The sequence below is a fragment of the Nocardia harenae NBRC 108248 genome (assembly GCF_001612885.1).
In the GTDB taxonomy this organism is placed as follows: domain Bacteria; phylum Actinomycetota; class Actinomycetes; order Mycobacteriales; family Mycobacteriaceae; genus Nocardia; species Nocardia harenae.
The window spans coordinates 1-115343 of the sequence record NZ_BDBH01000005.1; the positions used below are offsets into that span (position 1 = coordinate 1).

Genomic DNA, 115343 nt, shown 5'->3' on the forward strand with positions numbered 1-115343 from the left:
CACCACCGGTAATACCGATCAGCAGAGAGCCGCTCGTAATCCTCATCCCGCGGATTGGACCCGTCCTCCCCCACCACCCAATCCAACACCGGAATCGCCACCAACACGATCAACGGCCCCACCCACCAGAACACCACCCACCCCGTCCACAACACCAACTGAGACGGCAGCAACGCCGAGGCCGGAGCGATCAACCCCAGAACCCACAGGTGGCGTTTCGAGTCTGGCGATGAGTCTGCCCTTTGCACCTTTGCTCCGCTACGTAAAGCCGTACTTTCTGCGTCATAGGAATAGTTCCAGATCACGTGCGCGTTACACCCCCCTTACAGACCAAAACGTGGCCACAAGCACAATGACAGCGGTCGGTATTTGTCGAGTTCCCCCAATGGATCTCACGTACGAGGCTACCGCCTCTACAAAGCGGGGGCGAGGGCGTTCGTGGCGCCTGTGGACAACTCGTCAGGAGGGGGCGCGGGCCGCGAGGATGGCCTCCACGTACGGGCCGAGCAGCAGGCTGAGCTCGGCGGGGGTGTCGCGGTCGGGCGTGGGCGGGGTGGGGATGTAGCTCATGGCCAGCCGCACCATGGCGTGCGCGAGCACCTCGGATTCGGCGGCCGATGCCGCGACCCAGCTGTGCTGGAAGGCGGCGGCGAGCCGCTCCCCCGCGTGTTCGAGCAGCGGCCCGGCGTCCAGCGTGATGAGGCGGAGCAGGTCCAGCTTGACCTCGCCCGCCACCAGGGAGCGGACCAGCGGGTCGGCGGCGGCGTCGACCAGGAAGTTGGCGATGCCGTCGTGAATGGCGGCGCGGGCGTCGCCGACGTGCGCGGCGATGGCCGCCGCGACGTGGTCGACCAGGTCGTCGGCGAGGCGCAGCGCGTAGGCCTGGGCCAGGCCGGTGCGCGAGCCGAACTCGTTGTAGAGCGTCTGCCTGCTCACCCCGGCGCTGGTCGCGACGTCACCGAGGGTGATCTTGGACCAGTCGCGCTCGGTGAGCAGCGCGCGCACCGCGTCGAGCACCGAGGTGCGCAGCAGTTCCCGCGCGGCCTCCTGATACGAAGGCCTGGATCCGGTGCGCGGCATACCCGCGACAGTGGCACGGGCGTGCGCCGCAGTCAAAATGTCACGACCGCTCGATCTCGACCATGAAGAAGTCGGCTTTGGCGGCGCCGCAGTCCGGGCAGCTCCAGTCGTCGGGGATGTCGTCCCAGCGGGTGCCGGGCGCGATGCCGTCGTCCGGCCAGCCCTTCGCCTCGTCGTACTCGAAACCGCACTGGACGCACTGGTAGAGCTTGTAGTCGGTCATGCCGGAGCCTCCTCGAAGTCGATCTTCTCGCGTACCCCGCAGTCCGGGCAGCACCAGTCGTCCGGCACCGCCGACCACGCCGTGCCGGCCGGAAAGCCCTCGTGCGGTTCGCCTTTCGCCTCGTCGTAGACGTACGCGCAGACGGGGCAGCGGAAGGCGCTCACGAGCCGGCGCCGTAGCGGGCGAGCACCTGCTCCCGCCGCGCCGGCAGGATATTGACCCTGGTGACGTCGCCGTCGTAGTGCGCGAGCACCTTCGGGTCCATCACCCTGCGCCAGAGCGGCGGGACGTACGCGAGCAGGATCATCGTCGCGTACCCGGCGGGCAGGTTGGGCGCGCCGTCCCAGCTGCGCAGGGTCTGGTAGCGGCGGGTCGGGTAGGCGTGGTGGTCGCTGTGCCGCTGCAGGTGGTACAGGAAGATATTGGTGACCAGGTGGTCGCTGTTCCAGCTGTGCGTCGGCGCGGCGCGCTCGTACCGGCCGCTCGGGGTGCGCTGCCGGAGCAGGCCGTAGTGTTCGAGGTAGTTCACCGCCTCCAGCAGGCTGAACCCGACCACGGCCTGGAGCAGCAGGTAGGGCAGCAGGTCGAGCCCGAAGATGGCGCAGAGCGCGCCGAAGAGCAGCACCGTCATGGCCCAGGCGCTCAGCACCTCGTTGTGGATCGACCACGGCCCCGAGCCCGTCCGCTCCAGCCGCGCCCTCTCCAGCCGCCAGGACGAGGTGAGCCCGCCCCACACGGTGCGCGGCCAGAAGCGGTAGAAGCTCTCGCCGAGCCGGGAGCTGGCCGGGTCCTCCGGTGTGGCGACCCGCACGTGGTGGCCCCTGTTGTGCTCGATGTAGAAGTGGCCGTAGCCGGACTGGGCCAGCGCGATCCGGGAGAGCCAGCGCTCCAGCTCCACCTTCTTGTGCCCGAGCTCGTGCGCGGTATTGATCCCGACGCCGCCGATGATGCCGATGGTGATCGCCAGCCCGATCCGGTCCACCGTCCACAGCCCGCCGTCGATGTGCAGCCAGGAGAGGTTGTCGGCGGTGATCAGGTAGCAGGCCAGGATCAGCGAGGCGTACTGGAGCGGCAGGTAGAGGTAGGTGAGGTAGCGGTAGTACCGGTCGTTCTCCAGGTACTCCATGACCTCGTCCGGCGGATTGTCGCCGTCCGGGCCGATGAAGACGTCCGCGATCGGGATCACCAGGTAGATCAGGATCGGCCCGAGCCAGAACGGCACGTGTGCGGCGCCGTCCCAGCCGAGCCGGTTGAACAGGGAGATCGTCGGCAGCCCGATGAGGAACAGCCCGGCCGGGGCGAACAGACCCCAGAGCCAGTAGAGGCGCTTGGTGTCGCGCCAGGCGGGCGCCTCGATGGACGAGGGTTCGGCTTCGGTGGACATCGTCGGCTCCCATCCCGGATGCACGGTGTGACGTGCGTTACCACGTTGAGTTGACGATACCGCCAATCGTGTCTTGAAACTATACAAATCTGGAAATTTGTAAACTCAACGCAGCAGGATGTCCGCGTCCGGCGGCAACGCGTCGATCGCCCACCAGCGCAGGTCGGCCGATTCGTCGCTGCGCACCGGGACCGCGCCGGGCGGTGCGGTGACCCGGAATAGCAGGTCGAGGTGGCGGGTCGGCTGCCCGAGCGAGCAGGTGATGGGGTGCGCCTGGGCGCCGTAGAGCCCGGGCTCCAGGACGAGGTCGGGAATCCCGGACTCCTCGACGGCCTCGCGCAGCGCGGCGTCGGCGACGGTCGCGTCCGGCTCCTCGCAGTGCCCGCCGAGCTGGATCCAGCGCCCGACCCGGGGGTGCAGGGTGAGCAGCACCTCGCGGCCGTCGTGCGAGAAGACCACCGCGGATGCCGTCACGTGACCGGGCGCGTGCGCACGCAGGCACCCCAGCGGCGCCGAGCCGAGGAAGGCGAGCATGGCCTCGCGCAGCGAGCGCTCGCCCGGCTCGGCCGGCGCCCACTCGGTGAGCAGCGCGGTGGCGGAGGCGTGCAGCGATTCCGCGCTCACAGCTCGATCAGGCCGTCGCCGGCGGCACGCGGGGAGCGCGCGGTGAGCTCCTCCTCGGAATGCCCGATGGCGATGGCGCCCAACGGCTTCCACTCCGCGGGCAGGCCGAGCACGGCGCGGGTGGCGGCGGGGGCGAAGATGGTCGAGCCGATCCAGCAGCTGCCGAGCCCCTCGGCGGCCAGCGCGACCAGCAGCCCCTGCACCGCCGCGCCGACCGCGACGGTGAACATGGTGTCCTCGGCGGCACGGCGGGTGACGTCGGGGTAGTCGTGCGCGCCGTCGGGCACGCAGAACGGGATCACCACCTCGGGGGCGTCGAAGAGGATGCGGCCCCTGGCGATCCGACGCTCGACGCGCTCCGGGTCGAGGCCGTCGCCGGTCAGGTCGGCGCGCCAGGCGGCGGCCAGCTCGGTGAGCAGCCGCTCGCGCAGCTCGGGGGTGCGCACCCAGACGAAGCGCACCGGCCGGGTGTGGTGCGGGGCGGGCGCGGTGAGCGCGACCCCGATGGCGGCGCGCACCCGCTCCGGCTCGACCGGCTCGGCGGTGAAGCGGCGCACCGAGCGGCGCAGCAGCACGGCCTCCCTGCGCCCCTTCTCGATCGCCTCGGCGGTGCCGAGCCAGAAGAGGTCCTCGTCGCCGCGGCGGATGAGATCGGCGGCGGTGGAGCCGTCGTCGGCGAGCGGGAGCCCACGGACCACAGCCACCGGGACGCCGCCGAGCTTGCCCTTCACCAGGTCGGCGGCGGCGGCGAGTTCGTCGGCGACGGCGACCAGGGTCACCTGGAGCTCGTTGCCCTGGCCGTCGACCGCGCCGTTGTAGTCGTGCAGCACGCGCAGGCCGCTGGCGCCGATGGCGGCGTCGGTCTGGCCGTTGCGCCAGGCCCGGCCCATGGTGTCGGTGATCACCACCGCCACTCGGACGCCGAGCCGCTCGGCCAGCGCGCGGCGCAGCGCGGCGGCGCTGCCGTCCGGGTCGGCGGGGAGCAGCACCAGCTCGTTCCGCTCCACATTGGAGCCGTCGACGCCGGAGGCGGCCTGCACGATGCCGAGCTTGTTCTCGGTGATCAGCGTGCGGCCCTTGCGGGCGAGCACGCGCACGGCCTCCTGCGCCACCAGCGCGCGGCGCGCGGCATCGCGCTCGTCGGGATCGCTGGGCGCGTGCGCGATCCGGCCCTCGGCCTTCGCGACGATCTTGCTGGTGACCACGAGGATGTCGCCGTCGGCGAGCCAGGGGGCGCGCTCGGCCAGGTGCGCGGCGAGGTCGTCGCCGGGCCGGAACTCGGGCAGTCGGGTGACCGGCAGGATGCGCAACTCGCCCGCCGCGTGATCGGCGAGCGGCGCCTCCACAGTGCGGTTCTCGGTCGCACCGGCGACGGCCGTCGGCTCCGCCGCCGTGGCATCCCGGGGCGCGCCGGGTGCGTGCTCCGGTTCGAGCGTCACGGCTTCACCCCCGCCAGATCCAGTGCCTCCTTGACCATTTCCGCCGTTGCGGCGGGATCGGTCATGAGCAGCGGGACGCTGCGCACCTCGACGCCGTCGACCTCGGCGGAGTCGGTGCTGTGGATGAGCCAGCCATCCAGGATGCCGGTGCCGGAGCGCGCGCCGTAGTGCCTGCCGACGGCCTCGGCGGTGGTCTCCACCCCGATCACCGAGAGACACTCGTCGGCCATGCCGCGCAGCGGTTTTCCGCCGACGACCGGCGAGAGCCCGATCACCGGCGCCGCGGTGGTGCGCAGCGCGCCGCGAATGCCGGGAACTGCGAGGATGGAGCCGACGCTCACCACGGGGTTCGAGGGGGCCAGTAATACCGCATCGGCACCTTCTATGACTTCGATCACATTTGGGCCAGGTTTCGCTTCATCGGCGCCGATTGTGGCGAATCCATGGGTTCGGATGTTCGCGCGATAGCGAACCCACCACTCCTGGAAATGGATCGCGCGACGTTCGCCAGGGTTGTCCGCGTCGTCCACAACGACGTGGGTTTCACAGCGATCATCGGTTGCCGGGAGAAGTTTCACCCCCGGTTGCCACCGATTGCAGAGCGCTTCGGTGACCGCCGACAGCGGATACCCGGCGCGCAACATTTCACTGCGAATCAGGTGGGTGGCGATATCTCGATCACCGAGCCCGAACCAGTCCGGCTGCGCCCGATAAGCCGCCAGCTCCTCCTTCGCGTGCCAGGTCTCGCCGACCCGGCCCCAGCCGCGCTCCGTATCGATCCCGCCGCCCAGCGTGTACATGCAGGTATCCAGGTCGGGGCAGATGCGGAGGCCGTGCATCCAGACATCGTCGCCGACATTCACGATCGCCGAGATCTCGGCATCGGGCAGCAATTCTCGGACGCCCTGTAGGAAGCGCGCGCCACCGACTCCGCCGACCAGCACCGCGATCCGCCGCTCCGCGCCGGGCGCGGCATCCGCTCGTTGTCCACTCACATCCGCAGAGCCTAGGCCCTGGCGCGATGGAGTACTCTCGGCGGTATATTTGCTGCTCATTTGCTATTCCCCCGCTGGACCCCGCCGCGTAATGCGGTGCCGGATAGTAACGGAATAGCTTCATCGGCTTGACCACCGCTGGCACCGGCGTGTCTAATCACAAGCATGTCATTCCGGGTTCGCGCGAGAGATCAAGGCGCGAACAAGTTTTCGAACACCTGTTCGCATCGGAACGGCACGTTCGGGGATGTCCGCGGGACTACGTCGCGGGGTAGGGCCGTCGGTGGGCGCATCGGTCCGACGGAAAGAATCTTTCTGCGCTAACACACAGTGAGGAGGCGGAGCGATGGCCATTGAGCTGGACCCTTCGGGCATACCGGACGGCGTATCGCAAACCGATTCCACAGCAGGCGCAGCTCGTGGCGTCTGCGAAGACACCGGTCGTGGCCAGGACGAGGGCGGTGCCGAGGCACCCCGGTTGAGCCTGATCATCACCGGCTTCGACGAGATGTTCGACTCGATCGAGGAGCAGTGGCAGGAGCGGGCGCTCTGCGCCCAGACCGATCCGGAGGCGTTCTTCCCCGAGAAGGGCGGCTCGACCCGCGAGGCGAAACGGATCTGCCTGGGCTGCGAGGTGCGCGACGAGTGCCTGGAGTACGCCCTGGCGCACGACGAGCGCTTCGGCATCTGGGGCGGGCTCTCCGAGCGGGAGCGGCGCCGGCTCAAGCGCGGCATCGTCTGATCCGCTCACGCCGGCCCGGCGCGCGAGCGTCCGGGTCCGGCGCGAGCGGCCGTGCCATGCGATAGCCACGACATCGGGCGGAGCGGCTAGGTTCGAGCCATGGCCCGTTCCCGTCACCGCCGCCCGCCGACCGCGAGGTCGGTGATCCGCCGCGGCCGCGGTCTGCGCGGTCCGGTGCTCCCCCCGAGCGTGCCCGCGTGGCGCACCAGGGGGCAGAAGTTCGACCGGCTCGTGCTCGAGGCTTTCGCGCCGCTCGACTCGAAGTGGCACGACCGATTGACCAAACTCGACATCGCCGTCGACGATGTCCCGAAGATCCGCCCGCTGCACCCGGACTCGGTCACCTGGCCGGACGAGGTGGTGGCGGACGGCCCGGTTCCGCTCTCCCGGCTGGTGCCCGCGGGCATCGATCGGCACGGCACCGCGACCAGGGCACGGGTGGTGCTCTTCCGGAAACCGCTGGAGTTGCGGGCGGGCGATCCGGACGACCTGGTGGATCTGCTGCGCGAGGTGCTCGTCCAGCAGATCGCCACCTATCTCGGGGTCGACCCCGATGTCATCGATCCGGCGGACGACGAGGAGGAGTAGTCCGTGGTATGCCTTTCCGCTGCCGGTGCGACGAATTCCCCAGGCGTGTCTGTCCACATGACGGGGCCGACGGGGTTACTCTCACATTCGTGATCCCCATGCGTCGCTGCGTCCGGCCCGGCTGCAAGAATCCAGCCGTCGCGACGCTGACGTTCGTCTACTCGGACTCGACCGCCGTGGTCGGGCCGTTGGCCGTGGTGGCGGAGCCGCACTCCTGGGATCTCTGTGAAACGCACGCCTCCCGGATCACCGCCCCCAAGGGCTGGGACATGGTCCGGCACGAGGGCGGCTTCAGCACCCCGGACGACGACGATCTGACCGCGCTGGCGGAGGCGGTCCGGGAGGCCGGGCTGCGCCGCAGGCCGCCGGAGCACGAGCAGCGCGGGTACCGCGAGCACACGCCCGCGCCGCCGCGTCCGGGGCGCACCGGTCGCCGCGGGCACCTCCGGGTGCTTCCCGACCCCCCGAACTGACCGCCGCCGCCGCGCCGCGGCCACCGGGGGAGCCGTCGAGCCCGTGCGCCCCCGCCTACTAGGGTGTTCCCCATGACAGTGCCCCGCTCCGCCGACGCCGTGCACGCGGTGATCAAGGCCTACGACGTCCGCGGTGTCGTCGGCGAACAGATCGATGCCGCGTTCGTGCGCGAGGTCGGCGCCTCGTTCGCCCGGCTGATGCGCGGCGAGCGGGCGAACCGGGTCGTCATCGGGCACGACATGCGGGCCTCGTCGCCGGAGCTGGCCGATGCCTTCGCCGACGGCGTGCGGGCGCAGGGCCTCGACGTGGTGCACATCGGGCTGGCCTCCACCGACCAGCTCTACTTCGCCAGCGGCGACCTCGACTGTCCGGGCGCCATGTTCACCGCCAGCCACAACCCGGCCCGCTACAACGGCATCAAGCTGTGCCGGGCGGGTGCGAAGCCGGTCGGGCAGGACACCGGGCTCGCCACCATCGCGGCCGAGGTGGTCGCGGGGGTGCCCGCGTACGAGGGCGCGCCGGGCGACGCCGTCCGCACCGATCTGCTCTCCGACTACGCCAAGTTCCTGCGCGGCCTGGTCGACCTGGACGGCTCGCGGCCGCTCACCGTCGCGGTGGACGCGGGCAACGGCATGGGCGGGCACACCGTGCCTGAGGTACTCGGCGGGCTGCGGCAGCTGAGCATCGTCCCGCTCTACTTCGAGCTGGACGGCACCTTCCCGAACCACGAGGCCAACCCGCTCGACCCGGCCAACCTGGTGGACCTGCAGGAGCTGGTGCGGCGCAGCGGCGCCGACATCGGGCTCGCCTTCGACGGCGACGCCGACCGCTGCTTCGTGGTCGACGAGAAGGGCGACCCGGTCTCGCCGTCCGCGATCACCGCGCTGGTGGCCGAGCGGGAGCTGGCCAAGGAGCCGGGCGCCACCATCATCCACAACCTGATCACCTCGCGGACCGTGCCCGAGCTCGTCGCCGAGCTCGGCGGAGCCCCGGTGCGCACCAGGGTCGGGCACTCCTTCATCAAGCAGCAGATGGCCGAGACCGGCGCGGTCTTCGGCGGCGAGCACTCCGCGCACTACTACTTCCGTGACTTCTGGGGCGCCGACTCCGGCATGCTGGCCGCGCTGCACGTGCTGGCCGCGCTCGGCGAGCAGCAGCGCCCGGTCTCCGAGCTGATGGCGGCGTACACGAATTACGCCGCCTCCGGCGAGATCAACTCCACGGTCTCCGACGCCGCCGAGCGCACCGCGGCCGTGCTCGACGCCTTCGCCGATCGCGCCCGCGCGGTGGACCGGCTGGACGGCGTCACCGTCGACCTGCCGGACAACGCCTGGTTCAATCTGCGCGCGTCGAATACCGAACCGCTGCTACGGCTGAACGTCGAGGCCCGATCGGCAGCCGAAGTAGACGCACTCGTGACCGAGATCCTGAGCATCGTCCGCTCCTGACTGGAATAGTGGAATCACAGAGACCGCATTCGCCCGAGCCCTCGGTGTGGACGCCGGGGCGGCGGGTACGGCCCGACCGATCACACCGCGATGAGGGGAGGTGGGACGCCCGATGATCGCTGGAACACCGGTGCTCGACCTCGACGATGCCGCGTCGATCGCAGCCGCCGACGGAGCCGGTCTGCTGCGCTCCGCCGCATCCGGCGGCGCCCAGGTGCGTGCCACCGCGGCGGCCGTCACCGAGCAGGCGCTGGCCACACTGCCGGGGGCGGGCGCCCGCAGCCTGGTGATCGTGACCGGCTCCGGCCGGGCCGCCAGGGCCGCCGCACTGCTCATCGCCGCGCTCGGGCCGCAGGCCGGGCTGCCGGTCGTCCCGGTCGCCGCGCTGCCCGCCTGGGTCGGCGCGCTGGACGTGGTGCTGGTCGCCGGGGACGACGCCGGCGACCCGCGGCTGCTGGAGGCGGTGGACCGGGCCCAGCGGCGCGGCGCCGAGGTGGTGGTCGCCGCGCCGATCGAGGGGCCGCTGGCCGCCGCGGCGGGGGGAAGGGCCGCGCTGCTGGAGCCGCGGGTTCCGGTACTCGACCACAACCGGCTGCTGCGCTACTTCGCCGCCGGGCTCGCGGTGCTGGCCGCCATCGATCCCGGCCGCGCAGGCGTCGCCGTGCCCGACCTGGACAAGCTGGCCGACATCCTGGATGCCGAGGCGCTGCGCGACGGCCCCGAGCACGAGGTCTTCCACAACCCGGCCAAGACGCTCGCCGCCCGCATGCGGCAGCACCGCGTGGTGTTCAGCGGCGACTCGCCCGCGACGGCGGCGCTGGCCGGGCACGCGGCCGAGGTGCTGCTGCAGGCGGCCGGGCAGGTCGCGGCGGCGGTGAGCCTGGCCGAGGCGGTGGCCGCGCAGCCCCGGCTGCTCGCGGTGGCAGGTACCGCCGCGCCGGACTTCGACCCGCTCTTCCACGACGAGGAGCTGGACGGCCCCGCCCCGATCGAGCGGGTCCGCATCTTCGTGCTCAGCGCGGACGCCGACCAGGCGGCGGCGGGCAGGCGGATCGCGCGCTTCGGCGGCGACGGCGCAGGCCCGGTCGACGCCGACCTGGTGACCGCCGAGCTGGATCTGCTGCACAGCGGGCTCACCGACCCGGCCGCGCCCGCCACCCCGCCCGCCGACGCCGCGCCGGAGCCCGGCCGCGGCGGCGAGGTGGAGCAGCTGGCGGTGCTGGCGCTGCGGCTGGAGATGGCCGCGGCCTACCTCGGGCTGCTCGCCGCCCCCGGCGCCGCACCGGACGGGTACGACGGGGGACGCTTCTAGTGCACGAACTGGTTGGTGCGCTGCGCTCGTACGCCTGGGGGTCGCGCACCGCGCTCGCGGAGCTGTGCGGCAGGCCGGTGCCGTCGGCCCATCCGGAGGCCGAGCTGTGGTTCGGCGCGCACCCGGCCGACCCGGCGCACATCGTGCTCGACGGCGCGGCCACCCGCTCCCTGCTCGACCTGGTCTCCGCCGACCCGGCGCGCGAACTCGGCTCGGCCGCAACGCCCTTCGACGGCAGGCTGCCGTTCCTGCTCAAGCTGCTCGCCGCCGAGGAGCCGCTCTCGCTGCAGGCGCACCCGAGCCTGGAGCAGGCCAGGGCAGGCTTCGCCAGGGAGAACGCCGCCGCTGTCGCGCTGGACTCGCCGCTGCGCAACTATCGGGACGAGAACCACAAGCCGGAACTGGTGGTCGCGCTGGAGCGGTTCGAGGCGCTGGCCGGGTTCCGCGAGCCGACCCGCACCGTCGAGCTGCTGCGCGCGCTCGACGTCGGCGAGCTGGCGCACTACGCGGAGCTGCTCGCCGCACAGCCGGACGCCTCCGGGCTGCGCATGCTCTTCACCACCTGGATCACGCTGCCGCCCGGCGCGCTCGCCGGGCTGCTGCCCGCCGTGCTGGACGGCTGCGTGCGCTACCTCTCCGAGGCCGGGCCGCGGCCGTTCGCCGCCGAGGCCAAGACCGCGCTGGAGCTGGCCGAGGCCTACCCGGGCGACGGCGGCGTGCTGGCCGCGCTGCTGCTGAACCGGATTACGCTGCAGCCGGGCCAGGGGCTCTTCCTCGCGGCCGGGAACCTACACGCCTACCTGCGCGGGATGGCCGTGGAGATCATGGCGAACTCGGACAATGTGCTGCGCGGCGGCCTCACCCCCAAGCACGTCGACGTCCCGGAGCTGCTGCGGGTGCTCGACTTCGAGCCGATCGCGCTGCCGGTGGTGCTGCCGGAGCCCGCGGGCGACGGCTCGGTGCGCTACCGCACCCCGGCGCCGGAATTCGCGCTGCGCCGCTTCGATCTCACCGCGGGCGCCGCGCACGTGCCGCTCACGCACGCCGGGCCCGGCATCGTGCTCTGCACCGCGGGGCGGGTGCGGCTGCACGACCACACCGGCGCGCCGATCACCCTGGGGCGCGGCGGCGCGGCCTGGATCTCCGCCGCCGACATCGACATTCGCGCGCAGGCGCTGGACGGCGCCGCCCAGGTGTTCTGCGCCTGCGTCGGCAGTACCGCCGGACTCCGGGTCCCGGTCCGCCCGGAAGAGCGGGCCGGGCTCGCCTGATGTGAACTCCGCGCGCGGCGCACCGTGATCTACCTGGAGCCGGATCTCTACCGGACGCCCGCGCCCGCCTGACCGCGGAGCAGCGTGAGCGGGTCGGTATCGATGCCGAACCGCTCGCGCAGGGCGTGGCCCGCGGCGTGCATGCCGGACATCCCGTGCACGCCGGGGCCGGGCGGGGTCGAGGACGAGCACAGGTACACCCCGGGCAGCGGGGTGCGGTACGGGTTCCAGCGCGGCGCGGGCCGGAAGGCGGTCTGCCACAGATTCATCGCGCCCGCCGAGATATCGCCGCCGATGTAGTTGGCATTGTGCGCGGGCAGCTGGGCGGCGGTGTAGACGTGCTTGTCCAGGATGAGGTCGCGGAAGCCGGGGGCGAAGCGGGCGACCTGGGCGATGATGTCCTCGCTGACGTCCCTGCTGGAGCCGTGCGGCACGTGCGCGTAGGTGTAGAAGGTGTGCTTGCCCGCGGGGGCGCGGGTGTCGTCCACCACGCCGGGCTGGATGGCGAGCACGTACGGGCGCGGGGCGTGCCTGCCCGCCGCCACCGCCTGCTCGGCGGCCATGGCCTCGGCCCTGGTGCCGACGACGTGCAGGGTGCCCGCGCGGTCGCAGCCATCGGCCTGCCACGGCACCGGCCCGGCGAGCGCGAAATCGACCTTGCAGGCGGCGCCGCCGTAGCGGAAGCGACGCAGCGTGGCGGCGTAGCGCTCGGGCAGCTCGGTGGTGGCGATCCGGAGCAGCTCGGCGGGTGCGGTGTCGAGCAGCACCGCCTTCGCGTCCGGGAAGTCGCGCAGCGAGTCCACCCGGTGGCCGGTGATCACCCGGCCGCCGAGCCGCTCCAGCTCGGCGATCATGGCGTTCGGAATGGCCTGGCTGCCGCCGCGCGGAATCACCCAGCCGCCGGCGTGCGCCAGCGTGCCGAGCAGCAGCCCGGCGCCGACCGCGGGCAGCTTGCGCGGCGGGGTGATGGCGTGCGTGGCAATACCGGTGAGCAGCGCGGGCGCGGCCGATTCCCGGAAGCGCACATTCCAGGCCGGGCTGCCCTGCTCCAGCATGCGCAGCCCGAAGCGGATCGTGGTTGCCCTGGCGATGGGCAGGTGGCGCATATCCGACATGGCCAGCTCGACCACCTCCGGCCAGCGCCGGACCAGCGGGGCGAAGAGGCGGCGCCAGGCCGGGCCGTCGACCCCGAGGCCGTCCACCGTGCGCTCCAGGTCGCGCCAGGCCACCCCGGCGGTGCCGCCGTCCAGCGGATGCGCGTAGGAGACCTCGGGGGCGAGCAGCTCGACGCCGTGCGCGGCCAGGTCGAAGGCTTCGAAGAAGGGGGCGGCGAGCGCCATGGGGTGGGCGCCGGCGCAGACGTCGTGGTGGAAGCCGGGGAGCGTCAGCTCGGCGGTGCGGGAGCCGCCGCCCGCCGCCTCGTACGCCTCGTACACCTCGACCTCGAGCCCGGCCCTGGCCAGCACCACAGCGGCTGCGAGCCCGTTGGGCCCGGAGCCGACTACAACAACATCCGCCATACTCGAACGCTACCGGTGTTTGTTGGCCCGCTGGCGCGGGCGGGGTTGGCGGCCCCCTGTGTCCCGTCTCCGAGCACTCGAGTCTCGAGCCTTCGGCTCTGCGCTTTCGAGTGCTCGGAGACGGGACGGCCGCCAACCCGGGCGGTGTGGTCAGGCTCGGACGAGTTCCCTTTCGGCGGGTACCGGGTCGGCGCGATCTCCGTGCTCCTCGTCCAGCATGGTCCGCTCGTCGAACGGGATCTTGCGGTCGAGCACCTCGGTCACCCTGGCGTTGTCGATGGTGCCGGTCCAGGTGCCGATGAGCACGGTGGCGACGGCATTGCCGGAGAAGTTGGTGAGCGCCCGCGCCTCGGACATGAAGCGGTCGATGCCGACGATCAGCCCGACGCCGTCCAGCAGGTCGGGGCGGTGGCTCTGCAACCCGCCCGCCAGCGTGGCCAGCCCAGCGCCGGTCACTCCGGCGGCGCCCTTGGAGGCGACGATCATGAATACCAGCAGCCCGAGCTGCTCGCCCAGGCTGAGCGGCCGGCCCATGGCGTCGGCGATGAAGATCGAGGCCATGGTCAGGTAGATGGCGGTGCCGTCCAGGTTGAAGGAGTAGCCGGTGGGCACGACCACGCCGACGGTGGTGCGCTCGACCCCGAGGTGGTCCAGCTTGGCGATCAGCCGCGGCAGCGCCGACTCCGAGGACGAGGTGGCCACGATGAGCAGGTACTCGCGGGCCAGGTAGCGGCAGAGCTTGAAGATGTTGACCCGGGAGACGCTCCACATCAGCATCCCGAGGACGCCGAAGACGAAGACCAGGCAGGTGAGGTAGAAGGCGATCATCAGGGTGGCGAGCTGCAGCACGGCGTCCAGCCCGGTGCGGCCGACCACATTGGCGATGGCCCCGAAGGCGCCGATCGGGGCCAGCCACAGGATCATCGAGAGGATACGGAACACCAGCTTCTGGATGACGCCGATCCCGCGCAGCACCGGCTCCCCCGCGCTGCCCATGGCCTGCACCGCGAACCCGACCAGCAACGCCACGAAGAGCGCCTGCAGCACGCTGCCGCCGGTGAGCGCGGAGAGCAGGCTGGCCGGGATGATGCCCTGGATGAACTCGACGGTGCCGCCGCCCGCGTGCGCCTGGTCCGCGTACTGCGCGCCCGCTCCGGCGTCCTGCCCCAGGTTCATGCCGCTGCCCGGGTCGAGCAGGTTGCCGACCACGAGGCCGATGCCGAGCGCCACCGTGGACATGGCCAGGAAGTAGCCGAGAGCCAGCCCGCCGACCTTGCCGACGGTCGCGGCCTTCCGCACCGAGCCGATGCCGAGCACGATGGTGCAGAAGATGACCGGCGCGATCATCATCTTGATCAGGTTCACGAACATGGTGCCGAGCGGGCCGAGCGCCTTGCCCGCGCCCGGCGCGAGCCAGCCGACCAGGATGCCGCCGAGCACCGCGACGATGACCGCGATGTAGAGCCAGTGCGTGCGGTCCCGGCGGGCCGGTGGGCCGTCCGTCTCCGGGACCGCCGGATGCGTGGTTTCGCTCATTGCCGATGTTCCTTTTCGTCGCTGCCCCCGCGGTGACGACCGATGCCGCCCGTGTGCACAGCATGTTCCCCGCCAGTGACATGGGTCACTGTTTGGTGCATTACGTTCAAGTGGTGCGGTTTTCCAGCGGACAACAACGAAAGAATCGGCGCGAAGGGAACAGAACCGGCTTCTCCCTGGCCGGTCAGGCCTTCGTGCTGCAGCTCGCGGTGGTCGCGCTGATCGTGGCGGCGGGCGCGGTGCTCGCCGTGGTCGACGCCAGACACGACAGCGACTCCGCCACCGCGCAGGAGGTGGTCGACGTCGCGGTGAGCCTGGCCCGCTCGCCGGGCCTGGTCGAGGCGGTGCGCTCGGAGAATCCGACGCTGCTGCTGCAGCCGATCACCGAGCGCATCCGGCGCGAGACCGGTATGGACTTCATCGTGGTGATGGCGCCGGACCGGACCCGCTACACGCACACCGACCCGGAGCGGATCGGCGAGGCATTCACCGGCACCATCGACCGCGCGCTGGCCGGGCAGACCTTCACCGAGACCTTCACCGGGACGCTCGGCCCCTCGATCCGCGCCGTGACCCCGGTCTACGACGACGACACCGTGGTCGCGCTGGTCTCGGCCGGGGTCACCAGGGCGCGGATCGGCGACGAGGTGGGCGCGCAGCTCAGCTCGATCCTGGCCGTCGCCATCGCCGGGCTCGCCACCGCGGCGGGCGGCTCCTTCCTGATCGGGCGCAGGCTGCGCAGGCAGACGCACGGCCTCGCCCCGGCCGAGCTGCGGGCCATGTACGAGCACCACGACGCGGTGCTGCACTCGGTGCACGAGGGGCTGGTGGTCTTCGACTCCGACGGCCGCGCCGAGGTGGTGAACGACGAGGCGCGGCGGCTGCTCGACCTCCCGCCGGGGCCGATCCGCCGCGACGACCTCCCGGTGTCACTGCGCCGCACCGGAAATGGCGAGGTGCGCGACGAGACGCACATCACCGAGGACCGGGTGCTGCTGGTCAACCAGGACGTGGTGACCTGGGAGGGCCGCCCGATCGGCACCGTGATGACCATCCGCGACCACACCGAGCTGCGCACCGTGCTCGGCGAGCTGGACTCGGTGCGCAACTTCGCGGAGTCGCTGCGCGCGCAGGCGCACGAGTCGGCGAACCGGCTACACACCGTGGTCACCATGGTGGAGCTGGGCCGCTACCGAGAGGCGGTGGAGTTCGCCACCGCCGAACTTGAGCTCTCGCAGGCGCTGGTGGACCGGATGCTCACGGCGGTGGGCGATCCCGCGCTGGCCGCGCTGCTGCTCGGCAAGGTGAACCAGGCGGCGGAGCGCTCGGTGGAGCTGACGGTGAGCGACGAGACCGCGCTGGAGACGGTGCGGCCGCTCTCCGCGCACGAGGTGATCACGCTGGTCGGCAACCTGGTGGACAATGCCATCGACGCGGCCGCCGACTCCGCCGATCGGTGGGTGGAGGTGACGATCGGGCGGCACGACGAGGCACTGGAGGTCCGGGTGGCGGACAGCGGGCCCGGCATGTCGGCGGAGCTCTTCGCGCGCGCCGCCGAGCGCGGGTACACCACCAAGAGCGACCACCACGGCATCGGTCTGGCCCTGGTGCATCGTGTGGTATCGCGGCACGGTGGCACAATCCGAACCGACCGGGTACCCGAAAGCGCCGTGGTGGTGACGATTCCGCGAAAGGACCAGCCGGAGTGATCAGAGTTCTGATCGTCGAGGACGAGCCGCTCATCGCCGAGGCGCACCGCGCCTACGTCGAGCGGCTCGCCGGGTTCACGCCGGTGCGGGTCGCGCACACCGCGCGCGAGGGGATGCGGGCGGTCGCGGAGGCGTCGGCGAACGAGGCGCCGATCGACCTGGTGCTGATGGACATCGGGCTGCCCGATGCCAGCGGCCTCGACCTCGCCACCGCCATGGGCGGGCTCACCCCGCGCCCCGACGTCATCGCCATCACCTCGGCCCGCGACCTCACCATGGTGCGCACCGCCGTGGCCTCCGGCGTCGTCCTCTACCTGTTGAAACCGTTCACTTTCGCCGCCTTCCGGGACAAGCTCGAGCGCTACCGCGAGTTCCGGCAGGCCCTGCCGGAGGGGCAGTCGGCCGCCACCCAGCAGGAGATCGATCGGGCCTTCGGCATCCTGCGCACCAGTGATCAGCGCGCGACCACCCCGAAGGGGTTCGCGCCGCACACGCTCCGGGAGATCTCCGAGGCGGTGCGCACCGCGCCGGATGGCGTCACCGCCACCGAGACCGCCGCCACGGTCGGTGTCTCGCGGATCACGGCGTGGCGCTACCTCGAGAAGCTGGCCGACGACGGGCTGGTGGATCGAAAATCGGACTACGGTCGCGCGGGCAGGCCCAAGAGCCGCTACATCTGGAGGGCGTGACCGTCAGACGTCGGTGCTGAACCGGATGCCGCCGTCGGGGATCACGACGCCGGGCCAGACGCGAGCACCGCGAAGGAGTTCGCAGCGGGCGCCGACGTGCGCGCCGTCGCCGATCACGCCGTCGCGGACCAGGGCCCGCGGGCCGATCCGGGCGCCGAAGCCGATGATGGTGCGCTCGACGGTCGCCCCGGCCTCGACGACCGCGCCGTCGAAGACGACCGCCCCGTCCAGCCGGGCCCCGGCCCCGATCTCGGCGCCACGGCCGACCACCGAACCGCCGATGAGCAGCGCACCCGGCGCGACCCCGGCACCGGGGTGCACCAGCGATTCCCCGCGCTGGCCGGGGAGCGCGGGCGAGGGCGCGATGCCGCGGACGAGGTCGGCACTGCCGCGCACGAAGTCTTCCGGGGTGCCCATGTCCCGCCAGTAGGACGAGTCGACGTGCCCCTGCACCCGCGCCCCCTCGGCGAGCAGCGCGGGGAAGACCTCGCGCTCCACCGAGACCGGCCGCCCGGCCGGGATCTTCTCGATGTACTCCCGCCGGAAGACGTAGCACCCGGCATTGATCTGATCGGTCGGCGGATCCTGGGTCTTCTCCAGGAACGCCTGCACCCGCCCGTCGGCGTCGGTGGGCACGCAGCCGAAGGCGCGCGGGTCGCTCACCCGGACCAGGTGCAGCGTGACGTCGGCGCCGGTGCTGTGGTGCGTGTCGAGCACCTCGCCCAGGTCGGTGCCGCCGAGCACGTCGCCGTTGAACACCATGACGGTGTCGGCGCGCAGCTTGGGCAGCACGTTCCTGATGCCGCCGCCGGTGCCGAGCGGCTCGCTCTCAAAGACGTACTCGATCTCCAGCCCCAGCTCGGAGCCGTCGCCGAAGTGCTCGGAGAAGACCTCGGCCTTGAACGAGGTGCCGAGCACCACGTGCGTGATGCCCGCCGCCCTGATCCGGGCCAGCAGGTGCGTCAGGAACGGCAACCCGGCCGTCGGCAGCATCGGCTTGGGCGCGGAGAGCGTCAGCGGCCGCAGCCGGGTGCCCTTTCCGCCGACCAGGATGACCGCGTCGGTACCTTCGTTGCCTGCCATCAGCTCCCCTGTCGAGAGTTCCTAGCGCTCGCGGCCTTGCGCGCGCAGCGCAGATCGAACCGCAATCCGGGAGCGGACCGCAAGTCCGGCGCGAAGGGCGAGCCGCAAAGGCAGCTGCCACCAGTGCGGATGCCGGTCCGCCTGGAAGCGGTAGGCGCTGGCGTGGTGCGCGGGCAGCATGAGCTCGGGGTGCCTGCCCGCCGCGTGCCCCTTGGCATGCGTGACCTCGGCGGACGGCACGAACACGTTGTGCCACCCGGCCTGGCCCATGCGGTCGCCGAAGTCGACGTCCTCCATGTACATGAAGTAGCGGGAGTCGAAGCCGGAGATGCTGTCGAAGGCGGCGCGCCGGACCAGCAGGCAGGAGCCGGAGAGCCAGCCGACGGTGCGCTCGGAGATCTCCTCGTTCTCCCGGCGGTACCGGCGGGTCCAGGGGTTGCCCGGCCAGACGGCGCCGAGGACGGCGTGGCCCGCGCCGTCGGCGAGGCCGGGCACCCGGCGCGCGGAGGGGTAGACACTGCCGTCCGGCTCGCGGACCATCGGGCCGAGCGCGCCCGCGCGCGGCCAGCGCTGCGCGGCGGCGAGCAGCTCGTCGATGGCGCCGGTGCCCCAGCGGATGTCCGGGTTGGCGATCACCACGAACTCGACGGACGGGTCGATCTGGGCGACGGCCATGTTGATGGCGCCGCCGTAGCCGATATTGCCGCCGGTGCGGAGCAGCCGCACGTGCGAGTTGGCCTCGGCGGCGAGTTCGGGTGCGCCGTCGGTGGAGCCGTTGTCGGCCAGGATGACCTGGGGCTTCTCCTCGGTCGCGGTAGCGAGGGTGGTGATGAAGTGCTCGAGGTGCTCACCCGGTGAATAGGTCACCGTGACGACCACGAGCCCACCGGGGGCAGCGGATTCGGTTGCGCTCACGGCGGCCCAGCCTAGTCGCCGGTCGCGGCGCCCGCGCCCGCCCCGGCCCGCGCGAGCGCCGCGTGCAGCGCGACCTGCCATTCCCGCAGCGGGGTGAGGCGCGCCTCGGCCCAGGAGCGGTTGCTCAGCACCGAATAGGCCGGGCGCCGTGCCGGTCTGGGGAAGGCGGCGGTGTCGACCGGCCGCACCCGCTCCGGGTCGGCGCCGACGGCGGCGAAGACCGCGCGGGCCAGCTCGTACCAGCTGGCCTGCCCGGCATTGGTGGCGTGCAGCAGCCGCGGCGCCTCCGGGCGCTCCACCAGCTCGAGCAGCCCGGCGGCCAGGTCGGCGGCGAAGGTCGGGCTGCCGACCTGGTCGGCGACGACGTCGACGGTGTCGCGCTCGCGCTCCAGCCGGAGCATCGTGCTCACGAAGTCGGCGCCGCCGACCGAGTACACCCAGGCGGTGCGGACCACGTGCGCCCGCGCGGTGCTCGCCAGCACGGCCTGCTCCCCGGCCAGCTTGGAGCGGCCGTAGACGGTGACCGGGCCGGGGGCGTCGGTGGTGTCGTAGGGCACGGTGTCGCCGGACGCCGAGCGGGTACCAGAGAAGACGTAGTCGGTCGAGAGATGAACCAGCCTCGCTCCAGCCAGGGCGCAGGCCGCGGCGAGCACCTCCGGTCCCGTCCCGTTGCCCGCGAAGGCGGCCGCGGCGTCGGTCTCGGCGGCGTCCACCGCGGTGTAGGCGGCGCAGTTCAGCACGGTGGCACCCGGCTCCAGCGCGGCCCGCACCGCGTCCGGATCCCGGATGTCCAGCTCGTGCCTGCGGTAGCCGCGCGCGTGCGGGGCGAGCCGGAGCAACTCGCGGCCGACCTGCCCGTTCGCCCCGGTCACGATCAGGGGGGTGCGGGCGGTGGCGGCTGCTTCCGTCGCGTCGGTCACGGCCGCCAGTCTGGCACGCCGGGCGGGCGCGGTTCGGCGGCGTCCCGGTTGCCGTTCGTTAGCCTGAGGTCTCCGGCCCGGGCGGAAGAACGGCAGGGGCCCGCCGTGCGGGAGACTTGCAGGTGGACGAGCACTGCGCTCGATTCGCAGAGAGGACGCAGAGGTGCCGCAGCGCGGGTACGACGAGCAGGAACCGGGCCGCGACCGGCGCGCACCCCGGGAGCGCGCGCCACGGGCCGGCTCCGAGCGGCGGCAGTGGCCGGAGCGGCGGCCACGGCCGGAGCGCACGCCACGGCCGGAGCGCAAGCCGCGGCCGGAGCGGCGGCGCAGGCCGGTGGCGCAGGCGCCCCTGCTGGACGAGAAGCCACGGCCCGCCATCGTCGGCCCGGCGCGGGTGCTGGTCGCGCTGGTGGCGGTCGCCACCTTCGCGGTGACCGGATACGGCTGGCACGGCGTCGACGCCCTGGTCTCGGATATCGAGCGGATCGACAACCTCTCGCTCGGCGGCGGCAGGGACGGCGCGGTCGACATCCTGCTGGTCGGCGTGGACAGCCGCACCGACGCGCACGGCGACCCGCTCTCCGACGACGAGCGCGCCATGCTGCACGCCGGCGACGAAGTGGGCACCAATACCGACACCATCGTGCTGATCCGGGTGCCGAACGACGGCAGCTCGGCGACCGCGATCTCGATCCCGCGCGATTCCTACGTCGACATCCCCGACTTCGGCAAGGGCAAGATCAACTCCGCGTACGGCGCGACCAAGGAGACCGAGCGGCTGGAGCTGCTCAACCAGGGCGTCTCCGAGCAGGCCGCCGAGGACCGCTCCACCCAGGCCGGGCGCAAGGCGCTGATCTCCTCGGTCGCGAACCTCACCGGCATCAGCGTTGACCACTACGCCGAGGTGAGCCTGCTCGGCTTCGTGCTGCTCACCGATGCGGTCGGCGGCGTCGACGTCTGCCTGACCAACGCCGTGGACGAGTGGATGTCCGGCGCCGAGTTCCCGGCGGGGCAGCAGAAGCTGAACGGCCCGCAGGCGCTCAGCTTCGTCCGGCAGCGGCACGACCTGCCGCGCGGCGACCTGGATCGGATCGTGCGGCAGCAGGTCTTCATGGCGCAGCTGGTGAGCCAGGTGCTGAGCGCGGGCACGCTCGGCAACCCGGGGCGGCTGCAGCAGCTCAGCGATGCCGTCGGCCGCACCGTGGTGCTGGACGAGGACTGGGACGTGCTCGCCTTCCTGCGCCAGCTGCGCGACCTCTCGGCCGGGCAGGTGCAGTTCGAGACCATCCCGGTGGCCGACCTGAACGGCACCACCGCCTACGGCGAGGCCGTGGTCAAGGTCGATCCCAAGGCGGTGAAGAAGTACGTGGCCTCGCTCGTCGGTGAGCAGGGCGCGGGCGAGCCCTCGGTGCTCCCCGGCTCGGTCACGGTCGACGTCTACAACTCCTCCGGCGTGGCCGGGCTGGCCGGGCAGGTCTCGGAGGCGCTGACCGGCAAGGGGTTCCGGCCGGGCACGATCGGCAACTGGACCGGGGAGACGGCGCTCGCCAGCGCGGTGGTCGCCGCGGACGAGGAGGATCCGAAGGCCGCGGCGGTGGCGGAGGCGCTCGGCGGGCTGCCGGTGCGCGCCGACGCGACGGTGTTGCCCGGTGCCGTCGGCGTGGTGCTGGCGAGCGACTATTCTGGTCCCGGCTCGTCCGCGGCCGGGGTTTTCGACTTCTCGGAGACGGCGGCCGCCACCGCGACGCCCGTCCCACCCGCCCCTCCGATCGCCGCAGGGAACACCGGACCGAAATGCGTGAATTGATGCGAGACGCCCTGACGCTCACCGAAGCCCTGCTCGACCCGGTGCTGGCCCGCGAGCCGGCCGCGCCGCGGGTCACCTGGTACGACGACGCCACCGGCGCCAGGATCGAGCTCTCCGGGCTGACGTTGGCCAACTGGGCGGCCAAGACCGCCAACCTGATTCGCGACGAGTTCGGCCTCGCGCCGGGCGCCCGGATCGCGGTGCTGCTGCCCGCGCACTGGCAGACCGCGGCGGTGCTGCTCGGTTGCTGGTGGGCCGGGGCCGAGGTGGTGCTGCGCCCGGATCCGGACGCCGACCTGGCGCTGGTGACGGCGGCGCGGATCGATGAGGCGGACGGCGTGCCCGAGGTGGCCGCGCTCTCGCTGGACGCGCTCGGCGCGCCGGTGCGCGACCTGCCGATGGGGATCACCGATTTCGCGACCTCCGTCCGGGTGCACGGCGACCAGTTCCTGCCCGGCGGGCTCGGCACCGCGCTGGACGGGCTGACCGTGGCCGAGGTGCTCGCCGAGGCGCGCGGCTCCGCGCGCAGGCAGGGCTTCGCCGAGGGTGACCGGGTGCTCTCCAGCACGCCGTGGGAGACACCCGCCGAGCTCATCGACGGTTTCCTCGCGGTGCTGGCCGCGGGGGCGTCGCTGGTGCAGGTGGTGAACCCGGATCCGGCGCAGCAGGAGCGGCGGGTGGCGACCGAGCGGGTCACCGCCCGGCGCTGACCGGCGCCCTCCGCCCCCGGTAGGAGAACCGGGTCCGTCCAGGGCACGTTCCGCCCGGTCCCCGGTTCTCGTACGGTGGAGATCACCACGTCGAGGTGATTGCGAGGTCGCACCATGAAGACCAAGTACTGGTTCCGGTGGCTGTCCGAGCACGGGCTGCCGCGCTACGCGGTGCGCGCGGCCGCCAAGCGGGGCGACCGCTTCGCCGAGCTGATCGGCGGCCCGACCGGGGTCAGCGACCCGTACCCGATCATCGAGGAGCTGCGCGGCGACGGCCCGCTGCAGCGCACCGGGATCGCCTGGGCCAGCTTCGACCACGAGGTGGTGCGGAGCATCCTGCGCGACAGCCGGTTCGGCGTGCGCGACCCCGGCGGCTTCACCACGCCGCGGGCGCTGCAGTGGATCAAGGACGCCGCGCACGTGCCGGCGAACCCGGTGGAGCCGCCCTCCATGCTGGTGATCGACCCGCCCGAGCACACCCGCATGCGCAAGCCGGTGGCATCGGCGTTCACCCCGCGCGCGGTGCGCAAGCTGGGCGACCGGGTGGAGAAGGTGACCATCGAGCTGCTGGAGGCACTCCCCGACGACGGCCGCACCGACCTGATCGCCGGCTTCGCCTCCCGGGTGCCGATCGCCATCATCTCCGAGATGCTCGGCTTCCCCGACGCCGACCAGGACCGCTTCCTGGAGTGGGGCGACAGCATGACCCCGCTGCTCGATATCGGCATCTCCTGGCGGGACTACCGCCGCGCCTTCGGCGCCATGAACGTCATGGACGGCTACCTCTCCGCGCACATCGAGAGGCTGCGCGAGCAGCCGGGCGACGACATCCTGAGCACCCTGGTGAGCACCGGCGACCTGGACGACTACGCGCTCGCCGCCACTGCCAGCCTGCTCATGGGCGCCGGCTTCGAGACGACGGTGAACCTCATCGGCAACGGCGTTGTGCAGCTGGCCAGGCACCCCGAGCAGCTGGCCAGGCTGCGCGCCGAGCCGGAGCTGTGGCCGAACGCCGTCGAGGAGATCCTGCGCATCGACCCGCCGGTGCAGACCACCGCGCGCACCGCGCTGGAGGACGTCGAGGTCGGCGGGGTGCGGCTGCGCGCGGGCGCCACCGTGGTGGTCTCGCTGGCGGGCGCCAACCGCGACCCGGCGGTCTTCACCGACCCGGACCGCTTCGACGTCGGCCGGGAGAACGCGCGCGAGCACCTGACCTTCAGCAACGGCATCCACGTCTGCCTCGGCGCGAGCCTGGCCCGGATGGAGGGCGTCTTCGCGCTGCGCTCGCTCTTCGAGCGCTTCCCCGACCTCACGCTGGACGGCGCGCTCCAGCACCGGCAGCTCTTCACCCTGCACGGGTACCGGGCGCTGCCGGTGCGGCTCGGCCACCGCGCGCCGCGCGGGGTGCCGCAGCCGGTCAGCTGAAGCCGACCGCCTGCGGGCCCCAGGCGGTGTGCAGGTGGCCGTCCGGGTCGTCCACCATGCGGTCGATGGCATCGATGAGCAGCGTCGGCCTGGTCTCCCGGCGGTAGGGCGGCCAGTGCTTGGAGCCGTCGAGCGCGGCGGGCACGCCGTGCTCGGCGAAGGCCGCCCAGCGCCGCATGATCCGGCCGGAGACCGCCTGCGCCGCGCGCCTGCCGCCGAGCCAGAAGGTCGGGTCGTGGTCGAAGGTGCCGAAATTGCCGAAGACGTACGGCAGTTCGGTGGCATGGCCCGCGCCGACCCGAGCCGCGCGGAGCATCGGGGTCGCGTGGTCGAAGCGGTAGACGAAGGTCGGTGAATGCTGCGCGTGGCCGTCGGCCACCCAGCGCGCGGGCATCCGGAAGGCGGCGTCGGTGGAGATGGCGAGCGCGCCGCGCGCGGTCGCGATATCCGGGTAGGCGGCGGTGATCTCGGCCAGCCGCTCGGGGCCGAGGCCGGGGTGCGTGGCGGAGATGTCGCGCAGCATGGCGTTCACCGCATCCGGCGTCACCGGCATGATCGGCGAGCGGAAGAGCCGGAACAGCGATGCCTCGTCCTTGTTGCTGCCGATCACCAGCGGCACCCGCAGCGATTCCCCGCTCGCGAACCGCTCCACGGGGTAGCCGGGCAGCAGCTCGCCGTCGACCACCGGCGCGGCGGCCAGCCTGCCCGGCTCGGTCACCGGCACCTCGTCGAAGAGGGTGCCCGCCACCTGGGCGAGCCGCTGGATGGGCAGCTCGGTGAGCTCGGCGGCGCGCTGCGCGGGCAGCTCGAGCAGGTCGAGGAAGCGGTGTGCCACCTTCGCCGCGCGCTCCTGCCCGAAGACCGTGGTCGCGGGCGGGCTCTGCGCGATGGCCTTGTGGAACAGCCCCCGTGCGCGCGGCGCGGTGAGCAGCGCGGTGACGCAGCCGCCGCCGGAGGACTCGCCGAAGAGCGTGACATTGCCCGGGTCGCCGCCGAACTCGGCGATGTTCGCCCGCACCCACTCCAGCGCGGCGATCTGATCGTGCAGCCCCAGGTTCGGCACGAAGCCGTCGCCGAGCGCGGAGAGATCGAGGAAGCCGAGCACGCCGACCCGGTAGTTCACCGTGACCACCACGACGTCACCGGATTCGGCCAGCCTGCGGCCGTCGTAGATCTCCTGGGCGGCGGTGCCGAGGCAGTACGCGCCGCCGTGCAGCCAGACCATGACCGGGCGCGGCTCCGCGTCGCGGCGCGGGAAACCCGGCGCGAAGACATTCAGCCACAGGCAGTCCTCGCCCATGGTGAGCCCGCCCGCGACCGGGACCATGGTGCCCATGGTCTGCGGCGCCACGTCGCCGGCGGTGGTGCAGGGGCGCTCCCCCTCCCACGGCTCCGGCGGGCGCGGTGCGCGGAAACGGCCGGGGCCGGTCACCGGGGCACCGTAGGGAACGCCGCGCCACACGGCCACCGAGCCGGAGGTGGTGCCGCGGACCAGGCCGTGGGTGGTGCGGGCGACGGGCTCGGCGGGCGGATGGTCGCTGGCGTCGACGGCAACCACGTACTCCGGGCCGGTCTCGATCTCCATTGTCATGCTCTGTACCTCCTGACCTGCGCCGATCACCGAAAAGACATGATCGTCCTTTCGAGGGTACGTCCGGAGGGGAGTTCCAAACGGTTACTCGCGCCACCCGTTACCCTTGCGCTATGCCGAGTTACCAGTTCCGCTGCCGCAGTTGTGGTGACACCTTCGAGGTCTCGCGCCCGATGGCGCGCTCCGGTGATCCGGCCGACTGCCCGGCCGGGCACGCGGATACGGTCAAGCTGCTCACCACCTTCGGGACCGTCGGCGGGTCGAGCGCGGCCGCGCCGACGCCGGCCGCGCCCAGCGGTGGCGGGTGCTGCGGCGGCGGTTGCTGCCGGTAGCCGGGTCAGGAGTTCCGGTCGCGGTCCAGGTGGCCGAGATCACGTTCCGGCGCGACCCGATCGCGCACCCGCTGCTTGAGCTGCGCCACATCCGGGAAGCCGCCGTCGGCCTTGCGCTCCCAGATCTGCTCGGCGTCGACCGTGATCCGGAAGACGCCGCCGGTGCCAGGTACCAGCGCGACCTCGTCCAGGTCGGTCCCGAAGGTGTTCAGCAGCTCCTGCGCCATCCAGGCCGCGCGCAGCAGCCAGCGGCACTGGGTGCAGTATTCGATCGCCACGCGCGCCATGCGGGCCGACGCTACCCGACGACGCCGTCCAGGTAGTGCCAGGCGCCGTCCACCCGCTCGAACCGGCTGACCTCGCGCAGTACGTGGCTGCCCGCCGGATCGCGGTGGTGCGCGGCGAATTCCACCACGCCGTCGGGGTCGAAGGGGCCGCCGCGCTCGGTGCGCAGGATCTCCAGGAAGCGCCAGCGGATGTCCGGGTCGAGGTCGATCGAGTCCGGCCGGGTGCGCGGGTGCCAGGAGCGCAGCAGGTAGCCGCTGTCGCCGACGGCGAAGGCGGTGTAGCGGGAGCGCATCAGCGCCTCCGCGGTCGCGGCCTTCCGTTCGCCCGCGAGCAGCGGACCGCAGCACTCGTCGTAGGGTTCGCCGCGCCCGCACGGGCATCGCACCGCCATGGCGGTCATGGTCGCACGGCGGTGCCGCACGCCGACGCGGGCAGGTCCGGCGCCTCACACCCGGCGGGGCCAAGTCCGGCGCCTCACACCCGCGCGGGCAAGTCCGGCGCCTCACCCGCGAGGGCAAGTCCGGCGCCTCACACCCGCGGGGCAGGTCCGGCGCTTCACACCTGCGCGGGCAGGCCCAGTTCCCTCGCGCCCGCGCTGGGTGGGCGGGCGACACGACCCGGCTCAGGTGAGCGCCGCGAGGGCGTCGGCGAACTCCTCCGCCTGCTCGCGCCAGCGGCGCAGCTCGGTGACCGACGGGGCGAGTTCGTAGTCGTGGTGGTGCGCGGCGCGGGAGAGCGCGGTCCAGACCGCGGCGATCCGGGCGGCCAGCTCGTGGCCCGCGTGCAGCCGCAGCGCGAGCAGCTGCGCGCGCATGGGGCAGCGGGCGAGCGCCGGCTCCCGGCGCGCCCACAGCTCGTCCACCGCCTGCTCCACGGCGAGCCGCAGGATCCACGAGGTGGCGCGGGACCAGAGGCCGCCCGCGTCGGTCACGGTGCCCGCGAGCAGGTGGTCGGCGGCCTCGAAGCGCTCGGCGATCGTCGGCCGCGGGGCGCCGCGCTCGCGGTTGCGCTGCCTGGTGCGGCGCGCGGGATCGCCGGTCATCGCGTCCGTGGCGGGCTCTGCCTGCGCCGCGTCGCCCCGCCCGCGCCGCGCCCGCGCTGCTCGGCCGCCGAACGCCCCGAGTCGGCGGCGGCGGAGCTGCCCTTCGCGGCGGCACCTCGACGGTCCGGCGGGCGGTCGACACTCCCGTCGAGGTCGGCGGCGAGCCGGGCGATGAGCCGCTCGGTATCGGCGATGAGCGCACGCATGCTCCGGCCGATCGGGACGTGCGCGCCCGCGGTGGCGTCGCGCAGCACCTCGACGGCCCACCCGCCCTCGGTGGCGGCCAGGTGCGCGTTCAGGTCGTCGACCTTGCCGTCCACCCCCATGACGGCGAGCGCGACCATGGCCCGCGTGGTCTGCGCCGCCGAGACCCGGCGCTCCACCTCGTCGTGCGTCATGCCGCCGGCCAGCAGCGAGCGCCTGGCCCTGGCCAGCCCGGCCGCCTCCAGCGCGGAGCGGCAGCAGGTGGCGACCAGCTCGGTGGCGATGGCTGGCGGTAGCTGCCTGGTGTGCATGAGCGAGCGCGCGTCGGCGAGGTAGCGGCGCACCGGGTCGCTCACCGTGCGCACCTCGACCACCGAGCGCTCCCGGCGCTGCACCTCGAGCACCCTGGCGTCCAGCTGCATCCGGCGCACCGCCTCGGCCAGCCGCTCGTCGTGCGTGAAGACCACGACCTGCCTGCTCCGCGCGACGGCCGCGAGCACCGTGGCCAGCCCGTCGACCTTGGCCGGGTCCATGGCCTGCACCGGGTCGTCGATCAGCACGAAGCGGAACGGGCTGCGCTCCGCGGTGGCCCGCGGCAGGAAGAGCGAGAGCCCGAGCGCGTGCAGCTCGCCCTGGCTCATCACGCCGAGCGCGGCGCCGTCCACCTCGTCCACGGTGACGTCGAGCAGTACCCGGCGCGCGGTGCCCGCGCTGCCCTGCAGCCGGACCGCGCCCAGCTCCACATTGCTCTGCTGGCGCAGCGTCTGCCAGACCCAGCGCGCGGTCTCCTGCAGCGGCGCCATCCGCTCGTCACGCAGGATTCCGGCGGCGGTCTTCAGCCACTCCTCGGCGCGCTTGACCGTGCGCAGCTCGGCGGCGTCGGCCTCGACCAGCCGGGCGCCGGTGAGCCAGGCGGTGAGCCGGGGCACCAGCGGCGCCCACACCTCGTCCAGCCGCTCCAGCTCGGAGCGGGTGCCGCGGCGCACGTGCTCGAGCTCGTCCACCAGCCGGGTGTAGGCGGTGCGCACCCGCTCCGACAGCGCCGGGTCGTCGTCGGCGCCGTCGTCGAAGCGCAGCGCGGCCCAGCGGGTCCACGCCCCGACGACCGCGCCGGTGTCCACCGGGCGGCGGCCCGGCGCGACCAGCTCGTCCGGCACCGGCTGCGGCAGGCTGCGCAGCGCGGCGGCGGCCCGGCGCAGCTCGGCGCGGGCCTCGGCGAGCCCGGCCACCCTGGCCGCGAGCTCGCCGATGGTGATGTCGGTGGCGGCGCGCCAGGCGGCGTCCAGCTTCCCGGCGCCGCAGAGCGGGCAGACGCAGTCCGCGTCCCCGGCGTGCGAGCGGGCCCGGCGCAGCAGCTCGAGGGTGCGCAGGTCGGTCTCGGCGTTCCCGGTGGCGTACCGCGCGACCTCGGCGCCCGCGCGCTCCAGCCGCTGCACCGCCGCGCGCACCACCACGGCGGCCGGCACCGCGAGCCGGACCAGCCCGCGCAGCCCGGCCACATCGGCGGTGTCGTCGGCGCCGGTCAGCGCCGCCTCCACCGCGGCGAGCTCGGGGTCGGGGGTGCGCAGCAGCGCGGCCAGCTCGACCGCCCGCGGATCGGCGATGCGCTCCAGCGCGCCCGCGAGCTCGGTGCGCAGCGTCCGCGAGGCCCTGGCGGCGCGCTCCAGGGTGAGCCTGCGGGAGCGGACGCGCTCCTGGGCCGCGGTCAGCTCGTCCAGCCCGAGCAGCCGGTGCAGCGCGTCGAAGAGGTCGCTCGGCCTGCCGTCGATGAGCGAGCCGAGCTCGCTGTAGGAGAGGAACGGGCGGTGCAGCGCGAGCAGCGCCGACCAGGCGTCGACATCGAACGGCGCCGGAGCGGCGGTGCCGCGCTGCTCGGTCCACTCCGGCTCGGTGAGCTCGGCGTCGGCGGGCCAGGCGGCGCGCACCCGGATCTCGGCCGGGCTGCCCGCGGTGAGCAGGTCGAGCGCGATCCTGGTCGCGCCGGGGGCGTGCAGGTTGCGCCAGCCCTCGCGCCAGGCCGCGGAGCGCCCCTCCCAGCGCCGGTTGGCACCGGTCAGCGCGAGCTCGGCGGCCTCGGCGAAGCTCGACTTGCCGCTGCCGTTGCGCCCGACCACCAGCGTCAGCCCCGGGCCGGGCGCGAGCCGGAGCACGCTCTCCTGGCCGATTCCGCGGAAGCCACGAACGGCGATGCCGCGCAGGTAGATTCCGTCGTGCCGGGGAGCGCCCGCGGCTGCGGGCTGTTCGAGATCGCCGAGCACCGACCGGACGACGGCGACGACCTCGGGGTCGGCGGCGGGCCCGTCCTCCAGCAGGCGCGCGAGCGACCCCGTGGCGTCGTCCGTCTCGGCTCGCATCCCGCCCCCTCCCGCACGACCGGAATCGTGCCGAACGCTACCCGATGGCTGGGGCGACGATGCGCGGGGACGAACCTGCCCGCGCGGAGATGGAATTGGCCATCGAACGACGCGACCGCGCTCGATGTCCACCCCTCGCCAGCCCCGGCGGGCAGCTCGATGTGTCCGCACCCGGGCCGAGAAATACCGGGTGGTCCGGCACAGCCGAACAGGTCAGAATGCCAGACTGGCCGCGCGGGCGCAAGATCAACGACGGCGCGCGAAACCCGCTCGCGTGCAGCCGTTTCCGGTATCCACGCGGTGGCCCCATCGGCGCGGGCTAGTCTGGGCGTCCATGACGCGGAATGAACGTGGTGTGACCGCACCCAGTGCGGACTTCGCGGCCTGGTACAACGAGGTGGTCTTCAAGGCCGCGCTCGTCGACCGCGGCCCGGCGCGGGGCACCATGGTCATCCGACCGTACGGCTACCGCCTCTGGGAGCGGCTCCAGGAGGAGCTGGATCGCCGGATCAAGGACACCGGCCACGAGAACGCCTACTTCCCGCTGTTCATCCCGGAGAGCTTCCTCGCCCGCGAGGCCGAGCACGTCGAGGGCTTCGCGCCGGAGCTGGCGGTGGTCACGCACGCGGGCGGCAAGGAGCTGGAGGAGCGGCTGGTGGTCCGGCCGACCTCGGAGACCATCGTCGGCGAGATGATGGCCAAGTGGATCACCTCGCACCGCGATCTGCCGCTGCTGCTGAACCAGTGGTCGAACGTGGTGCGCTGGGAGATGCGGCCCCGGATGTTCCTGCGCACCACCGAGTTCCTCTGGCAGGAGGGGCACACCGCGCACGCCGACGAGGCCGACGCCAGGCGCGAGACGCTGCTCGCCTTCGGGCTGTACCGGGAGGTGGCGCGCGATCTCGCCGCGATGCCGGTGATCCCGGGCGAGAAGACCGCGGGCGAGCGCTTCGCCGGCGCGGTGGCCACGTACACCATCGAGGGCATGATGCGCGACGGCCGCGCGCTGCAGGCGGGCACCTCGCACTACATGGGTACCAACTTCGCCGCCGCCTTCGGCATCCGCTACACCGGCGAGGAGGGCCGGGAGGAGCTGTGCCACACCACCTCCTGGGGCATGAGCACCAGGATGATCGGTGGCATCGTGATGACGCACGGCGACGACAGGGGATTGGTGCTGCCGCCCCGGCTGGCGCCCTACCAGGTTGTCGTCGTGCCGATCACGCGCGGCGGCAATACCGAGGTCGAGCGCGCGGCCGACGAGCTGGCCGCCCGGCTGCGCGCCGCGGGCATCCGTACCCACGTGGATGCCAGGCCGCAGCTCAGCCCCGGTTTCAAGTACAACGAGTGGGAGCTGCGCGGCGTCCCGCTCCGGCTGGAGCTCGGCCCGCGCGATCTGGAGTCGGGCACCGCCGTGCTGGTGGAGCGGCTCGGCGACAAGGGCAAGCGCGCGGTGCCGATCGATGCGCTGCCCGAGATCCTGCCCGGGGTGCTCGACGAGTTCCAGGATTTCCTGCTGGCCAGGGCCACCGCCTTCCGGGACGAGCACACCCACGCCGTCGACGGCTGGGACGATTTCGCCGCCGCCGTCGGCACCGGCTGGGCCCTCGCGCTGCACTGCGGCACGAGCGCCTGCGCGGACGAGATCAAGGCGCGGACCGCCGCGACCCCGCGCTGCGTGCCGCTCGACGGCGAGCCCGCGAGCGGGGTCTGCGTGCGCTGCGGGGCACCGTCGGCGTACGGGAAACGGGTGATCTTCGGCCGCGCGTACTAGCCGCCGCCGCCTGTCGGTGCACTGGTATAGAACTGCTTCCGACGACGCGATCGGCACCCGCCGGTCGGCCGGATCGGGGGGTACCGATGAGCACGATCACGGGAGGCAGCCGCGTGGGCACGACGCCCTGGAGCGAGGAGCAGGTCGCTGCCGCGGCACCGGACCAGAGCTCGCTCGCCGCCGCGCGGAGGCTCGGCGGCAAGCTGGGCGACACCGTCGCGCACGGCACCGCGCTGGCGGGCACCTGCGCGGGCAGCGGGCGCACGCCCTACCGGGTGGTGGTCGATCTCGCCGGTCCGGCCTTCCGCTGCACCTGCCCCAGCCGCAAGTTCCCCTGCAAGCACGCGCTGGCGCTGCTGCTGGCCTGGTCGTCCGGGGAGGTGCCGGAGCGCGGCGAACTGCCGCCCTTCGCCACCGAGTGGCTCGCCGCCCGCGCCACGCGGGCCACCGCCGCGCCTGCCCGCCCCGCCGATCCGGAGGGCACCGCGCAGCGCAGGGCTCGGGTGGCGGCCGGGCTGGCCGAGCTGGAGGTCTGGCTCGCCGACCAGGTGCGCACCGGGCTCGCCAGGGCCGATCGAGTGCGCGGATTCGAGGCCATCGCGGCCCGCATGGTGGACGCGCAGGCGCCCGCGGTGGCGTCCGCGCTGCGCAGGCTGCCCGCGGTCGCCGCGGGCCGCTCCGACTGGCCCCGGCTGGTGCTGCGCGAGTACGCGCGGTTGCAGCTGCTCGCCACCGCGCACCGCGGGCTGGCGGAGCTGCCCGAGCCGCTGGCCGCGGGGGTCAGGGCGCACATCGGCTACCCGATGGCCGCCGAGGTGGTGCGCGCCTGCCCCGCGGTGCGCGACGAATGGATGGTGCTCGGCACCCGCGCCACCGTCGAGGAGCGGCTGCACACCAGGCGCACCTGGTTGCGCGGCAGGCGCTCCGGGCGCTGGGCCATGCTGGTCGAGCACAACTTCGGCAGCCAGGTGGCGGTGAGCGCGGCGCCCCGGCTCGGCTTCATGGCCGAGGCGAGCCTGCACTTCTACCCGGGCGCGGCGAACCCGAGGGTGCAGTGGGGCACGCGGCACGGTGCCGATACCCCGGTCACCTCGCTGCCGCTGCCCGAGGGCGCGGGCCGGATCGATACGGCGCTGCGCGGCTACGCCGCGGCGCTCGCCGACGACCCGTGGCTGCGGGCGCAGCCGGTGCTGCTCACCGAGGTGGTCCCGGTGGTGGGCGAGAACGGCTGGTCGCTGGCCGAACCGAGCGGCACCGCGCTGCCGGTCGCGCCCGGTGAGCAGCCGTGGCGGCTGCTCGCGATCTCCGGCGGGCACCCGGTCGCGGTGATCGGCGACTGGACCGCGGAGGGGCTGGTGCCGGTCGCGGTCTTCGCGGCGGGGGAGCTGCACCGCGCGGACGAGCCGCTCGGCCCCGCGGTACCGGCCCCCGAGCCGCCGCAGCCCGCGCAGGCGACCGCCGACCTGGTCTCGGTAGCGCTGCTCGGCACCGCCCAGCGCGGGCTCGACGCCACGCGGCTGCCCGGCCCGGTGGCCGATGCCGTGGCGCGGATCGCCGACCCGGCCGCCGCGCTGCTCGCGGCCGCCGCGCTCCAGGATCTGCTCGACCGCGGCGGCGTTCGGGCGGGCACCGCCGTGCTGCCGGAGCCTGCCGCGGCGGATGATCGCCCGCTGCTGCCCCGCGCGGCATCCGACCGGCTGGCCAAGCTGCTCGGCCGCCGCTCTCCCTTCCTGCCGGAGTGGTTCGCCGCGGCGAGTCCGCACGACTTCCGCGCCCCCGACGCGCTCGGCGTCCGGCTGCTGGAGTACGCCCGCACGCTGCCGGAGTACCGCGGCCCGCTGCTCCGGCTGGCCGGGCCGCGCGGCCGCTGGCTGGCGGCGGCGCACCCGTCCTGGAACGACTTCCGCGTCTCGTCGGACGAGGTCGCCGAGGTCTGGGCGTACGGCAAGCCGGCCGCGCGCCGGAATCTGCTGCGCGAGCTGCGCCGGGACGACCCGGTGCGGGCCCGCGAGCTGCTCGCGGGCACCTGGGCCACCGAGCCGGGGGCGCAGGCCGCCGAGCTGCTCGCGGTGCTCGGCGACGGGCTCGCCCCGGCCGACGAGGAGCTGCTGGAGAGGGCGCTGGCCGGGCGCCGCGGCGACGTCCGGCGGACCGCGGCGGCGCTGCTGGCCCGGCTGCCCGGCTCGGCCTTCACCGAGCGCATGCGGCAGCGCGCCGCGCGCTGGCTCCCGGTCCGCGGCGGCACCCGGCTGGAGCTCGCGCTGCCCGCGGAGCTGCCGCCGGACGCCGAGCGGGACGGCCTCGCCGAGAGCGGCGCCGAGTTCGGCTACCGCTGGTCGGGCGGGCCGGACGACACCGCCGCGCTGCTGCGCAGGCTGGTCGCGGCCACCCCGCTCGCGCACTGGGAATCGGCATTCGGCTCGCCGGTGCGGGCGGTCGCCACCGTGCTGGACGACCGGTTCCGCAGGCCGCTCTTCGACGGCTGGATAGATGCCGCGCTCGCCGCGGGCGACGGCGCGTGGGCGGCGGCGCTCTTCGACGCCGGGGTCCCGACCGACCAGGCGCTGCTGCGCAGGCGCGAGCTCTTCGCGCTGCTGCCTGCGGCGGAGCGGAGCACCAGGCTGCTCCGGCTGGACGGCGCCTGGCTCTCCGAACTGGAGGCGCTGCTGCCCGCCGTCGAGCACCCGTGGCCGGAGCAGGTGGCGCACCACGTGCTCCTGCTGCTGCACGAACGGGCGCGGATCGCCGCCCGCCGACCGGGCACCTCCGGCGCCATGCCGACCGCGCACCGCTCGCTGCTCGCCGCCGCCGCCGCGCACCTGCCGCCCGACGCCGCCCCGGTCGTCGCCGCCACAGCCCACCGCTGCGAGGACGCCGCCTGGGGCGATGCCTTCCAGCGGCTCGCCCGCGACCTGACCATCCGCTCGACCATGCTCGAGGAGCTGCAATGACCGCACCCACCACCGACACCGGCCTGCTCCGCCCGCACGCCGAGCAGGCCTACGCCGCCGAGCTGGCCGCGCTCGCCGCCGCCGACGACCGGCCGCGCCCGCCCTCCTGGCAGCTCTCGCCCGCGGCCGTCGTCACCTACCTGCTCGGCGGGGTGCTGCCGGACGGCACCGCGATCAGCCCCAAGTACATCGGCCCGCGCCGGCTGCTCGAGGTCGCGGTCTCGACGCTCGCCACCGACCGCGCGCTGCTCCTGCTCGGCGTGCCCGGCACCGCGAAGACCTGGGTCTCCGAGCATCTCGCCGCCGCCGTCTCCGGCGACTCGACGCTGCTGGTGCAGGGCACCTCGGGCACCGCGGAGGAGGCCATCCGGTACGGCTGGAACTACGCCAGGCTGCTCGCCGAGGGGCCGAGCGAGGCCGCGCTGGTGCCGTCACCGGTGATGACCGCCATGCGCGCCGGGAAGATCGCCAGGATCGAGGAGCTCACCCGCATCCCGTCGGACGTGCAGGACGCGCTGATCACCGTGCTCTCCGAGAAGACGCTGCCGGTGCCGGAACTGGGCAGCGAGGTGCAGGCGGCCAAGGGCTTCACCGTCATCGCCACCGCCAACGACCGGGACCGCGGCGTCAACGACCTCTCCTCCGCGCTGCGCCGCCGGTTCAATACCGTCGTGCTGCCGCTGCCCGCGGGCGAGGACGAGGAGGTCGCCATCGTGACCAGGCGGGTCGCCGAGCTCGGCGCGGCACTGGAGCTGCCGCCGGTGCCCGCGGCGGCCGAGGAGATCCGGCGGGTGGTGCGGGTGTTCCGCGAGCTGCGCGCCGGGGTCACCGCGGACGGGCGGACCAAGCTCAAGTCGCCGTCCGGCACGCTCTCCACCGCCGAGGCCATCTCGGTGCTCACCAATGGGATCGCGCTCTCCGCGCACTTCGGCGACGGGGTGCTGCGCGCCTCGGATATCGCGGGCGCGGTGCTCGGCTCGGTGATCAAGGATCCGGTGGCGGACGCGGTGGTGTGGACCGAGTACCTGGAGGCCGTGGTGCGGGAGCGGCCGGAGTGGGCCGACTTCTACCGCGCCTGCCGCGAGGTGTCCGGGTGAGCACCGCCGTGACCCGGGTGTTCGGCATCCGGCACCACGGGCCGGGGTCGGCGCGCTCGCTGCGCGCGGCGCTGGCCGAGTTCCGGCCGGACGTCATCCTGATCGAGGGCCCCGCCGACGCCGATCCGCTGGTCGGCTACGTCGGCGCCGCCGGCATGGCGCCACCGGTGGCGCTGCTCGCCTACGTGCCGGGCGAGCCCGCCCGCGCCGCCTTCTGGCCCTTCGCCGCCTTCTCGCCCGAGTGGCAGGCACTGCGCTACGGCGCCGAGCACGACGTCCCCGTGCGCTTCTGCGACCTGCCCGCCACCCACGTGCTCGCCGCCCGCGACCACGAGCCCGCCGAGCACCGCGACCCGCTCGCCGAACTCGCCGCCGCCGCGGGCTACGACGATGCCGAGCGCTGGTGGGACGCGGTCGTCGAGTCGGCCGCCGATTCCGGCGCCTTCGACGCCATCACCGAAGCCATGCGCGCTCTCCGCGAGCCCGCCGCACCCGGCGAGAGCGCCACCGCGGCCGCCGACGAAAGCACCCCCGCACGCGGGGGCGGGGCGGCAGCCCCCGACGACATCCGGCCGCCCGGCGACGGGACGTCGGCACCCACCGGCCCAACGGCCGCTGACCCCGCCCGCCCGGCCGCACCGGTGCCGAGGGGCGCCGCCGAGGCGCCGGGGGGCGGGGCGGAGCCCCGCGTCCTCCACCCCATCCCGGTGGACACCGGCACCCTCCGCCGCGAGGCGTACATGCGCCAGACCATGCGCAAGGCCCTGCGCCAGGGCGCCGAGCGCCTGGCGGTGGTCTGCGGCGCCTGGCACGCCCCCGCCCTCGACGGCCCCCTCGGCCCGGCCGCCCCCGACACCCGCCTGCTCACCGGCCTGCCGAAGGTCAAGACCGCGACCACCTGGGTCCCGTGGACCCACTCCCGGCTCGCCACCGCCTCCGGCTACGGCGCCGGCATCACCTCCCCTGGCTGGTACCACCACCTCTTCACCGAGACCGAGCACCCGGTGGTGCGCTGGCTCACCCGGGTCGCGGGCGTCCTGCGCGCCAACGACCTCCCGGTCTCCAGCGCGCACGTGATCGAGGCGGCCCGCCTCGCCGAGACCCTCGCGGCGCTCCGCGCCCGCCCGCTGGCGGGGCTCTCCGAGGTCACCGAGGCGGTGCGCGCGGTCATGTGCGGCGGCGACGAGACCCTCGTCCGGCTGATCGCCGACGAGCTGGTGATCGGCGAGGCGCTCGGCGCGGTCCCGGAGGACACCCCGACGGTCCCGCTCGCCGCCGACCTCACCGCCGCCGCCCGCTCGCTCCGGCTCAAGCAGGAGCCCACCGTCCGCACCCTCGACCTGGACCTGCGCAAGGAGCGCGAGCTGCGCCGCTCACACCTGCTGCACCGGCTTCTCGTGCTCGGTATCGAGTGGGGCGTGCCCGCGCAGAGCCAGGTCCGCGGCACCGGCACCTTCCGCGAGACCTGGACCCTGTGCTGGGAGCCGGAGTACGCGCTCGCGGTGATCGAGGCCTCGCGCTGGGGCACCACCCTGCGCACCGCCGCCGAGGCCAGGATCCTGGACCACGTCGCGAACGCCGACATCACCCTCGCCGACCTGGCCACCGCGCTCGACACCGCGCTGCTCGCCGAGCTCGGCGCCGCCACCGACGGGCTGATCGCCCGGCTCGGCGAGGTCGCCGCGCTCGACCACGACGTCACGCACCTGCTCGGTGTGCTGCCGGGGCTGCTGCGCACGCTGCGCTACGGCGACGTGCGCGGCACCGATGTCAGCGCGCTCGGCCGGGTCGCCGACGGCCTGCTGGTACGGATCTGCGCCGGGCTGCCCGGCGCCGTCACCGGGCTCGACACCGAGGCCGCCGAGAAGCTGCGCGATCAGATCGACGCCGCGAACGCCGCGCTGCGCACCGGCGCCGACGGCATCGAGCAGTGGCAGGCCGCGCTGCGGGTGGTCGCCGACCGGGACGACGTGCACGGCGCGCTGGCCGGGCGGGCGGTGCGGCTGCTCGCCGATGTCGGCGAGATCGATGACGCGGAATCCGCGCTGCGGCTCGGGGCCGCGCTCTCGGTGGGGCGCACCGCGCAGGCCAAGGCGGCCTGGATCGACGGCTTCCTCGGCGGGCGCGGGCTGCTGCTCGTGCACGACCGGGAGCTGCTCCGCCTGGTCGACGAGTGGGTGCGCGGCCTCGCCGACGACCAGTTCACCGAGGTACTCCCGCTGCTCCGCCGCACCTTCGGCGCCTTCGAGCAGCCCGAGCGGCGCGCCATCGGCCGCGCCGTGCGCGGCGGTGCCCGCGCCGAGAGCGCGACCGCCGCCATCGACCTCGAACGCGGCGAACTCGCCCTCCGCGCCGCCCTCACCATCCTGGCGACGGCGCCGAGCGCCGCAGGCGCCACTCACCCCGCAGGAGCACCGGTATGAGCACAACCCCTCAGGTCCGCGGCCCCGCCGACGCCGACCCGGCCCACATGCCACCCACCAGGCCGCACAGCCCAGACAATGAGCACGGCCACCAAGGCATGCACAGCCCTTGCGATACGTACCGCTGCCGAGGCACGCACGGCCCGCGCGACCGGCGCGACCACCGCCGCACGCGGAGCCCGCTCGGCACGGGAGCGTCCGCATGACCGACGACGCGCACGCCCGCCGCTGGCGGCTCATGCTCGGCGCCGCCGCCGAATCCGAGCTCGGCACCCCGGGCGGGCAATCCGACCAGGCCATGGATCGCGCCCTGGCCGCGCTCTACGACTCGGGCGACCCCACCTCCGGCCCCCGCTCCGGCGGGCTCGGCGCCTCGGCCCCCCGGGTGGCCCGCTGGCTCGGCGATATCCGCACCTACTTCCCGACCAGCGTGGTGGAGATCATGCAGCGCGACGCGGTCGAGCGGCTCGACCTCACCCAACTGCTGCTCGAGCCGGAGCTGCTGGAGGCGGTGGAGCCGGACGTGCACCTGGTCGGCACCCTGCTCTCCCTCAACGGGGTGATCCCGGAGACCACCCGCGCCACCGCGCGCACCGTGGTAGCCGCGGTGGTGAAGCAGATCGAGGAGCGGATCGCGGCCAAGACCGTCGCCGCGGTGTCCGGCGCGCTGAACCGGGCCGCCCGGATCGCCCGGCCCCGGCACCGGGACATCGACTGGGACCGCACCATCCGCGCCAACCTCGCGCACTATCTGCCGGAGCACCGGACGGTGGTGCCGCAGCGGCTGATCGGCTACGGCAGGCGCAGCCAGGCGGTGCACCGCGAGGTGGTGCTCGCCATCGACCAGTCCGGCTCGATGGCGGCCAGCGTGGTGTACGCCTCGGTCTTCGGCGCGGTGCTCGCCTCCATGCGCTCGCTGCGCACCTCGCTGGTGGTCTTCGACACCGAGGTGGTGGATCTGACCGAGCACCTGGACGATCCGGTGGACGTGCTCTTCGGCACCCAGCTCGGCGGCGGCACCGATATCAACCGGGCCATCGCCTACAGCCAGTCGCTGATCACCAAGCCCACCGACACGCTCTTCGTGCTCATCTCCGACCTCTACGAGGGCGGGGTGCGCGAGGAGATGCTGCGCCGGATCCGCGCCATGACCGAGGCCGGGGTGCAGGTCCTCGTCCTGCTCGCGCTCTCCGACGAGGGCGCGCCCTCCTACGACCACGACAATGCCGCCGCGCTCGCCGCGCTCGGCGTCCCCGCCTTCGCCTGCACCCCCGACCACTTCCCCGACCTGCTCGCCGACGCCCTCGACCGCAGGGACGTGAGCCGCTGGGCAGGCACCCCGCGCTGAGCAGGAAAGGCGGCGCGGCAGCCCGATGGCCGCCTGATCCGGCGCGGCCGCCCGGCCCAGGGACCCGCTCGGCAGCGGTGACTACGCCGCCGGTGCCCCGACGTCACACGTCGGCGATGGCCGCGAGCGGCGGCGTGCGCGCCGCCCGCACCGCGGGCCAGAGCGCGGCGAGCACCCCGACCACGGCGGAGCCGACCAGCACCAGCACCAGCTGACCCCACGGGATGGCGATCTGATCGAGCCCGAAATCGCGCAGCGTGCGCAGGAACCCGACCCCGAGCCCGAGCCCGAGCAGCAACCCGACCACCGCGCCGAAGACCGCGATCAGCATGGACTCCAGGTAGATGGTGCGGCGCACCTGCGGCCGCAGCATGCCGACCGCGCGCAGCATCCCGATCTCCCTGCGCCGCTCCACCACCGAGAGCGCGAGCGTGTTCACGATGCCGAGCACCGCGATCACCACGGCCAGCGCGAGCAGCCCGTAGAGAATCGCGAGCATGGTGTCGATCTGCCGCCCCTGCTCCCCCTTGAACTCCTCGCGGTCCATCACCTGCACCACCACGAACTGCTCGGTGGCGCGCTCCAGGTCGGCGCGCAGCGCGGCCGGGTCGGTGCCGGGCGCAGCCTGCACCAGCAGCACCACATTGACCCGGAAGGCGGCCGGCGTGGTCCGCTCGTAGAGCTGCGGCGAGAGGATGACCTCGCCGAGCAGCGGGCTGTTCCGGTAGACGCCCTGCACCGTGACCGGCAGCGCCGTGCCGTCCAGCCCGTTGATGGTGACCTGCTGCCCCGGGCTCCAGCCGCGCTCGTCCCGCTCCTTCTCCGAAATGAGGATGTCACGCTCGCCGAGCGTGTCCGTGCCCGCGAGCAGGTTCACCCGCATGACCCGGTCGAACGCCCCCTCCGGGGAGGAGCCGGGCACCTGGTCGCCGTCGATCCGCACCACCGCGCCGCGGAACCCGACCACCTGCTCGGCTGCGGGCACCCCGTCGCGCACCGCGGCGGTGGCGCCGATCGGCACCCCGATCTGCGGCGGCCCGGCCAGCACGAAATCGGCGGTCACGTCCTTGTCCACCAGCCCGCCGATGCTGGCCTTGGCGGAGGCGCCGAGCATGCCGATCGCGGTGACCAGCATGAGCCCGAGGGTGAGCGCGAAGGCCGTCGCCGCGGTCCGGCGCGGATTGCGCCGCGCATTGTTCCTGGCCATGGCGCCGACCGCGCCGAACGGCCGCATGAGCACGCCGAGCGTCCCGACCACCGGCCGGGAGAGCGCGGGCGCGGCCAGCAGCACCGCCAGGATGAGCGCGAGCGCGCCCGCCCCTACCGTCGAGGCCGCGGTGCCGCCGGTGTACTGCGCGCCGATCACCACCAGCGCCACCCCGGCGACCGCGAGCAGCGCGCCTGCGATGGTCCGGGTGCGCAGCGAGTCGCCGGTGGTGGCGAACTCGGCGCGCATGGCCTCGACCGGCGGCACCTTCGCGGCCCGCCGGGCGGGGGCGTAGGCGCTGATCACGGTGACCGCGAGCCCGAGCGCGAGCCCGATCAGCACGGTGCGCGGCCGCAGCGTGAGCGACCCGGTCGGCAGCCCGACGTCGAAGGCATTGAGCAGCGCGGAGAGCCCGTACGCCAGCCCGACGCCACCCGCCAGCCCGAGCACGCTGCCGAGCACGCCGATCACCAGCGCCTCGGCCACCACCGAGCGCCCGACCTGCCCGCTGCTCGCCCCGACCGCACGCAGCAGCGCCAGCTCGCGCAGCCGCTGCGCCACGATCATGGAGAAGGTGTTGTAGATGATGAAGGTGCCGACGATCAGCGCGATCGCGCCGAAGGCGAGCAGGAAGTAGTTGAGGAAGTTCAGCGCCTCGGAGACCTGCGCCTTCATGTCCTCGCGCACCTGGTCGCCGTTCTGCACCTTGTACTCGCCGCCGAATTCCAGCGCGAGCCGGTCGCGCAACTCGTCGGCGGGCACCCCGGCCGCGGCGATATCGGCGTACGCGACGTGTGAGCCATCGGTGAACAGCTGTTTCGCCTGATCCTCCGGGAACTGCAGCGCGACCAGCCCGCCGGTGCCGCCGGGCAGCTCGTAGACGCCGCTCAGGGTGACGTCGATCGGCTCGCCGCGGGACGGGATCAGCACCTTGGTGCGGTCGCCGACCTGGATTCCGGCGCGCTCGGCGCCGCCGGTATTGATGGCGAACTCGCCCGGCCGCGTCGGCGGGCCGCCCTGGGTGAAGGCCAGCGGCTCGGCCACCGCGCGGTCGGCGGGCAGGTAGGACTCGCCGAAGCTGGGGGCGCCGCCGGTCTGCACGGCGGTCTTGCCGGTCGGGTCGAGCAGCACCACCGGGCCGTTCACGCCGGGCGCGACCGCGCGCACGTCCGGGCGGGCGGCGATCCGGTCAACCACGCTCTGCGGCAGCCCGACGGACTGCTGGTTCTTCGGGCTCACCCGCACGTCGACGCCCTTGGCCTGGCTGGCGAAGATGCCGTCGAAGGTGCGCTGCAGGGTATCGGTGAAGACGAAGGAACCGGCGATGAAGGCCGTGCCGAGCACCACCGAGAGCAGCGTGAGCGCGAGCCGCACCTTGTGCGCGGCGAGGTTGCGCAAGGCGACCTTGCGCATGGGATTGCCCGCCATCAGTTCTCCAGCGCCTTCATCCGGTCGAGCACGGAGTCGGCGGTCGGATCGCGGAGTTCGTCCACGATCCGGCCGTCGGCGAGGAAGACCACCCGGTCGGCGTAGGAGGCGGCGCGCGGGTCGTGCGTGACGATCACCACGGTCTGACCGAACTCGTCGACGGCGGCGCGCAGGATGGAGAGCACCTCGCCGGAGGAGCGGGAGTCCAGGTTGCCGGTCGGCTCGTCGCCGAAGATGATGTCCGGCTTGCCCGCCAGCGCCCTGGCGCAGGCCACGCGCTGCTGCTGGCCGCCGGAGAGTTCGCTGGGGCGGTGCTCCAGCCGGTCCGCGAGGCCGAGCCTGCCGAGCACCGTCTCCAGCCAGCCGCGGTCCACCTCGCGGCCAGCGATGTCGAGCGGCAGCGTGATGTTCTCCAGCGCGGTCAGCGTCGGCACCAGGTTGAAGGCCTGGAAGACGAAGCCGATGCGGTCGCGGCGCAGCTTGGTCATCTCCGCGTCGGAGAGGTCGGTCAGGTCGGTGTCACCGATCCGGACCGTGCCGGAGCTGGCCGAATCCAGCCCGGCGAGACAGTGCATGAGGGTGGATTTGCCGGACCCGGACGGCCCCATGATGGCGGTGAACTCACCCCTGGCGAAATCCGCGGACACCCCGTCGAGCGCGGTGACCCTGGTGTCTCCGGCGCCGTAGACCTTGCTCAGGTCAACGGCGCGGGCCGCGACGGAGGTCGCGGTGCCCGGCTCGGTCGGTTCGGCGCTCACGGCGTGCGATGTCATGGCAACCAGTGTTCCCGCGTTCGCGCGCGCACGCCATCGGGGGTTTCCCGGAGCGGAGGCACCACCTCCGGGTGTATGCCTGGCAGCGGTATCGTCCGCCTGGATGGGTACGAGGATGGCGTTCGCCGAGGCGACGAGCATGGAGCTGGACCACGGGGTGGTCGATCCCGAGTGGTTGCGCGGTGCGGCGCGCGTCGGCTGCGACCTCGGAACGCGCTGGGATGCCGTGCAATTCCTGCTGGACGCGGCCGGGGTCCCGGTCGACCTCCGGGTGGACGGCGACCCGCTGGACCCCGGACAGACGCTCGCCGCCTGGTACCCGGAGCTGGTCGCCGAGGCGGCGGCCGCGCTCTCCGGGGTGACCCCGGAATCGATCGCCCGGCATCACGATCCGGCACGCATGGCGGAGGAGGGGGTCGATCCCGCCGATCCGGTCGCCATCGCGGCGTGCGTCCACGCGCTGACGCGCTTCTTCGTCGCCGCCGCGGAGCGCGGGGCGGGCGCGGTCATGCTGCTGCGCCCGGAGGAGTAGCGGCCTGGTCATGGTGCTGCCGCGGACGGGTCGGGCGGGTGTTGCCGCTCCGCGCGGACCGGCGGCGGCGCGACCAGCTGCGCGCGCCGCCACCCGCAGTGCGGCACTGCGCGGGCCGCGATACCGCGCGGCACGGGCGCGCGGCCGGACATCGCGCGGCACGAGATCGCACCGCTCGCCGCACCGCGGTCACCCCGGGATCGGCGCCGCCCAGGGGAAGGCGGTGGTGGTCGAGCGGGCGCCCTGGACCGTGCGGGAACGGTTCGGTTCCCCGAGCTCGGCGAGCAGGGCTCCGGTGAGGTCGGCCAGCCCGGCGAGGGTGGCCGGGGTGAACCAGGACGGGCGGGTGGCGAAGAGGATGTCCTCGCTGGCGGTATTGCCGCCCGCCCCGGGAGCGAAGGGACAGCCGCCGAGGCCGCCCAGCGACCCGTCCACGACGGTCGCGCCCGCCCGGATCGCGGCCAGGGTGTTCGCGACGCCCATGCCCCAGGTGTCGTGCCCGTGGAAGACGATGCGCCGGTGCGGGGTGTCCCGGCGCACCGCGCCGACCAGGGCCGCGACCTCCATCGGCCCCGCCTGGCCGAGGGTGTCGGCGAGGACGATGTCGGCGGCGCCGTCGGTGCGCGGGTCGGTGGCGATGGCGAGCACCCGCTCCGGCGCGACCGGACCGGTGAACGGGCAGGTGAAGCTGGTGGCCAGGGTGAGCTGGAGGTCGCCACCCGCCTGCTCGGCAAGACGCACGGCATCGGGCATCGCGGCGATACTGGCCTCGGTGTCGCGGCCGATATTCGCGCGATTGTGCTCGTCGGTGACGGAGAAGCAGTACTGGAAGTGGGTGATGCCCGCCTCCGCCGCCTTCTCCACGTGGCGGGGGGTGGCCACCCAGACCCAGCAGCGGGCGCGTTCCTCGGGGGTGAGCTCGGCTATCAGCTCCAGGGTGTTGGCCATGGGCGGCACCAGGTCGCCCCTGGCCAGGGAGCCGATCTCCAGCGCCGGGACACCGAGGGCGAGGAGCTTCCTGGCGATCTCGAGCTTCCGCTCCACCGAGAGGAGTTTGCCGGTGAGCTGCAGACCGTCCCGCAGGGTGACGTCCCTGAGGATGATGTCGCTCATCCCAGCGGACCCGCGGCTTCGGCGATCTCGGCGGGGGTGAGGCCGAGCGCGGTGAGCACCTCGTGGGTGTGTTCACCCAGGTCCGGGCCGACATTGCGGATGGGGAGGGACTTTCCGCCGATGACGGGGACGATGCCGGGGAAGCCGACCTGCCTCGGCTCGGGCTCGCCGACGTCGACGGGGAAGTGCTGGATCATGTCGCGGGCCAGGTACTGCTCGTCGGCGACGATATCGGCGGCGGTGTAGATGGGGCCGCAGGGGATGCCCGCCTCCTCCAGGACGGCGAGCGCTTCCGGGCGGGAGCGCTGGACGGTCCACTCGCCGATGGCGGCGTCCAGCCGCTCGCGATGCCGCCAGCGGCCCGCATTGTCCTGCAACTCCGGGTCGGCGGCCAGGTCGGGCCGGTCGATGACCGTCATGTAGCGCTGGAAGATGGCGTCGCCGTTGCCGCCGATGATGATGCTGGTGCCGTCGGCGCAGGGGTAGGCATTGCTCGGCGCGATGCCCTCCATGCGGCCGCCGACCCGCTGCCGGTTGATGCCGTAGGCGAGGTAATCCGGCACCAGCGACTCCATCACCGAGAGGATCGCCTCGTTCAGCGCCACATCGATGATCCGCTGCTCCAGCGGCACCGCACCCTTGCGCTCCCGCTGGAAGAGCGCCATGACGGTGCCGAAGGCGGCGTAGATCCCGGCGATCGAATCGCCGATCGACACCCCGACCCGCACCGGCGGCCGATCCGGATCCCCGACCAGCTCGCGCAGCCCGCCCACCGCCTCCGCCACGGCGGCGAAGCCGGGGCGCGCGGCGCGCGGCCCGGTCTGGCCGTAGGCGGAGATGCGGGTGACCACGAGCTCCGAATTGGCCTCGTTGAGAACCTCCGGCCCGAGCCCCCACTTCTCCAGCATGCCGGGGCGGAAGTTCTCCAGCAGTACATCGCTCTCCCGGACCAGGGCGAGCACGGTGCGCCTGCCGGCCTCGGTGCGCAGGTCGAGGGTGATCGACTTCTTGTTCCGGTTCACCGTGCGGTAGAGCATCGAGGTGGTGCCGCCGTAGAGCCGCCAGTTGCGCAGCTCGTCCCCGGCGCCGGGACGCTCCACCTTGATCACCTCGGCGCCGAAGTCACCGAGGATCCGGGCCGCCGTCGGCGCCGCGATGTAATTGCCGAGTTCCAGGACGCGCACGCCGTCGAGCGGCCGAATACCCATGCGGACCAGTCTGGCCTACCGACCGACGTGCTCACGCAGGTAGGCCAGATCGTCGGCGAGGCCGTCGCCGGGGGTCTCCAGCACCACCGGGGCGCCCGCGGTGCGGCACACCTCGGCGAGCAGCTCCGGGTCGATGGTGCCGTCGGCGAGGTTGGCGTGCCGGTCGGCACCGGAGTCGAACTCGTCGCGGGAGGAGTTCAGGTGCACCAGGTCGATCCGGCCGGTGATGGCCTTGATCCGGTCGACGACGCCGACCAGCTCCTCACCGCCCGCCCAGGCGTGGCAGGTGTCGAGGCAGAAGCCGGCGCCGAACTCACCGACCGCGTCCCAGAGCCGGGCGATGGAGTCGAAGTGCCTGGCCATGGCGTGGTTGCCGCCCGCGGTGTTCTCGATCAGGATCGGCACCGCGAAGCCGCCCTTCTCCTCCTGCCGCTCGAAGAGCTTGCGCCAATTGGTGACACCGGCCTCCAGCTCGGCGTCCGAGCGCACGTGCCCGCCGTGCACCACCAGCCCGAAGGCGCCCAGCTCGGCGGCGGCCGTCGCCTGCTGCGCCACCGCGTTGCGCGAGGGCATGCGCAGCCGGTTGTTCAGGCTCGCGACGTTGATCTGGTACGACGAGTGCACCACCACGTCGATCGGGCTTGCCCTGATCTCGTCGGCGCGCGGGTGCGGCTGTGGTTTGTCCCAGCTCTGCGGGTCGATGACGAAAAGCTGAATCACCTCGGCGCCGAGTTTCTCACCGAAGCCGATCGGATCGCTGTCCAGGCGAACGTGTGCTCCAATGCGCATAGGACTCACCCTAACGACCGGCACCGACACGCGGGCCGCCGAAAGCGATGTTGCGCGCCGGGGTGCCGGAGAGATAGATCGGTAGGACCAGGCGCGCGACCCGGAGAGGGGGGTGGAGTGACGGAAGTGCTGCAGAAGGGCGACACCTTCGCCGGCTACACCGTGCGGCGGGTGCTCGGCTTCGGCGGAATGGGCACGGTGTACCTGGCCAGGCACCCGCGGCTGCCCCGGCTCACCGCGCTCAAGCTGCTCGGGCGCGACCTCTACTCGGATACCGAGATCCGCAAGCGCTTCGAGCGCGAGGCGGATCTCGTCGCGCAGCTGGACCACCCCAATATCGTCACCGTCTACGACCGCGGCGCCGAGGACGACCAGCTCTGGATCTCCATGCAGTTCGTCGCGGGCGCCGACGCCTCCTGCGTCGACGTCGGCGTGCTGCCGCCCGCGCGGGCCGTGCGGATCATCGCCGACACCGCGTCGGCGCTGGACTTCGCGCACGTCAACGGCGTGCTGCACCGGGATGTGAAGCCGGCCAACATCCTGCTCGCCAAGGCGCCGATCGGGCAGCCGGAGCGGGTGCTGCTCACCGACTTCGGCATCGCCAGCGTGCGCGACGCCGACACCACGCTCGGCTCCGCCGGGTCGATCACCGCGACGCTCGCCTATGCCGCGCCGGAGCACCTCGCCGGGGCCGCGCTGGACCACAGGGCGGACCAGTACTCGCTGGCCTGCACGCTGTTCTGGATGCTGACCGGCGCCGCGCCGTACCCGGGGGCGAACCCGGCCGCGGTGATCAACGGGCACCTGAACCTGCCGGTGCCGTCGGCGCGCACCGCGCGGCCGGATCTCTCGCCCGCCTTCGACGCGGTGATCATGCGGGCGCTCGCCAAGGAGCCGGGCGAGCGGTTCGACACCTGCGCGGCGTTCGCGGCCGCGGCGAAGGCGGCGCTGGACGGGCCGCGCAGCGGGCCGCACCGGTCGGTGCAGCCGCAGGGCGGGCCGCCCACCGGGTATCCGGGGGCGCCGCCGTACCCGTCCGGGCAGCCGTACCCCACCGCGCAGCCCGGGTACCCCACCGCGCAGCCGCGGCCGTACCCGCAGTCGCCGTACCCCGGTGCGCAGCCCCGGCCGCCGTATCCGCGGCAGCCGAATCCGCAGCGGCCTCAACCGGGCCCGCCGCGGCCGGGTAACCGGCCGCAGCAGGGGCCGTACCCGGGGCCGTCCTGGGGGCAGCCCCGCCCGGTGTCCGGTCCGAATCAGGGGCCGGGCTACGGCCCCCAGCCACCCTCCGGCGCCCACGCCCGTCCGGGCCCGACCGGATACCCCGGTGCGCGCCCCGGCTCCGGCGGGCCGCCGAACGCGAGCCCCGGCTCCGGCACACACGCCCGTCCCGGAACGCCCACCCCTCCGCCGGCGGGCGCGCCCCCCACTCCGAACCCGGCGCAGCGCTCCGGCGCGCACCCGGTTGCGGGGCGTACGCCGAACCCCGCCGAGCGCGAGCAGGTGCGCCCGGAGGACCCGACCGTCATCCCGGCCCCACCCCCGCCCTCCGGGCGTGCGCCGCAGCGCCGCGGGCGCCCGGCGACGATCGATCCGCCCGGCGGCCGGGTGCGCCCCGGCGGCGCCGGGCAACCCGGCGAAACCGCAGCGGGAGACGGCTGACATGCAGCCCCGATCCCGCACCCGGCGCGGTTCGCCGAAAGGCGGGCGGCCGCTCGACTACTGCTATGGTTTCGATGTTTCCGCGCGCGGGCCGAGCCCGATCGCGCGTTCTCGTGCTGTACGCCTGTGCGCCGGTGGGTCCCGGTCCGCGGCGAGAGATGGAGCAGACAATGCTGGCCAACGGTGAGGTGTTCGCCGGCTACGTCATCGAACGGCAGCTCGGCCGCGGTGGCATGGGGTCGGTCTACCTGGCGAAGCATCCGCGGCTGCCGCGGATGACCGCGCTGAAGTTGCTGAACCGCGAGATGTTCTTCGACAAGGAGGTGCGGGCGCGGTTCGAGCGGGAGGCGGATCTGGTCGCCCGGCTCGACCACCCGAACATCGTCACGGTGTACGACCGCGGCATCGAGGAAGAGCAGCTCTGGATCTCCATGCAGTACATCGACGGCATCGATGCCGCCTCGGTGGACCCGCAGACGCTGCCCCCCGAACGCGCGGTGCAGATCATCAAGGAGACCGCCGACGCGCTGGACTACGCGCACGGCATGGGCGTGCTGCACCGCGACGTGAAGCCCGCCAATATCCTGCTGGCCCGCTCCGGCGCCGGGCGCGGCGAGCGGGTGTACCTGACCGACTTCGGCATCGCCCGGCTCCGCGACGACACCGGCCACCTCACCCAGACCGGCACCTTCACCGCCACCCTCGCCTACGCCTCGCCGGAGCAGCTCACCGGCGCCACCCTCGACCACCGCTCGGACCAGTACTCGCTGGCCTGCACGCTGTTCTGGCTCTTCACCGGAAGCGGGCCGTTCGCGGCGACCAATCCGGCGCAGGTGATCCAGGGCCACCTGCAGTCCGCGCCGCCCGCGCTGAGCAGCACCCGCCCCGGGCTGCCCTACGGCCTGGATGCCGTGCTGGCCAGGGCGATGGCCAAGCGCCCGGACGACCGCTTCGAATCCTGCTCCGCCTTCGCCGCCGCCGCGCAGCACGCGCTGAGCAACCCGAGCGCGCCGTCGCTGCCGCTGGCGGGCGGGCCGATCCCGAACCCGTCGAGCACCGGGCCGCGCCCGCTCACCGGGAACCAGTACACCGGCACCCCGATGACCGGCGCGCCGTACCCGACGCAGCACAACCCGTACGCCAGCGGCGCCGCCCCGCTCACCGCGGGCCCGACCATGGCACCGCCGCTCACCGCGCAGAACCCGCAGCAGAGCAATCCGTACGCGCACCAGCAGCCGACCGGCTACACCCCGACCCCGCCACCGCCGCCGCCGCCGCCGCCGAATACCTTCGGACAGTACAGCGCCCAGCAGCGACCGCCGCGGAAGAACAACAGCACGCTGATCGTCGGCATCGTCGTCGGCGTCGTGGTGCTGCTCGCCGCGGTGATCGGCATCGGCGTCGTCGCCAGCCAGAACTCCGCGAGCAACGGCGGCACCACCACGACCACCGCCGCCGCCGGGCCGAAGATCACGCCGTCCGCGGACGCCATCTCCAAGGAGTTCCCGCGCATGGTGCCCGCCTCCAGCGAGGAGGAGACCGGGTACAACAACGCCACCTGCTGGGAGACCGACACCAGCTACACCCCGAGCCCGAACGACGGCGATCCGGATTTCGGCTCGTGGGCCTGGCAGTGGCGCTGCTACGGCGGCGGCGACAGCGACGACCCGTTCTACCGGATCTACGTCTACAACTCGGCGGCGGATGTGCAGTCGGTGGTGTCGAACCTGCCGACGAACACCAAGTCGACCGATACCAACGGCGGCGAGCAGTACACGAACTACAAGTACAGCGACAATGGGAACAAGATCATCACGGTGTTCAGCGGCGATTCCGACCGGAGCCAGTTCCTCATGTTCACCGACGGCTACGGCACACCGGAGGAGGTGCTCAGCTGGTGGCGTTCGGCGCCGCTGAACTGATGCCATGCTGAGAACCGGTGAGGTATTCGCCGGGTACACCATCGAACGTCTGCTCGGCCGGGGCGGAATGGGTTCGGTGTACCTGGCCAGGCACCCGAGGCTGCCCCGGCTGACCGCGATGAAGCTGCTGAACCGGGAGCTCTTCGCGGACGCGGAGATCAGGGCCCGCTTCGAGCGCGAAGCCGACCTGGTGGCGCGGCTGGACCATCCGGGGATCGTGCCGGTGTACGACCGCGGGGTCGAGGACGAGCAGCTCTGGATCTCCATGCGCTACGTCGACGGGGTGGACGCGGCGTCGCTGGAGCCCGGCTCGCTGCCGCCCGCCCGCGCGGTGCGGATCGTCGCCGAGACGGCGGCGGCGCTGGACTACGCGCACGGCAAGGGTGTGCTGCACCGGGACGTGAAACCGGCGAACATCATGATCGAGCGGGTGAGCGACGGCGCCGAGGAGCGGATCTTCCTCACCGACTTCGGGATCGCCCGGCTGCGCGACGACACCGGGCACCTCACCAAGACCGGCACCTTCACCGCCACGCTCGCCTACGCCTCACCGGAGCAGCTCTCCGGCGCCGCGCTCGACCACCGCTCGGATCAATACTCGCTGGCGGTGACGCTCTTCCGGTTGCTCACCGGGACGGTGCCGTTCGAGGCGAGCAATCCGGTCGCGGTGATCCACGGGCACCTCAACGACCCGCCGCCGCCGGTCAGCGGGGTACGCCCCGGGCTGCCCGGCGCGCTGGACGCCGTGCTGCTGCGCGCCATGGCGAAGCACCCCGGTGATCGCTTCGCGAGTTGTGCCGAGTTCGCCGGGGCCGCGCGGGATGCGCTCGCCTGGGTGGCGAGCGGGCCGCACCCCGTCCCCGGGCCGGCCGGTGCCGGGTACGGCATGCCCGGCGGTCCCGGTTACGGGACACCCGCGAGCGGGTACGGCGTCGCGGGCGGGTCCGGCTACGGGACCCCTGCCGGTGGACACGGGATAGTGGGCGGTGGCCCCGGCCAAGGCACGCCCGCAGGCGAATACGGCACGCCCGCGAGCGGCTACGGCATCCCTGCGAGCGAATACGGCACTCCAGCGAGCGGGTACGGCGTCGCGGGCAGCGGCGAATACCGCGCGCCCGACAGCGGCTACTGGACGCCGGGCGGCCCGTCCGCACCGGGCCACCGGATGCACGCGGGACCGTATTCCGCACCCGGCCACCCGATCCCGCACACCCCCGGCCCGAATTACGGCGCCCCCTCCCACGGCCCGCATGGCAGCAAACCCCCCGGCCGGTACCGCGGCCTCGCCGGCGTCGCCGTCGGCGCCCTCTTGGCCGCCGCCCTGATCGCGGGTATCGCCTTCGTCGGCGCCGACCGCGGCTCCGGCACCCCGGCCGCCGCCCCGACCCGCACCACCCAGCCGGAGCCCACCGGCGAACAGCCGCAGGACATCGCGGACGAGACCACCACCCGCCGCAGCACCACGACCACCACCGCCGAGAGCGACGAGTCGGCGATGATCGACGGCCTCGCCGCCCTGCACGACGGCTTCCCGCGCATGGTCCCGGATGCCGACGAGGACGACATCGTCTTCTCCGACCCGGGCTGGAACGGCGCGACCTGCTTCGGCAAGGACCGCGCCGCCGGCTCGGGGCTGGACGCGACCGGGCCGGAATTCGGCGCCTGGACCGCCGTCTGGTACTGCTTCGGCGGCCAGAACAAGGCCAACTACGAGTTCTACGCCTACGCCACCCCGGCGGAGGCCGCCGCCGCGGTGGCGGCGCTGCCCGCGGGCACCAGCCAGAGCGACACCAATGACGGGCAGTCCTACAGCAATATCGTGCTGGACGGCTTCTCGTCGCTGCGGCCACGCATGGTGACCGAGTTCTCCGGCGACCCGACGCGGTCCCGCTTCCTGATGCACAGCATCGGGTTCATCGCCACGCGAGAAGAATTCATGAACTGGTGGGCCACCGCGCCATTGCGGTGATCGTTCAGGCTTCCGGTTCCCGGACGGCGCTGTCCGAGCGCAGCTTGAGCAGGATCAGCCCGGCCGTGCAGGCCAGGATGAGGCCGGCGACGGTGATCTCGACATGCAGGCCTGCGATGCCGAGTACCGCGCCGACGAGCCCTCCGACGAAGAACAGCCAGCCGAAACCACGCGCCAGCGTGGTGCGGAGGGTGCGTTCGCGGGTGGCCGTCGCGGAGGGCGGCACCGATTCCCCGGTGCCCGCCGTGCCGTCCGGATCGGCGGCTGCCGATTCGGTCGCGATGGATGTGGATTCGCCTGCGGCGGAGTCCGGTACCGCGGATATCGCGGTGACCGATTCGGCGCCGTCGGACGAGGCATCCAGCGGAATGGCCGAGTAAGCTCCCATCATCTACTCCTCGTTGACGCCGATCAGAGAACAATCCGACGCCGGAAGTCGCTGTGCGCGACGACCGTTCACGTCTCTCATGTGGTTACAGGCGTCTCACGCGTAACTTCGATCACGCTACGACCACACTCGGCTGTTCTACTACGACACGTGCCTTCGACACGCCTCCGATACCATTTCGATATCTGAAATGTTAGCGTTTAGTTTTGTGTCTCCGCACTACGGGTGCGCATGCTCACCTCGCTCCGCCCACCGGGCTCGTTTAAGGTGAGGCCACCCGATCCACCCACAGGAGCGTCACCGATGGAGAGCAGCAGAGCCCGGATCGCAGGCCCGGCCGTGGCCGCAGGCGCGGTCTCGGTGGGGCTGGTGCTGATCGGCATGTTCGGCATCGACCGCGAGGACACCTACGTCGCCCCGCCGCCGCTGAAGTCGGATCCGTACGCCGGCGCGCCGGTGCGCGACGACGGGGGTGAATCCGCGAGCAGCGTCGCGCGGATCACCATCCCACCCTCGCCGAGCTGGCAGATCGCCCCCGCCGGGCCGCCGCGCCGCCCGGCCGGGTACACGCTCGTCGTCGACCCCTCTGCCGACCCCTCGGCCGACCCGTCCGGCGATCCGTCGGCGACCGAGTCCGCGACCAGGACCCCGACCACCCGCCCCCGCGATGCGGAGCCGACCACGACCCGCACCCGCACGCTCACCCTGGAGCCGAGCAGCACCGCCGACGCGGAGCCGCCCTCCTCGGAGCTCGTCGAGGACGAGGAATACGGCACCGAGAGCACCGAGTGATCAACGCCACGTGACGGCAGCGGGCGGCGAGCTTGGAGGCCCACCGCCCGCGCCGGAACGATGATCTAGAGCTCGACCAGCGTGTACTCGCCCACCCGCTCGCCGAGCACCCGCAGGTGCTCCAGCGTGCCGCCGAGCGTCCGTTCGATGGCGGTGAGCCGCGCGACGTAGTGGCTCACCGGGTACTCGGTGGTGACGCCGATGCCGCCGTGCATCTGCACCGACTCCTGCCCGACGTGCCGGGCCGAGCGCGCGATCCGCAGCCGCGCCCGCGACGCGATCACCGCGTCCTCCGCGCCGTCGGCCAGCGCCGCGGTCAGGTACAGGCTCATGCTGCGGGCCAGCTCCAGCGAGACGTACATGGTCGCGGCGCGCTGGGTCAGCGTCTGGAACTTGGACAGCGTGACGCCGAACTGCTTCCTGGTGCGCAGGTACTCGCTCGTGAGCCGGAGCGCCTCCTCCATGGCGCCGATGGCCTCGGCGCTCAGCGCGGCGTGCGCCCGCAGCTCGGCGGCGGCGATGGCCGCGCTCGCGTCGGTCGCGGTGCCGAGCAGCTCGGCCGGGGCATTGTCGAGCACCAGCTGGGCGCCGCGGCGCTCGTCCACGGTGCGGTACGGGGTGCGGGTCACGCCATCGCCCGCCGGATCGACCAGGAACAGCCCGGTGCCGCCCGCGGGCAGCGCCGCGCTGACCACGACCCGGTCCGCGCTGTCGCCGTGCGGCACCGGGTTCTTGGTGCCGGAGAGGCGGTAGCCGTCGCCGTCCGCGGTGGCCGCGGTGCCGATCTCGGTATCCGGCCAGCGCGAGCCGGGCTCGCCGTGCGCGAAGGCGAGCAGCAGGGTGCCCGCCGCGACCTCGGGCAGGATCGCCTGCCGCTGCTCGGCGGTGCCGGCCAGGGTGATGAGCGCGCCGGGGACGATCACCGCGTCCAGCAGCGGCTCGGGGGCGAGCCGGCGGCCCACCTCCTCCAGCACCAGCATGGCCTCGACCGGCCCGGCCTCGACGCCGCCGTCCTCCTCGGCGAAGGTCAGCCCGAGCACACCGAGCTCGGCCAACCTGCTCCAGACGTCGCGGCTCCAGCCGAGCTCGGTTTCCACGACCTTCAGCCGGGACTCGGCGTTGTAGTTCTTGGCGAGCAGATCGCGCACGGTGTCGCGGAGCAGCGCCTGCTCTTCGGTGAGTTCGAAATCCATGGCTCGCCCCTCACAGTCCGAGGATCGTGGAGGCGATGATGGTGCGCTGCACCTCGCTGGAGCCTCCGTAGATGGTGGTCTTGCGGTAGTTCAGGTAGGCGGGGCCGCTGCGCTGCGCCCACTCGGGCGAGGCGATATCGGTGGCGCCGACCGGCAGCCCGTCCGGGCCTGCGATGTCGAGCAGCAGCTCGGTCACCTCCTGCTGCAGCTCCGAGCCGCGCAGCTTGAGCACCGAGGAGGCCGGGTTCGGCTTGCCCTCCTCGGAATTGGAGACCACGCGCAGCTGGGTCAGCTCCAGCGCGAGCAGCTCGTTCTCCAGCTCGGCGATCCTGGCCGCGAAGACCGGGTCGGTGAGCAGCGTGCCGGAGCCCGACCGCGTCGTCGACGCGTACTCCTTGGCCACCGCCAGCTTGACCTTGCTGCGGCCGACGGCGGTGATGCTGGTGCGCTCGTTGCCGAGCAGGAACTTGGCGTAGGTCCAGCCCTGGTTCTCCTCGCCGACCAGCTGGTCGGCGGGCACCCGGACGTTCTCGAAGAAGACCTCGTTCACCTCGTGGCCGCCGTCGATCAGCTTGATCGGGCGGATGGTGACGCCGGGGCTCTTGACATCGAAGAGCAGGAACGAGATGCCCGCCTGCTTCTTCGGCGCGGACGGGTCGGTGCGGACGAGGCAGAAGATCCAGTCGGCGTGCTGGGCCAGGGTGGTCCAGATCTTCTGGCCGTTGACGATGTAGGAGTCGCCGTCGCGCACCGCGGTGGTGCGCAGCGAGGCGAGGTCGGAGCCGGCGTCCGGCTCGGAGAAGCCCTGGCACCACCAGATGTCGAGCGCGGCGGTCGGCGGCAGGAAGCGCTCCTTGACCTCCTGCGAGCCGAACTGCGCGATCACCGGGCCGACCATGTTGGCATTGAAGGTGAGCGGCTCGGGGACCGAGGCCAGCTGCATCTCGTCCTGCCAGATGTGCCGCTGCATCGGGGTCCAGTCCTTGCCACCCCACTCGACCGGCCAGTTCGGCACCGCGAGGCCGTTGTCGTTCAGCAGCTTGTGCGTGGTCACGACGTCCGCACGCGAGACCTCCCGGCCGTACTTGACCCGCTCGCGGATCTCCGCGGGGATCTGCGTCCGGTAGAACGCGCGCAGCTCGTCGCGGAAGGCAACCTCATCGGCGGACAGGGATATTTTCATACAAGGCTCCCACTGTGTCTCGTTTCATCCGACCCGAACCCTACCCCCCGGTAATACACCGAGTCGATTGGATCACACCAGGTGCGGGCCATATCGGGTTGCGGCCCGATGGAAACCCGGCCCACCTGGTACGTTGCTGGCGGATATGGGAGCCGCATCGAGGAGTGTTCGCGTGAAGCGCAAGTCCATCGCACGGATCGCCGCGACGGCGGCGTCGCTCGGCACGTCGCTGACCCTGGCCGTCGCACTCGCCGGCGGGGCGGGCGCGGACACCGAGTCGACGGTGCGCGACCGGATCGCCGAGCTCACCGTGGCGGCGGGCGACGACGCGAGCGCCAGGGCGGGGGTCGACGCGCTGCGCGACTACACCGAGCTGGTCGACGTGGCCGCACTGCGCGATATCGCGGCCAACTTCACCCCGTTCGCCTACGCCGCGCCGACCTTCGGCTGCGGCAGCAACGGCCCGATCACCACGATCATCGCGGCAGGCGTCACGGAGGGTACCCAGGCCAACTCGGCAGGCGCCGATCTGCGCCCCGGCCAGCTGCGGTTCACCGCCTCGCCCGCGCACTCGGGGGCGCCGCTCGCCTCCGGGCTGGTCGTCGCCTGGGTGAATGTCAACACCGGCGCCAGCGGGATGGATCCGCTGGACGACCGCACCGACCTGAATCTGCCCACGCTGTCCAAGACGGTGAACAGCGGGCCGGGCACGGTGCTGGCCTCGATGTGGGGCGTCATCGACTACCCCGGCGCGCACTGCGTGATGACGCCGACGGTCGGCACCTTCGTCGTGCCGGACGTGCCCGCGCCCCCCGCGCCCGCCCCGCAGCCGGTGCCGCCGCCCGCGGAGCCCGCGCCCCCGGCGCCGGGCATCCCGATGCCCGAGCTGCCGGTCATCCCGCTGCCGACATTCTGACCCTGGCTACCCGCCCGGGGTGATCCGCAGGACGGCGCAGGCGAGCACGGCCAGCCGGACGGCGGTGCGGAGCTTCACGAAATGACTCGGCTCGGAGGGCCGGGCGGATTCGGTCCCAGGCAGCGCGGGCATGATCGTCGCATGCCCTTTATCACCGGCGCACGCGGCAGGTTGCACTATCGGCGCCGCCCGCTGGACGCTCCGCGCGCGCTGCTGGTGCTGCTGCCCGGCAGCGGCCAGCACAGCGGGCACTACCACCGCTTCGCCGGGCTGCTCGGCAGGGCGGAGGTCGAGGCGTGGCTCTTCGACACCGCGGGGCAGGGGCTGAGCGAGGGCGACCCGGCGGCGCCGGGCACGCTCGCCGAGCTCACCGCCGACGCCGCCGCGCTGCTCGGCGCGGTGCGCGCCGAGCGCCCGGCGGAACCGCTCGTCCTGATGGGGCATTCGCTCGGCGCTGCCACCGCGCTGGAACTGCTCGCCGACGCCGCGCCCGCCCTGGACGGGCTGGTGCTCTGCGGCACGCCCGCGCGCGCCCTCGCCGCCCCGCCACCCGGATTGCCGGTTCTCGCCGTGCACGGCGTCGACGACCGGCGGACGCCGATCGATCCCGTCCGGGACTGGACTGCGCGCCACGAGTCGGTACATTTGTGCGAGTACTCCGACGCCGGCCACGATCTGCTGCACGAGCCGGTGCACGCGAGGGTCGGCGCGGACATCGCGGCGTGGGTACGGGATGTGGCGGAGGGGCGGCCGCATCCGGATCGGTAACGGACGGCGCCGGCGCGACCGCGGCGCCCCGGGAAGGGGGCTGGCGAGTGCGATCCAAGGTGGACGTCCTGCGCACGGCGGTGGACGACGGCGAGCTGTGGATCGACGGGGTCCTGGTCGCCGACGGCGCGCCGGAGCGCTGCGCGCAGCGCTACGAGCAGCTGGCCGATCGGGTGGAGGAGCAGATCGCGGCGCTCGCCGCGGCGGGCACGCTGCCCGGCTTCGGCGCGCTCGCCTCCGGCGCGGCGCTGCGCGCGGGGTTCGAGGGCAAGGCGGGGAGCGCGGTCACCGCGCTGCGCGAATACGCCGCGGCGGCACGGGAACTCGCGAGCACACTGCGCGCGGCGGGCGCGGCCTACGCCGCGGCCGATGCGACCGCCGCCGAGCGGCTGGCGGTGCACCATGCGTGAGCTGCCCCGAGCCGCCCAGCGCGGGGAGCACCTGCGCACCGACCCCGACTACGCGACCAGGGTCGAGACCTTCGACAACCTCTCGCACCGAGAACTGCACGCCGCGGTGAACCTGCTCGACCCGGCCACGCTGAACGCGGGCGGCCAGGTGTGGCGCGGCTCCTCGGCGGGGCTGGCCGCCGCCGTGGAGGCCGCGGGCGCGGAGGTGCGAGCCGCCATGGCCGACGGGTGGCGCGGGCCCGCCGCCGCGAACGCCGCCGCCGCGGTCGCGGCGTTCGAGCAGCGCGGGCGGGAGCTGGCCGAGGTCATGGGGGTGGTCGGCGAGCGGCTGAACCGGGCCGGGGACGCCGCCGAGACGGTGCGCGCCGGGGTCGGGGCGCCCGCGGGCGCGGAGCCGGATCTGGCGGCGGCGCTGCTGGATCCGGGGAGCGCGGCGGCCAATGTGGCGGCGCAGAAGGCGGCGGAGACCGCCAGGCTCGATGTCGTCCGGGTGATGGAGGATGTCTACGCGGGGGCCTTCCTGCCCACCGGCAACGGAGTTCCGGCGTTCCCGGAGTTCGAGGCGCCGGGCGGGGTCGTCGCGGTGTCGTCCGCCGATGCCGGGGCGGGTGGCGCTGCCGTCGGTGCGGCCGGAGCCGTGCCCGGCGCGACGCCGGTCGCGCTCGCCACCGGTCCCGGTCCCGAAGCGGACGGCGAGGCCGCCGGTACCGGTGCGGCGCCGACGGATTCGGCGGCGCCGGAAGCCGACTCCGCGAGCACGACGGAATCCGCCGGAGCGGAGTCCGCCCCCGGCCCCGTCGCCACGCAGGCGGCGGGCACCGCACCCGGGGGCACCGTCCCGGCCTCGTTCGCCGGGACCTCGCTGCCGCACCCAGCCATTCCGCACACCGCCGCTCCGCACCTCGCGGGCAGCACCGCGCCGGTCGCAGCCACCGCGCCCGGCGTCGTCCCGCCGACCGTGCCCGCCGACGACCGGAAGAAGCAGCAGGAGGAGCGGAGCACCGCGAAACCACGCGAGTCCAGCGGCACCGAGGCGGTCACCGGGCTCGGCGCGGGCGCCATGGGCGGGCTGCTCGGCGGCGCGCTGGCGGCGTCCGAGACGACCAGGCCGGGCCACGGGATCAGCGCGCACCTGCCGCCCCGGCCGCCCGCCGACGCCACCGACGACGACCTGCACTTCCCGGACGAGGAGCTCACCTACCTCGAACCCGGCGACGACAACGGCGGGCTCATCGGGTCGCTGGAGCCGACCACGCCGCCGGTGCTCGGGGAGTGGTCCGAGCGCGAGTGAGGCGGACGCTGACGCCGGACCAGTTCGCGCTGGCCTGGAGCCGGACCGACGGGGACCGCATCCCGTACCCGCTCGCGGTGCGGCTCTCCGCCGCCGACAATGTGCAGCGCGCCGCGCAGCTCCCCGCCCTGCACCGCTGGTGCGACGAGCACCTGGACGCCGATCTGGAGGCGGCGCTCCGCGTCCTCGCCCGCCCTGCCCTGCGCGCCGAGGTCTTCGGTTACGCACTCGGAGCGCCGATCCGGGTGCTCGGAGCTGTCGCGGGCGAGATCGCGGTCGTGGCCGCGCAGCTCCCCGGCTCCGCGCCGGATCGCGGCGGCGATATCCGGATCTCGGTCGGCTCGGCCCGCACCTTCGCCGCCCGCGTGATCACGCCGCTCCCGCGCAACAGCGCGGGCACCCTGGCCGCGCTCACCGCCCCGCTGGCCCGCGTCACCGAGGACAGCCGCGACCTGGTGACCGTCCCGGTCTCCGGCCCGTCGGTCCCCGCCCGTATCCGGCGCCTGCTCCGCGCCCCGCGCGACGGTATCGGCCAGATCGTGGTCTCGGTGCGCCGCGACGCGGGCGCGCTCGCCCCGTTCGGCGTGCTGTGCTGGATCGATATCACCGGGGACGGCCGCTACGCGGTGCGCACCGGCGCCGAGGTGGAGATCACCCCGGTCACCGCGGAGAGCTTCGCCGGACGGCTGCGCCCCATGCTCACCGCCGCGGGGCGGGTGACCCCGCGCGCGCTGTGGTGATCACCGCGCCCGCAGCACCGCGGTGACCTCGGCATCGGCCAGCTGGTGGAAATCCTCGTACGCGGTACCGACCCCGCCCAGGCTCTCCGGTACCAGCGGGCACACCACGTCGTCGGCCTCGGCGGCGGCCCGGCGCAGCGCCTCCGGCGAGGAGACCGGCACCGCCACCAGCACCAGCGCGGGGCGCTGGCGGCGCAGCACCCGGCAGGCGGCCACCATGGTGGCCCCGGTCGCCATGCCGTCGTCCACCAGCACCACCACCCGGCCCGCCCGCGGCACCGCCGCCGCACCGGCCCGCCAGGTGGCCCTGCGCCGCTCCAGCTCGGCCCGCTCGGCCACCTCGACGCCGGCCAGCGCGACCTCGGTGAGCCCCGTGTGCGCGAGCACGTCCGCGTTCAGCACCCTGGCGCCGTCCTCCCCGATCGCCCCCGCCGCCAGCTCCGGCTGCCAGGGCACCCCGAGCTTGCGGACCAGCAGGACGTCGAGCGCGCCCCCGACCACCTCGCGGACGCCTGCCGCCACCGGCACGCCGCCGCGCGGCAGCCCGAGCAGCAGCGGACCAGGGGCTCCCGCCTCCGCGACGAGGCCCCACTCGGCCAGCTCGCCTCCGAGCACACGACCGGCCGATGTCCGATCGGTGTAGATCATTGCCTCCGACGCTACTCCGGAACGCGCTCCACCACGGCGAATCGGCGCAGCTCCAGGCTCGGATTCGCGCGCCGCACCGAGTCGATCAGCTCGGCGTCGACGGCGGCGGTGAGCACGCCGGGCTCGGCACCGAGCTCGGCCAGCACCGCCCCCGCCGGGTCGATGATCATCGAGGCGCCTGCGCCGCGCGGCGCGGCCTGGTCGGCGGCGGCGACGTAGACGGTGTTCTCGATGGCCCGCGCGCGCAGCAGCGTCGTCCACTGGTCGACCTTGCCCGGCCCCGGAATCCACTGCGCGGGCAGCAGCAGCACCCGCGCACCGGCGGCGGCCACCCGCCGCGCGCCCTCGGGGAAGCGCAGGTCGAAGCAGGTCTGCAGCCCGAAGACGGTGTCGCCCACGGTGAAGACCGGCGGCTCGGTGATCGCGCCGGGCCGCACCACATCGGACTCGCGGTGGCCGAAGGCGTCGTAGAGGTGCACCTTGCGGTAGGTGGCGACGAGTTCGCCGTCGGGCGCGAGCACGACGAGGGTGTTGTGAATGCGCTCCGGCTCGTCCGGTACCTCCTCGACCACCCCGGCCACCAGGTGCACCCCGAACTCCTTCGCGAGCCCGCCGAGCCCGGTGACGAAGGGCCCGCCGAGCGGCTCGCGCACCGCGACCACCCGCTCGTCCAGCCTGGTCACCGCGTACATGGCGTACTCGGGGGCGAGCACCACCTCGGCGCCGCGCGCGGCGGCTTCGGCGACCGGCTCGCGCAGCGCGCGGAGGTTGGCGGCCGGATCGGTGGATGGCGCGAACTGGACGACCGCGACGATCGGTGACGACATGTCACCACGGTATGGCCCGGCTGCGGGTGAGACCACCGCCACGCAGTAAACTGCTGGTCAATGAGCATCAATGAGGTCGATACCGTTCCCGGCGACAACGGGGACCCCCGCGAAGGCGAGGGTTCGACCGGCGATTTCGCGACCGGCGGCCCGGTCACCGCGGCGACGCACGGTTCCACGAGCAGCACCGAAGGCGGCCCCACCGCCGCGACCGGCGGCGATTCCCCCGCGGAGCCGGCCGCCGACGCACCGCCCACCTTCGCCGAGCTCGGCATCGACGCCCGGATCCTGCGCGCCATCGCCGACGTCGGCTACGAGTCGCCGTCGCCGATCCAGGCCGCCACCATCCCGCCGCTGCTGGACGGCGCCGACGTGGTCGGCCTCGCGCAGACCGGCACCGGCAAGACCGCCGCCTTCGCCATCCCGATCCTGATGGGGCTCGACCCCGCCGACCGGCAGCCGCGCGCGCTGGTCCTCGCGCCGACCCGCGAGCTGGCGATCCAGGTCGCCGAGGCGTTCGGCCGCTACGCCACGCACATGCCCGGCCTGCACGTGCTTCCCATCTACGGCGGGCAGAGCTACGGCGTGCAGCTCTCCGGGCTGCGCCGCGGCGCCCAGGTGGTGGTCGGCACCCCCGGCCGCGTCATCGACCACCTGGAGAAGGGCACGCTCGACCTCTCCGGGCTGCGCTACCTGGTGCTCGACGAGGCCGACGAGATGCTCAAGATGGGCTTCCAGGAGGACGTCGAGCGCATCCTCGCCGATACCCCGGACGAGAAGCAGGTCGCGCTCTTCTCCGCGACCATGCCCGGCGCCATCCGCAAGATCTCCAAGCAGTACCTGCACAACCCGGTCGAGATCACGGTCAAGGCCAAGACCTCGACCGCTACCAACATCACCCAGCGCTGGGTGCAGGTGTCGCACCAGCGCAAGCTGGACGCGCTGACCCGGATTCTCGAGGTCGAGGCGTTCGAGGCGATGATCATCTTCGTGCGCACCAAGCAGGCCACCGAGGAGCTCGCGGAGAAGCTGCGCGCCCGCGGCTTCTCCGCCGCCGCGATCAACGGCGATATCGCGCAGAACCAGCGCGAGCGCACCATCGGGCAGCTCAAGTCGGGCGCGCTCGACATCCTGGTCGCCACCGACGTCGCCGCCCGCGGCCTGGACGTCGACCGCATCTCGCACGTGGTGAACTACGACATTCCCCACGACACCGAGTCCTACGTGCACCGGATCGGCCGCACCGGGCGGGCCGGGCGCTCCGGCGAGGCGCTGCTCTTCGTGGCGCCGCGGGAGCGGCACCTGCTCAAGTCGATCGAGCGCGCCACCAGGCACCCGCTCACCGAGATGCAGCTGCCGAGCGTGGACGACGTGAACGCGCAGCGGGTCAGCAAGTTCGGCGACGCCATCACCGACAACCTCTCCTCGGAGAACCTGGCGCTCTTCCGCACCCTGATCGAGGAGTACGAGCGCGAGCACAACACGCCGCTCATCGATATCGCGGCGGCGCTCGCGGTCGGCTCGCACGACGGCAAGAACTTCTTCATGGAGCCGGAGCCCGAGCCGGTGGAGCGGCCGCGCCGGGAGCGCCCGGAGCGGCACAACTTCGACGACGAGGGCGGCGGCCGCAGCCACCACCGCAGCACCGGGGCCGAGCTCGCCACCTACCGGATCAGCGTCGGCAAGCGGCACCGGGTCGTGCCCGGCGCGATCGTCGGGGCCATCGCCAACGAGGGCGGGCTGCGCCGCAGCGACTTCGGGCACATCAGCATCCGGCCGGACCACAGCCTGGTCGAGCTGCCCGCGCACCTGCCCGCCGAGACGCTGGAGGCGCTGCGCCGCACCAGGATCAGCGGCGTGCTGATCCAGCTGCAGCTGGATCAGGGGTCGCCGCAGCACCGCTCGATGCCGCGCGGGCCGCGCCGGGAGGGGCCACGGCGCGCACCGGAGCGGCGCAAACCGCGGTCCTGATCCACCGTTTCGCGCGGCGAGCACCGTAGTGTTGCCGTCGATTCGCCGACACCGGTGAGCCCGCGACGAGACAGGAGGGCCGCGTTTGCTCGTCATCGGTGACGTGGTAGTCGCCGCACCGGCCGACCTGATCGCTGCCGCGCGCTGCGAATTCGCGGTGCTGCGCGCCCTGGACGCCGAGATCGCCTCGCCGCGTGCGGATTCCGCGGCCGAGCGGGATCGGCTGCTGGCCGGGAACGAGCGCACGATCGCCGCGCTGCGCCGCGGGGCGACCGAGATCACCGATGCCGTGCTCTTCGACGGCCGCACCGCCGCCTCCGCGCCGCGGCTGCTGCGCGCGGATCACCGGGTGCGCTACACCCCGGCCACCGCCGACGCCACCGACCCGGTGCGCGCCGCGCTGGAGCTGGCGGCCTGCGCCGACCTGCTGAGCGCCGCGGGCGCACTGCCCGCGCCGGTGCTGCGGATCGGCGGCAGCGACTTCCCGCTCGACTCCGCGCTCCCGGTCCACCTGGCGCGGCGGGAGCGGTTCGAGCACATCGTGGCCGAGCAGGCCGCCGAGCTGCTCCCCGTGCAGTGGGGCGACCCGCGCTACCTGGCCTGCGGACGCTGCGCCGCCTGCCGGGCGGCGGCACGCACCGCGCGCGACGTCGGGCTGGTGGCTGGGATCGATCCAGGCACCGCGGCGCTGCTGCGCGGGTCGGGGATCGGCACCGTCGACCGGCTGGCCAGCTCCACCGCCGAGCTGCCCGGGCTGCCGGTGCGCACCGCGACCGCGCTGCGCAGGCAGGCGCGGGTGCAGGTGCGCGCGGACGCCGCCGGGCACCCGGTCGCCGACACCGCGGGGGCCGACGCGCTGGCCGCGCTGCCGCCGAGCGCGCCGGGCGATATCGGGATCGCGGTCGGACCCGGCCCCGCGCTGCTGGTGGCGGGGCCGGAGCTCGCGCTGCGAATCCCGTTCGGCGCGAACGGTCTACGCCCCGTGCTGGAGCGGCTGCGGGCCGGAATCCCCGGCGCGCACCTCTACCACCACGGCGCCGAGGTGCGGGCGCTGCTGCACGCGCACCAGACCGGCCCCGGCGACGAGGAGCTGCTGGAGGAGCTCTTCGCCGCCGAGGCCGTCGTGGACCTGGCTCCCATCGTGCGCTCCACCCTGGTCCTCGCGGGCCAACCGGAACCGGCCCCCGAGCCGGTGCTGCCCGGCGTCAGGGCGCCCGTCTACCGGGTCGCCCAGGTGGCCGCGGCCCTGGATCACCTGGTCCCCCCGGACGCCGCCGAGGCGTCCCCCGCCGACATCCGACCCCCCGCCGAGCCCGCGCTCGGCGCGCAGACCGACGCCCACCGCGTGCTGCGCATCCGCGCCGCGCTACGCACCCTCGCGGATCGCTACGGCATCCCGCCCCGCCCCCCGCTCCCCCGCGCCGTGGTATCGGAGGGCCCCTCTTCCCTGGAGGCGGCGCTGGCCGAGTTCGCCCGCGCCCGCGCCGACGCCGCGCACCCGGCGGCGCTGCTCGCCGACGCGCTCGGCTACCACCGCAGGCAGCGCGGCCCGCGCTGGGACGCGCACCGCGCGCGCCGCGCCGACCCGGTGGCGGACTGGGCCGACGAGCCGGGCGTCCTGGTCGCCGAGTGGGGCACCGTCGACACCAAGTGGCACCGCCCGCCGCACGGCACCGGGCTACGCCGCTACCTCACCCTCACCGGCCGCTTCGGCACCGGCGCGGGCAGCCACCTCGGCTCCACCGTCCCGGCGCCGGGCACCCCCGTGCACGCCTACTACGACCAGCCCGACCCCGCCGCCCCCGGCCTGCGCACGGTCACCGCCGCGGTGGTGCTCGGCTGCTCCCCCGACACCGAGTTCGCCGACACCGTCCGGCTGGAGGAGGTGCTCCCCGACGGCAGGGAGCCCTCCGACGCCCTCCCCATCGCGCTGGCCCCGCGCCCGCCGTACCCGGACCCCGCCGTCGACCGCGCCCTGGAGGAGCTCGCAGACGCCGTCCTGGTCACCCTGCCCGACATGCCCCCGGGCGCCCCCTTCGACCTGCTCGCCCGCCGCCCGCCCCGGCTGCGCCGCGGCCGCCCCGGCCTGCCCCCGGTGCACGGCGACCACGCCGCCGCCATCACCGAGGCGGTGCGCGCGCTCGACGATTCGGTGCTCGCGGTGCAGGCGCCCGCGGGCACCGGCAAGGTCACCACCATCGCCAGGGTGGTGGCCCGGCTGCTCACCGGGGACCGGCTGCGCATCGGCATCACCGCACCCGACGGCCACGGCACCGTCGAGCAGCTGCTCGACGCCGTCGTGCGCGCCGGGGTGCTGCCCGAGCTGGTGGCCAAGAAGGACGTGATCTCGGTGGCCCCGGAGTGGGCGGTGATCGACGGCCCCCGCTACCCGCGCTTCCTCGGCACCGCGGTGAACGGCTGCGTCGTCGGCGGGCTGCCCGCCGACTTCGCCGACCCGGCGCAGGTGCCGCGCGGCGCGCTCGACCTGCTCATCGTGGCCGACGCGGGCCGCTGCGCCCCGGCCGACGCGCTCGCCGCCGCGGTCAGCGCCCGCTCGCTGCTGCTGCTCGGCGACCTGGAGCACGCCGGGCCGCCGGGTTCAGCGCTCGAGCTGCGGATCGGCCCGCACCGCACCGTCCCCGCCGCCACCGGCTACCTGCTGGACCGCACCTGGCGGCTGCACCCCGCCGTCTGCGGCCCGCTCTCCGCGCTCTGGTACGACGGGCGGCTCGGCGCCGCCGAGACCGTCACCGGCGGCCGCGCGCTCGACGTGGTGCCGCCCGGCATCGAGACCGTGCTCATCCCGCACCGCGGCCACAGCACCGTCTGCGAACCCGAGGCGCGCGAGGTGGTGCGCCGGGTCCGCACCCTGCTCACCGGCACCTGGACCAGCGGCGGCAGTGCCCGCAGGCTGCACCCGCACGACATCTTCGTGGTGGCGCCCTACGGCCCGCAGGTGGCGCTGATCCGCACCCTGCTGGAGCGCGCGCGGATCGACGACGTGCTGGTCGGCACCCCGGAGCGGTTCCGCGGCCGGGAGGCGGCGGTGGTGCTGGTCTCGGCCACCGTCTCGGCCCCGGTTGACGCCCCCGGCGCGGTGCGCGCGCTGGTGGCCGCCCGGCTGCTGCGCGGCGCGCTCGGCCGCGCACTGTGGCACGCCACCATCATCCGCTCGCCGCTGCTCACCGAGTTCCTGCCCGCCGACCCGGCCGAATTGGCCGAGCTCTCGGCGCTCCTGCGACTGCGCTGATTACGCGGAGAACGGGCGTCGCCATAATTCCGGCTGGAAATTTGTGACCATTACCAACGGTGACAGATAAAGAGACCGAACGGTACGCGCACAGAATTCACCGCGACCGAACCGAATTCAGCCGAAACACTTTCCCTCGCCGCGATAGGTCGGCACCTCGGTACGGCCGCCGTCGGCGTCGACCAGGAAGAGCCGGTCGAACCGCTCGCACAGCTCGCCCGCCTTGGCGTGCCGGAACCAGACCCGGTCGCCGAGCCGCAGCCCGCGCGCCCCGGCCAGCGGGGTCTGCACCTCACCCGCGCCCTCCGCCCCGAGCAGCCGCAGCCGCCCGGGCCAGACCGGTTTCGGCACCCGGGCCGCCCCGGCCGGGCCGGAGGCGATGTAGCCGCCCGCGAAGACCGTCGCGATCGACGGCGCCGGCCTGCGCAGCACCGGCAGCGCGAAGTAGAGCGCCGGGCGCGGGGTGAACGAGCGGTAGTTGTCGAAGAGCGTCGGCACATACAGCCCGGACCCGGCGGTGACCTCGGTGACCGCCGCGCTCCCCGCGCTGACCTCGACCGAGCCGGTGCCGCCCGCGTTCACGATCTCCAGCTCGCCGACGACCGCGCGCACCGCGTCCACGACCCGTGCCCGCCTGCCGCCGATCTCCGCGGCCGAGGCCCGCTTCACCAGCCGTACCGCGGGGTTCGCATCCGGCAGCCCGGCGATCTGCGCCTCGTAGGTCATCACCCCGGCCACCGCGAACCCCGCGCGCTTCGCGGCGTAAGCCAGCTCCGCCGCCTGCTCGGGGGTGCGCAGCGGCGAGCGGCGCACGCCGAGGTGCAGCGGCCCGATCCGCAGCGAGGCATCGACATCCAGGCAGACCCGCAGCCCCGCCCGGCCGCCGGTGGCATCGGCGATCAGCTCCAGGTGCGCCGGGTCGTCGATCATGAGGGTGATCGCGGCGCGCGCGGCCTCGGCGGCGGCGAGCTCGGCCAGCGCGGCGCGCTCCACCGTCGGGTAGCCGAGCAGCACATCCTCCGCACCCGCCCGGACCAGCCACAATGCCTCGCGCAGCGAGTAGGCCATGATGCCGCGGAAGCCACCGGCGGCGGTGAGCCCGGTGCCGAGCACCTCCTCCAGCACGGCGCGGCAGCGGACCGATTTGCTCGCCACCCGGATGGGGGTGCCGCCCGCGCGACGCACCAGATCGGCGGCGTTGGCGTGCAGCCGGCTCAGGTCGAGCGCGGCCAGCGGGGGGTCGAGATCGGCCGTCGCGGCATGCAGGCGGGCGATCGGCGGGGTCGCGGCCGCGGGCCGCGCGAGGTCGATGGCGGGCACCCGATAACTAGACCACCCATTTGGTCACACGTCCAGCACAGCGCCGATCAGTTCTCCACCGCGCGCGCGGCCAGGCTGCTCACCAGGTCGTCCAGCACGACGAGCATGGTCTCGTCGTCGCAGTCGGCGAGCCAGCGCAGCACGGTGCCGTGCAGCACCGAGACGGCATACGCGGCGACCGCGTCCACCGGCTCCAGCCACTGCATGCCGGAGCGCTCCGCGCACAGCTCGAGGAAGGCGACCATCTGCCGGTCCATCTCGGCGAAGAGCCCGGCCGCGCCACCGACGGGCACGCAGCCGACGCCGTTCTCCCAGCGCAGCCGCAGCGACTGCAGGGTGCTCTCGTAGGCCCGGACGTGTTCGACCGGCGAACCCTTGACCATCGGCCAGTACACGCTGATCCCGGCGTGCAGCAGCACCCGGAGACCACGGACGCCGCCGTGATCGAGCGAGGCGACCGCCTGCTCGACCGCTTCGGAGATCGGCGGCCGAAGCCGGGTCTTCACCATCTCTCCCCGTACGCTCAACAACGACTCCCTCGACAGAACTGGAGCACCGGAAACCGAGCGCTCATCCCCGAAATTGCGAGACTCCCGGTCCATCATCCGGCAATGGTAGGTGCTTTCAGGGTTTGAGCCCAGCTCCAACCGGTTATTCCAGACTAAAAGAATGTTTTGTTATCCAACCGGAATGCCATCGCAATCGACCATGCTCGCCGCCATAACCACGGATAGCATGCGCCCTGCCATCGGCAACCGACGGCAGACGTGGGCAGATCACTCGTACCGCCACGTCGATGGTCCACTCTACGGGCGAATCCGGACCGCCCTGTCCGGATGTGCGCGATGCCACACGCTACATCGATTCGTTGCAGGACGCGCACCCGGTCACGACCGGTGCCGAACCGTTAGCCTGAGCAACGTGACCGTCTCGCCCTCCGCTGACCACCTGCGGCTCTCCGGCACCTTCAACTTCCGCGACGTGGGCGGGCTCCGCACCGCCGGGGGCGGCGCCGTCCGCTCCGGCGTGCTGCTGCGCTCCGCCGCGCTCACCAACCTCGATGCCGCGGGGCACGCGCTGCTCCGGGAACTCGACGTCACCGCGGTGCACGATCTGCGCGGTCTCCGTGAGATCGATCACCTCGGCGCCGACAGCCTCCCGGGCGGTGTCCGCCTCGTCGTCACCCCCTTCGACTCCAGGATGGGCGAGGCGCCGCCGCACGAAGCGCGACAGTCCGATACCGCCCGCGCGCACATGCTCGGGGTCTACCGCCTCTTCCCGGCCTTGCCGGAGGCGAACCTGGCCATCACCGAGCTGGCCCGCTCGATCGCGAACGGCACCGGGGCCACCCTGGTGCACTGCGCCGCGGGCAAGGACCGCACCGGCTGGGCGGTGGCCACGCTGCTGCGCGCGGTCGGCGTCGCCGAGGACGAGGTGGTCGCCGACTACCTGCGCAGCAACGACGCGGTGCCCGCGCTGCGCGCGATGATCGCGGGCGCGGGGGCCGAGCGGGGCGCCGAGGTCTCCGCCGACCTGCTCGGCGTGCGCCCGGAGTACCTGGCCGTCGCCACCGATGCGGTGCGCGAGTTGCACGGCGACCCGGAGCGGTACTACGCCGCGCTCGGCCTCACCGACGAGCTGCGCGACACCCTGCGCGCCCGCCTGCTCGACTGACCGCCGCCGCGCGGGCCGGTGCGCTCAGCGCACGACGCCGCGCCGGACCAGCCCGTCCGCCTCGATGGTGACCAGGTCGCCGGTGTGGAACCAGGTCCCGGTGAAGCGGGCGGCGGTGGCCGCCGGGTCGTTCCAGTAGCGCCGGGTGACATTGGGCCCGCGGCACAGCAGCTCGCCGTGGCCCGCGTCCGCGCGCGGCCCCCAGAGCGCCAGCTCGGTGCCGCCGAACGGGAAGCCGAGCACGCCGCCCGCCTCCGGGAAGGCCGTATCCGCCGTGTCCTCCGCCGAGAGCCCGATGCCGCTGGTCTCGGTGGCCCCCCAGACCGACCACTGCCGCGCCGCCGGGAAGGCCGCCCGCAGTGCCTCGGCGAGCACGCCGGGCGCGGCGGCCCGATCCGCCCGGTGCCCGGCCTTGCTGATCCGGGCGACGTGCTCGCGCGCCCCGCCCGCGGTGAGCGCGGGCAGCAGCTCGGTGAAGATGCGCGGGGTCCCGGAGACCATGTCCACGTGCTCGGTCTCGATCGCCTCGGCCAGCCGCCCCCGATCCGGCGCGAGCACCACCGTCCCGCCCACCGCGAAGGTGGGCAGCACCTGGTCCACGCAGCCGCTCGCGTGCGCCAGCGGCGGCAGCACCAGGTTGCGCAGCCCGTCGGTGGGCAGGTCGAGCGCGGCGACCATCGAGCGAATGGCGGAGAGCAGGTTCTCGTTGGTCAGCTCGACCCCGCGCGGGGCGGGCGCGCCACTGGTGTAGCAGAGCAGGGCGAGGTCGCCGAGCGCCGCGCCGTCGTCGATGAAGGCGGCGCCGTCCGGCATCCCGGAATCGGCGGAGTTCCTGACGCCGCCGGTGCCGAGCACGAAATCCGCGCTGCTGTCGGCGATCATCCGCGCCGCCGCCGCGGCGGGCAGCGCCGCGTCCACCAGCACCGGCACCGCGCCGCTGAGCAGCGCGCCGAGGAAGGCCTGCACCCAGCGCGCACCGCCGGGCAGGTGCACCGCCACCCGGTCGCCGTAGCCGATGCCGTGCTCCTGCAGCCCGCCCGCGATCCGGGAGGCGGAGTGCCACAGCTCCCGGTAGCTGAGCCGCGGCCCGCCGATCTCCACCACGGCCTCGCGGGCGGAGAAGGCGTGCGTCTGCAGGTCGAGCAGCTCGGTGAGCGCCGGTGTCAGGTTGCCGTACCGGAGCACGCCGTCGGCGCCGCGCGCCAACGGGTTGTCGCAGACGCGCGGCCCCGGCTGCGGGAATTCGACGATGAGCTGCTGCGACATGGGTCCTCCAGCGCCGCTACCGACCAAGCACCCTCGACTATATGACCCACATCACAATTCCGTGGCGATAGCCGGAGAACGGGTCCACCGATCACGCTCCGGTGTAGGTGGCCTTCCCCGGCCCCTGCGCCAGGAAGCTGCGCACCGCACCGCGCAGATCCGCGGTCGCGAAGAGCGCGCCGGAGACCTCGGGCGTCACCGCGTCCGCGTGCGCCACCCCGCCGGAGCGCCAGGCGCCGATGATCTCCTTGGTCGCGGCGTGCGCCCTGGTCGGGCCGTCGGCCAGCCGGGTGACGAGCGCCTGCGCCGCCGCCTCGACGTCGTCGTGCACCGCGTTCACCACGCCCCACTCGGCCAAGGTCGCGGCGTCGTAGAGATCGGCGGTCATGACGAACTCGCGGGCCCGGCCCGATCCGGCGCGTTCGGCCAGCCGCTGCGGCCCGCCCATCGACGGGGTCAGCCCGACCACCGTCTCCACCAGCCCGAATCTGGCCTTCGGCGCGGCCAGGATGATGTCGCAGGCCAGCGCGATCTCGAAGGCCGCGGTCAGGGTCAGACCGTGCGCGGCGAAGACCACCGGGCAGGGCAGCGCCTCCAGCGGCGCGATGATGGTCTCGAAGAGCGAACGCCAGAGCTGGGCGCCCTGCTCTGCGGTCAGCCCGTCGAAGACGTGCACGTCGACCCCGCCGGAGACCACCTTGCCCTCGGCGCGCAGCAGCACCGCGCGCGGCGGGCGGGCGGTGAGCTCCGCGATATTCGCCACCAGCGCGTCGAAGAGTGGCTGGTCGAAGAGGTTCAGCGGCGGGTTCGCCAGGGTCAGGGTCGCGATCTCGGCGCCGCCGTCGGTGCTGTGCCGTTCCAGGCGTGTCGGTTCGGTTCCGCTCATGTCGGGAGAGCGTAGGCGGTCGGTTCCTGGTCGGGCGTGCCAGACTGGGGCGCGTGACCACGTCGGCAGAGGATCGGTCCGGTTCGCAGGGCAGTTACGTGGAGCCCGGCGAGTTCCAACGGGACACCAACTACATCACCACCAGGATCACCGCGGACGGCCGCGACGGCTACCCGGCCGAGGCGGGCCGCTACCGCCTGATCGCCGCGCGGGCCTGCCCGTGGGCCAACCGCACGCTCATCGTGCGCAGGCTGCTCGGCCTGGATGACGCGCTCTCGCTCGGACTCTGCGGCCCCACCCACGACAAGCTGAGCTGGACCTTCGATCTCGACCCCGGCGGCGTCGACCCGGTGCTCGGCATCCCCCGGCTGCGCGACGCCTACCTGGCCCGCTTCCCGGACTACCCGCGCGGCATCACCGTGCCCGCCGTGGTGGAGATCGCCACCGGCCAGGTGGTGACCAACGACTACCCGCAGATCACCCTGGATTTCTCCACCGAGTGGACCGAGTTCCACCGGGAGGGCGCGCCCGACCTGTACCCCGCGCGCCTGCGGGACGAGATCGACGAGGTCGCGCAGCGGAACTTCACCGAGGTCAACAATGGCGTGTACCGCTGCGGCTTCGCCGGCGACCAGGGCGCGTACGAGCGCGCCTACGCCCGGCTGTTCACCCGGCTGGACGAACTCACCGAGCGGCTCGCCGGCCAGCGCTACCTGGTCGGCGACACCATCACCGAGGCCGACGTCCGGCTCTTCACCACGCTGGTCCGCTTCGACCCCGTCTACCACGGCCATTTCAAGTGCAACCGGAGCAAGCTGAGCGAGCTGCCGGTGCTCTGGGCCTACGCCCGCGACCTCTTCCAGACCCCCGGATTCGGCGACACCATCGACTTCGGCCAGATCAAGACGCACTACTACGCGGTGCACCGGGACATCAACCCCACCGGAGTGGTCCCGGTCGGCCCCGACCTGGCGAATTGGCACACGCCGCACGGCCGCGAGCAGCTCGGCGGGCGTCCGTTCGGCGACGGCACGCCGCCGCCACCGCCGCGCGCGGGCGAAGAGGTTCCGGCCTTCTCCTGAGCGCGGAACTCGGCGAGCTGGGTACTTCGTTGTCGAGGGGAGCTGTGTCGGCACCGTGCCCTACAGTTCCAACCAGCCGAGCGGGACAGGAGGAGACGCCCGTGATGTTCAAGGACGCCTTCGAGAAGACGGTGGTACAGCTGCTCGACACCGGTTCGCGGCTACAGGGCCCCGCGGTGGCCAAGTACGTGAGCCGGCTGCGGCGCGCCCACCCGGACGAGACCCCCGCGCAGATCATCCAGCGGCTGGAGAACCAGTACCTGATGGCCGTCACCGGCAGCGGCGGCGCGGTCGGGGCAACGGCCGCGGTGCCCGGCGTCGGCACCATGGCCGCGCTGGCCGCGGTGAGCGCGGAGACCACCTTCTTCATGGAGGCCTCCGCGCTCTACACGCTGGCGGTGGCCTCGGTGCACGGCATCACCCCGGAGGCGCAGGAGCAGCGCCGCGCGCTGGTGCTGGCGGTGGTGCTCGGCGAGAGCGGCATGGACATCGTGCAGAAATCCATCGGCCACTCCGCCAAGAACTGGGGCACCGCCTTCGCCAAGCAGATCCCCGGGCTGAACGCCATGAACGACTCGCTGCTCAAGCGCTTCATCCTGCGCTTCATCACCAAGCGCGCCGCGCTCATGGCGGGCAAGGTGGTGCCGGCGGGCATCGGCGCGGTGATCGGCGGGCTCGGCAACCGCGCGCTCGGCAAGACCACGATCGAGAACTCGCGCAAGGCATTCGGCCCCGCACCGACGCACTGGCGGGACGCCCCGCTGGTGATCGACGCCGATCCGCTGCCCGCCATCGACGCAGGCAAGGGCAAGCGCAAGTCGCCGCCGTCCAGGGCCGCCGGCCACCACCCGGAGCCCACCCGCAAGCCGCAGCCGCCGACGGCGCGATGACCGGAGCCATCGACGCCGGCCCCGCCGCGGCGGGAGCGGGCGGCACCATCGCGCAGGGCGCGGTCACCCGCCGCACCGGGCCGGGCGGCGGGGACGCGCCCGCCCTCGCGGTGCGCGGGCTCGCCGTCCGCTACGGCGCGGCCACCGCATTGGAGAACATCGAGTTCGCGGTGCCCGCCGGCACCGTGACCGCGGTGGCCGGGCCGCCGGGGTCGGGCAAGTCGGCGCTGGCCCGCGTGCTGCTCGGGCTGCGCAAACCGACGCACGGCACCGTCCAGGCGTTCGGCGCGGCGCCGCGCACCCCGCACACCGTGAACGGTGTGCTCGTCCCGCGCGGGCTGCCCGCCAAGCGCCGGGTCCGCGACCACCTGCTCGCCTTCGCCGCCGCGGCCGATGTGCCGGACGGGCGCGCCGACGAGGTCGCCGCGCTGGCCGGGCTCGGCGACGAAACCCGCACCAGGATCGAGGTACTCGGCATCGGCGAGCAGACCAGGCTCGCCATCGCCACCGCGCTGCTCCCCGACCCGCGGGTGCTGATCCTGGACGACCCGGTGGACGGGCTCGACCCGGCCGAGCGCGGCTGGCTCGCCGACCTGCTGCGCCGCCATGCCGAGCGCGGCGGCGCCGCGGTGGTCACCGGCCGCAGCCTGGCCGCGCTGCTGCCCGCCGCCGACGCCCTGCTGCTGCTGGCCGGCGGCGCCGCCGTCTACCAGGGCACCCCCGCCAAGCTGCGGCGCGGCTACCCGGACCGGCTGATCGTGGATGCCGCCACCCCCATCGCGCTCGCCACCCACCTGGCCGCGCGCGGCTACACCGACGCGGTGATCCGGCCGGACGGCAGGCTCGCGGTGGCCGAGGCCACCGAGGGGATCATCCGGGAGGCCGCCGCGGCCGCCCGGGTGCGGATCGCCGCCGTCGTCCCCGACCCCATCCACCCGGACCGGGTGCTGGCCGCGCTCACCGACCGGGCCGCCGCCGCACCGCGCACGCCGGGCGGCATCTCCGGCGTGCTCTCGCCCTTCGCCGCCCACGCCGCGGTCGGCGCCGGGCGCGTGGAACCGCCCGCGCCGTACGGTGTTTCCCGATGATCGATTACCTGCCGACCGAACTGCTGCCCGCGCTGCGCGCCGAGCTCCGCAAGATCCTCGGCTTTCCCGGCATCGCCGTGGCCGCCGCCGTCGTGGCAGGCGCCGCGCTGATCTCGACCGTCGCCGCCGCGCTCACCGCGGGGCCGCTCGACCCCACCGGCGAGCCGGCCACCGGCGCCGCCTCGATCGGGCTGTACCCGGCCTTCGCGGTGGCCGCACTGGCAGGCGCGGTGCTCGGCGTCTTCGTCACGGCGGGCGAGTACTGGAACGGCGGCATGCCGACCACCGTGCTCTTCACCCCGAACCGGGACCGGCTGGCCGCCGCCAAGCTGGCGCTGCCCGCGGCCGCCGGGCTGGCCGCCGCCGTGGTCACCGCGCTGATCGGGCTCGGCGTGCTGGTCGGGCTCGGCCGCGGCAAGGTCGAGTTCGGGTGGAGCCTGGCCGCGGTCTTCGGCGGCGGGCTCTTCTCCGCGGTGTGCTGGGCGGTGCTCGGCGCCGGGCTCGGGCTGGCGCTGCGCAGCGTGGCCGCCGCGTTCGCGCTGCTGTTCGGCTGGCTGGTGCTGGTGGAGCCGCTGATCTGGCTGGTGGCGAAGGCCGCCGATGTGCAGGGCGTGGTCGCGCTGCTGCCCGGCTCCGCCACCGTCTCGGTCGTCGCGGTCGGCGCCTTCCCGGAGAGCGGCTTCCTCGCCCCGACGCCCGCCGCCTACGTGGTGCTGCTGCTCTGGGCCGCCGCGCTCGGCGGTTTCGGCTGGTGGACGCTGCGCGAGGCCGAGCTCTAGGGTTCGCCCCGCGCGGCACGGCCCGCTTCTCCCCCGGCACCCGGGGAATTCGGATGTCGGTGCCGATCGTTACCGTCGGTGAAGTACCCGCGCACCGAGGAGGCGGCCCACGAATACCCCGAAGACCGAGCCCGGCTGGATCCGCCGGCTCTGGACCCGATCCCTCGAGCATCGCCCCACCGTGGCGGGCATCGTCGCCACCGTGCTGATCGGCGCGCTGGTCGAGATCGCGGCGCCGCTACTCACCAAGCGCGCGGTGGATGCCGCCGGAGTCGGCGACACCGGGGTGATCGGCACCGTGGCGCTGCTGCTCGCCGCGCTGGCCGCCGGGCGCTTCGCCGCCGCCTTCGGCCGCAGGTTGCTCGCGGGGCGGCTCTCGCTCGACGTCCAGCACGGCCTCCGGCTCGACCTGCTCGGCTCGCTGCAGCGCCTCGACGGCGCCGGGCAGGATGCCATCCGCACCGGTCAGGTGGTGTCCCGGTCGATCACCGACCTGCAGCTGGTGCAGGGGCTGCTGGCCATGGTCCCGCTCTCCGGCATGGCGCTGGTGCAGTTCGTGCTCGCCGCCGTCGTCATGTTCTGGCTGGCCCCGCCGCTGGCGCTGATCGCGCTGCTGGTGGTCCCGGCCATCGCGATCGTCGTCTACCGGCTGCGGCCCCGGCTCTACGCCGCCACCTGGTCGGCGCAGCAGCGCGCCGCCGAGCTGGCCCAGCACGTGGAGGAGACGGTCACCGGCGTCCGGGTGGTGAAGGGGTTCGGGCAGGAGGCCAGGATGGTCGACCTGCTGGAGCGTCACGGCCGCTCGCTCTTCGCCGAGCGCATGCGCGCCGCCCGGCTGAACTCCCGGTTCGCGCCGACCGTCGCCGCCATCCCGCAGGCCGGGCTGGTCGCGGTGATCGGCTTCGGCGGGCTGCTCGCGCTGCACGGCAGCATCGGCATCGGTACCTTCCTCGCCTTCGCCGCCTACGTCGCCACCATGACCTCCACCGCCCGCACCATGACCTCGGTGGTGATCATGGCCCAGCTCACCAGGGCCGCCGCCGAGCGGGTGAACCAGGTGATCGACACCGCGCCCACGCTCACCGACCCGCCGGCCCCCGCCACCCTGCCGGACGGCCCGCTCGGCGTGGAGATCGACGACCTCTCCTTCGGCTTCGGCCCGGACCGGCCGGTGCTGCGCCACCTCGACCTCACCGTCCGCCCCGGGGAGACGGTCGCCATCATCGGCCCGGCCGGCTCCGGGAAGACCACGCTCTCGCTGCTGCTGCCGCGCTTCTTCGCGCCGGAGTCGGGGCGGATCCGGCTCACCGCGCCCGGTGCCGAGCCGATCGATATCGCCGAGCTGCGCGCCGCCGACCTGCGCAGCGCGGTCGGCGTCGTCTTCGACGACCCCTTCCTGTTCTCCGACACCATCGCGGCCAATATCGCGCTCGGCCGCCCCGGCGCCACCGACGCCGAGATCAGGCACGCGGCCCGGCTGGCCGCCGCCGACGAGTTCATCGCCGAGCTGCCGGATGGCTACGACACCGTGGTCGGCGAGCGCGGGCTCACGCTCTCCGGCGGGCAGCGGCAGCGCGTCGCGCTGGCCCGCGCGCTGCTGGCCCGGCCGCGCGTGCTCGTCCTCGACGACGCCACCTCCGCCGTCGATGCCCTCACCGAGGCCGCCATCTTCGCCGCGCTGCCGGACCGCGGCGGCCGCACCACCATCGTGCTCGCGCACCGGGAATCCACGCTGGCGCACGCCGACCGGGTGATCCGCCTCCCCGGCCCCGAGCGCGGGCTCCAGGAGGCCGAGCCGCCGGACCAGATTCCTTCGCAGGTCACCGTAGGCGCGGGGATCGAAAGCCCGCCTGCCGATCGCGGGTTGGGCCTCGTCGGCGCCGCCGCCGGCGCGAGCATTCCCCCACCGGATCCCGGTAGCCGGCCGGGCACCGGCGGCGCGAGTGCCGCCGCGACCGGTCGCCCCGGACCCGGCTTCGCCGGCGCGGCGGCCGGTCTCGGCGAGACCCCCGAGCTGCGCCGCGCGCTGGACCGGCTGCCGCCCGCCACCGAGCAGCCCGGCGCAGGCGGGGCGCGACTGCGCGCCCCCGACCCCGGCTTCCGGCTGACCCGCCTGCTGCGCCCGGTGCGCGCCCTCGTCCTCACCGTCATGGCGCTGCTCACGCTGGACGCGGTGCTCGGCATCGCCTTCCCGCCGCTGGTCCGCTACGCCCTCGACAGCGGCGTCGGCCGCGGCGACACCGGCGCGCTGCAACTCGCCGCGCTCATCGGCGTCGCCCTCGTCGCCGCGGGCTGGCTGGTCGCCGCGGCCACGACGGTGCTCACCGCGCGCACCGGCGAGCGGGTTCTCTTCGGCCTGCGCGTGCGCAGCTACGCCCACCTGCAGCGGCTCGGGCTGGACTACTACGAGCGCGAGCTCTCCGGCCGGATCATGACCAGAATGACCACCGACGTGGACGCGCTCTCCACCTTCCTGCAGACCGGGGTCGCCACCACGCTGGTCGGCGGCCTCACCCTGGTGGGCATCGCGGCCGCGCTCATCGTCATCGACCCGGTGCTCGCCGCGGTCGTCCTGGCGACGCTGCCGCCGCTGATCCTCGCCACCGTGGTCTTCCGCCGCTTCTCCTCGACCGCCTACGCCGTCTCCCGCGAGCGGGTCTCCACCGTCAACGCCGACTTCCAGGAGAACGTGAGCGGGCTGCGCGCGGTGCAGGCCAACCGGCACGAGCCGCGCGCGGCCAGGCGCTTCGCCGAGTACTCGCGCGGCTACCGGGACAGCAGGCTGCGCGCGCAGACCGCCATCGCGCTCTACTTCGCCTTCGTGGTGGCCTGGGCCGATCTGGCGCTGGCCGCGGTGATCTACGTCGGGGCGCGCGAGGTGGCGGCGGGCACCGTCACCGCGGGCACGCTGGTCGCCTTCGTGCTCTACCTGCAGCTGCTCTTCGGCCCGGTCACCCAGCTCTCCCAGGTCTTCGACGGGTACCAGCAGGCGCGGGTCGGGCTGCGCCGGATCGGCGAGCTGCTGCGCACGCCCTCCTCGCTCGCCGCCGACCCGGCCGACGCAGTGCCGATCGAGGGCGGGCTGCGCGGCGCGGTCGCGCTGAGTGACGTGCGATTCCGCTACCCCGGCACCGACCGCTTCGCGCTGGACGGGGTCGAGCTGGCGATCCCGGCCGGTTCCACCCTCGCCCTGGTCGGCCCGACCGGCGCGGGCAAGTCGACGGTGGTCAAACTGCTGGCCCGGCTCTACGACCTGCCCCGCGCGGATTCGACGGGCCCCGCCGACGGGAGTGCCGAGAAGATCGCCCTGCCGCCACGACGAGCGGGCGGCGCGGTGCGCGTGGACGGAATCGATATCCGCGACTACCGGCTGGCCGAGTACCGCGCCCGCCTCGGCATCGTGCCGCAGGAGGCTCACCTCTTCGCCGGCGACGTGGCGAGCAACATTGCATTCGGGAAACCATCGGCCACCGACGCGGAGATAGCCGACGCCGCGGCGGCGGTCGGCGCCGCCGACATGATCGCGGCGCTGCCGCACGGCATGCGCCAGCCCGTCGGCGAGCGCGGCCGCGGCCTCTCCGCCGGGCAGCGCCAGCTCATCGCGCTCGCCCGCGCCGAGCTGGTCCGCCCCGACCTGCTGCTGCTGGACGAGGCGACCTCGACGCTCGACCCGGCTGCCGAGGCATCGGTGCTGGCAGCGGCCTCTTCGCTGGCCCGCGGCCGGACCACGGTGGTGGTCGCGCACCGGCTCGCGACCGCCGCGCGGGCCGATCTGATCGCCGTGGTGGAATCCGGACGTATCACTCAGCTCGGTCCGCACGATGCCCTTGTAGGGGCCGAGGGGCCCTACGCCCGCCTCTGGGCTGCCGCTCAGGGGACCGGGGGAATATTCTCGATGGAGGACGAGTCGTCGACAACGAGGGCCGGGGCTGACCGGTAGTCGGTGAATCCACCGATTTGCTGCGGGGCCTATCCTCGAACAGGGCGCGCCGGCGCGTATCCGCCGGTCCCCCGCCGGGCACGTCACAAACGTCGCAGCGCGAAGAACGAAATGAGGCGAACACCTGCTGTGAGCAGTTCAACTTCCCAGTTCGGACAGAACCAGTGGCTAGTCGACGAGATGTATCAGAAGTTCAAACAGGACCCATCATCGGTCGACGAGAGCTGGCACGAGTTCCTGGCGGACTACACCCCGGAAGTCAGCGCCGATTCCGAGCAGGCCGGCCCGGCCGCGAGCTCCGCCGGTTCCGCCTCGACCGGTAACGGAGCCGCGCGCGCCGGCGCCAACGGTTCGGCCGCCAAGGCTGCCCAGCCCAAGCCCGAGCCCGCGAAGGCTCAGCCCGCCGCCAAGACCGAGCCCGCCAAGGCTCAGCCCGCCGCCAAGACCGAGCCCGCCAAGGCTCAGCCCGCCGCCAAGACCGAATCCGCCAAGGCTCAGCCCGCCGCGAAGACCGAGCCCGCCAAGGCCCCCGCCGCGAAGACCAAGGCCGCGGCCGAGCCGGCCGCGAAGGCGCAGCCCGCCCAGCAGGCGCGCACCCCCAAGACCACCCCCGCCCCGACCTCCAACGCGGCCCCCACCTCGGGCAAACCCAAGCAGGAGAGCGCGGAGGACCAGTCCAAGGTACTGCGCGGCGCGGCCGCCGCGGTCGCCAAGAACATGTCGGCCTCGCTGGCCATCCCGACCGCCACCAGCGTGCGGGCCATCCCGGCCAAGCTGATGATCGACAACCGCCTGGTCATCAACAACCACCTCGCCCGCACCAGGGGCGGCAAGATCTCCTTCACCCACCTGCTCGGCTACGCCATCGTGCAGGCGGTCAAGAAGTTCCCGAACATGAACCGGCACTTCGCCGAGGTGGACGGCAAGCCGAACGCGGTCACCCCCGCGCACACCAACCTCGGCCTCGCCATCGACCTGCCCGGCAAGGACGGCAGCCGCTCGCTCGTCGTCGCCGCCATCAAGGGCACCGAGGAGTTCTCCTTCGGCCAGTTCCACACCGCCTACGAGGACATCGTGCGGCGCGCGCGGGACGGCAAGCTCACCGCCGAGGACTTCTCCGGCGTCACCATCTCGCTCACCAACCCCGGCACCATCGGCACCGTGCACTCGGTGCCGCGCCTGATGAACGGCCAGGGCGCCATCATCGGCGCGGGCGCCATGGAGTACCCGGCCGAGTTCCAGGGCATGGCCGACGAGCGCATCGCCGACCTCGGCGTCGGCAAGCTCATGACGCTGACCTCGACCTACGACCACCGCATCATCCAGGGCGCGGAGTCCGGCGATTTCCTGCGCACCATCCACCAGCTGCTGATCTCGGACGAGTTCTACGACGAGATCTTCCACGGCCTCGGCGTGCCGTACGAGCCGATCCGCTGGCGCAAGGACGTGCGCGAGCGCGGCGTCGACAAGAGCGCCCGGGTGCTCGAGATGATCGCCGCCTACCGCAACCGCGGCCACCTGATGGCCGACACCGACCCGCTGCGGCTGGTCAAGGACAAGTTCCGCAGCCACCCGGACCTGGACGTCACCCAGCACGGGCTGACCCTGTGGGATCTGGACCGCGAGTTCAATGTCGGCGGCTTCCACGGCCAGGAGCGGATGAAGCTGCGCGACGTGCTCTCCATCCTGCGCGACGCGTACTGCCGCCACGTCGGCGTCGAGTACACCCACATCCTGGAGACCGACCAGCTGCAGTGGATCCAGGACCGGGTGGAGCAGAAGCACGCGAAACCCACGGTCGCGCAGCAGAAGTACATCCTGAACCGGCTGAACGCGGCGGAGGCCTTCGAGACCTTCCTGCAGACCAAGTACGTCGGTCAGAAGCGCTTCTCGCTGGAGGGCGCCGAGGCCGTCATCCCGATGATGGACGCCGTCATCGACCAGTGCGCCGAGCACTCGCTGGACGAGGTCATCATCGGCATGCCGCACCGCGGCAGGCTGAACGTGCTGGCCAATATCGTCGGCAAGCCCTACTCGAAGATCTTCACCGAGTTCGAGGGCAATATGAACCCGGCGGGCACGCACGGCTCCGGCGACGTCAAGTACCACCTCGGCGCGCAGGGCACCTACCTGCAGATGTTCGGCGACAACGAGATCGAGGTCTCGCTCACCGCCAACCCCTCGCACCTGGAGGCGGTCGACCCGGTGCTGGAGGGGCTCGCCAGGGCCAAGCAGGACCTGCTGGACAAGGGCGACGGCCCCGAGGGCTTCTCGGTCATGCCGCTCATGCTGCACGGCGACGCGGCCTTCGCCGGCCAGGGCGTCGTCGCGGAGACGCTGAACCTCTCCGGGCTGCGCGGCTACCGCGTCGGCGGCACCATCCACATCGTGGTGAACAACCAGATCGGCTTCACCACCGCGCCGGAGAACAGCCGCTCCACCGAGTACTCCACCGATATCGCGAAGTTCATCGGCGCGCCGATCTTCCACGTCAACGGCGACGACCCGGAGGCCTGCGACTGGGTGGCCCGGCTCGCGGTCGACTTCCGGCAGAAGTTCCGCAAGGACGTCGTCATCGACATGGTCTGCTACCGGCGCCGCGGGCACAACGAGGGCGACGACCCCTCGATGACCCAGCCGTCGATGTACGACGTCATCGACACCAAGCGCTCGGTCCGCAAGGCCTACACCGAGAGCCTGATCGGCCGCGGCGACATCTCGCTCAAGGAGGCCGAGGACGCGCTGCGCGACTACCAGGGCCAGCTGGAGCGGGTCTTCAACGAGGTCCGCGAGCTGGAGAAGTTCCCGCCGGAGCCCAGCGAGTCGGTCGAGGACGACCAGAAGGTGCCCTCCACCGTGCAGACCGCGGTGGACAAGTCGGTGCTGCAACGCATCGGCGACGCCTTCCTGAACGTCCCCGACGGCTTCAACGTGCACCCCCGCGTCAAGCCGGTGCTGGAGAAGCGCCGGGAGATGGCCTACGAGGGCAAGGTCGACTGGGCCTTCGCCGAGTTGCTCGCCTTCGGCACCCTGATCGACGAGGGCAAGGCGGTCCGGCTCACCGGCCAGGACTCCCGCCGCGGCACCTTCACCCAGCGGCACTCGGTCATCATCGACCGCAAGACCGCGGAGGAGTACACCCCGCTGCACAACATCGGCAGCGAGAACCCCGGCTGGTTCGCGGTGCACGACTCCGCGCTCAGCGAGTACGCCGCCGTCGGCTTCGAGTACGGCTACTCGCTCGGCAACCCCGAGGCGCTGGTGCTCTGGGAGGCGCAGTTCGGCGATTTCGTCAACGGCGCGCAGTCCATCATCGACGAGTTCATCTCCTCCGGCGAGGCCAAGTGGGGCCAGCTCTCCGACGTCGTGCTGCTGCTGCCGCACGGCCACGAGGGTCAGGGCCCGGACCACACCTCCGGCCGGATCGAGCGCTTCCTGCAGCTCTGCGCCGAAGGCTCGATGACGGTGGCCGTTCCGTCCACCCCGGCGAACTACTTCCACCTGCTGCGCAGGCACTCGCACGACGGCATCCGCCGCCCGCTCATCGTCTTCACCCCGAAGTCGATGCTGCGCAACAAGGCCGTGGTCTCCGACATCAAGGACTTCACCGAGTCCAAGTTCCGCTCGGTCTTCGACGAGCCCGCCTACGAGACCGGCACCGGTGACCGCTCCAAGGTCAAGCGCGTGCTGCTCACCAGCGGCAAGCTCTACTACGAGCTGGCCGCCGAGAAGGCGAAGCAGAAGCGCGAGGACGTCGCGATCGTCCGGGTCGAGCAGCTCTACCCGCTGCCCAAGTACCGGCTGAACGAGGCCCTCGACGGCTACCCCAACGCCACCGACCTGGCCTGGGTCCAGGAGGAGCCGGCCAACCAGGGCGCCTGGCCGTTCTTCGGCCTGAACCTGCCCGAGCTGCTCCCCGAGCGGCTCGGACGGCTGCGCCGCATCTCGCGGCGGGCCATGTCGGCGCCGTCGTCGGGGTCGAGCAAGGTGCATGCCGTGGAGCAGGCGGAGATCATCGAGGAGGCGTTCGCGCCGACGAAGTAGTTCTTCCTCGTGCCCCGTTTGGGACGGTGTACCGCGATACACCATCCCAAACGGTTCACGGAAGTCTCGCGATGCGCTCTCCGGCAAGCTGCCTCGTGGCGGTAGCCGGCTGCGACTGGGAGACGCTACAGCGGCGGGCAGCATCGGATCCGCACTCTGGTGGTCAGCAGCACTGTCAATCCGGTCCACCCAGCAGCCCGCTACACGCCACGTCCTACATGTGCCAAAATCGCAAACATGGACGCGAAGATGCTTGGTAAGCGAATCGCAGAAGCGCGAGTCGCTGCTGGCATGTCACAGAGGGACCTGTCCGTAGCTCTACAGCAAGCCGACCACACGACGATCAGCAAGATGGAATCCGGCATCCGGCGAGTCTCGGCGACGGAAATATTCGCGATCGCTCAGGTGCTCGGCAGACCACTGCAATGGTTCGTTATGGAGGAAGTGCCCGCAGCGATCAGCCGACGCACCGATGATGGTTTCGACCCCGAACTCGGCGTCCTTCTGGATGATGCGATCGAGCTGCTCGCGGATGACGCACGTTCGCTCCTCCGCAAGGGACTGATTGTCGCGCACCCTCGACCAGCGGCAGCCGTCCCGACCACTTACGCCGATGCGGAACGCGTCGCCGAGGTGGCTCGCGAGCGCGCTGGACTGCAAAACGAGCCTATCGCCGACATCCTGGCCGTATGCGAGAAACTCGGCATGCACGTATATGTCGGCAACTATGGAGAGTCCGCGGACGGTACCTGCGTGACGGTTGACAGCACGGATGAGACCGCGACAGCCGTCGCGGTGATAAACGCGGAGCGCCCTTCGGGACGCAAACGGGTCACTGTGGCTCACGAACTCGCACACTGGCTGGTCGGAGACGCGTATGACGCACACAGCGCCGACTCCGAGACCATGGTCAAGGCGGTAGCAATTCACTTCCTGATCCCTCGCGCGGGTGCGACGGCGCTGTGGAACGATTATGCACGCGACAGTCCTCGCCGCCGGGCCACCAGAATCGCGGGTACCTACCGCGTTTCATGGACAGCGACCGTAAATCAGCTGAAGAATATTGGACTGATCAGCGAGCACGAGAGACTCACAATGGCGCGGGTTAAACCTCTTGTCAGCGAGTTCATAGCCGCAGGAGTTTCTCTGATCCCGGATGATCTAATGGCCCCTCGGTTATCCCCCCAACTAGCCGCCGCGATCGTCCGCGGTTACGAGGGGGCGAAACTGACCCGCAAACGGGCACTGATGATGCTGCGAGGATCCATCGGCGATGCGCAGCTCCGCCAACGAGACGACGCACCGTTCGAAGTCATCCAGGGAGATGCTGGTGCCTGATCCGTGGGTGATGGATACGAGTGTATTCACCCACTGGCACAGAGCGGGCCGCGGCGAGATTCTCCGTAGAGTCTCTCCCGGCGGACAGGTGATCCTGATCCCCGACGCGGTGAACGCTGAGGTCGAGGTTGCGCGCACGGCTCATTCCGGAATTCCTGCTATTGCCGATTGCGAGTGGGTGGAACTTGTCGTTCTGAGTCCCGACGAGGGAGCTGAGCAACTCGCGATCCAGTTCGACATGGGTGCGGAATCACCTGGCGAGCACGCCGGCGAAGCTGCGGTTATTGCCTACGCGCACGCTCACAATTGCACTGCTATCGTTGACGAGAAGATCGTAGACGATCTCTTGGCTACCGATATGTGGCTGCCACTGAAAACCGGAGCAAGTCTGCACGCGTGGGCTTGGCGGCGCCCGCCTTGCGGAACTCGACTACACGCTCTCGATGTGCTGACCGAGCGCCGCGCTCAGCGAGCCGGGGCCGGGGCCGCCGACGGCGCGTTCCTGGACCTTGATTCCCAGGGTGGTCGCCGAGTCCAGGGTGCCGAGCAATAGCGACGTGGACGATCCGACCGGGCTCACCCGTTGTCAGGCCCCTCGGGCGACCGAGGCGTCGCGGGAGGGTGCGCTCAACGAGGTGCTGCGGCCGAACGGTCGAGTACACCGATGAGCGCCTCGGCTGCGGCGGCGAGGGTGCGGCGCTCGCCCGCCGCGAAGGACGTGCCGAAGGCGGCGCCCAGCGCTTCCCTGGCGCGGGCGAGGGCGGCGTCGAGGCGCAGGCGTTCGGTTCCGGCCGCGTCGGTGACGCCGGTGGCGGCGGCGAGTTCGACCAGGCCCGCGGCGGCGCCGAGGCGGTCGAGGAGCGGGACGAGGTTGCGGAGGCAGGTGCGGAGGAGCTGGTCACTGCCCGCGCCGGACCAGTAGTCGACGGCGGCGCGGGCATCGGCGAGGGTGGCGCTGTTCAGCGGGGCGGTGCGGGCGCGGACGGCGGTGGCCGCGGTGCGGCTGACGCCGGCGATGATCCGGTTGTGCACGGATTCGGCTCGGGTGGTGGCGGTTTCGAGTGCGGTGAGGGCGCGGGCAGGGTCGGTGTCGGCGTGAAGTTCGCCCTCGGTGTAAGCGACCCAGGCGAGGCTGGTCGGGTTGCCGGAACGGCGCGCCTCGGCGGCGGCGCGGGCGAGTAGCGGGTCGGCTGGGCGGCCGCTGTAGGCGGCGGCGAGGGTGAGCGCGACGGTCGCGAGGGTTGCGGCGACGTGGTCACCGCGGGCGAGTGCAAGGGTGTGCGCGCGGGTGTTCAGCTCGTCGACCGTCGCGAATTCACCATCGGCGAGCGCCTGATCGGAGAGGGCGTCCAGCGCCACCGATTCGGCGCGGCTGCCCGGCTCGGCAGCCGCCAGCGCGGCGGCACCGCGAGCGCGGGCCTCGGCGGCGTTGCCGACCAGCCAGTGGTGCAGCGTCGCCGCCGCATGCACACCCGAGCTCGCCTCGCGCTCGTCGATCTCCAGCGCCCAACCGAGAATGTCGGCACGCAGCCGCAGGTAGGACCAGTGCCGGTAGGCGGTGACGATGCGGCAGGCGGTCGCGGGCTCCGCGTCGAGTGCCCAGCGGAATGCGACGGCGGCGTCGGGGACCAGGTCGTCGAGCCGAAGCGACCAGCGGGGTTCGTCGGGACCGCGGAGTCCGTCGTCGGCGTCCTCGACCGCTGCGACAAGCCAGGCGGCGTGGGCGCGGCGGGCGGCGACGCGTTCGCCGGCGGGAGTCTCGGTGTGGACGAAGGTGCGCAAGGTCTCGAGCATGCGGTAGCGGCCGGTGCCGGTCGGTCCGGGGCGCACCAGAAGGGAGCGTTCGGCGAGACGGGCTACCAGCTCGGCGGTGTCCGAGCCGGGCGAGTCCGCCTCCGCGCTCTGATCTTCCAGGCCGACAGTGCCCGGCACCTCGGCGAGCACGGCTGTGGCCGCGGCGAGGTCGAACTCCCTCGCGAAGACGGCGAGGCGGCGGAAGGCGCGCGCCTCGGCCGGCTCCAGCAGGTCGCAGGACCAGGCGATGGTAGCGGCGAGGGTGCGCTGGCGCCGCGCGGCCAGTGGTGAACCGGCGCGCAGCAGGTCGAGGCGGTGGGTCAGGTGGGTGGCGAGATCATCGAGGGTGAGCGCGCCGAGCCTGCCCGCCGCGAGTTCGATGGCCAGCGGGAGCCCGTCCAGGCGGCGGACCAGGGCGGCGACGGCACGACGGACAGCGAAATCGTCGCGGCACGCGGCGAATTCGGGGGCGGCTGCGGTCGCGCACTCGAGGAAGAGGGTGACTGCGGGTGCGGCGGCGGAATCGGGGTCCGGCAGTTGCAGCGGGGGCAGCGGCGAGACCTGCTCGGCAGCGATGCCGAGGCGTTGCCGTGAGGTGGCGAGTACCCGCAGGTCGGCGGAGGCGGTGAGGGCGAGTTCGGCGACGGCGGCGGAGGCGCCGAGGAGGTGCTCGCAGTTGTCGAGCACCAGGAGACCGTCCAGCTCGGCGAGCCGGTGCCGGAGGGCGGTCTCGAACACGGCGCCGGGACGCACCTCGACGCCGATGGCATCGGCGACGGTGCGCGCGACCGAGCCTGCGGTCGTCACCGCGGCCAGATCGGCCCACCAGTGCCGGTGCCCGGCCGCGACCACGGCGGCGAGGCTGGTCTTGCCGACACCGCCCGGACCGACGACGGTTACCGCGCGATGCAGGTCGAGCAGGGTGTTCACCGCGGTGAGCTGGGCGTCGCGGCCGATCAGCGGGCGCGGCGCCGGGCCGCGCGTGCCCGCACGGTCAGAGCTCGGCCCGCCGCCCGACCGCGGCAACTCGGTCGGAGCCGAGCGAGCAGTGCCATCCCGCATAGCGCCCCCTGGCACCCCCATCTCGTGCCGCAGCACCCGCCCGTGCAGCGCGACCAGCGTGGGAGACGGGTCCAACCCCAGCTCATCGGCGAGCGCACGCCGATACTCGTCGTAGACCCGCAGGGCCTCCACCTGATCACCGGGCGTGAGCGCCTCGATCAGCAACCGCACCCGCCGCTCCCGCAGTGGCGCCGCCGCGAGCAAGGCCCGCAACTCCGCGACCACTTCCGCACCGCGACCGAGCTCGAGCAGCGCACCGGCCCGCTCCTCACGCGCCACATCGAACCGCTCACGCAGCTCCGCCGCCTCCGCATACGCGGGACCGGCGGCGAACCGCCCCCACGGCTCCCCGCCCCACAGTTCGAGCGCGCTCTCCCAGCGCGCCAGGGCCGCCGCGGGTGACTCCCCGACCGGCACGACAGTGCGGCTCGCGAACTCGTCCGCGTCGAGCGCGACCCCCTCCCGATCAAGGCAGTACCCCGCATCGGAGCGTCGCAGCACCGGCCCCACGGCCAGCCGCCGTAACCGCGCGACCGTCGTATGCAGCGCGGCCCGCGGATCACCGGGCTCCGACTCCGGCCACAACTCCGCGACCAGCCGCGGAACCGAGACAACCCGCCCGCGTGCCAGCACCAGCAGCGCGAGGAGCAGCCCCGGCCGACCGCCCGGGAACGGCCGGTCGCCGAGTCGCGGCTCCCCCAGCACGCGGATCTCGAGCACAGTGCTCCTTGTGGCCCGCGCGGAAACGGTCGCGTTCAGCATGCCGACTGTCCCGCACCCGGGCCACCCCTGTGAGCGGGGTGACAGCCGGCTGTCAGCGCCGGAGCGCACGGTGGAGGCGTCCCGAACCCCGACCTCCCGGAGCAGACCATGAAATCGGACGAACTCGCCGACCACCTCTTCACCGCCGTGCTCGGCACCTTCGACGTGCTCGCCGTGCACATCGGCTCCACATTCGGCCTCTACGACCTGCTGGCCGAGCCCCGCACCTCAGCCGAGGCCGCCGCCGCGGCGGGCATGGCCGAGCGGTACTGCCGGGAGTGGCTGGAGCAGCAGACCGTCGCCGGCCTGATCGAGGTCGACGACCCCGCGCTGCCCGCGCACGAACGCCGCTACACACTCCCCGCCGAGCACGTCCCGGTGCTCTGCGACCGGGACAGCCTCAGCTACTTCACCCCGTTCGCCCGGATCGTCGCCGCAGCGGCGGTGCAGCTGCCCGCGCTGCTGGAGGCGTACCGCACCGGTGGCGGGGTCGGCTGGCACCAGTACGGGGAGGTCATGCGGGCCGGTCAGGCCGATGCCAACCGCCCGCTCTTCCTGCACGTCCTCGGCTCCGACTGGCTGCCTGCGCTGCCCGAGGCGCACGCAGCGCTCACCGCGGGCGGCCGGGTCGCCGATATCGGCTGCGGCGACGGCTGGTCCGCCATCGGCATGGCGCTCGCCTACCCGGCGGCCGAGGTCGACGGCTTCGACCTCGACCCCGCCTCCATCGAGGCCGCCCGCGCCCACGCCGCGAACTACGGCCTCGGCGACCGGGTCCGATTCCATCACGCCGACGTCGCCGAACTCGCCGACGCCGGCCGGTACGACCTGGTCACCGCCTTCGAATGCGTCCACGACATGCCGGACCCGGTCGGCGTCCTGCGCGCGGCGCGGACCCTGGCGCGCCCCGGCGGCACCGTACTCGTCATGGACGAGCGCGTCCCGGAGACCTTCTCCGGCCCCGGCGACCCCGTCGAGCAGCTCATGTACGGCATGTCCCTGCTCATCTGCCTCCCCGACGGCCTCTCGCACCCCGGCTCCGCGGGCACCGGCACCGTCATGCGCCCCGGCACCCTGCGCCGCTACGCCCGCGACGCGGGCTTCGCCGAGGTCGAGGTGCTCGACATCGAGCACGACCTCTTCCGCCTCTACCGGCTGCACCCGTGACCGGAGCCGCCGCGACACCCGCGGCGGCCTCTGCTCGGCTGCTACCGTCGATTCCGTGAGCGAAACCGGGGGAACACCAGTCGCCGTCGTACCCGAAAAGGTGCGCGAGGTCGGCCAATACGTCTACGACCTCGCCGAAACTCTGCGCGGCGCACTGCAATCCGCCGCCCGCGACGTCGACCGCCTCACCACCGAGAGCTGGACCGGCGACGCCGCCGCCGAATTCGGCACCGGCTGGAGCGACGTCCGCGAGGGCGGGACCGCGATCATCGACGCGCTCACCGTCCTCGCGGAGAAGCTCGGGGTCAGCGCGGCGAACTACGAGAAACAGGAGTCCGATTCCACGACCCTGCTGAACATGTGATGAGTTCGCAGTTCTCGGTCGACCTCGAAGAGCTCGACAACATCGTCACCCGGGTCTCCGCCCTCGCCACCTTCGTCGCCGACCACCTCGACGAGATCGACGACCGGATCGCCACCCTCACCGGCACCGGCTGGGAAGGCCGCGCGGCCGCCGCCTACGCCGACGCGCACCGCCAGTGGTCCGCCGGCGCCCGGGAATTCGTCACCGGCCTGCGGGATATGAGCGATGCCGCGCGCACCATGCACACCCGCTACTCCCGGGCCAACGACCTGAACCGGAGGATGGTCGGCGGGGCATGAGCCAGACCGTCGATTGGCAGGTGTACTACGACGCCGCGCAGAAATGTCATGATCTGGCCGGGGAGATCCGGAAAGCGGACGCGCCCCTGCACGCGGTGTTGAAGAACGATTGCGCGGGCATGGCCGGTGATGCTCCAGGCTGCAAGCAGTGGGGTGAGGCCTACGACAACTCGGCGCAGCAGACCCTGCAGACCTGCACCAATATCGCGGATGCGCTGTCGAACCTGGGCTACGTGATCGCGGCGTTCGGCTACAACCACGGCATCGCCAACCGCAGCAATCCCGCGCCCTCCCGCCCGGCGGTCGGCGACATCGACGTCTGCCACATCTCGATCCCCACCTCGGTCGCCGACAACGGGCCGGGGCTGTCCCGGCACCCCGACGACGTCGATATCTTCGAGAGCCTGCTGGCGACGATCGTGCGGGAATTCGGCAAACTTCCCAATGGCGACGTCGACAAGCTGGAGCGGGCGGCCGCGGCCTGGAAAACCTTCTCGACGCACGAGGCCATCGCGAACGCGGGCGCCCGGGTCGCCGCCATCGCCGGGCTGCTGGAGCCGATGCGCGACGAGCACCTCGGGCCGATTCGCGAGCACATCGAATCGGTGCGCAGGGGGGCGGAGGGGCTGCGCACCGCATCGCTCGCGCTGGCCACCCCGGTCGCCGAGTACCACGCGGCCACGGTCGCGGTGCGGACTGATATCGAGTCCGCGGTGACCTCGGCCAAGTGGGCGGTCGGGCTCACGGTCGCGGCCGCGGCGGCCGCCTTTTTCTTCACCCTCGGTGGCAGTGCCGCGGCGGGGGCCGGCGGGGTCACCGCGATCGTGGCGAACACCGCGACCACCATTCGCAACGTCTACCAGGCCAGTAATCTCATTCGCGCGGTCGGTCTCGCGGTCGCTGGCGCCGGTGCGGTCGGCGTCGTCAAGGCGTTCGACGGGGTGCCGAGCTTGACGGAGATGACGAGCAGTCTGGTCTCCATCATCGCGATGCGGGTGCTGCTCGACGACGATGGCGTCGACTCCGGAGGCGGCAGTACAGCCGACCCGGCGTCCCTGACTCCCGAGCAGAAGGCGGACATCGCCAGGGATATCGCCTCCGACGAAGCAGGTACGCTACTCGGCGACGAGGACGCCAAGGGTGTCCGGATCGTGACGCAGGAACAGATCGATGCCGCCAGGGCGGAGTTGACCGAGAAACTCGGACCGCCGCAGGTGATCACGACTCCCAAGGGCGAGGTCGAGGTGTGGAAGATCTCGGACGATCCGAAGTCCAATGTCACCTTCCGCAACTACAGCGACAGCGGCGGCGACACCATCGACTTCAACAACGTCCCCGACCTGCCGTTGAAGCGATGGCACATACCGTGAAAACAGCAGATGACAGGGTGACCGAGTGACAGACGAATCGATCCTCACCTTCGATGAGCGCAGCTTCGTCAACTTCAAGGATTTCGATTTCGCGCCGGACGGCCACCACGGATTCCGCTGGGTGAACAGCAAGAGGTACGTAGTTCGGCAGCCGGAGGCAGCCGATGCGGAACTCCTCCGCGGCCTCATCGATTCCCCGGCCTACCGGGACAACTACATCGGCGGGGGGATCGAGCCGGAGGGGACCAGGCACGGGCCCTACTGGCTGCGGAACATCTCGGTCGACTCCTACCGCACCATCTCGCCCGAGGCGGCGGCCGACATCGTCGACCGCTGGCTCAGGGCCGACGGGTCGGTCCCCGACAAACTCCGGGAGCGCGTGACGGCGGAGGTATTCGAGCCGATCGACACCGCCACGGCGATCTACGAACTCCGTGACCTCGGCGAAGGCGCCATGAGCGACCTCGGCCTGAGTAACGGAGAGTTCCACGAACTGGTCCTGATCGATCGGGCGAACGCTTCGGTGCGGCTGATCGTCGCCTCCGACGACTAACCCCCCACAACCTCTCCCCGCAGCGCCTCCCCCAACCCCGGACTCAACGAGAAAGCAAACGCCACCAGCGAATCCACCAGCAACTCGATCAACTCCTCGCGCGAAACAGCGTCGGTCCGCAACCACGTCAACGTCGTCTCCTCGACGAACGCGATCCACCCGCGCATGCCGAGCAGCAACCGCGGCCGCTCGGATTCGGCGATGTGCACCGGCGCCTCGGTCAGGATGATCCCGATGATGGCGTCGCGCGTCCGGTCGACCAGCGGCGCGAGTTCGGGGCTGGTCGAGGTCGGCCCGCGCAGCAGCGCGGCGTAGGACGTGCGGTTCTCGCTGACGTAGTCGATGTACCGCTCGATGGAATCGCGCAGCTTGTCGTAGACGCCGAGCTCGGGGTCGGGGGTGACGCGCTCCAGGAGCTCGGCATTGGCGTGGTGGACGATCGCCAGGTGGAAGTCCTGCTTGGTCGGGAAGTAGTGGAAGAGCAGGCCGCGGGAGATCCCCGCCTGCTCGGCGATCTCGCTGACCGAGATGTCCTCGATGGCGCGCTCGCCGAGCATCCGGGTGCCGAGGGTGATGAGTTGCAGGCGCCGCTCGTCCGGGCTCAATCGGACACGTTTCGTGCTCTCCCCTTGGCTTCTGCTCTTCACCCGGCTCATCCTACTGACCGCCGCTCAATACTGTTGACTGCTGCTCAATAAACTCGTACTCTCGGTTACATGAGTCGCAAGGTTACAGACAAGGGTGTCGAGCGGCGGCACGTGCGCACGATCATCGTCGGCAGCGGGTTCGCCGGGCTCGGGCTCGCGATCAAGCTGAAGCAGCAGCGCCGCGACGACTACCTGGTGCTGGAGCGGGGCAGCGTGGTCGGCGGCACCTGGCGGGACAACACGTACCCGGGCGCGGCCTGCGACGTCCCCTCGCACCTGTACTCGTACTCCTTCGCGCTCAACCCGGACTGGACGCGCTCGTTCTCCAGGCAGGGCGAGATCCAGCAGTACATCCGCGGCGTCGCCGAGAAGTACGGCGTGCTGGACAAGCACGTCTTCGACTGCGATGTCACCTCGGTGCGCTGGAACGCCGAGACCGCGCGCTGGGACGTCGAGTCGAGCAAGGGGCCCTTCACCGCCGACACGGTGGTCTCCGCGGTCGGCGCGCTCTGCGAGCCCGCGCTCCCGGACATCAAGGGCATCAACGACTTCGAGGGCGAGATCTTCCACTCCGCCCGCTGGAACCACGATGCCGACCTGGCCGGTAAGCGGGTCGCGATCATCGGCACCGGCGCCTCGGCCATCCAGATCGTGCCGAGCATCGCCCCGCAGGTCGCGCACCTGGACGTCTACCAGCGCACCGCGCCCTGGCTGCTGCCCCGCTTCGACCGGCCGTACACCACGCTGGAGAAGCTGGCCTTCAAGCACATCCCTGGCTTCCAGCGGCTCTCCAGGGCGGGCATCTACGCCGCCAGGGAGACCCAGGTGCTCGGGCTGGCCAAGTTCCCCGCGCTGATGAACATCTTCGAGTTGGTCGCCCGCGCCAAGCTGCGCCGCGAGATCTCCGACCCCGAGCTGCGCGCGAAGGTCACGCCGAACTTCCGGATCGGCTGCAAGCGCATGCTGATCTCGAACGACTACTACCCGGCGCTGGACCGCGACAACGTCGACGTGATCACCGACGGCATCGCCGAGATCAAAGCGAACTCCATCGTCACCAGGGACGGCACCGAGCGCGAGATCGACGCGCTGATCGTCGCCACCGGCTTCCACGTGACCGATTCGCCGACCTACAACGCCATCGTCGGCCCGGACGGCCGCACCCTCTCCGAGGTCTTCGACCAGCAGGGGCAGCAGGCGTACAAGGGCACCGCGATCGCGGGCTTCCCGAACATGTTCTTCCTGGTCGGCCCGAATGTCGGGCTCGGCCACACCTCGATGGTCTACATGATCGAGTCGCAGATCAACTACGTGGCCGACGCGCTGGGCGCGCTGGCGCGGCAGGGGCTGCGCACGGTCGAGGTGCGCCGGGACGCGCAGGACAGCTACAACGCCGAGCTGCAGCAGAAGCTCGCGGGCACGGTCTGGAACACCGGCGGCTGCGCCAGCTGGTACCTGGACAAACACGGCAACAACACCACGCTGTGGCCGGACTTCACCTTCCGCTTCCGCAGCCAGACCAAGAAGTTCGACGTCGCGGCGTACTCGACCACGAAAGCCGCGGCCGATCAGAAAGCAGTGGTACCGCAGTGAGCAGGGACGCGTACTTCACCGGCAAGGTCTGTGTGATCACCGGCGCCGGCTCCGGCATCGGCCGGGCACTGGCCGAGAACCTGGCCAGGCGGGGGGCCAAGCTCGCGCTCTCCGACATCGATACCGAGGGGCTGGCCGAGACGGTCCGGCGCTGCGAGGCGCTCGGCGCCCAGGTGAAGTCGGATCGGCTGGACGTCTCCGAGCGCGAGGCCGTGCTGCTCTACGCCGACGCGGTGAAGGCGCACTTCGGCGTCGTGCACCAGATCTACAACAACGCGGGCATCGCCTACCACGGTGACGTGCTGCACTCGGGGTTCAAGGACATCGAGCGGATCATGGACGTCGACTTCTGGGGCGTCGTGAACGGCACCAAGGCGTTCCTGCCCCTGCTGCTGGAGTCCGGGGACGGCCACGTCGTCAACGTCTCCAGCCTCTTCGGGCTGATCGCGGTGCCGAGCCAGAGCGCCTACAACTCGGCCAAGTTCGCGGTGCGCGGCTTCACCGAGTCGCTGCGCCAGGAGATGCTGCTCGGCAAGCACCCGGTGCGGGTCACCTGCGTGCACCCGGGCGGCATCAAGACCGCGGTGGCCCGCAACGCGAGCTACGCCGAGAACGTGGACGGCGCGAACGCCGCCTCGCTCTTCGACAAGAAGCTGGCCATGCACACCCCGGAGATGGCCGCGCAGACCATCACCGAGGGCGTGCGCAAGGGCCACGGCCGGGTGCTGATCGGCTGGGAGGCCAAGCTGCTCGACCTGTTCGTGCGCTTCACCGCCTCCGGCTACCAGCGCATCTCCGCGCGGGTCCAGCGCGGTGTGCTGCCGTGAGCGCCCTGCGCGAGCTGAACCTGCCGCTGCCGGCGGCGCGGGCCGTGCTGACCCCGCTCTACTGGGCATCGCTGCACGCCAGGCTGCCCTTCCCGGTGCAGCGCAGGCTGCTCGACGTCGCCTCGCGGGTGCAGTTGCTGCCCGCGGGCGCGGTGGTCAGGAAGCTCCGGCTGGCCGGGCGGCCCGCCGAACGGCTCACCGTCACCAGCACTCCGACCGGCACCGAGGCGGGCGCGATTCTCTACCTGCACGGCGGCGGCTACGTGGTGGGCTCGCTGGCCACGCACCGCTCGCTCGGCGCCCGGCTGGCCCGCGCCGCGGAGTGCCCGGTCTACGCGCTGGACTACCGGCTGGCGCCGGAGCACCCGCTGCCCGCCGGGCTCGACGACGCCGAGGCGGCCTTCCTCGAGCTGGTCTCCAAGCACGGCTACCGGGCCGACCGGATCGCCATCTCCGGCGACTCCGCGGGCGGCGGGCTCGCGCTCGCGCTGGCCCAGCGGCTGATCGCGAAGCACGGGCTCACCCCGGGCGCGCTCGGGCTGATCGCGCCGTGGACCGACCCGAACGAGATCCCGGAGCGCGAGCGCGACCTGGTGATCAGCAAGCCCTGGTCGCGGCTCTGCGCCGCTGCCTACCTCGGCGCCGCCGACTGCGCCGACATCGGCTACGCCCCGCTCACCGGCGTGCTGCACGCGCTGCCGCCCACCTACGTCCAGGTGGACGAGAGCGAGCTGCTGCACCCGCAGTGCGTCGCGCTGGTCGAGGCGCTGCGCGGGGCCGGTGTGCACGTGCGGTTCACCGAGACCCGCGGGCTCTGGCATGTGGCGCAGCTGCAGGCCGGGCTGGTGCGACCCGCCGCCGCCGTATTGTCCGAGATGGCCGAATTCCTGCGTGACGCACTACACCCGGCCGACCTGCGGGAACTAGGATAGGACCAGCGGTTCCAGCAGTCCGGGCGGGCGGTCGCTCACTCGGCGCCGAAGCGGTGGCCGAGCTCTCCCGCCTGCCCGCGGTGTCGTAGATTACTGGCGAGTAAACCCACGTGGAAGGGCACAGATGCGAGAGTTCGAAGTCCCGGCTTCCTACCGAATTCCGGACGACGCGAACAATTCCGACAACGTTTTCCGGCACGCCGAGCGGACGCCCGACGTGGTGGTCTTCAACGTCCCGAGCGGCACCAACACCTGGCGGGACGTGACGGCCGCGGAGTTCGCGAAGACGGTCACGGGGGTGGCCAAGGGGCTGATCGCCTCCGGCGTCGAACTCGGCGACCGGGTCGCGATCATGGCCGCGACCCGCTACGAGTGGGCCGTGCTCGATTTCGCCATCTGGGCCGCGGGCGGCTGCACCGTCGCGATCTACGACAGCTCGGCCGCGGAGCAGGCCACCTGGATCCTGCAGGATTCCGCCACCAAGCTGCTGGTGATCGAGAACGACAAGCACCGCGCGGTGATCGACGAGATCGCCGACGGCGCGCTGCCCGACCTGCGCGAGACGCTGCAGATCGAGAGCGGCGCCATCGAGGAGCTGACCACCCGCGGCGCCGAGCTGGCCGACGAGGCGGTGCACGAGCGGCGCAAGCAGGTGAACGCGGCCTCGCCCGCCACCCTGATCTACACCTCCGGCACCACGGGGCGGCCCAAGGGCGTCATGCTCACGCACGCCAACCTCTACGCCGAATCGCAGTCCGATCGGATCGCGCTCGGCAAGTACGTGACCGAGGGCAAGAAGACCCTCATGTTCCTGCCGCTGGCGCACGTCTTCGCCCGCGCCGTCGCGCTGGCCGCGTTCGACGCCAAGGTGGTCGTGGCGCACACCGCGGACTGGACCACCCTGGTCGACCAGTTCGGCGCGTACCGGCCGCACTTCATCCTCTCGGTGCCGCGCGTGTTCGAGAAGGTCTTCAACAGCGCGAAGCAGAAGGCGCACGACGGCGGCAAGGGCAAGATCTTCGACGCCGCCGCGGCGACCGCCATCGAATGGTCCGAGGCGCAGGAGAAGGGCGGCGCGGGGCTGGTGCTCAAGGCCAAGCACGCCGTCTTCGACAAGCTGGTCTACAGCAAGCTCAAGGCCGCGCTCGGTGGGCAGTGCGAGGCCGCGGTCTCCGGCGGCGGGCCGCTCGGCGCGCGGCTCGGGCACTTCTTCCGCGGCGTCGGCGTCACCATCTACGAGGGCTACGGGCTCACCGAGTCGACCGCGGCGGTCACCGTGAACACCCCCGAGTACCTGCGGGTCGGCTCGGTCGGGCGGCCGATCGAGGGGCACGCGGCCAAGATCGCCGAGGACGGTGAGCTGCTGGTCAAGGGCTCGGTCGTGTTCGGCGGGTACTGGGGCAACTCGGAGGCCACCGAGGAGGCCTTCGTGGACGGCTGGTTCAAGACCGGCGACCTCGGCTCCATCGACGGCGACGGCTTCGTCACCATCACCGGCCGGAAGAAGGAGATCATCGTCACCGCCGGTGGCAAGAACGTCTCCCCCGCCGTGCTGGAGGACTCGCTGCGCGCGCACCCGCTGATCAGCCAGGTCATGGTGGTCGGCGACGGCAAGCCGTTCATCGCCGCGCTGATCACGCTGGACCCGGAGGCGCTGCCCGGCTGGGCCGAGCGGCACGGGCTGCCCGCCGACTCCACGGTGGCCAAGCTCGCGGAGAACGCCGACCTGGTCGCCGAGATCGAGGCGGCGGTGGCCGAGACCAACAAGAAGGTCTCCAAGGCCGAGCAGATCAAGAAGATCAAGGTGCTCGACGTGGACTGGACCCAGGAGGGCGGGCAGCTCACGCCGAAGATGTCGCTCAAGCGGGCGGTCGTCATGAAGGAGTTCGCCACCGAGGTGGAGAAGATCTACTCCTGACCATTCTGTGAACAGCGCCGTCGCCGGGGATTTCCGGCGGCGGCGCTGGTCGTTCGCGGCGTACGGTCGGGGAATGATCGCGCGGGCCGCCGCCGGGGTTGCCGCCGGTGTAGTGACGCTGGGGACGGCGGAGTTGCTCGCCGGGGTGCTGAACCCGGCCGTTTCGCCGGTGCGGGTGCTCGGGGACGCGGTGATCGACCACGCGCCGCAGGGGTTGCGCGAGTGGGCCATCGAGACCTTCGGGACCGCCGACAAGGGGGTGCTGGTCGTCGCCATGCTGGTGGTGGCGGTGCTCGTCTCGGCGCTCGCCGGGGTGCTCGGCCGAGCCGGGGCCGTTCTCCTCGCGATGCTCGGGGTCGTGGTGGCCGGGTTCGCTGTCGCCGCGGCGGGGGCTTTCGCGGCGGTGCCGACGGTGGCCGGGGTCGCCGCCGGGATCTGGGTGCTGCTGCGGGCGATCGACGGATCGCGGGCGGACGGCGTCGCGGGGGAGAGCCGTCGTGGAGGTGTCGAGCCTGCGGGCGACGCGGAGGCCGTCGGTGGCCGGGTGCGCGAACCGGCGGGCCGCGCGGTAACGGGCGGCGTCTCCGGCGGCCGCCTCTCGGAAGACCGCGAGGCGGCGGGGGCGGATCGGCGGTGGGTGCTGCGCGGGCTCGCGCTGGCGACGGGGGCTGGCATCGCCGCGGGGCTGGCGGGGCGCGCGCTGGCCGCGCTCCGGACGGATGTCTCCGGTGAGCGTGCCGGCGTCACGCTGCCGCCGCCGCGGGAACCGCTGCCGGACACGCCGTTCGGCGCCGACCTGCGCACCCCCGGCATCACCCCGTACCTCACCCCGAACGCCGACTTCTACCGGATCGACACCGCGCTGACCGTCCCGCAGGTGTCGATCGAGGACTGGTCCCTGCGCATCCACGGCATGGTGCAGCGCGAGATCACCCTGCGCTGGGCCGATCTCGCCGCCCGCCCCGCCATCGAGCGGCTCACCACCCTGACCTGCGTCTCCAACCCGGTCGGCGGCGACCTGGTCGGCAGTGCCCGCTGGCTCGGCTACCGGCTGGACGCCCTGCTCGCCGAGGCAGGCCCGCTCCCCGGCGCCGACATGGTGCTCTCCCGCAGCGTCGACGGCTGGACCGCGGGCAGCCCGCTCGCCGCGCTCACCGACGGGCGCGACGCGCTGCTCGCCATCGGCATGAACGGCGAACCGCTACCGGTGGCGCACGGGTACCCGGCCAGGCTGGTGGTGCCCGGGCTCTACGGGTACGTCTCCGCCACCAAGTGGGTCACCGAACTGGAGGTCACCCGCTTCGACCGGGCCACCGCCTACTGGACCAAGCTCGGCTGGGCCGCCGAGGGGCCGATCAAGACCGGGACCAGGATCGATACGCCCGCGGCGAGTGCTCGGCTGAAGCCGGGGCGGATGTCGGTCGCCGGGGTGGCGTGGGCGCAGCATCGCGGGATCGTCGCGGTCGAGGTGCAGGTGGACGACGGGCCGTGGGAGCAGGCTCGGCTCGCCGCGGATGTGTCGGTGGATACCTGGCGGCAGTGGGTGTACGAGTGGAACGCCACCCCGGGGCCGCACACCCTGCGCGCCCGTTCCACCGACGGCACCGGAGAGGTGCAGACGGCCGAGGTGGCGGCGGCCGTTCCCGACGGGGCCAGCGGGTATCCGGCGGTTTTCGTCCGGGTCGGGTGAGAAGAAAGCTTGTTTCCCGGGGCTCCGCGCCGCACCCCGGCCACCCGCGGCGGGCCCGCGAAGAGCTGGCGGCCGACGCCGCCGCGCGAGGCGAAGGGCAACTGCGCGGCGGCGCGGTCGAGACCTCAGGCGGCGGTGCCCGCCGGTTCCGCCTCCTTGACCGGCCCGGGGCCGGCAGCACTGCGCTCGTGCCGGACGAAGAGCGCCGAGGCGACGACGCCGATGAGCAGCACCCCGGCGGGAAGCAGGATGGATTCCGAGAGCGCGGTGCTGAATTTGTCCCGCACGAACTCGGGCACCGGCCCGCCCATCCCCTCGGCGGCGGGCCCGCCACCGAGCCCGGCCGCCGTGATCCGCGCCGAGATCAGCGCGGAGATGGCCGCGCTGCCGAGCACCGACCCCACCTGGCGGGTGGTGTTGTAGATCCCGGCGCCCGCCCCGGCCTGCTGCACCGGCAGGTTGTGCGTGGCGGTCGAGGCCAGCGGCGCCCAGATGCAGGCATTGGAGAACCCGGCCAGCACACCGGCGACCATGAACAGGTACAGCGGGCTGTCCGGCGTCATGATGGCGGCGATCCAGAACAGCGCCACCGCGAAGAGCGAGAAGCCGACGGTCGGCACCACCCGCGGGTGCAGCCGGTCGGAGAACCGCCCGATCACCGGGGCCAGGATGCCGGTCGCGATCGCCATCGGGGCGAAGATCAGCGCCGAGCGGGTCGGCGAGAGCTCGCGCACCGCCTGCAGGTAGAAGTAGGCGGGCACCATGAACGCGGTCACCGCCGCGCCCATGGCCGCGATCGCCAGGTTGGAGAAGGCGAAGTTGCGGTCCTTGAACAGCCCGAGCGGCACCAGCGGCTCGCCGGTATTGCGCGACTGGTTCCAGAGGAAGAAGGCCAGGACCACGAGCCCGGCGCCGATCATGGTCCAGATCAACCAGTCCCAGTCCCTGGTATTGCCCTCCTGGATCCCGAAGACCAGCAGGAACATGCCGATCGCGCTGAGCACGACGCCGGGGATGTCGAAGCGGTGCCGGTTGGTCGGCAGCGCCGGCACCAGCCACACGGCCAGCGCGAAGGCGATGATGCCGACCGGCACGTTGACGAAGAAGATCCACTCCCAGCCGAGGCCGTCGACCAGCACGCCGCCCAGGATCGGGCCGACCAGCGTGGCCAGCCCGGCCACGCCGCCCCACAGCCCCATGGCGGCGCCGCGCTTGTCCGGCGCGAAGGTGCGGGTGATGACCGCCATGGTCTGCGGCGTCATGAGCGCGGCGCCGATGCCCTGCACGGCGCGCGCGGCGATCAGCATGCCGATGGTGCCGGAGAAGCCGCACCAGAGCGAGGCGGCGGTGAAGACCGCGAGCCCGATCAGGTACAGGTTCTTGGGGCCGAAGCGGTCGCCGAGGCGGCCGGTGATGAGCAGCGGTACCGCGTAGGTGAGCAGGTAGGCGCTGGTCACCCAGATCACCGAGGAGATCTCGGCGTTCAGCTCCGCCATGATGGCCGGGTTGGCGACCGCGACGATCGTCATGTCCAGCAGGATCATGAAGAAGCCCACCACCATGGCAAGCAGCGCATGCCACGGATTGCGGGTTTCGGACATCAGGAGCTCCTCGTTCGGGGCGTGCCGAATACTCCAGGCGGAATATACGCCTGGGCAACGATCGGGCGCGATCGGTTATTCCGCCGTCAGAGCGCGTGCGCGTCCAGCCAGCTCCTGGCCAGGTCGGCGGGGTTCTCCCCGGCCTCGGCGCGCTGCACCAGCGCGGTCAGTTCTTCGGTGGTGAGCTCGCCCGCGACCTGGTTGAGGCGCTCGCGGCCGCGGTCGTCGATGACGCCGTCGCGGAAGATCGGGACGACGTTCTCCGCGAGGAGGGTTTCGGCGTCGGCGAGTGCGGTCAAACCGGCGGTGGCGTCGGCGGGCACCGGGCCGGCCAGGATGCCCGCCTGGATCCGGCCCTCCAGGAGCGCGGCGCGCAGGGCGGCGGGGTCGGCGAAGCGTTCGGTGGTGACGAAGGTGCAGTTCGGAAGGGTTTCGGGCGGGGCGGGGTCGAGCAGGCCGGGGGCGGGAGCCAAACCGCCGGTGCGGCCCGCGCAGGCGGCGGCCGTCGATTCGGCGAGGTTGTCGCGGCGAGCGGTCTCGGTGGTCACCAGGAGCCGCGGGCGCAGGTCGGTGCCGTCGGCGGGGTCGGAGATGACGAGGCCCTGCGGGAGGGAGCGGGCCAGCGCGGCGGTCGCGTTCCGCGCCGGGTCGACGGGGTTTTTCGGGGCGCCGGCATCGGTCGCGGGGGGTGCGCCGGAACCGGGCGAATCGTCGCCGGGCACCGGCGCGTCACCTCCGGGCGCGGACGGCGCGCCAGGGGCGGGCCGGTCGCCACCGGGCGCAGGCGTGCCACCTGCGGGCGGCGCGCCGGGTGCGGGCGTGTCTCCCGGCGCGTTCGCGCTGAGCGCGGTGGCGTCGAAGAAGCGGGTCAGGGCGCCGGTGTGGTCGGCGAGCAGGTCGACGGCGCCGGAGTCGAGCGCGTCCAACCGCGCCGCGCGATCACCGGGCGCGGGCGCGACCACCGCCGCAATCCCCCCGCGGGAGAGCGCACCGGCGTAGATCTCGGCGAGCACCGCCGACTCCGCGGTGTCCCCCGCCCCGACCGTGACCGCGGGCTCCCCCGTCCCGCCCCCACAGGACACGGCGGCGAGCGCGACCAGCGCCAAGAGCGAGCACCGCGCCCGGCTTCGAGCGCGCGGCACCGCACCCCTGCGCACCCACGCGGGCAACTCCATTCTGCGACACCAACTCTCTCCAGCCGACGCGAACCCCGCCGAGCGGGCAGTATGGACTATCGGCAATGTACCGGGGCAGCCCGGCAGCGCCGCCGCCCCGTACCCGGACGCAAAGGACTCCCGTGCTTTCGACTTCTGCTCACCGGATCCTCACCGCCGCGCTCGCCGTGCCGGTCGCCGCGACGCTCGCGGCCTGCGGCGGCAACTCCGACCCGCTCTCCGGCGGCGGCAGCTGCGAGGGCGATGCCATCACCGTCGGCTCGGCCAACTTCCCCGAGTCCGAGACGGTCGCCGAGATCTACGCGGAGGCGCTGCGGGTCAACGGCTTCCAGGTGGACACCAGGCTCAATATCGGCAGCCGCGAGGCCTATATCCCGGCGCTGCGCGACTGCTCGGTCTCGGTGGTGCCCGAGTACACCGGCAACCTGCTCCAGTACCTGCAGCCCGACGCGACCGCCACCAGCCCCGCGGATGTGGAGTCCGCGCTGGCGGGCGCGCTCGGCGACCAGCTGGCGCTCGGCACCCCGGCCCCGGCCCAGGATTCGGACGCCGTCGTGGTCACTAGGGCCACCGCGGACCGCTGGAACCTGCGCTCGATCGGCGACCTGGCCGCGTACTCGGCCGAGATCACCTTCGGCGCGCCCGCCGAGTTCGCCGAGCGCCCGGGCGGGCTGCCCGGCCTCGCCAAGAACTACGACGTCGATATCCCCGCGGACAGGTTCGTCCCGATCGCCGACGGCGGCGGCCCCGCCACCGTCCGTGCCCTGGTGGACGGCCAGGTGACCGCGGCCAATATCTTCACCACCTCGCCCGCCATCGCGCAGAACAACCTGGTTGTGCTCGAAGACCCGAAGCAGAACTTCCCGGCGCAGAACGTGGTGCCGCTGCTGAACGCGGCCAAGAAGACCGACCCGCTGGTCGCCGCGCTGAACGCCGTCTCGGCCAAGCTCACCACCGCGGAGCTCATCGAGCTGAACACCGCCGTCTCCGGCGACGCCAAGACCGAGCCCAAGGCCGCGGCGGCCGCGTGGCTCGCCGAGCAGGGGCTGAACCAGAAGGCGGGCGGCTGATCCCACCGTGTCCGACATCGAATTCCGCGACGTCAGCAAGACCTACCCGGACGGCACGCACGCCGTCTCCGGGCTGGACCTGGCCATCGAGTCCGGCTCGTTCACGGTATTCGTCGGGCCGTCCGGCTGCGGCAAGACCACCTCCATGCGCATGATCAACCGGATGATCCGCCCCACCTCGGGCACGATCACCGTGGGCGGTGACGATATCGCCGGGGTCGACCCGGTGCGGCTGCGCCGCGGCATCGGCTACGTGATCCAGGGCGGCGGGCTGCTCCCGCACCGCACGGTCGTCGACAATGTGGCGACCGTGCCGGTGCTGCGCGGCACCTCGCGCAGGCAGGCGCGGGCGGCGGCGCTGGAGGTGCTGGACCGGGTCGGGCTGGATCGGCAGCTCGCGCAGCGCTATCCGGCGCAGCTCTCCGGCGGGCAGCAGCAGCGGGTCGGGGTGGCGCGGGCGCTGGCCGCCGACCCGCCGGTGCTGCTCATGGACGAGCCGTTCAGCGCCGTCGACCCGGTGGTCCGGGCCGAGTTGCAGGCCGAGATGCGCCGCCTGCAGGGCGAATTGAGGAAGACCATCGTCTTCGTCACGCACGATATCGACGAGGCCATCACGCTCGGCGACCGGATCGCGGTGTTCGGCCGCGGCGGCGTGCTGCAGCAGTACGATGCGCCGCGCACCGTGCTGGCCCAGCCCGCCACCGATTTCGTGGCCGGGTTCGTCGGGCGCGACCGCGGCTACCGCGGGCTCTCCTTCCGCAGCGCGGAGCGGGTGCCGCTGCGCGATCTCGCCACGGCCACCGAGGCCGAGGCGCCGAAGCTGGAGCCGGGCCCCGGCGAGTGGGTGCTGATCACCGGGAAGGGCGGTGCCCCGGTCGGCTGGCTGGACGCGGGCGGCGCCGCCGGGCTGCGGGCCGGGCGCGAGCTCGCCGAGAGCATGACGGCGGGCGGCTCGCTCTTCGTGGTCGGCGGCGACCTGCGGCAGGCGCTGGACGCGGCCATCTCCGCACCCGCCGGCGTCGGCGTCGCGGTGGACGATTCCGGCGCGGTGCGCGGCGGGATCAGCGCCGACGACGTGCTCGCCCTGCTGGCCGAGCAGCGCGCGGCCGAGGATTCCGCGCGCGCGGAGGCCTGATGCGCTATCTCCTCGACAATGCGAGCGAGGTCTGGGGCTACACCAGGGAGCACCTGTACCTCGCGCTGATCCCGCTGCTGGTGGGGCTGGTGATCGCGGTCCCGGTGGGGACGCTGGTACGCCGGGTGCCGTGGCTGCGGCGGGTGACCGTCACGCTCTCCGGGCTGGTGTACACGGTGCCGTCGCTGGCGCTGTTCGTGATCATTCCGCCGATCGTCGGGATCGCGACCATCGACCCGCTGAACGTCATCATCGCGCTCACCCTCTACTCCACCGCCCTGCTGGTGATCGCGGTGCCCGCGGCGCTGGACTCGGTGCCCGCCGCGGTGCTCGACTCGGCCGACGCCGTCGGCTTCGGCCCGCTGCGCCGCACGCTCACCGTCGACCTGCCGCTCGCGCTCCCGGTCTTCGTCTCCACACTGCGGGTCGTGGTGGTCACCAATATCGCCATGGTGTCGGTGGGCGCGCTGGTCGGCGTCGGCGGGCTCGGCAAGCTCTTCACCCAGGGGTACCAGCGGGACTACCCCGACGAGATCATCGCCGGGATCGTCGTCACGCTGGTGCTCGCCCTGATCTTCGACCGGCTGGTGTACCTGCTCGGGCGGGCCGCGACGCCCTGGGTCGCGAAGGGGGCCTCCTCGTGAATCTCTTCCTGGATGCCTGGCAGTACTTCACCGACCCGGACAACTGGGGCGGCCCCGCCGGGATCGATCAGCGGCTGCTGCAACACCTCTGGTACAGCGCGCTCGCCATCGGGCTCTCCGCGCTGATCGCGGTGCCGCTCGGGCTCGCCGTCGGGCACTACCGGCGCGGTGCCGCGGTGCTGGTCGGCTTCGCCAACGCCATGCGCGCGCTCCCCACCCTCGGCCTGCTCACCTTCCTGGTCCTGCTCATGGGGCTCGGGCTGATCCCGCCGCTGCTCGCCTTGATCACCGTGGGTATTCCGCCGCTGCTCGCCGGGGCGTACGCGGGGATCGCCAATGTGTCCCCGGAGGTGTTAGACGCCTCGCGTGCCATGGGGATGACGGAGTTCCAGGTGCTGTTCCGGGTCGAGGTGCCGAACGCGCTCCCGGTGCTGCTCACCGGGGTACGCGGGGCCACGTTGCAGGTGGTCGCCACCGCAACCATCGCCGCCTACGTGAACCTCGGTGGGTTGGGGCGGTACATCTTCGACGGGATCGGGTTGCACCGCTACGACCGGGTGCTGGTCGGGGCCATTCTGGTCGCGGTGCTGGCGATGGTCCTGGACGGGCTGCTCGCGCTCGCGGTCTGGGCCGGGGCGCCGGGGACCGGGCGGTTGCGCCGCCGTACCTGACTCAGTCGGCGGTGCCGGGCTCGACGACCCATTCGGCTCGCAACGCACTCACCGAGGAAATCATGTCGAAGTCGCCGTCGTAGTGCAGAACCGTGGCTCGGTGCCGCTCGGCCGTAGCTGCGATAAGGACGTCGGCCAACGACAGTGCTCGGTGAAAACCGGCGTTGAGCGCCAGTGCCTGAATCTCGAGCGCGCGCTCGAATTCCTCGTCATTGCAGGTCAGGTAGTCGAATCCGCGGAGCAGAGTGCGCAAACGCAGCGCCTCGGGCTTGCCGCGCGCCGAATACAGCACCTCGTATTCGGTGGGGGCACACACCGCGAGGAGCCCCGCGTGGTCCAGCGCATCGAGTCGCTGCCGCACCGCGGGCGTGCTGCGGCGAGCCAGCGCGGACTTGTCGACCAGGTAGCGCCCCCTCACGCCACCGAGGCTCCGTCGCCGCGATCGAGGGAGCCGTCCGGCTTCCGCGGCCCGGTCTTGGACCGGATCTCCGCGAACACATCCTCGAACTCACCCTCGTCCATGGCATCGAAGAGCTCCCGCCGCAACCGCAGCTTCACGCCCTCGGCCATAGCCGCCCGCACCGCTGCCGCCTTGGTCGTCACCCCGTACACCCGCATCGCCTGCTCGACGATCTCCTCGTCCAGATCGATGACAGTCCTGGCCATTGCTCACCCTCCCTCTTCGGCGATATCAATTCTGTTCATGAAATGATATCGCATAGCGTCGGCGGTCGAACACCGGAAAACCGATGGGCATCGTGCTGCGGACCGCGAGCAGCTCGGCCATCGCGAAAGCACGTGTCGAGGACTACGAGCGAACCCTCCGCCGCCGCGGCCGGACCACGTCCGAAACCCCGCCCCGGAGGCCGGGAGGGTAGGCCCGATCCCTCCTCGGCGATGCCGATCCTCATGGATCTCATGCTCGGGCGATGGAGCTCCCCGTCAGCGGAATGCCGAGGTGTCGTAGACAACCCGGACATCCCACCACGGGCAGGTCCCGGCCCTCGTCCCCACGGCGTGCACGCCGATGACCCCCGACTCGACCGGCGCCGGGTGCGGACCGCCCGGGCAGGCGACCCGCACGATGGTCGCGCCCCTGGCCCGTGCTGTTCGTACCGCATCGTGTCGGACAGCGACGGCGTCGGCGCCTTCGGCGCCTGGCTGCGAATCACGCCCTGAAAACAGAACTCCCGCCCGAAGCAAAAACCTCGAGCGGGAGTTCCGGCAAAAAAGAAATCAGGCGACGCCCTCGGCGCGGGCAGCGGCGGCGACCGCCTCGGCGACGGCGGGGGCGACCCGCGGGTCGAGCGGGCTGGGCACGATCTTCTCCGGCCCCAGCTCGTCCGCGACGACACCGAGAATGGCGTTGGCGGCGGCGATCTTCATGCCCTCGGTGATCCGGCGCGCGCCCGCGTCCAGCGCGCCCTTGAAGACGCCGGGGAAGGCGAGGACGTTGTTGATCTGGTTCGGGAAGTCGCTGCGGCCGGTGGCCACGATCGAGGCGTACTTGCGCGCCACGTCGGGGTGGATCTCCGGGTCCGGGTTGGACATGGCGAAGACGATCGACTCCGGCGCCATGGAGGCGATGAGCTCCTCGGCGATGAGCCCGGCGGAGAGCCCGAGGAAGACGTCGGCGCCGGCCAGCGCCTCGGCGGCGCCGCCATTCAGCCCGCGCGGGTTGGTGCGGCCCGCGAGTTCGGACTTGATGGCGTTCAGGTCGCTGCGCTCGCGGCTCACGATGCCCTTGGAGTCGAGCACGGTGACGTCCGCGACACCGGCCGCGAGCATGATGTTCGTGCACGCGACGCCGGCCGCGCCCGCACCGGAGACGACCACCTTGAGGTCGGCGATATCCCGGCCCTGGACCCGGGCGGCGCCGTTCAGCGCGGCGAGCACCACGATGGCGGTGCCGTGCTGGTCGTCGTGCATGACGGGGCAGTCGAGCGCCTCGATCACGCGCTGCTCGATCTCGAAGCAGCGGGGGGCGGAGATGTCCTCCAGGTTCACCGCGCCGAAGCTCGGGCGCAGCCGGACCAGGGTCTCGACGATCTCGTCGACATCCTTGGTGTCCAGCACGATCGGGATGGAGTTCAGGTCGGCGAACTTCTTGAACAGCGCCGCCTTGCCCTCCATGACCGGCAGCGAGGCGCGCGGGCCGATATCGCCGAGGCCGAGCACCGCGGTGCCGTCGCTGACCACGACCACCAGCCGGTCGGTCCAGGTGTAGCGCTTGGCGAGCGCCTCGTCCTGCGCGATCGCGCGGCTCACCTGGGCGACGCCGGGGGTGTAGGCGATCGACAGATCCCGCTGGGTCTCCAGCGGGGACGAGAGCTCCACGGAGAGCTTGCCGCCGAGGTGGCCTGCGAAGATTTCGTCGTGGGTGATCGCAGAAAGGCTGGCCGCGTCGTCGGCGCTGCGGTCCGCGGTGGCATTCGGTGCGTCAGTCACAGGTGACACGATTTCACTCCTGCTTGGTGCGTGGCTAGACCGGAAAACGGTTACCGCCGGGTATCCGGTATGAGGTGTCTCACGGGGCTCATCGATGCCGCTACCGGCCCATTTCGGACTGGTTGTGATTTTCGTCACGCAGCAGTGGATACCGGCGAGTACCGGGCGGGCGGAACGAGAGCGCGGAGCCGGACGGGGTCATCCGGACCTGAGATCGATACTGATCCACGTGGTGCGACGGTACGTCGCGCGACGGGGCCAGCGGGATATCCGAACCCGGCGGTGGCACAGGAGCGGAATCCGACCCATTGTGCCAGCCGGGCTCCCCCGCCGCCAAACCGGTGCTCCCCGACAACCTCACCCTGCGAGCGTAGGCGGCCGGAATTACCTGGACGTGAGCAAAGGCTGGCCGTTCGCCGGACGGCCGCGGTGAGCAATCCCGCCGCGCCGACGCCGCCCCGGTGAGCACCGTCGGCGCATCACGCCGTCGGCGGCAGCGCGGCGGCGCCGAGCGGCGGCTCGACGGCACGCGGACGCCGGGCGCCGAGCCGGGCGATATCCGAGCCGGCGAGCGGGTCGGTACGCAGCCAGACCGCGTCGAGCCCGCCCGTCCGGATGCGGACGAGCCCGCTCGGCGCGGCGTCGGGGTGGTCGGTGCGGCGATGTAACCCCCGGCTCTCGGCGCGGGCCAGCGCGGCGTGCGCACTCCACCGCGCGGCAGCCAGCAGCGCGACGGCCTGGCGCGAGCGCAGCGCCCCCGCACCGCTTCCCCCGAGCTCGAAACGGGCGGCGGGCCAGAGCGCGTCCAGCTCGGCGACGGTATCCCGCAGCGTGCCCGCGCTGCGCCAGTAACTGCGGCGCGGCGGAACGGTGTGCTCGCGCACCGAGCCGACCACCGCGCGCGGGTCGAAGCGGCACACCGAGCGCAGCCCGGCGGGCACCGGCCCCGACCCCTGCGGCACCCGCACCGGCACCGGCCCGCCGACCCCGGCGAACAGCGCGGCCCCCGCCCCCGCCCACACCCCGGAGGCGATCGCCCACGCCCCGCCGTGCCCGCCACCGGCCCCGACCACCCCCTCGCGCGAGGTGACGTCGCCCGCGGCGAAGAGCCCGGGCACGGTGGTGGCGCCGTCGCGCGCGGTCACCAGCCCGCCCGCGCCGAGCACGGTGCCGTGCAACACCGGCCGCAGCGGCACCCGGCCCTGCTGGTCGAGCACCCGGTAGCGCAGTACCTGCCTGCGCGCGGCGGCGGAGAGCGCGGCGGTGCGGGCGAAGACGCCGCGGCCACCGGCCAACGCCTCGAAGAGCGCGGCCCCGGCGACCGGAGCGCCGGTGCGATCGTGCAGCGCGGCGCCGTGCAGCGGCGAGCCCGCGCCGAGCCCGAAGGGCGCGCCGCCCATGGCAGGCGCGAGGGCGTAGGCGCCCGCGAACTCCATGCCGGAGAGCTCGGCGCCCACCTCGGCGCCGAAGAGCAGCCCGTCGCCGGTATCGACCTCGGTGCCGGGCGCGCCGGAGCCGAAGGCGCAGCCGCCGGTGGCGAGCACGACGGCCCGCGCGCTCGCCGTCCACGGCCCGGAGCGGGTGCCGGTGCGCAGCCCGGCGGCCGCGCAGACCACGCCGTCGGCGTCGGTGAGCAGCCGCAGCGCGGGGTGGTTGTCGCGGATCACCACGCCGAGCGCGAGCGCGTAGCGGCGCAGCGCCCGCAGGTACATGACCCCGCTGACCCGCACCCGGGCGGGCAGCGGCCCGCCGGGACCGGCCGGGTCGTCCTCGCCCGCGACGACGCTCGGCACCGGCGTGGTCCTGAGCCCGCGGTGCGCGAGCCGGGTGAGCCGTCGGTAGCTCTCCTCCAGCACGGCGTGCACCAGCGCGGCATCGCCGAGCCCGGCCCCGTGCGCGAGCGCCGCGCCCACCGCATCGGCCCGCCCCGACCCCGGCGGCGCCGCCCAGAGCGCGGTGCTCCCGGCCGCGGTCGGCCCGGCGGCGCCGCAGCGCGCCTTGTCGGCGAGCACGACGCGGGCACCGGCCCTGGCCGCCGCGATCGCGGACCAGAGGCCGGCGGGTCCCCCACCGAGGACGAGCACATCGGTCTCGAAGGCCTCCACGGAAAACAATGTTCGGGCACAGTTCACCGACCCGCAACCATTGGGACCACGGCCGAAGGGTGTGTCGTAGCCGCACCGTGACCCGCGTTACGAAAGAGCCGGGAAGGCTATCCCCACCACTGCGTCCACAGCAACCACCCGGCTGCCGCGAACACCACCAGCGCGGCCCCGAACACCGGGACGCCCCACTTCCGATCAGCGAACACCTGCGCCACCACGACGACCACCGCGAGCCCGAGGTGCCAGGCCAGCGACTCCCCGCCGGGGCCGGGGAAACCGCGCCGCCCGGCCAGCACCGCGGCGCCGAGCACCACCAGCGCCAGCACCACCACCCCGGCCGCGACCGTGCCGCTCAGCCCGCGCAGCAGCCTCACGGCGCGATCACCTCGGTGCCGGTCGCCGCCGCCACCAGCTTCTCGAACTGCGCGGGCTCGGTGGTGCAGGCCCCGAGCGCCACGGTCTTGTTCGCGCCGTGGTAGTCCGACGAGCCGGTGCAGAGCAGCCCGAGCTCGGCGGCGAGCTCGCGCAGCAGCGCGCGGTCGGCGGCAGGGTGGTCGGGGTGGTCGACCTCGAGCCCGCCCAGCCCGAGCCCGGCCAGGTCGCGGATCTCGTCGAGGTCGAGCAGCCTGCCCCTGGCCCGCGCCCTGGCGTGCGCGACCACGCTGACCCCGCCCGCGGCCGCGATCATCGCGACCGCGCGGCGCAGCGGGGTGTCGGCCTTCTCCGCGTAGTAGGGGCCGTCGGGGGCGAGCAGGTGCCGGAAGGCGGCGTCGACGGTGGGCACGACGCCCGCCTCGACCAGGGCGCGGGCCAGGTGCGGGCGCCCGGCCGCCGGGCCGGCCGCGGCGAGCACCGCCTCCGGCTCGATGGGCAGCCCGTCGGCCGCCATCCGCTCGGCCATGGCGCGCAGCCGCTGCACCCGTTCGCCGCGCAGCCGCTCGCGCTCGGCGGCGAAGCCGGGGTCGGCGGGGTCGAAGAGGTAGGCGAGCAGGTGGGTGGCGACCGGGTCGCCGTCCTCCCCCAGCCCGACGCAGGACAGCTCCATGCCGCGCACCAGGGCCAACCCCGGCGGCCGCGCCGCCTCCGCCGCGGCCCAGCCGGAGGTGGTGTCGTGATCGGTGAGGGCGACGACGTCCAGCCCCGCGGCCGCGGCATTGCGCATCAGTTCGGCGGGTGAGTCGGTGCCGTCGGATGCCGTGGAGTGGGTGTGGAGATCGATGCGCACGCATCACAGTGTTCCAGCTGCGCACTCCGCCACTCGCGGAGCGTGGGCCGTAGCATCGTCCGGTGCCTACCATTCCGCCGCTGCCCTTCCGCGGCCGCGGCACCGGGTCCTCGCCCGCCGTCCACCGGGTGCCGGTCCCGACCGCGCGCGCCATCGTCGACTGCGCCGTCTACGTGAACGGCGAGCGGCTGCCCGGCCGCTTCACCCACCAGAGCGCGCTGGCCGAGGTGCGCAGCCGCGGCACCGGCTTCGTCTGGATCGGGCTGCACGACCCGGACGAGAGCCAGATGCGCGATGTCGCCGATGCCTTCGGGCTGCACCAGCTGGCCGTCGAGATCGCCACCGAGCGGCACCACCGCCCCAAGCTGGAGCGGTACGACGACACCCTGCTGCTGGTGCTGCGCACGGTGCAGTACGTCGAGCACGACCTGCACAGCGTCAGCGAGATCGTGGAGACCGGGCAGATCGTGGTCTTCACCGCGAAGGAGTTCGTGCTCGCGGTGCGCAGGGGCGAGCACTCCGGGCTGGTCGAGCTGCGCCGCACGCTGGAGGCGAGCCCGGCGCAGCTGGCGCTCGGCCCCGGCGCGGTGCTGCACGCCATCGCGGACAAGATCGTGGATTCCTACACCGAGGTGGCGCAGTCCATCGAGGAGGACATCGACGAAATGGAGGAGGAGGTCTTCACCCCGCGCAGCCGGGTCGGCATCGAGTCGATCTACCAGCTCAAGCGCGAGGTGGTGGAGCTGCGCCGGGCGGTGAACCCGCTGGCCGCGCCGCTCCAGCTGCTCAGCCGCAACACCGACCTCCCGGTGCCCAAGGAGGTGCGCCGCTACCTGCGCGACGTCGCCGACAACCACACCTCGGTCGCCGAGCGCATCAACGACTTCGACGACGCGCTGAGCGCGCTGATCAGCGCCGCGCTGGCCAAGGTCGGGGTGCAGCAGAACACCGACATGCGCAAGATCTCGGCCTGGGTCGCCATCGCCGCGGTGCCGACCATGATCGCCGGGATCTACGGCATGAACTTCGACCACATGCCGGAGCTGCACCAGACCTGGGGTTATCCGGCGGTGTGGGTGGTGATCGTGCTCAGCTGCAGCCTGCTCTACGTGAACTTCCACCGGAACAACTGGCTCTAGAGCTGGGCCACCCCGCGGTTCGGGTCGCGCACGTCGATCCCGGCCTCGGCCCACGCCTCGCGCAGCGCCTCGGCCCCGCGCAGCCGCACCCAGGCCGCCTCGGTGGCGGTCACCGGGGTCACCGTCAGGTAGTGCACCGGCTCCGCCGGTTCGTCCAGCTCGACCTCCGGGATATCGCTCGCGCCGAGCAGCACGGCGGTGAAGGGCGCACCCCGCCAGATCGGCTCGCTCAGGTCGAGCAGCGCGTCGGCCCGCAGGATCACGCCCTCCACCGCGGGCGAGGCGGCGAGCACGCCGAGCGTGCGGGCCAGCCCGGTGGCGGCGCCGAGCCCGGCGTGCAGGGTGAGCGTGAGCTCGGCGCGCGGGCCGCGCACCGGGTCGGCGAGCAGGTCGTTCGGGTCGCCCATGGGGTGCCGGGACCCGCCGAGCGTGAGGTAGTGCACATACTCACCGGCGACCAGCCGCAGGATCTCGATCGGCTCCAGGCCGAGAAAGGTCACCGAGGCCGAGTCGACCCCGGTGCGGTCCGCGCCGAAGTGCCCGAGCACGCCGGAGCGGACCCGTTCGATCACATCCATGCTCAGATCGCCAGCCGCGCCAGCATGTCCCTGGCCTGCTCGGCCGCCTTGGGATCGCAGAGCACGTCGTAGCGCCCGGCCACCAGCTGCATGGTGGAGGCGAAATCGCGCTGGCCGCGGGTGGCGGCGTAGGGAATCGAGGTGGAGATCACCCCGAACACGATGCCACCCAGCAACCCGACCAGCAGCGGGCCGATGGCGCCGCCGGTGGTGAAGAGGCTGAGCAGCAGGCCGAGGAAGAGCCCGAGCCAGGCGCCGCTCACCACGCCGCCGCCGATCACCTTGCCCCAGTTCAGCCGGTAGAGCACCCGCTCCACCTGCATGAGGTCGACGCCGACGATGGTCACGTTCTGCACCGGGAACTGGTTGTCGGCCAGATAGTCCACGGCCCGCTGCGCCTCGGCGTAGGTCGGGTAGGAGCCGACCGGCCAGCCCGACGGCGGGGTGGGCAGGCCCTGCCCACCCCGGCCGGGATTCCCCAGGGGATTCGTCATGTCCCCATTGTGCTATTTCGCCGCGGACTCCGGCGGGGTGAAACGCGTCGTCGGCGTCATTCCCGCGGCCCTGCCCTGCTCCGCGACCACCTGCGCCATCTTGGCGCTGGCCTCGTCGATCATCTCGTCGCCGAGCATGACGGCGCCGCGCGCGCCGCCATCGGCCGAGGTGTGGAAGGCGTAGGCCGCCAGGATCTCCTCGGCCCTGTCGTACTCGGCCTGGCGCGGGCTGAAGATCTCGTTGGCCGCGTCGACCTGGGTGGGGTGCAGCACCCATTTACCGTCGAAGCCGAGCGCGGCGCTGCGCGCGGCCGCCCGCCGGAAGCCCTCGAGGTCGCGGATCTGCAGGTAGGGGCCGTCGATCGCCTGCAACCCGTGCGCGCGGGCGGCGAGCAGGATGGTCATCAGGATGTGGTGGTAGGCGTCGCCCGGCGCGTACCCCTCCGGCTGCTCGCCGACGACGAGGGTGCGCATCCGGATGCTGGCCATGAAGTCGGCCGGGCCGAAGACCAGGGTCTGCACCCGCGGACTGGCGGTGGCGATCTCGTCGATATTGCGCAGCCCGATGGCGTTCTCGATCTGCGGCTCGATGCCGATCCGCCCCGGCTCCAGCTGGTGCGCCTGCTCCAGCTGGGTGAGCAGCAGGTCGAGCGCGCGCACCTGGCCGCCGTCGGTGACCTTGGGCAGCAGGATGGCGTCGAGCTGCGAGCCCGCGCCCTCCACGACGGTGATCACATCGGCGTAGGTCCACGGCGTGGTCCAGTCGTTCACCCGGACCACGCGCAGCTGCCCGCCCCAGCCGCCCTCGTTCAGCGCGGCGACGATGGTGGCGCGCGCCGCGGCCTTGGCGACCGGCGCGACGGCGTCCTCCAGGTCGAGGAAGACCTCGTCCACCGGGAGCCCCTTGGCCTTGGCGATCATCTTGGGATTGCTGCCGGGTACGGCGAGCACGGAACGGCGCGGCTTCATGAACCCTCTCCTGTCGTCGGCTCAGCTGCCGTGGCGCGACGCGGAGCCCGAGCGCGGAACCTCTAGCCTGACAGGCATGGCAGCTACCAGGGTGTACGTCGCCCGGCTCGCCGGTCTGGCGGTGCTGGGACCGGACGGGGAGTCTATCGGCAGGGTGCGCGACGTGGTGGTCGCCGTCCGCTACGACCGGCAACAGCCCAGGGTGCACGGGCTGGTGGTGGAGCTGCCGACCCGGCGGCGGATCTTCGTGCCCATGCTCCGGGTGACCGCGATCGAGCCCGGCGTCGTCACGCTGAACACCGGGACGGTGAGCCTGCGCCGCTTCACCCAGCGCCCCGGCGAGCTGCTCGCCATCGCGCAGATCGTGGACTCCTCGGTCCGGGTGCACGACTCCGACCTGCCCGACCTCGACGACGTCGACGTGCTCGTGGTCGACCTCGGGATCGAGCTCACCCGGACCAGGGACTGGCGGGTCACCCGGGTGGCGGTGCGCGGGCACCGCAGGCTCGGCAGGCGGCGCGCCGTG

99 protein-coding genes and 2 pseudogenes (1 of these 101 running past the window's edge) are annotated in these 115343 nt (G+C 72.8%); 54 read left to right on the forward strand and 47 right to left on the reverse strand.

Annotated features, from left to right (window positions below; all coding sequences use genetic code 11):
* The 8 genes and pseudogenes from NH2_RS29495 to cofD all read right to left on the reverse strand — a co-directional run.
* A pseudogene (locus tag NH2_RS29495) lies at nt 1-305 on the reverse strand (hypothetical protein); the annotation flags it as partial.
* A gap of 154 nt (nt 306-459) precedes the next feature.
* Nucleotides 460-1080 carry a TetR/AcrR family transcriptional regulator gene (locus NH2_RS11575; protein ID WP_067652624.1) on the reverse strand — a complete coding sequence of 207 codons (621 nt, stop codon included), beginning with the start codon at nt 1078-1080 and terminating at the stop codon, nt 460-462.
* A 40-nt stretch (nt 1081-1120) separates the two neighbouring features.
* Nucleotides 1121-1303: a rubredoxin gene (locus NH2_RS11580; RefSeq protein WP_067652626.1), complete on the reverse strand. Its 183-nt coding sequence runs from the start codon at nt 1301-1303 to the stop codon at nt 1121-1123.
* Nucleotides 1300-1467, reverse strand: a complete 168-nt coding sequence (locus tag NH2_RS11585) for a rubredoxin (protein ID WP_067652628.1) — start codon at nt 1465-1467, stop codon at nt 1300-1302. Before NH2_RS11585 ends, NH2_RS11580 begins: the two co-directional genes overlap by 4 nt.
* Nucleotides 1464-2687: an alkane 1-monooxygenase gene (locus NH2_RS11590; protein ID WP_067652631.1), complete on the reverse strand. Its 1224-nt coding sequence runs from the start codon at nt 2685-2687 to the stop codon at nt 1464-1466. The genes NH2_RS11585 and NH2_RS11590 overlap by 4 nt, the downstream gene beginning before the upstream one ends.
* A 105-nt stretch (nt 2688-2792) precedes the next feature.
* Nucleotides 2793-3311, reverse strand: coding sequence for an NUDIX hydrolase (locus NH2_RS11595; RefSeq protein WP_067652632.1), 519 nt, complete (start codon nt 3309-3311; stop codon nt 2793-2795).
* A complete protein-coding gene (locus tag NH2_RS11600) occupies nt 3308-4657 on the reverse strand; it encodes a coenzyme F420-0:L-glutamate ligase (RefSeq protein ID WP_067653482.1) in 1350 nt (449 codons plus the stop codon). The genes NH2_RS11595 and NH2_RS11600 overlap by 4 nt, the downstream gene beginning before the upstream one ends.
* Nucleotides 4658-4746: 89 nt before the next feature.
* Nucleotides 4747-5805 carry a 2-phospho-L-lactate transferase gene (cofD, locus tag NH2_RS11605; protein WP_084505462.1) on the reverse strand — a complete coding sequence of 353 codons (1059 nt, stop codon included), beginning with the start codon at nt 5803-5805 and terminating at the stop codon, nt 4747-4749.
* 448 nt (nt 5806-6253) lie between these two features.
* Between cofD and NH2_RS28700 the strand changes: the two genes are divergently transcribed.
* The 6 genes from NH2_RS28700 (at nt 6254) to manA (ending at nt 11580) form a co-directional block, all read left to right on the forward strand.
* Nucleotides 6254-6487: a WhiB family transcriptional regulator gene (locus tag NH2_RS28700; protein WP_157103768.1), complete on the forward strand. Its 234-nt coding sequence runs from the start codon at nt 6254-6256 to the stop codon at nt 6485-6487.
* A 99-nt stretch (nt 6488-6586) separates the two neighbouring features.
* On the forward strand, nt 6587-7075 hold the full coding sequence (locus NH2_RS11615; RefSeq protein WP_067652633.1) for a metallopeptidase family protein: 489 nt from the start codon (nt 6587-6589) through the stop codon (nt 7073-7075).
* Between the two features lie 98 nt (nt 7076-7173).
* Nucleotides 7174-7548, forward strand: a complete 375-nt coding sequence (locus NH2_RS11620) for a DUF3499 domain-containing protein (protein WP_067652635.1) — start codon at nt 7174-7176, stop codon at nt 7546-7548.
* A gap of 72 nt (nt 7549-7620) precedes the next feature.
* A complete protein-coding gene (locus tag NH2_RS11625; protein WP_084505464.1) occupies nt 7621-8997 on the forward strand; it encodes a phosphomannomutase/phosphoglucomutase in 1377 nt (458 codons plus the stop codon).
* A 112-nt stretch (nt 8998-9109) separates the two neighbouring features.
* Nucleotides 9110-10309, forward strand: coding sequence for a tobH protein (locus NH2_RS11630; RefSeq protein WP_067652637.1), 1200 nt, complete (start codon nt 9110-9112; stop codon nt 10307-10309).
* Nucleotides 10309-11580 carry a mannose-6-phosphate isomerase, class I gene (gene manA / locus NH2_RS11635; RefSeq protein WP_067652639.1) on the forward strand — a complete coding sequence of 424 codons (1272 nt, stop codon included), beginning with the start codon at nt 10309-10311 and terminating at the stop codon, nt 11578-11580. Before NH2_RS11630 ends, manA begins: the two co-directional genes overlap by 1 nt.
* Nucleotides 11581-11627: 47 nt before the next feature.
* Here the strand turns inward: manA and NH2_RS11640 are convergent, their stop codons facing one another.
* Both NH2_RS11640 and NH2_RS11645 read right to left on the reverse strand, forming a co-directional pair.
* On the reverse strand, nt 11628-13100 hold the full coding sequence (locus tag NH2_RS11640) for a phytoene desaturase family protein (RefSeq protein WP_067652641.1): 1473 nt from the start codon (nt 13098-13100) through the stop codon (nt 11628-11630).
* Between the two features lie 150 nt (nt 13101-13250).
* A complete protein-coding gene (locus NH2_RS11645; protein WP_067652643.1) occupies nt 13251-14636 on the reverse strand; it encodes a cation:dicarboxylate symporter family transporter in 1386 nt (461 codons plus the stop codon).
* A gap of 80 nt (nt 14637-14716) precedes the next feature.
* On the opposite strand from NH2_RS11645, the gene NH2_RS11650 reads away from it, so the two are divergent.
* Both NH2_RS11650 and NH2_RS11655 read left to right on the forward strand, forming a co-directional pair.
* Nucleotides 14717-16345: a sensor histidine kinase gene (locus NH2_RS11650; RefSeq protein WP_084505528.1), complete on the forward strand. Its 1629-nt coding sequence runs from the start codon at nt 14717-14719 to the stop codon at nt 16343-16345.
* Nucleotides 16342-17034: a response regulator gene (locus NH2_RS11655; protein ID WP_067652646.1), complete on the forward strand. Its 693-nt coding sequence runs from the start codon at nt 16342-16344 to the stop codon at nt 17032-17034. Before NH2_RS11650 ends, NH2_RS11655 begins: the two co-directional genes overlap by 4 nt.
* A 3-nt stretch (nt 17035-17037) precedes the next feature.
* Here NH2_RS11655 and manB read toward each other — a convergent pair whose 3' ends face one another.
* Genes manB through rfbD form a run of 3 tightly spaced genes read right to left on the reverse strand, consistent with a single transcriptional unit; the run spans nt 17038 to nt 19952 of the window.
* On the reverse strand, nt 17038-18117 hold the full coding sequence (gene manB / locus NH2_RS11660) for a mannose-1-phosphate guanylyltransferase (protein ID WP_067652648.1): 1080 nt from the start codon (nt 18115-18117) through the stop codon (nt 17038-17040).
* A 21-nt stretch (nt 18118-18138) separates the two neighbouring features.
* The gene (locus tag NH2_RS11665; RefSeq protein ID WP_067652651.1) at nt 18139-19032 is read right to left on the reverse strand and encodes a glycosyltransferase family 2 protein; all 894 of its coding nucleotides are present in this window, start codon (nt 19030-19032) and stop codon (nt 18139-18141) included.
* A gap of 11 nt (nt 19033-19043) precedes the next feature.
* Nucleotides 19044-19952: a dTDP-4-dehydrorhamnose reductase gene (gene rfbD, locus NH2_RS11670; RefSeq protein WP_067652653.1), complete on the reverse strand. Its 909-nt coding sequence runs from the start codon at nt 19950-19952 to the stop codon at nt 19044-19046.
* Nucleotides 19953-20286: 334 nt separating this feature from the next.
* Here rfbD and NH2_RS11675 point away from each other — a divergent pair, with 334 nt between their 5' ends.
* The 3 genes from NH2_RS11675 (at nt 20287) to NH2_RS11685 (ending at nt 23894) form a co-directional block, all read left to right on the forward strand.
* Entirely contained in the window at nt 20287-21759 is a 1473-nt protein-coding gene (locus tag NH2_RS11675) for an LCP family protein (RefSeq protein WP_245650561.1), read from the forward strand.
* Nucleotides 21759-22469 carry a TIGR03089 family protein gene (locus tag NH2_RS11680; protein ID WP_067652655.1) on the forward strand — a complete coding sequence of 237 codons (711 nt, stop codon included), beginning with the start codon at nt 21759-21761 and terminating at the stop codon, nt 22467-22469. Before NH2_RS11675 ends, NH2_RS11680 begins: the two co-directional genes overlap by 1 nt.
* A 114-nt stretch (nt 22470-22583) precedes the next feature.
* Nucleotides 22584-23894 carry a cytochrome P450 gene (locus NH2_RS11685; RefSeq protein ID WP_067652657.1) on the forward strand — a complete coding sequence of 437 codons (1311 nt, stop codon included), beginning with the start codon at nt 22584-22586 and terminating at the stop codon, nt 23892-23894.
* Here the strand turns inward: NH2_RS11685 and NH2_RS11690 are convergent.
* Nucleotides 23887-25479 carry a carboxylesterase/lipase family protein gene (locus NH2_RS11690; RefSeq protein ID WP_245650562.1) on the reverse strand — a complete coding sequence of 531 codons (1593 nt, stop codon included), beginning with the start codon at nt 25477-25479 and terminating at the stop codon, nt 23887-23889. The two genes, NH2_RS11685 and NH2_RS11690, sit on opposite strands and share 8 nt — an antisense overlap.
* A 119-nt stretch (nt 25480-25598) precedes the next feature.
* Here NH2_RS11690 and NH2_RS11695 point away from each other — a divergent pair, with 119 nt between their 5' ends.
* Nucleotides 25599-25817, forward strand: a complete 219-nt coding sequence (locus tag NH2_RS11695; protein WP_067652658.1) for an FmdB family zinc ribbon protein — start codon at nt 25599-25601, stop codon at nt 25815-25817.
* Between the two features lie 5 nt (nt 25818-25822).
* Here the strand turns inward: NH2_RS11695 and NH2_RS11700 are convergent, their stop codons facing one another.
* The 4 genes from NH2_RS11700 to NH2_RS11715 form a co-directional block, all read right to left on the reverse strand.
* Nucleotides 25823-26104, reverse strand: coding sequence for an Rdx family protein (locus tag NH2_RS11700; protein WP_067652659.1), 282 nt, complete (start codon nt 26102-26104; stop codon nt 25823-25825).
* A gap of 11 nt (nt 26105-26115) precedes the next feature.
* Nucleotides 26116-26496 (reverse strand): YchJ family protein, encoded by a 381-nt coding sequence (locus NH2_RS11705; protein ID WP_067653496.1) that lies wholly within the window; start codon nt 26494-26496, stop codon nt 26116-26118.
* A 231-nt stretch (nt 26497-26727) separates the two neighbouring features.
* Nucleotides 26728-27147 (reverse strand): hypothetical protein, encoded by a 420-nt coding sequence (locus NH2_RS11710; protein ID WP_067652661.1) that lies wholly within the window; start codon nt 27145-27147, stop codon nt 26728-26730.
* On the reverse strand, nt 27144-29705 hold the full coding sequence (locus tag NH2_RS11715) for an AAA family ATPase (protein ID WP_084505468.1): 2562 nt from the start codon (nt 29703-29705) through the stop codon (nt 27144-27146). Before NH2_RS11715 ends, NH2_RS11710 begins: the two co-directional genes overlap by 4 nt.
* A 334-nt stretch (nt 29706-30039) precedes the next feature.
* On the opposite strand from NH2_RS11715, the gene proS reads away from it, so the two are divergent.
* The 5 genes from proS (at nt 30040) to NH2_RS11740 (ending at nt 39298) form a co-directional block, all read left to right on the forward strand.
* Entirely contained in the window at nt 30040-31479 is a 1440-nt protein-coding gene (gene proS / locus NH2_RS11720; protein ID WP_067652663.1) for a proline--tRNA ligase, read from the forward strand.
* 113 nt (nt 31480-31592) lie between these two features.
* Nucleotides 31593-34430: a DUF5691 domain-containing protein gene (locus NH2_RS11725; RefSeq protein ID WP_369690041.1), complete on the forward strand. Its 2838-nt coding sequence runs from the start codon at nt 31593-31595 to the stop codon at nt 34428-34430.
* A complete protein-coding gene (locus tag NH2_RS11730) occupies nt 34427-35527 on the forward strand; it encodes an ATP-binding protein (RefSeq protein ID WP_067652667.1) in 1101 nt (366 codons plus the stop codon). Before NH2_RS11725 ends, NH2_RS11730 begins: the two co-directional genes overlap by 4 nt.
* A complete protein-coding gene (locus NH2_RS11735) occupies nt 35524-37950 on the forward strand; it encodes a DUF5682 family protein (protein WP_218021700.1) in 2427 nt (808 codons plus the stop codon). Before NH2_RS11730 ends, NH2_RS11735 begins: the two co-directional genes overlap by 4 nt.
* A 202-nt stretch (nt 37951-38152) precedes the next feature.
* Nucleotides 38153-39298, forward strand: a complete 1146-nt coding sequence (locus NH2_RS11740; protein WP_067652668.1) for a VWA domain-containing protein — start codon at nt 38153-38155, stop codon at nt 39296-39298.
* A 103-nt stretch (nt 39299-39401) separates the two neighbouring features.
* On the opposite strand, the gene NH2_RS11745 is transcribed toward NH2_RS11740, so the two are convergent.
* Together NH2_RS11745 and NH2_RS11750 are read right to left on the reverse strand one after the other, a co-directional pair.
* On the reverse strand, nt 39402-41933 hold the full coding sequence (locus NH2_RS11745; protein ID WP_067652669.1) for an ABC transporter permease: 2532 nt from the start codon (nt 41931-41933) through the stop codon (nt 39402-39404).
* Nucleotides 41933-42706, reverse strand: a complete 774-nt coding sequence (locus NH2_RS11750; protein WP_067652671.1) for an ABC transporter ATP-binding protein — start codon at nt 42704-42706, stop codon at nt 41933-41935. Before NH2_RS11750 ends, NH2_RS11745 begins: the two co-directional genes overlap by 1 nt.
* A 103-nt stretch (nt 42707-42809) precedes the next feature.
* On the opposite strand from NH2_RS11750, the gene NH2_RS11755 reads away from it, so the two are divergent.
* Nucleotides 42810-43238, forward strand: coding sequence for a DUF1877 family protein (locus tag NH2_RS11755; protein WP_169811476.1), 429 nt, complete (start codon nt 42810-42812; stop codon nt 43236-43238).
* A 189-nt stretch (nt 43239-43427) separates the two neighbouring features.
* Here the strand turns inward: NH2_RS11755 and NH2_RS11760 are convergent, their stop codons facing one another.
* The 3 genes from NH2_RS11760 to NH2_RS11770 are packed head-to-tail and all read right to left on the reverse strand — an operon-like array spanning nt 43428 to nt 46348.
* Nucleotides 43428-44351, reverse strand: coding sequence for a hydroxymethylglutaryl-CoA lyase-like TIM-barrel protein (locus NH2_RS11760; protein WP_067652675.1), 924 nt, complete (start codon nt 44349-44351; stop codon nt 43428-43430).
* Nucleotides 44348-45559: a CaiB/BaiF CoA transferase family protein gene (locus NH2_RS11765; protein WP_067652677.1), complete on the reverse strand. Its 1212-nt coding sequence runs from the start codon at nt 45557-45559 to the stop codon at nt 44348-44350. The genes NH2_RS11760 and NH2_RS11765 overlap by 4 nt, the downstream gene beginning before the upstream one ends.
* A 15-nt stretch (nt 45560-45574) precedes the next feature.
* Nucleotides 45575-46348 carry a deoxyribonuclease IV gene (locus tag NH2_RS11770; protein WP_067652678.1) on the reverse strand — a complete coding sequence of 258 codons (774 nt, stop codon included), beginning with the start codon at nt 46346-46348 and terminating at the stop codon, nt 45575-45577.
* A gap of 117 nt (nt 46349-46465) precedes the next feature.
* Here NH2_RS11770 and NH2_RS29500 point away from each other — a divergent pair, with 117 nt between their 5' ends.
* From NH2_RS29500 to NH2_RS11785, 3 genes are all read left to right on the forward strand, one after another.
* Nucleotides 46466-48010, forward strand: coding sequence for a serine/threonine-protein kinase (locus NH2_RS29500; RefSeq protein WP_369690042.1), 1545 nt, complete (start codon nt 46466-46468; stop codon nt 48008-48010).
* Nucleotides 48011-48180: 170 nt separating this feature from the next.
* On the forward strand, nt 48181-49932 hold the full coding sequence (locus tag NH2_RS11780; protein WP_067652679.1) for a serine/threonine-protein kinase: 1752 nt from the start codon (nt 48181-48183) through the stop codon (nt 49930-49932).
* Between the two features lie 4 nt (nt 49933-49936).
* Nucleotides 49937-51901, forward strand: a complete 1965-nt coding sequence (locus NH2_RS11785; RefSeq protein WP_067652680.1) for a serine/threonine-protein kinase — start codon at nt 49937-49939, stop codon at nt 51899-51901.
* 4 nt (nt 51902-51905) lie between these two features.
* On the opposite strand, the gene NH2_RS11790 is transcribed toward NH2_RS11785, so the two are convergent.
* Nucleotides 51906-52292 (reverse strand): hypothetical protein, encoded by a 387-nt coding sequence (locus tag NH2_RS11790; protein ID WP_067652684.1) that lies wholly within the window; start codon nt 52290-52292, stop codon nt 51906-51908.
* 300 nt (nt 52293-52592) lie between these two features.
* On the opposite strand from NH2_RS11790, the gene NH2_RS11795 reads away from it, so the two are divergent.
* Nucleotides 52593-53081: a hypothetical protein gene (locus NH2_RS11795; RefSeq protein ID WP_157103726.1), complete on the forward strand. Its 489-nt coding sequence runs from the start codon at nt 52593-52595 to the stop codon at nt 53079-53081.
* Nucleotides 53082-53146: 65 nt separating this feature from the next.
* Here NH2_RS11795 and NH2_RS11800 read toward each other — a convergent pair whose 3' ends face one another.
* Nucleotides 53147-54274 carry an acyl-CoA dehydrogenase family protein gene (locus NH2_RS11800; protein WP_067652687.1) on the reverse strand — a complete coding sequence of 376 codons (1128 nt, stop codon included), beginning with the start codon at nt 54272-54274 and terminating at the stop codon, nt 53147-53149.
* Nucleotides 54275-54284: 10 nt separating this feature from the next.
* Nucleotides 54285-55457: an acyl-CoA dehydrogenase family protein gene (locus tag NH2_RS11805; RefSeq protein ID WP_067652688.1), complete on the reverse strand. Its 1173-nt coding sequence runs from the start codon at nt 55455-55457 to the stop codon at nt 54285-54287.
* Nucleotides 55458-55629: 172 nt separating this feature from the next.
* Between NH2_RS11805 and NH2_RS11810 the strand changes: the two genes are divergently transcribed.
* Entirely contained in the window at nt 55630-56373 is a 744-nt protein-coding gene (locus NH2_RS11810) for a hypothetical protein (protein ID WP_157103727.1), read from the forward strand.
* 6 nt (nt 56374-56379) lie between these two features.
* Here NH2_RS11810 and NH2_RS30165 read toward each other — a convergent pair whose 3' ends face one another.
* Nucleotides 56380-56505: a hypothetical protein gene (locus tag NH2_RS30165; RefSeq protein ID WP_281202026.1), complete on the reverse strand. Its 126-nt coding sequence runs from the start codon at nt 56503-56505 to the stop codon at nt 56380-56382.
* Nucleotides 56506-56514: 9 nt separating this feature from the next.
* On the opposite strand from NH2_RS30165, the gene NH2_RS11815 reads away from it, so the two are divergent.
* The 4 genes from NH2_RS11815 to NH2_RS11830 are packed head-to-tail and all read left to right on the forward strand — an operon-like array spanning nt 56515 to nt 59582.
* A complete protein-coding gene (locus tag NH2_RS11815; RefSeq protein WP_067652690.1) occupies nt 56515-57141 on the forward strand; it encodes an alpha/beta hydrolase in 627 nt (208 codons plus the stop codon).
* A 47-nt stretch (nt 57142-57188) separates the two neighbouring features.
* The gene (locus tag NH2_RS11820) at nt 57189-57551 is read left to right on the forward strand and encodes a hypothetical protein (protein WP_067652692.1); all 363 of its coding nucleotides are present in this window, start codon (nt 57189-57191) and stop codon (nt 57549-57551) included.
* On the forward strand, nt 57544-58842 hold the full coding sequence (locus NH2_RS11825; protein WP_067652694.1) for a hypothetical protein: 1299 nt from the start codon (nt 57544-57546) through the stop codon (nt 58840-58842). The genes NH2_RS11820 and NH2_RS11825 overlap by 8 nt, the downstream gene beginning before the upstream one ends.
* Nucleotides 58839-59582, forward strand: a complete 744-nt coding sequence (locus NH2_RS11830) for an ESX secretion-associated protein EspG (protein WP_157103728.1) — start codon at nt 58839-58841, stop codon at nt 59580-59582. Before NH2_RS11825 ends, NH2_RS11830 begins: the two co-directional genes overlap by 4 nt.
* Here the strand turns inward: NH2_RS11830 and NH2_RS11835 are convergent, their stop codons facing one another.
* Both NH2_RS11835 and NH2_RS11840 read right to left on the reverse strand, forming a co-directional pair.
* Nucleotides 59583-60230 (reverse strand): phosphoribosyltransferase, encoded by a 648-nt coding sequence (locus NH2_RS11835; RefSeq protein WP_067652695.1) that lies wholly within the window; start codon nt 60228-60230, stop codon nt 59583-59585.
* An 11-nt stretch (nt 60231-60241) separates the two neighbouring features.
* Nucleotides 60242-61057 (reverse strand): carbon-nitrogen hydrolase family protein, encoded by an 816-nt coding sequence (locus NH2_RS11840; protein WP_067652697.1) that lies wholly within the window; start codon nt 61055-61057, stop codon nt 60242-60244.
* Between the two features lie 60 nt (nt 61058-61117).
* On the opposite strand from NH2_RS11840, the gene NH2_RS11845 reads away from it, so the two are divergent.
* Nucleotides 61118-63028, forward strand: a complete 1911-nt coding sequence (locus NH2_RS11845) for a DEAD/DEAH box helicase (protein ID WP_084505471.1) — start codon at nt 61118-61120, stop codon at nt 63026-63028.
* Nucleotides 63029-63113: 85 nt separating this feature from the next.
* Nucleotides 63114-66278: an AAA domain-containing protein gene (locus tag NH2_RS11850; RefSeq protein WP_067652700.1), complete on the forward strand. Its 3165-nt coding sequence runs from the start codon at nt 63114-63116 to the stop codon at nt 66276-66278.
* 117 nt (nt 66279-66395) lie between these two features.
* On the opposite strand, the gene NH2_RS11855 is transcribed toward NH2_RS11850, so the two are convergent.
* Complete coding sequence (locus tag NH2_RS11855; protein WP_245650533.1) at nt 66396-67598, reverse strand: alanine racemase; 1203 nt, start codon at nt 67596-67598, stop codon at nt 66396-66398.
* Between the two features lie 47 nt (nt 67599-67645).
* Nucleotides 67646-68125, reverse strand: a complete 480-nt coding sequence (locus NH2_RS11860) for a TetR family transcriptional regulator (RefSeq protein WP_084505472.1) — start codon at nt 68123-68125, stop codon at nt 67646-67648.
* A 394-nt stretch (nt 68126-68519) separates the two neighbouring features.
* Between NH2_RS11860 and NH2_RS11865 the strand changes: the two genes are divergently transcribed.
* Complete coding sequence (locus tag NH2_RS11865; RefSeq protein WP_067652704.1) at nt 68520-69272, forward strand: tyrosine-protein phosphatase; 753 nt, start codon at nt 68520-68522, stop codon at nt 69270-69272.
* A gap of 24 nt (nt 69273-69296) precedes the next feature.
* Here NH2_RS11865 and NH2_RS11870 read toward each other — a convergent pair whose 3' ends face one another.
* Together NH2_RS11870 and NH2_RS11875 are read right to left on the reverse strand one after the other, a co-directional pair.
* Nucleotides 69297-70538 carry a class I adenylate-forming enzyme family protein gene (locus tag NH2_RS11870; RefSeq protein ID WP_067652706.1) on the reverse strand — a complete coding sequence of 414 codons (1242 nt, stop codon included), beginning with the start codon at nt 70536-70538 and terminating at the stop codon, nt 69297-69299.
* Nucleotides 70539-70629: 91 nt separating this feature from the next.
* Nucleotides 70630-71424, reverse strand: a complete 795-nt coding sequence (locus tag NH2_RS11875; protein WP_067652708.1) for an enoyl-CoA hydratase/isomerase family protein — start codon at nt 71422-71424, stop codon at nt 70630-70632.
* Nucleotides 71425-71477: 53 nt separating this feature from the next.
* On the opposite strand from NH2_RS11875, the gene NH2_RS11880 reads away from it, so the two are divergent.
* The 8 genes and pseudogenes from NH2_RS11880 to NH2_RS30455 form a co-directional block, all read left to right on the forward strand.
* Nucleotides 71478-72506, forward strand: coding sequence for a glutathione S-transferase family protein (locus NH2_RS11880; RefSeq protein WP_067652710.1), 1029 nt, complete (start codon nt 71478-71480; stop codon nt 72504-72506).
* Nucleotides 72507-72610: 104 nt separating this feature from the next.
* Nucleotides 72611-73396 carry a hypothetical protein gene (locus NH2_RS11885; RefSeq protein WP_245650563.1) on the forward strand — a complete coding sequence of 262 codons (786 nt, stop codon included), beginning with the start codon at nt 72611-72613 and terminating at the stop codon, nt 73394-73396.
* Complete coding sequence (locus tag NH2_RS11890; protein ID WP_084505473.1) at nt 73393-74484, forward strand: ATP-binding cassette domain-containing protein; 1092 nt, start codon at nt 73393-73395, stop codon at nt 74482-74484. The genes NH2_RS11885 and NH2_RS11890 overlap by 4 nt, the downstream gene beginning before the upstream one ends.
* Complete coding sequence (locus NH2_RS11895) at nt 74481-75263, forward strand: ABC transporter permease (protein ID WP_067652712.1); 783 nt, start codon at nt 74481-74483, stop codon at nt 75261-75263. Before NH2_RS11890 ends, NH2_RS11895 begins: the two co-directional genes overlap by 4 nt.
* 181 nt (nt 75264-75444) lie before the next feature.
* Nucleotides 75445-79203 (forward strand): ABC transporter ATP-binding protein, encoded by a 3759-nt coding sequence (locus NH2_RS11900; RefSeq protein ID WP_245650534.1) that lies wholly within the window; start codon nt 75445-75447, stop codon nt 79201-79203.
* Nucleotides 79204-79332: 129 nt separating this feature from the next.
* Nucleotides 79333-83247, forward strand: coding sequence for a multifunctional oxoglutarate decarboxylase/oxoglutarate dehydrogenase thiamine pyrophosphate-binding subunit/dihydrolipoyllysine-residue succinyltransferase subunit (locus NH2_RS11905; protein ID WP_084505475.1), 3915 nt, complete (start codon nt 79333-79335; stop codon nt 83245-83247).
* 237 nt (nt 83248-83484) lie between these two features.
* Nucleotides 83485-84585 (forward strand): helix-turn-helix domain-containing protein, encoded by a 1101-nt coding sequence (locus tag NH2_RS28085; RefSeq protein WP_084505476.1) that lies wholly within the window; start codon nt 83485-83487, stop codon nt 84583-84585.
* A 10-nt stretch (nt 84586-84595) separates the two neighbouring features.
* Nucleotides 84596-84907, forward strand: a pseudogene (locus NH2_RS30455) (hypothetical protein); the annotation flags it as partial.
* Nucleotides 84908-85015: 108 nt separating this feature from the next.
* Here NH2_RS30455 and NH2_RS28705 read toward each other — a convergent pair.
* A complete protein-coding gene (locus tag NH2_RS28705) occupies nt 85016-85165 on the reverse strand; it encodes a hypothetical protein (RefSeq protein WP_157103729.1) in 150 nt (49 codons plus the stop codon).
* Nucleotides 85166-85212: 47 nt separating this feature from the next.
* Nucleotides 85213-88161, reverse strand: a complete 2949-nt coding sequence (locus NH2_RS11915) for an AfsR/SARP family transcriptional regulator (protein ID WP_067652718.1) — start codon at nt 88159-88161, stop codon at nt 85213-85215.
* Between the two features lie 150 nt (nt 88162-88311).
* Here NH2_RS11915 and NH2_RS11920 point away from each other — a divergent pair, with 150 nt between their 5' ends.
* From NH2_RS11920 to NH2_RS11940, 5 genes are read left to right on the forward strand one after another with little or no spacing between them, the layout of a single operon-like run.
* Nucleotides 88312-89370, forward strand: a complete 1059-nt coding sequence (locus NH2_RS11920) for a class I SAM-dependent methyltransferase (RefSeq protein ID WP_067652720.1) — start codon at nt 88312-88314, stop codon at nt 89368-89370.
* A 55-nt stretch (nt 89371-89425) separates the two neighbouring features.
* Nucleotides 89426-89734 (forward strand): WXG100 family type VII secretion target, encoded by a 309-nt coding sequence (locus NH2_RS11925; RefSeq protein WP_067652722.1) that lies wholly within the window; start codon nt 89426-89428, stop codon nt 89732-89734.
* Entirely contained in the window at nt 89734-90033 is a 300-nt protein-coding gene (locus NH2_RS11930) for a WXG100 family type VII secretion target (protein ID WP_067652724.1), read from the forward strand. Before NH2_RS11925 ends, NH2_RS11930 begins: the two co-directional genes overlap by 1 nt.
* Nucleotides 90030-91403 carry a hypothetical protein gene (locus NH2_RS11935; RefSeq protein ID WP_067652726.1) on the forward strand — a complete coding sequence of 458 codons (1374 nt, stop codon included), beginning with the start codon at nt 90030-90032 and terminating at the stop codon, nt 91401-91403. The genes NH2_RS11930 and NH2_RS11935 overlap by 4 nt, the downstream gene beginning before the upstream one ends.
* 25 nt (nt 91404-91428) lie before the next feature.
* A complete protein-coding gene (locus tag NH2_RS11940) occupies nt 91429-91956 on the forward strand; it encodes a hypothetical protein (protein WP_067652728.1) in 528 nt (175 codons plus the stop codon).
* On the opposite strand, the gene NH2_RS11945 is transcribed toward NH2_RS11940, so the two are convergent.
* Complete coding sequence (locus NH2_RS11945) at nt 91953-92612, reverse strand: TetR/AcrR family transcriptional regulator (RefSeq protein WP_067652730.1); 660 nt, start codon at nt 92610-92612, stop codon at nt 91953-91955. The genes NH2_RS11940 and NH2_RS11945 overlap by 4 nt on opposite strands.
* A 60-nt stretch (nt 92613-92672) precedes the next feature.
* Here NH2_RS11945 and NH2_RS11950 point away from each other — a divergent pair, with 60 nt between their 5' ends.
* From NH2_RS11950 to NH2_RS11970, 5 genes are all read left to right on the forward strand, one after another.
* Nucleotides 92673-94196, forward strand: a complete 1524-nt coding sequence (locus NH2_RS11950) for a flavin-containing monooxygenase (RefSeq protein ID WP_067652732.1) — start codon at nt 92673-92675, stop codon at nt 94194-94196.
* Nucleotides 94193-95023, forward strand: coding sequence for an SDR family NAD(P)-dependent oxidoreductase (locus NH2_RS11955; protein ID WP_067652734.1), 831 nt, complete (start codon nt 94193-94195; stop codon nt 95021-95023). The genes NH2_RS11950 and NH2_RS11955 overlap by 4 nt, the downstream gene beginning before the upstream one ends.
* A 5-nt stretch (nt 95024-95028) precedes the next feature.
* Nucleotides 95029-95955, forward strand: a complete 927-nt coding sequence (locus NH2_RS11960) for an alpha/beta hydrolase (protein WP_067653506.1) — start codon at nt 95029-95031, stop codon at nt 95953-95955.
* 124 nt (nt 95956-96079) lie between these two features.
* Nucleotides 96080-97873, forward strand: coding sequence for an AMP-dependent synthetase/ligase (locus NH2_RS11965; RefSeq protein WP_067652736.1), 1794 nt, complete (start codon nt 96080-96082; stop codon nt 97871-97873).
* Nucleotides 97874-97946: 73 nt separating this feature from the next.
* The gene (locus NH2_RS11970) at nt 97947-99563 is read left to right on the forward strand and encodes a molybdopterin-dependent oxidoreductase (RefSeq protein WP_067653508.1); all 1617 of its coding nucleotides are present in this window, start codon (nt 97947-97949) and stop codon (nt 99561-99563) included.
* 125 nt (nt 99564-99688) lie between these two features.
* Here the strand turns inward: NH2_RS11970 and NH2_RS11975 are convergent, their stop codons facing one another.
* Both NH2_RS11975 and NH2_RS30170 read right to left on the reverse strand, forming a co-directional pair.
* The gene (locus tag NH2_RS11975; RefSeq protein WP_067652737.1) at nt 99689-101164 is read right to left on the reverse strand and encodes a DHA2 family efflux MFS transporter permease subunit; all 1476 of its coding nucleotides are present in this window, start codon (nt 101162-101164) and stop codon (nt 99689-99691) included.
* A gap of 86 nt (nt 101165-101250) precedes the next feature.
* Nucleotides 101251-102339, reverse strand: a complete 1089-nt coding sequence (locus tag NH2_RS30170; RefSeq protein WP_157103730.1) for a glycine betaine ABC transporter substrate-binding protein — start codon at nt 102337-102339, stop codon at nt 101251-101253.
* A gap of 65 nt (nt 102340-102404) precedes the next feature.
* On the opposite strand from NH2_RS30170, the gene NH2_RS11985 reads away from it, so the two are divergent.
* Genes NH2_RS11985 through NH2_RS12000 form a run of 4 tightly spaced genes read left to right on the forward strand, consistent with a single transcriptional unit; the run spans nt 102405 to nt 105859 of the window.
* Nucleotides 102405-103409, forward strand: a complete 1005-nt coding sequence (locus NH2_RS11985; RefSeq protein ID WP_067652741.1) for an ABC transporter substrate-binding protein — start codon at nt 102405-102407, stop codon at nt 103407-103409.
* Between the two features lie 7 nt (nt 103410-103416).
* The gene (locus NH2_RS11990; protein ID WP_067652743.1) at nt 103417-104544 is read left to right on the forward strand and encodes an ABC transporter ATP-binding protein; all 1128 of its coding nucleotides are present in this window, start codon (nt 103417-103419) and stop codon (nt 104542-104544) included.
* Nucleotides 104544-105188: an ABC transporter permease gene (locus NH2_RS11995; protein WP_067652745.1), complete on the forward strand. Its 645-nt coding sequence runs from the start codon at nt 104544-104546 to the stop codon at nt 105186-105188. The genes NH2_RS11990 and NH2_RS11995 overlap by 1 nt, the downstream gene beginning before the upstream one ends.
* On the forward strand, nt 105185-105859 hold the full coding sequence (locus NH2_RS12000; protein WP_067652747.1) for an ABC transporter permease: 675 nt from the start codon (nt 105185-105187) through the stop codon (nt 105857-105859). Before NH2_RS11995 ends, NH2_RS12000 begins: the two co-directional genes overlap by 4 nt.
* Before the next feature lies 1 nt (nt 105860).
* Here NH2_RS12000 and NH2_RS12005 read toward each other — a convergent pair whose 3' ends face one another.
* The 6 genes from NH2_RS12005 to NH2_RS12030 all read right to left on the reverse strand — a co-directional run bounded on the left by NH2_RS12005 (nt 105861) and on the right by NH2_RS12030 (nt 111637).
* Nucleotides 105861-106277 (reverse strand): PIN domain nuclease, encoded by a 417-nt coding sequence (locus tag NH2_RS12005; protein WP_067652749.1) that lies wholly within the window; start codon nt 106275-106277, stop codon nt 105861-105863.
* The gene (locus tag NH2_RS12010; protein WP_067652751.1) at nt 106274-106525 is read right to left on the reverse strand and encodes a type II toxin-antitoxin system VapB family antitoxin; all 252 of its coding nucleotides are present in this window, start codon (nt 106523-106525) and stop codon (nt 106274-106276) included. The genes NH2_RS12005 and NH2_RS12010 overlap by 4 nt, the downstream gene beginning before the upstream one ends.
* A 570-nt stretch (nt 106526-107095) precedes the next feature.
* Nucleotides 107096-108307, reverse strand: coding sequence for an NAD(P)-dependent malic enzyme (locus NH2_RS12015; protein ID WP_174552825.1), 1212 nt, complete (start codon nt 108305-108307; stop codon nt 107096-107098).
* Between the two features lie 479 nt (nt 108308-108786).
* On the reverse strand, nt 108787-110412 hold the full coding sequence (locus NH2_RS12020) for an FAD-dependent oxidoreductase (RefSeq protein ID WP_067652753.1): 1626 nt from the start codon (nt 110410-110412) through the stop codon (nt 108787-108789).
* Nucleotides 110413-110519: 107 nt separating this feature from the next.
* Nucleotides 110520-110786 carry a hypothetical protein gene (locus NH2_RS12025; protein WP_067652755.1) on the reverse strand — a complete coding sequence of 89 codons (267 nt, stop codon included), beginning with the start codon at nt 110784-110786 and terminating at the stop codon, nt 110520-110522.
* Entirely contained in the window at nt 110783-111637 is an 855-nt protein-coding gene (locus NH2_RS12030; RefSeq protein WP_067652757.1) for a PHP domain-containing protein, read from the reverse strand. Before NH2_RS12030 ends, NH2_RS12025 begins: the two co-directional genes overlap by 4 nt.
* Before the next feature lie 62 nt (nt 111638-111699).
* On the opposite strand from NH2_RS12030, the gene NH2_RS12035 reads away from it, so the two are divergent.
* On the forward strand, nt 111700-112776 hold the full coding sequence (locus tag NH2_RS12035; protein ID WP_067652759.1) for a magnesium and cobalt transport protein CorA: 1077 nt from the start codon (nt 111700-111702) through the stop codon (nt 112774-112776).
* Here NH2_RS12035 and NH2_RS12040 read toward each other — a convergent pair.
* From NH2_RS12040 to NH2_RS12050, 3 genes are read right to left on the reverse strand one after another with little or no spacing between them, the layout of a single operon-like run.
* Nucleotides 112773-113354 (reverse strand): suppressor of fused domain protein, encoded by a 582-nt coding sequence (locus NH2_RS12040; protein ID WP_067652761.1) that lies wholly within the window; start codon nt 113352-113354, stop codon nt 112773-112775. The genes NH2_RS12035 and NH2_RS12040 overlap by 4 nt on opposite strands.
* 2 nt (nt 113355-113356) lie before the next feature.
* Nucleotides 113357-113848 carry a YflT domain-containing protein gene (locus tag NH2_RS12045; protein ID WP_067652763.1) on the reverse strand — a complete coding sequence of 164 codons (492 nt, stop codon included), beginning with the start codon at nt 113846-113848 and terminating at the stop codon, nt 113357-113359.
* Nucleotides 113849-113860: 12 nt separating this feature from the next.
* On the reverse strand, nt 113861-114817 hold the full coding sequence (locus tag NH2_RS12050) for an HpcH/HpaI aldolase/citrate lyase family protein (RefSeq protein ID WP_067652765.1): 957 nt from the start codon (nt 114815-114817) through the stop codon (nt 113861-113863).
* A 76-nt stretch (nt 114818-114893) separates the two neighbouring features.
* On the opposite strand from NH2_RS12050, the gene NH2_RS12055 reads away from it, so the two are divergent.
* Nucleotides 114894-115343, forward strand: partial view of a magnesium transporter MgtE N-terminal domain-containing protein gene (locus NH2_RS12055; RefSeq protein WP_067652767.1) — the beginning only. The gene runs 840 nt beyond the window's last position; the window shows 450 of its 1290 coding nt (coding positions 1-450); the start codon lies at nt 114894-114896; its stop codon lies off the right edge, out of view.

Bases quoted from the DNA above. Each gene is read 5' to 3' on its own strand.
- NH2_RS11575 (WP_067652624.1), bottom strand. From the start codon at position 1,080: ATGCCGCGCACCGGATCCAGGCCTTCGTATCAGGAGGCCGCGCGGGAA.
- NH2_RS11580 (WP_067652626.1), bottom strand. From the start codon at position 1,303: ATGACCGACTACAAGCTCTACCAGTGCGTCCAGTGCGGTTTCGAGTAC.
- NH2_RS11590 (WP_067652631.1), bottom strand. From the start codon at position 2,687: ATGTCCACCGAAGCCGAACCCTCGTCCATCGAGGCGCCCGCCTGGCGC.
- cofD (WP_084505462.1), bottom strand. From the start codon at position 5,805: ATGAGCAGCAAATATACCGCCGAGAGTACTCCATCGCGCCAGGGCCTA.
- NH2_RS28700 (WP_157103768.1), top strand. From the start codon at position 6,254: ATGTTCGACTCGATCGAGGAGCAGTGGCAGGAGCGGGCGCTCTGCGCC.
- NH2_RS11615 (WP_067652633.1), top strand. From the start codon at position 6,587: ATGGCCCGTTCCCGTCACCGCCGCCCGCCGACCGCGAGGTCGGTGATC.
- NH2_RS11620 (WP_067652635.1), top strand. From the start codon at position 7,174: ATGCGTCGCTGCGTCCGGCCCGGCTGCAAGAATCCAGCCGTCGCGACG.
- NH2_RS11625 (WP_084505464.1), top strand. From the start codon at position 7,621: ATGACAGTGCCCCGCTCCGCCGACGCCGTGCACGCGGTGATCAAGGCC.
- NH2_RS11630 (WP_067652637.1), top strand. From the start codon at position 9,110: ATGATCGCTGGAACACCGGTGCTCGACCTCGACGATGCCGCGTCGATC.
- NH2_RS11640 (WP_067652641.1), bottom strand. From the start codon at position 13,100: ATGGCGGATGTTGTTGTAGTCGGCTCCGGGCCCAACGGGCTCGCAGCC.
- NH2_RS11645 (WP_067652643.1), bottom strand. From the start codon at position 14,636: ATGAGCGAAACCACGCATCCGGCGGTCCCGGAGACGGACGGCCCACCG.
- NH2_RS11650 (WP_084505528.1), top strand. From the start codon at position 14,717: ATGGGTCACTGTTTGGTGCATTACGTTCAAGTGGTGCGGTTTTCCAGC.
- manB (WP_067652648.1), bottom strand. From the start codon at position 18,117: ATGGCAGGCAACGAAGGTACCGACGCGGTCATCCTGGTCGGCGGAAAG.
- NH2_RS11680 (WP_067652655.1), top strand. From the start codon at position 21,759: ATGCGAGACGCCCTGACGCTCACCGAAGCCCTGCTCGACCCGGTGCTG.
- NH2_RS11685 (WP_067652657.1), top strand. From the start codon at position 22,584: ATGAAGACCAAGTACTGGTTCCGGTGGCTGTCCGAGCACGGGCTGCCG.
- NH2_RS11690 (WP_245650562.1), bottom strand. From the start codon at position 25,479: ATGGAGATCGAGACCGGCCCGGAGTACGTGGTTGCCGTCGACGCCAGC.
- NH2_RS11695 (WP_067652658.1), top strand. From the start codon at position 25,599: ATGCCGAGTTACCAGTTCCGCTGCCGCAGTTGTGGTGACACCTTCGAG.
- NH2_RS11700 (WP_067652659.1), bottom strand. From the start codon at position 26,104: ATGGCGCGCGTGGCGATCGAATACTGCACCCAGTGCCGCTGGCTGCTG.
- NH2_RS11705 (WP_067653496.1), bottom strand. From the start codon at position 26,496: ATGGCGGTGCGATGCCCGTGCGGGCGCGGCGAACCCTACGACGAGTGC.
- NH2_RS11710 (WP_067652661.1), bottom strand. From the start codon at position 27,147: ATGACCGGCGATCCCGCGCGCCGCACCAGGCAGCGCAACCGCGAGCGC.
- NH2_RS11715 (WP_084505468.1), bottom strand. From the start codon at position 29,705: ATGCGAGCCGAGACGGACGACGCCACGGGGTCGCTCGCGCGCCTGCTG.
- proS (WP_067652663.1), top strand. From the start codon at position 30,040: ATGACGCGGAATGAACGTGGTGTGACCGCACCCAGTGCGGACTTCGCG.
- NH2_RS11730 (WP_067652667.1), top strand. From the start codon at position 34,427: ATGACCGCACCCACCACCGACACCGGCCTGCTCCGCCCGCACGCCGAG.
- NH2_RS11740 (WP_067652668.1), top strand. From the start codon at position 38,153: ATGACCGACGACGCGCACGCCCGCCGCTGGCGGCTCATGCTCGGCGCC.
- NH2_RS11745 (WP_067652669.1), bottom strand. From the start codon at position 41,933: ATGGCGGGCAATCCCATGCGCAAGGTCGCCTTGCGCAACCTCGCCGCG.
- NH2_RS11750 (WP_067652671.1), bottom strand. From the start codon at position 42,706: ATGACATCGCACGCCGTGAGCGCCGAACCGACCGAGCCGGGCACCGCG.
- NH2_RS11755 (WP_169811476.1), top strand. From the start codon at position 42,810: ATGGGTACGAGGATGGCGTTCGCCGAGGCGACGAGCATGGAGCTGGAC.
- NH2_RS11760 (WP_067652675.1), bottom strand. From the start codon at position 44,351: ATGAGCGACATCATCCTCAGGGACGTCACCCTGCGGGACGGTCTGCAG.
- NH2_RS11765 (WP_067652677.1), bottom strand. From the start codon at position 45,559: ATGGGTATTCGGCCGCTCGACGGCGTGCGCGTCCTGGAACTCGGCAAT.
- NH2_RS11770 (WP_067652678.1), bottom strand. From the start codon at position 46,348: ATGCGCATTGGAGCACACGTTCGCCTGGACAGCGATCCGATCGGCTTC.
- NH2_RS11780 (WP_067652679.1), top strand. From the start codon at position 48,181: ATGCTGGCCAACGGTGAGGTGTTCGCCGGCTACGTCATCGAACGGCAG.
- NH2_RS11785 (WP_067652680.1), top strand. From the start codon at position 49,937: ATGCTGAGAACCGGTGAGGTATTCGCCGGGTACACCATCGAACGTCTG.
- NH2_RS11790 (WP_067652684.1), bottom strand. From the start codon at position 52,292: ATGATGGGAGCTTACTCGGCCATTCCGCTGGATGCCTCGTCCGACGGC.
- NH2_RS11795 (WP_157103726.1), top strand. From the start codon at position 52,593: ATGGAGAGCAGCAGAGCCCGGATCGCAGGCCCGGCCGTGGCCGCAGGC.
- NH2_RS11800 (WP_067652687.1), bottom strand. From the start codon at position 54,274: ATGGATTTCGAACTCACCGAAGAGCAGGCGCTGCTCCGCGACACCGTG.
- NH2_RS11805 (WP_067652688.1), bottom strand. From the start codon at position 55,457: ATGAAAATATCCCTGTCCGCCGATGAGGTTGCCTTCCGCGACGAGCTG.
- NH2_RS30165 (WP_281202026.1), bottom strand. From the start codon at position 56,505: ATGCCCGCGCTGCCTGGGACCGAATCCGCCCGGCCCTCCGAGCCGAGT.
- NH2_RS11815 (WP_067652690.1), top strand. From the start codon at position 56,515: ATGCCCTTTATCACCGGCGCACGCGGCAGGTTGCACTATCGGCGCCGC.
- NH2_RS11825 (WP_067652694.1), top strand. From the start codon at position 57,544: ATGCGTGAGCTGCCCCGAGCCGCCCAGCGCGGGGAGCACCTGCGCACC.
- NH2_RS11835 (WP_067652695.1), bottom strand. From the start codon at position 60,230: ATGATCTACACCGATCGGACATCGGCCGGTCGTGTGCTCGGAGGCGAG.
- NH2_RS11840 (WP_067652697.1), bottom strand. From the start codon at position 61,057: ATGTCGTCACCGATCGTCGCGGTCGTCCAGTTCGCGCCATCCACCGAT.
- NH2_RS11845 (WP_084505471.1), top strand. From the start codon at position 61,118: ATGAGCATCAATGAGGTCGATACCGTTCCCGGCGACAACGGGGACCCC.
- NH2_RS11870 (WP_067652706.1), bottom strand. From the start codon at position 70,538: ATGTCGCAGCAGCTCATCGTCGAATTCCCGCAGCCGGGGCCGCGCGTC.
- NH2_RS11875 (WP_067652708.1), bottom strand. From the start codon at position 71,424: ATGAGCGGAACCGAACCGACACGCCTGGAACGGCACAGCACCGACGGC.
- NH2_RS11885 (WP_245650563.1), top strand. From the start codon at position 72,611: ATGTTCAAGGACGCCTTCGAGAAGACGGTGGTACAGCTGCTCGACACC.
- NH2_RS11890 (WP_084505473.1), top strand. From the start codon at position 73,393: ATGACCGGAGCCATCGACGCCGGCCCCGCCGCGGCGGGAGCGGGCGGC.
- NH2_RS11895 (WP_067652712.1), top strand. From the start codon at position 74,481: ATGATCGATTACCTGCCGACCGAACTGCTGCCCGCGCTGCGCGCCGAG.
- NH2_RS28085 (WP_084505476.1), top strand. From the start codon at position 83,485: ATGGACGCGAAGATGCTTGGTAAGCGAATCGCAGAAGCGCGAGTCGCT.
- NH2_RS11920 (WP_067652720.1), top strand. From the start codon at position 88,312: ATGAAATCGGACGAACTCGCCGACCACCTCTTCACCGCCGTGCTCGGC.
- NH2_RS11930 (WP_067652724.1), top strand. From the start codon at position 89,734: ATGAGTTCGCAGTTCTCGGTCGACCTCGAAGAGCTCGACAACATCGTC.
- NH2_RS11935 (WP_067652726.1), top strand. From the start codon at position 90,030: ATGAGCCAGACCGTCGATTGGCAGGTGTACTACGACGCCGCGCAGAAA.
- NH2_RS11945 (WP_067652730.1), bottom strand. From the start codon at position 92,612: ATGAGCCGGGTGAAGAGCAGAAGCCAAGGGGAGAGCACGAAACGTGTC.
- NH2_RS11950 (WP_067652732.1), top strand. From the start codon at position 92,673: ATGAGTCGCAAGGTTACAGACAAGGGTGTCGAGCGGCGGCACGTGCGC.
- NH2_RS11965 (WP_067652736.1), top strand. From the start codon at position 96,080: ATGCGAGAGTTCGAAGTCCCGGCTTCCTACCGAATTCCGGACGACGCG.
- NH2_RS11970 (WP_067653508.1), top strand. From the start codon at position 97,947: ATGATCGCGCGGGCCGCCGCCGGGGTTGCCGCCGGTGTAGTGACGCTG.
- NH2_RS11975 (WP_067652737.1), bottom strand. From the start codon at position 101,164: ATGTCCGAAACCCGCAATCCGTGGCATGCGCTGCTTGCCATGGTGGTG.
- NH2_RS30170 (WP_157103730.1), bottom strand. From the start codon at position 102,339: ATGGAGTTGCCCGCGTGGGTGCGCAGGGGTGCGGTGCCGCGCGCTCGA.
- NH2_RS11985 (WP_067652741.1), top strand. From the start codon at position 102,405: ATGTACCGGGGCAGCCCGGCAGCGCCGCCGCCCCGTACCCGGACGCAA.
- NH2_RS11995 (WP_067652745.1), top strand. From the start codon at position 104,544: ATGCGCTATCTCCTCGACAATGCGAGCGAGGTCTGGGGCTACACCAGG.
- NH2_RS12010 (WP_067652751.1), bottom strand. From the start codon at position 106,525: ATGGCCAGGACTGTCATCGATCTGGACGAGGAGATCGTCGAGCAGGCG.
- NH2_RS12040 (WP_067652761.1), bottom strand. From the start codon at position 113,354: ATGGATGTGATCGAACGGGTCCGCTCCGGCGTGCTCGGGCACTTCGGC.
- NH2_RS12045 (WP_067652763.1), bottom strand. From the start codon at position 113,848: ATGACGAATCCCCTGGGGAATCCCGGCCGGGGTGGGCAGGGCCTGCCC.
- NH2_RS12050 (WP_067652765.1), bottom strand. From the start codon at position 114,817: ATGAAGCCGCGCCGTTCCGTGCTCGCCGTACCCGGCAGCAATCCCAAG.